The sequence below is a fragment of the Polynucleobacter sp. AP-Latsch-80-C2 genome (assembly GCF_018882185.1).
Classification (GTDB): domain Bacteria; phylum Pseudomonadota; class Gammaproteobacteria; order Burkholderiales; family Burkholderiaceae; genus Polynucleobacter.
On the sequence record NZ_JACVOY010000001.1, the window covers coordinates 345,382 to 457,563 of the forward strand.

At 44.3% G+C, this 112,182-nt stretch carries 103 protein-coding genes, 3 tRNA genes and 2 pseudogenes (1 of these 108 only partly in view); 80 read left to right on the forward strand and 28 right to left on the reverse strand.

The genetic code is table 11. The features are described from left to right. The 16 genes from ICN47_RS01745 to ICN47_RS01820 form a co-directional block, all read left to right on the forward strand. A protein-coding gene (locus ICN47_RS01745; protein ID WP_216218183.1) for a CoA transferase subunit A crosses the window boundary here: on the forward strand, positions 1–23 show its 3' portion. 679 nt of this gene lie to the left of the window's left edge; the window shows 23 of its 702 coding nt (coding positions 680–702); its start codon lies beyond the left edge, outside the window; the stop codon is at positions 21–23. 32 nt (positions 24–55) lie between these two features. After that, entirely contained in the window at positions 56–706 is a 651-nt protein-coding gene (locus tag ICN47_RS01750; protein WP_216218184.1) for a CoA transferase subunit B, read from the forward strand. A 36-nt stretch (positions 707–742) separates the two neighbouring features. After that, positions 743–2,602: an alpha/beta fold hydrolase gene (locus tag ICN47_RS13075; RefSeq protein ID WP_370626235.1), complete on the forward strand. Its 1,860-nt coding sequence runs from the start codon at positions 743–745 to the stop codon at positions 2,600–2,602. 16 nt (positions 2,603–2,618) lie between these two features. Beyond that, positions 2,619–4,637 carry a bifunctional (p)ppGpp synthetase/guanosine-3',5'-bis(diphosphate) 3'-pyrophosphohydrolase gene (locus ICN47_RS01760; RefSeq protein ID WP_216218185.1) on the forward strand — a complete coding sequence of 673 codons (2,019 nt, stop codon included), beginning with the start codon at positions 2,619–2,621 and terminating at the stop codon, positions 4,635–4,637. Between the two features lie 18 nt (positions 4,638–4,655). Then, a tRNA-Val gene (locus ICN47_RS01765) sits at positions 4,656–4,732 on the forward strand. A 125-nt stretch (positions 4,733–4,857) separates the two neighbouring features. After that, positions 4,858–6,780, forward strand: coding sequence for a threonine--tRNA ligase (gene thrS / locus ICN47_RS01770; protein ID WP_216218186.1), 1,923 nt, complete (start codon positions 4,858–4,860; stop codon positions 6,778–6,780). A gap of 42 nt (positions 6,781–6,822) precedes the next feature. Continuing rightward, positions 6,823–7,347 carry a translation initiation factor IF-3 gene (gene infC, locus ICN47_RS01775; protein WP_216218296.1) on the forward strand — a complete coding sequence of 175 codons (525 nt, stop codon included), beginning with the start codon at positions 6,823–6,825 and terminating at the stop codon, positions 7,345–7,347. A gap of 139 nt (positions 7,348–7,486) precedes the next feature. Continuing rightward, the gene (gene rpmI, locus ICN47_RS01780; protein WP_046330084.1) at positions 7,487–7,684 is read left to right on the forward strand and encodes a 50S ribosomal protein L35; all 198 of its coding nucleotides are present in this window, start codon (positions 7,487–7,489) and stop codon (positions 7,682–7,684) included. Positions 7,685–7,709: 25 nt separating this feature from the next. Next, the gene (rplT, locus tag ICN47_RS01785; protein WP_011902675.1) at positions 7,710–8,075 is read left to right on the forward strand and encodes a 50S ribosomal protein L20; all 366 of its coding nucleotides are present in this window, start codon (positions 7,710–7,712) and stop codon (positions 8,073–8,075) included. Between the two features lie 26 nt (positions 8,076–8,101). Beyond that, a complete protein-coding gene (gene pheS / locus ICN47_RS01790) occupies positions 8,102–9,148 on the forward strand; it encodes a phenylalanine--tRNA ligase subunit alpha (RefSeq protein WP_216218187.1) in 1,047 nt (348 codons plus the stop codon). A 20-nt stretch (positions 9,149–9,168) separates the two neighbouring features. Further along, positions 9,169–11,625, forward strand: coding sequence for a phenylalanine--tRNA ligase subunit beta (pheT, locus tag ICN47_RS01795; RefSeq protein WP_216218188.1), 2,457 nt, complete (start codon positions 9,169–9,171; stop codon positions 11,623–11,625). A gap of 47 nt (positions 11,626–11,672) precedes the next feature. Continuing rightward, positions 11,673–11,996 carry an integration host factor subunit alpha gene (locus ICN47_RS01800; RefSeq protein WP_216218189.1) on the forward strand — a complete coding sequence of 108 codons (324 nt, stop codon included), beginning with the start codon at positions 11,673–11,675 and terminating at the stop codon, positions 11,994–11,996. Continuing rightward, the gene (locus tag ICN47_RS01805) at positions 11,974–12,324 is read left to right on the forward strand and encodes a MerR family transcriptional regulator (RefSeq protein ID WP_216218190.1); all 351 of its coding nucleotides are present in this window, start codon (positions 11,974–11,976) and stop codon (positions 12,322–12,324) included. Before ICN47_RS01800 ends, ICN47_RS01805 begins: the two co-directional genes overlap by 23 nt. 25 nt (positions 12,325–12,349) lie before the next feature. Next, positions 12,350–12,426 (forward strand) — tRNA-Pro (locus ICN47_RS01810). 36 nt (positions 12,427–12,462) lie between these two features. After that, complete coding sequence (locus tag ICN47_RS01815; protein WP_216218191.1) at positions 12,463–12,873, forward strand: PaaI family thioesterase; 411 nt, start codon at positions 12,463–12,465, stop codon at positions 12,871–12,873. A gap of 172 nt (positions 12,874–13,045) precedes the next feature. Next, positions 13,046–13,330, forward strand: a complete 285-nt coding sequence (locus ICN47_RS01820; protein WP_216218192.1) for an H-NS family nucleoid-associated regulatory protein — start codon at positions 13,046–13,048, stop codon at positions 13,328–13,330. Between the two features lie 54 nt (positions 13,331–13,384). Here ICN47_RS01820 and ICN47_RS01825 read toward each other — a convergent pair whose 3' ends face one another. Further along, positions 13,385–14,080, reverse strand: a complete 696-nt coding sequence (locus tag ICN47_RS01825; protein ID WP_216218193.1) for an excisionase family DNA-binding protein — start codon at positions 14,078–14,080, stop codon at positions 13,385–13,387. A gap of 300 nt (positions 14,081–14,380) precedes the next feature. Between ICN47_RS01825 and ICN47_RS01830 the strand changes: the two genes are divergently transcribed. The 9 genes from ICN47_RS01830 (at position 14,381) to bamC (ending at position 25,792) form a co-directional block, all read left to right on the forward strand. After that, the gene (locus ICN47_RS01830) at positions 14,381–17,236 is read left to right on the forward strand and encodes a 2-oxoglutarate dehydrogenase E1 component (protein WP_216218194.1); all 2,856 of its coding nucleotides are present in this window, start codon (positions 14,381–14,383) and stop codon (positions 17,234–17,236) included. Between the two features lie 40 nt (positions 17,237–17,276). Continuing rightward, positions 17,277–18,488, forward strand: a complete 1,212-nt coding sequence (gene odhB, locus ICN47_RS01835) for a 2-oxoglutarate dehydrogenase complex dihydrolipoyllysine-residue succinyltransferase (protein WP_216218195.1) — start codon at positions 17,277–17,279, stop codon at positions 18,486–18,488. Positions 18,489–18,500: 12 nt separating this feature from the next. Continuing rightward, positions 18,501–19,937 carry a dihydrolipoyl dehydrogenase gene (gene lpdA / locus ICN47_RS01840; protein ID WP_216218196.1) on the forward strand — a complete coding sequence of 479 codons (1,437 nt, stop codon included), beginning with the start codon at positions 18,501–18,503 and terminating at the stop codon, positions 19,935–19,937. Further along, the gene (gene zapE, locus ICN47_RS01845; RefSeq protein WP_216218197.1) at positions 19,938–21,041 is read left to right on the forward strand and encodes a cell division protein ZapE; all 1,104 of its coding nucleotides are present in this window, start codon (positions 19,938–19,940) and stop codon (positions 21,039–21,041) included. 9 nt (positions 21,042–21,050) lie between these two features. Beyond that, a complete protein-coding gene (locus ICN47_RS01850; protein ID WP_216218198.1) occupies positions 21,051–21,899 on the forward strand; it encodes a 3',5'-nucleoside bisphosphate phosphatase in 849 nt (282 codons plus the stop codon). A 22-nt stretch (positions 21,900–21,921) separates the two neighbouring features. Further along, positions 21,922–23,124, forward strand: coding sequence for a tryptophan--tRNA ligase (locus ICN47_RS01855; RefSeq protein WP_216218199.1), 1,203 nt, complete (start codon positions 21,922–21,924; stop codon positions 23,122–23,124). A gap of 9 nt (positions 23,125–23,133) precedes the next feature. Beyond that, positions 23,134–23,697, forward strand: coding sequence for a bifunctional 2-polyprenyl-6-hydroxyphenol methylase/3-demethylubiquinol 3-O-methyltransferase UbiG (locus ICN47_RS01860; RefSeq protein ID WP_216218200.1), 564 nt, complete (start codon positions 23,134–23,136; stop codon positions 23,695–23,697). Between the two features lie 77 nt (positions 23,698–23,774). Then, positions 23,775–24,647, forward strand: a complete 873-nt coding sequence (gene dapA / locus ICN47_RS01865) for a 4-hydroxy-tetrahydrodipicolinate synthase (RefSeq protein WP_216218297.1) — start codon at positions 23,775–23,777, stop codon at positions 24,645–24,647. Then, positions 24,644–25,792, forward strand: coding sequence for an outer membrane protein assembly factor BamC (bamC, locus tag ICN47_RS01870; protein WP_216218201.1), 1,149 nt, complete (start codon positions 24,644–24,646; stop codon positions 25,790–25,792). The genes dapA and bamC overlap by 4 nt, the downstream gene beginning before the upstream one ends. Positions 25,793–25,857: 65 nt before the next feature. On the opposite strand, the gene ICN47_RS01875 is transcribed toward bamC, so the two are convergent. Further along, positions 25,858–26,025: a hypothetical protein gene (locus tag ICN47_RS01875; protein ID WP_216218202.1), complete on the reverse strand. Its 168-nt coding sequence runs from the start codon at positions 26,023–26,025 to the stop codon at positions 25,858–25,860. A gap of 108 nt (positions 26,026–26,133) precedes the next feature. Further along, a complete protein-coding gene (locus ICN47_RS01880; RefSeq protein WP_255538879.1) occupies positions 26,134–27,258 on the reverse strand; it encodes a cupin domain-containing protein in 1,125 nt (374 codons plus the stop codon). 161 nt (positions 27,259–27,419) lie between these two features. Between ICN47_RS01880 and ICN47_RS01885 the strand changes: the two genes are divergently transcribed. After that, the gene (locus ICN47_RS01885) at positions 27,420–28,022 is read left to right on the forward strand and encodes a peptidylprolyl isomerase (protein ID WP_216218204.1); all 603 of its coding nucleotides are present in this window, start codon (positions 27,420–27,422) and stop codon (positions 28,020–28,022) included. An 18-nt stretch (positions 28,023–28,040) separates the two neighbouring features. Here ICN47_RS01885 and cysE read toward each other — a convergent pair whose 3' ends face one another. After that, on the reverse strand, positions 28,041–28,799 hold the full coding sequence (cysE, locus tag ICN47_RS01890) for a serine O-acetyltransferase (protein WP_216218205.1): 759 nt from the start codon (positions 28,797–28,799) through the stop codon (positions 28,041–28,043). Between the two features lie 23 nt (positions 28,800–28,822). Beyond that, positions 28,823–29,563, reverse strand: a complete 741-nt coding sequence (locus tag ICN47_RS01895) for an RNA methyltransferase (RefSeq protein WP_216218206.1) — start codon at positions 29,561–29,563, stop codon at positions 28,823–28,825. 123 nt (positions 29,564–29,686) lie between these two features. Between ICN47_RS01895 and ICN47_RS01900 the strand changes: the two genes are divergently transcribed. After that, entirely contained in the window at positions 29,687–30,475 is a 789-nt protein-coding gene (locus tag ICN47_RS01900; protein WP_216218207.1) for an inositol monophosphatase family protein, read from the forward strand. Here the strand turns inward: ICN47_RS01900 and ICN47_RS01905 are convergent. From ICN47_RS01905 to ICN47_RS01915, 3 genes are read right to left on the reverse strand one after another with little or no spacing between them, the layout of a single operon-like run. Then, positions 30,472–31,290 carry a UDP-2,3-diacylglucosamine diphosphatase gene (locus ICN47_RS01905; RefSeq protein WP_216218208.1) on the reverse strand — a complete coding sequence of 273 codons (819 nt, stop codon included), beginning with the start codon at positions 31,288–31,290 and terminating at the stop codon, positions 30,472–30,474. The genes ICN47_RS01900 and ICN47_RS01905 overlap by 4 nt on opposite strands. Continuing rightward, the gene (locus tag ICN47_RS01910; RefSeq protein WP_216218209.1) at positions 31,287–31,790 is read right to left on the reverse strand and encodes a peptidylprolyl isomerase; all 504 of its coding nucleotides are present in this window, start codon (positions 31,788–31,790) and stop codon (positions 31,287–31,289) included. Before ICN47_RS01910 ends, ICN47_RS01905 begins: the two co-directional genes overlap by 4 nt. 14 nt (positions 31,791–31,804) lie before the next feature. After that, positions 31,805–32,686 carry a M48 family metallopeptidase gene (locus tag ICN47_RS01915; RefSeq protein ID WP_255538880.1) on the reverse strand — a complete coding sequence of 294 codons (882 nt, stop codon included), beginning with the start codon at positions 32,684–32,686 and terminating at the stop codon, positions 31,805–31,807. An 87-nt stretch (positions 32,687–32,773) separates the two neighbouring features. Here ICN47_RS01915 and cysS point away from each other — a divergent pair, with 87 nt between their 5' ends. From cysS to ICN47_RS01945, 6 genes are all read left to right on the forward strand, one after another. Beyond that, positions 32,774–34,195: a cysteine--tRNA ligase gene (gene cysS, locus ICN47_RS01920; RefSeq protein ID WP_216218211.1), complete on the forward strand. Its 1,422-nt coding sequence runs from the start codon at positions 32,774–32,776 to the stop codon at positions 34,193–34,195. Continuing rightward, positions 34,195–34,851 (forward strand): DNA-3-methyladenine glycosylase, encoded by a 657-nt coding sequence (locus ICN47_RS01925; RefSeq protein ID WP_370626236.1) that lies wholly within the window; start codon positions 34,195–34,197, stop codon positions 34,849–34,851. The genes cysS and ICN47_RS01925 overlap by 1 nt, the downstream gene beginning before the upstream one ends. A gap of 9 nt (positions 34,852–34,860) precedes the next feature. Beyond that, positions 34,861–35,832, forward strand: coding sequence for an acetyl-CoA carboxylase carboxyltransferase subunit alpha (locus ICN47_RS01930; RefSeq protein ID WP_216218213.1), 972 nt, complete (start codon positions 34,861–34,863; stop codon positions 35,830–35,832). Further along, positions 35,798–37,090 carry a tRNA lysidine(34) synthetase TilS gene (gene tilS, locus ICN47_RS01935; protein ID WP_216218214.1) on the forward strand — a complete coding sequence of 431 codons (1,293 nt, stop codon included), beginning with the start codon at positions 35,798–35,800 and terminating at the stop codon, positions 37,088–37,090. Before ICN47_RS01930 ends, tilS begins: the two co-directional genes overlap by 35 nt. A gap of 85 nt (positions 37,091–37,175) precedes the next feature. Further along, positions 37,176–38,426 (forward strand): aspartate kinase, encoded by a 1,251-nt coding sequence (locus tag ICN47_RS01940; protein WP_216218215.1) that lies wholly within the window; start codon positions 37,176–37,178, stop codon positions 38,424–38,426. 79 nt (positions 38,427–38,505) lie between these two features. Next, positions 38,506–38,600: transfer RNA gene (locus ICN47_RS01945), tRNA-Ser, on the forward strand. A 133-nt stretch (positions 38,601–38,733) separates the two neighbouring features. Here the strand turns inward: ICN47_RS01945 and ICN47_RS01950 are convergent. After that, a complete protein-coding gene (locus tag ICN47_RS01950) occupies positions 38,734–38,931 on the reverse strand; it encodes an AlpA family transcriptional regulator (protein ID WP_216218216.1) in 198 nt (65 codons plus the stop codon). 208 nt (positions 38,932–39,139) lie between these two features. On the opposite strand from ICN47_RS01950, the gene ICN47_RS01955 reads away from it, so the two are divergent. Further along, positions 39,140–40,450, forward strand: coding sequence for a terminase family protein (locus ICN47_RS01955; protein ID WP_216218217.1), 1,311 nt, complete (start codon positions 39,140–39,142; stop codon positions 40,448–40,450). Between the two features lie 429 nt (positions 40,451–40,879). Here ICN47_RS01955 and ICN47_RS01960 read toward each other — a convergent pair whose 3' ends face one another. Together ICN47_RS01960 and ICN47_RS01965 are read right to left on the reverse strand one after the other, a co-directional pair. Next, positions 40,880–41,326 carry a phosphate-starvation-inducible protein PsiE gene (locus ICN47_RS01960; RefSeq protein WP_216218218.1) on the reverse strand — a complete coding sequence of 149 codons (447 nt, stop codon included), beginning with the start codon at positions 41,324–41,326 and terminating at the stop codon, positions 40,880–40,882. A gap of 161 nt (positions 41,327–41,487) precedes the next feature. After that, positions 41,488–41,841 carry a hypothetical protein gene (locus ICN47_RS01965; protein ID WP_216218219.1) on the reverse strand — a complete coding sequence of 118 codons (354 nt, stop codon included), beginning with the start codon at positions 41,839–41,841 and terminating at the stop codon, positions 41,488–41,490. Between the two features lie 173 nt (positions 41,842–42,014). Between ICN47_RS01965 and ICN47_RS01970 the strand changes: the two genes are divergently transcribed. Then, positions 42,015–42,320: a high-potential iron-sulfur protein gene (locus ICN47_RS01970; protein WP_216218220.1), complete on the forward strand. Its 306-nt coding sequence runs from the start codon at positions 42,015–42,017 to the stop codon at positions 42,318–42,320. Between the two features lie 145 nt (positions 42,321–42,465). Here the strand turns inward: ICN47_RS01970 and hemF are convergent, their stop codons facing one another. Next, on the reverse strand, positions 42,466–43,407 hold the full coding sequence (hemF, locus tag ICN47_RS01975) for an oxygen-dependent coproporphyrinogen oxidase (RefSeq protein ID WP_216862585.1): 942 nt from the start codon (positions 43,405–43,407) through the stop codon (positions 42,466–42,468). Next, on the reverse strand, positions 43,400–45,169 hold the full coding sequence (locus tag ICN47_RS01980) for an ABC transporter transmembrane domain-containing protein (RefSeq protein WP_216218221.1): 1,770 nt from the start codon (positions 45,167–45,169) through the stop codon (positions 43,400–43,402). The genes hemF and ICN47_RS01980 overlap by 8 nt, the downstream gene beginning before the upstream one ends. Positions 45,170–45,311: 142 nt before the next feature. Here ICN47_RS01980 and ICN47_RS01985 point away from each other — a divergent pair, with 142 nt between their 5' ends. Continuing rightward, on the forward strand, positions 45,312–45,548 hold the full coding sequence (locus tag ICN47_RS01985; protein ID WP_068949077.1) for a CDGSH iron-sulfur domain-containing protein: 237 nt from the start codon (positions 45,312–45,314) through the stop codon (positions 45,546–45,548). A gap of 13 nt (positions 45,549–45,561) precedes the next feature. Here ICN47_RS01985 and hemC read toward each other — a convergent pair whose 3' ends face one another. Next, on the reverse strand, positions 45,562–46,539 hold the full coding sequence (gene hemC, locus ICN47_RS01990) for a hydroxymethylbilane synthase (protein WP_255538881.1): 978 nt from the start codon (positions 46,537–46,539) through the stop codon (positions 45,562–45,564). A gap of 89 nt (positions 46,540–46,628) precedes the next feature. On the opposite strand from hemC, the gene bchI reads away from it, so the two are divergent. After that, positions 46,629–47,663, forward strand: coding sequence for a magnesium chelatase ATPase subunit I (gene bchI, locus ICN47_RS01995; protein ID WP_216218222.1), 1,035 nt, complete (start codon positions 46,629–46,631; stop codon positions 47,661–47,663). Next, positions 47,660–49,477 (forward strand): VWA domain-containing protein, encoded by a 1,818-nt coding sequence (locus ICN47_RS02000; protein ID WP_216218223.1) that lies wholly within the window; start codon positions 47,660–47,662, stop codon positions 49,475–49,477. The genes bchI and ICN47_RS02000 overlap by 4 nt, the downstream gene beginning before the upstream one ends. Before the next feature lie 104 nt (positions 49,478–49,581). On the opposite strand, the gene ICN47_RS02005 is transcribed toward ICN47_RS02000, so the two are convergent. Continuing rightward, entirely contained in the window at positions 49,582–50,460 is an 879-nt protein-coding gene (locus ICN47_RS02005; protein WP_216218224.1) for an alpha/beta fold hydrolase, read from the reverse strand. Between the two features lie 139 nt (positions 50,461–50,599). On the opposite strand from ICN47_RS02005, the gene ICN47_RS02010 reads away from it, so the two are divergent. The 14 genes from ICN47_RS02010 (at position 50,600) to ICN47_RS02075 (ending at position 64,101) form a co-directional block, all read left to right on the forward strand. After that, entirely contained in the window at positions 50,600–51,505 is a 906-nt protein-coding gene (locus ICN47_RS02010) for a polyprenyl synthetase family protein (RefSeq protein ID WP_216218225.1), read from the forward strand. Positions 51,506–51,519: 14 nt separating this feature from the next. After that, complete coding sequence (locus tag ICN47_RS02015; protein ID WP_216218226.1) at positions 51,520–52,683, forward strand: methyltransferase; 1,164 nt, start codon at positions 51,520–51,522, stop codon at positions 52,681–52,683. Positions 52,684–52,763: 80 nt separating this feature from the next. Next, positions 52,764–53,714: a chlorophyll synthesis pathway protein BchC gene (gene bchC, locus ICN47_RS02020; protein WP_216218227.1), complete on the forward strand. Its 951-nt coding sequence runs from the start codon at positions 52,764–52,766 to the stop codon at positions 53,712–53,714. Beyond that, on the forward strand, positions 53,711–54,718 hold the full coding sequence (locus ICN47_RS02025; RefSeq protein ID WP_068949084.1) for a chlorophyllide a reductase iron protein subunit X: 1,008 nt from the start codon (positions 53,711–53,713) through the stop codon (positions 54,716–54,718). Before bchC ends, ICN47_RS02025 begins: the two co-directional genes overlap by 4 nt. 14 nt (positions 54,719–54,732) lie before the next feature. After that, positions 54,733–56,256, forward strand: coding sequence for a chlorophyllide a reductase subunit Y (gene bchY / locus ICN47_RS02030; RefSeq protein WP_370626237.1), 1,524 nt, complete (start codon positions 54,733–54,735; stop codon positions 56,254–56,256). Continuing rightward, positions 56,256–57,713: a chlorophyllide a reductase subunit Z gene (gene bchZ, locus ICN47_RS02035; protein WP_216218228.1), complete on the forward strand. Its 1,458-nt coding sequence runs from the start codon at positions 56,256–56,258 to the stop codon at positions 57,711–57,713. Before bchY ends, bchZ begins: the two co-directional genes overlap by 1 nt. Positions 57,714–57,836: 123 nt before the next feature. Further along, positions 57,837–57,983, forward strand: coding sequence for a light-harvesting antenna LH1, beta subunit (gene pufB / locus ICN47_RS02040; protein ID WP_068949087.1), 147 nt, complete (start codon positions 57,837–57,839; stop codon positions 57,981–57,983). Positions 57,984–58,032: 49 nt separating this feature from the next. After that, positions 58,033–58,254, forward strand: a complete 222-nt coding sequence (locus ICN47_RS02045; RefSeq protein WP_072583908.1) for a hypothetical protein — start codon at positions 58,033–58,035, stop codon at positions 58,252–58,254. 10 nt (positions 58,255–58,264) lie between these two features. Next, a complete protein-coding gene (pufA, locus tag ICN47_RS02050) occupies positions 58,265–58,441 on the forward strand; it encodes a light-harvesting antenna LH1, alpha subunit (protein WP_071608677.1) in 177 nt (58 codons plus the stop codon). Positions 58,442–58,540: 99 nt separating this feature from the next. Continuing rightward, a complete protein-coding gene (gene pufL / locus ICN47_RS02055) occupies positions 58,541–59,365 on the forward strand; it encodes a photosynthetic reaction center subunit L (RefSeq protein WP_068949089.1) in 825 nt (274 codons plus the stop codon). A 32-nt stretch (positions 59,366–59,397) separates the two neighbouring features. After that, positions 59,398–60,396 carry a photosynthetic reaction center subunit M gene (gene pufM / locus ICN47_RS02060; RefSeq protein WP_216862041.1) on the forward strand — a complete coding sequence of 333 codons (999 nt, stop codon included), beginning with the start codon at positions 59,398–59,400 and terminating at the stop codon, positions 60,394–60,396. After that, entirely contained in the window at positions 60,393–61,436 is a 1,044-nt protein-coding gene (gene pufC, locus ICN47_RS02065) for a photosynthetic reaction center cytochrome PufC (RefSeq protein ID WP_216218229.1), read from the forward strand. Before pufM ends, pufC begins: the two co-directional genes overlap by 4 nt. A 57-nt stretch (positions 61,437–61,493) precedes the next feature. Next, positions 61,494–63,053, forward strand: coding sequence for a phytoene desaturase family protein (gene crtI / locus ICN47_RS02070; protein WP_216218230.1), 1,560 nt, complete (start codon positions 61,494–61,496; stop codon positions 63,051–63,053). Further along, entirely contained in the window at positions 63,043–64,101 is a 1,059-nt protein-coding gene (locus tag ICN47_RS02075) for a phytoene/squalene synthase family protein (RefSeq protein WP_216218231.1), read from the forward strand. Before crtI ends, ICN47_RS02075 begins: the two co-directional genes overlap by 11 nt. Positions 64,102–64,134: 33 nt before the next feature. Here ICN47_RS02075 and ICN47_RS02080 read toward each other — a convergent pair whose 3' ends face one another. Genes ICN47_RS02080 through ICN47_RS02100 form a run of 5 tightly spaced genes read right to left on the reverse strand, consistent with a single transcriptional unit; the run spans position 64,135 to position 69,505 of the window. After that, a complete protein-coding gene (locus ICN47_RS02080; protein ID WP_370626244.1) occupies positions 64,135–65,100 on the reverse strand; it encodes a carotenoid 1,2-hydratase in 966 nt (321 codons plus the stop codon). Next, positions 65,052–66,545, reverse strand: a complete 1,494-nt coding sequence (gene crtD, locus ICN47_RS02085) for a 1-hydroxycarotenoid 3,4-desaturase CrtD (RefSeq protein WP_216218232.1) — start codon at positions 66,543–66,545, stop codon at positions 65,052–65,054. Before crtD ends, ICN47_RS02080 begins: the two co-directional genes overlap by 49 nt. After that, complete coding sequence (locus tag ICN47_RS02090; protein WP_216218233.1) at positions 66,529–67,221, reverse strand: spheroidene monooxygenase; 693 nt, start codon at positions 67,219–67,221, stop codon at positions 66,529–66,531. The genes crtD and ICN47_RS02090 overlap by 17 nt, the downstream gene beginning before the upstream one ends. Before the next feature lie 6 nt (positions 67,222–67,227). Then, positions 67,228–68,652: a transcriptional regulator PpsR gene (gene ppsR / locus ICN47_RS02095; RefSeq protein ID WP_216218234.1), complete on the reverse strand. Its 1,425-nt coding sequence runs from the start codon at positions 68,650–68,652 to the stop codon at positions 67,228–67,230. A gap of 22 nt (positions 68,653–68,674) precedes the next feature. Continuing rightward, on the reverse strand, positions 68,675–69,505 hold the full coding sequence (locus ICN47_RS02100) for a B12-binding domain-containing protein (protein ID WP_216218235.1): 831 nt from the start codon (positions 69,503–69,505) through the stop codon (positions 68,675–68,677). A 198-nt stretch (positions 69,506–69,703) separates the two neighbouring features. Here ICN47_RS02100 and bchF point away from each other — a divergent pair, with 198 nt between their 5' ends. The 27 genes from bchF (at position 69,704) to ICN47_RS02235 (ending at position 99,639) form a co-directional block, all read left to right on the forward strand. Then, positions 69,704–70,177: a 2-vinyl bacteriochlorophyllide hydratase gene (bchF, locus tag ICN47_RS02105; protein ID WP_216218236.1), complete on the forward strand. Its 474-nt coding sequence runs from the start codon at positions 69,704–69,706 to the stop codon at positions 70,175–70,177. After that, a complete protein-coding gene (locus ICN47_RS02110; protein ID WP_216218237.1) occupies positions 70,174–71,466 on the forward strand; it encodes a ferredoxin:protochlorophyllide reductase (ATP-dependent) subunit N in 1,293 nt (430 codons plus the stop codon). Before bchF ends, ICN47_RS02110 begins: the two co-directional genes overlap by 4 nt. An 11-nt stretch (positions 71,467–71,477) precedes the next feature. Further along, the gene (bchB, locus tag ICN47_RS02115; RefSeq protein WP_216218238.1) at positions 71,478–73,100 is read left to right on the forward strand and encodes a ferredoxin:protochlorophyllide reductase (ATP-dependent) subunit B; all 1,623 of its coding nucleotides are present in this window, start codon (positions 71,478–71,480) and stop codon (positions 73,098–73,100) included. A 10-nt stretch (positions 73,101–73,110) separates the two neighbouring features. Then, positions 73,111–76,872 (forward strand): magnesium chelatase subunit H, encoded by a 3,762-nt coding sequence (locus ICN47_RS02120; protein WP_255538883.1) that lies wholly within the window; start codon positions 73,111–73,113, stop codon positions 76,870–76,872. Continuing rightward, a complete protein-coding gene (bchL, locus tag ICN47_RS02125; protein ID WP_216218239.1) occupies positions 76,872–77,783 on the forward strand; it encodes a ferredoxin:protochlorophyllide reductase (ATP-dependent) iron-sulfur ATP-binding protein in 912 nt (303 codons plus the stop codon). Before ICN47_RS02120 ends, bchL begins: the two co-directional genes overlap by 1 nt. A 2-nt stretch (positions 77,784–77,785) precedes the next feature. Beyond that, on the forward strand, positions 77,786–78,490 hold the full coding sequence (gene bchM / locus ICN47_RS02130; RefSeq protein WP_216218240.1) for a magnesium protoporphyrin IX methyltransferase: 705 nt from the start codon (positions 77,786–77,788) through the stop codon (positions 78,488–78,490). Then, complete coding sequence (locus ICN47_RS02135) at positions 78,483–79,913, forward strand: BCD family MFS transporter (protein WP_216218241.1); 1,431 nt, start codon at positions 78,483–78,485, stop codon at positions 79,911–79,913. Before bchM ends, ICN47_RS02135 begins: the two co-directional genes overlap by 8 nt. A 22-nt stretch (positions 79,914–79,935) precedes the next feature. Further along, entirely contained in the window at positions 79,936–80,700 is a 765-nt protein-coding gene (gene puhA / locus ICN47_RS02140; RefSeq protein WP_216218242.1) for a photosynthetic reaction center subunit H, read from the forward strand. Then, positions 80,697–81,377 carry a photosynthetic complex putative assembly protein PuhB gene (gene puhB, locus ICN47_RS02145; RefSeq protein WP_068949105.1) on the forward strand — a complete coding sequence of 227 codons (681 nt, stop codon included), beginning with the start codon at positions 80,697–80,699 and terminating at the stop codon, positions 81,375–81,377. The genes puhA and puhB overlap by 4 nt, the downstream gene beginning before the upstream one ends. After that, complete coding sequence (gene puhC, locus ICN47_RS02150) at positions 81,374–81,817, forward strand: photosynthetic complex assembly protein PuhC (RefSeq protein ID WP_068949106.1); 444 nt, start codon at positions 81,374–81,376, stop codon at positions 81,815–81,817. Before puhB ends, puhC begins: the two co-directional genes overlap by 4 nt. 2 nt (positions 81,818–81,819) lie before the next feature. Further along, on the forward strand, positions 81,820–82,173 hold the full coding sequence (locus tag ICN47_RS02155) for a hypothetical protein (protein ID WP_216218243.1): 354 nt from the start codon (positions 81,820–81,822) through the stop codon (positions 82,171–82,173). Then, a complete protein-coding gene (acsF, locus tag ICN47_RS02160; protein ID WP_255538884.1) occupies positions 82,170–83,246 on the forward strand; it encodes a magnesium-protoporphyrin IX monomethyl ester (oxidative) cyclase in 1,077 nt (358 codons plus the stop codon). Before ICN47_RS02155 ends, acsF begins: the two co-directional genes overlap by 4 nt. Positions 83,247–83,252: 6 nt before the next feature. Continuing rightward, complete coding sequence (gene puhE, locus ICN47_RS02165) at positions 83,253–84,011, forward strand: putative photosynthetic complex assembly protein PuhE (RefSeq protein ID WP_216218244.1); 759 nt, start codon at positions 83,253–83,255, stop codon at positions 84,009–84,011. An 11-nt stretch (positions 84,012–84,022) separates the two neighbouring features. Continuing rightward, complete coding sequence (gene ispH, locus ICN47_RS02170) at positions 84,023–84,964, forward strand: 4-hydroxy-3-methylbut-2-enyl diphosphate reductase (protein WP_216218245.1); 942 nt, start codon at positions 84,023–84,025, stop codon at positions 84,962–84,964. Between the two features lie 114 nt (positions 84,965–85,078). Next, entirely contained in the window at positions 85,079–85,963 is an 885-nt protein-coding gene (gene chlG / locus ICN47_RS02175; protein WP_216218246.1) for a chlorophyll synthase ChlG, read from the forward strand. Further along, the gene (locus ICN47_RS02180; RefSeq protein ID WP_216218247.1) at positions 85,960–87,288 is read left to right on the forward strand and encodes a BCD family MFS transporter; all 1,329 of its coding nucleotides are present in this window, start codon (positions 85,960–85,962) and stop codon (positions 87,286–87,288) included. Before chlG ends, ICN47_RS02180 begins: the two co-directional genes overlap by 4 nt. Positions 87,289–87,291: 3 nt before the next feature. After that, positions 87,292–88,497, forward strand: a complete 1,206-nt coding sequence (locus ICN47_RS02185; RefSeq protein ID WP_216218248.1) for a geranylgeranyl diphosphate reductase — start codon at positions 87,292–87,294, stop codon at positions 88,495–88,497. After that, positions 88,494–88,979, forward strand: coding sequence for a TspO/MBR family protein (locus tag ICN47_RS02190; protein ID WP_216218249.1), 486 nt, complete (start codon positions 88,494–88,496; stop codon positions 88,977–88,979). Before ICN47_RS02185 ends, ICN47_RS02190 begins: the two co-directional genes overlap by 4 nt. Positions 88,980–88,992: 13 nt before the next feature. Next, the gene (gene hemA, locus ICN47_RS02195; RefSeq protein ID WP_216218250.1) at positions 88,993–90,294 is read left to right on the forward strand and encodes a glutamyl-tRNA reductase; all 1,302 of its coding nucleotides are present in this window, start codon (positions 88,993–88,995) and stop codon (positions 90,292–90,294) included. A 16-nt stretch (positions 90,295–90,310) separates the two neighbouring features. Next, positions 90,311–92,188, forward strand: a complete 1,878-nt coding sequence (dxs, locus tag ICN47_RS02200) for a 1-deoxy-D-xylulose-5-phosphate synthase (RefSeq protein ID WP_216218251.1) — start codon at positions 90,311–90,313, stop codon at positions 92,186–92,188. A 13-nt stretch (positions 92,189–92,201) separates the two neighbouring features. Then, positions 92,202–93,419 (forward strand): Coenzyme F420 hydrogenase/dehydrogenase, beta subunit C-terminal domain, encoded by a 1,218-nt coding sequence (locus ICN47_RS02205; RefSeq protein WP_216218252.1) that lies wholly within the window; start codon positions 92,202–92,204, stop codon positions 93,417–93,419. 121 nt (positions 93,420–93,540) lie between these two features. Beyond that, on the forward strand, positions 93,541–94,503 hold the full coding sequence (locus ICN47_RS02210; RefSeq protein WP_216218253.1) for a B12-binding domain-containing protein: 963 nt from the start codon (positions 93,541–93,543) through the stop codon (positions 94,501–94,503). A 17-nt stretch (positions 94,504–94,520) separates the two neighbouring features. Further along, complete coding sequence (gene hemE / locus ICN47_RS02215) at positions 94,521–95,642, forward strand: uroporphyrinogen decarboxylase (protein ID WP_216218254.1); 1,122 nt, start codon at positions 94,521–94,523, stop codon at positions 95,640–95,642. An 8-nt stretch (positions 95,643–95,650) separates the two neighbouring features. Further along, positions 95,651–96,973, forward strand: a complete 1,323-nt coding sequence (locus ICN47_RS02220; RefSeq protein ID WP_216218255.1) for an NAD(P)/FAD-dependent oxidoreductase — start codon at positions 95,651–95,653, stop codon at positions 96,971–96,973. A 12-nt stretch (positions 96,974–96,985) separates the two neighbouring features. Beyond that, a complete protein-coding gene (locus ICN47_RS02225) occupies positions 96,986–97,294 on the forward strand; it encodes a winged helix-turn-helix domain-containing protein (RefSeq protein ID WP_216218256.1) in 309 nt (102 codons plus the stop codon). Between the two features lie 90 nt (positions 97,295–97,384). After that, positions 97,385–97,987: an FMN-dependent NADH-azoreductase gene (locus tag ICN47_RS02230; RefSeq protein WP_216218257.1), complete on the forward strand. Its 603-nt coding sequence runs from the start codon at positions 97,385–97,387 to the stop codon at positions 97,985–97,987. Between the two features lie 155 nt (positions 97,988–98,142). Beyond that, complete coding sequence (locus tag ICN47_RS02235) at positions 98,143–99,639, forward strand: hypothetical protein (protein WP_216218258.1); 1,497 nt, start codon at positions 98,143–98,145, stop codon at positions 99,637–99,639. Between the two features lies 1 nt (position 99,640). Here ICN47_RS02235 and ICN47_RS02240 read toward each other — a convergent pair whose 3' ends face one another. The 7 genes and pseudogenes from ICN47_RS02240 to ICN47_RS02270 all read right to left on the reverse strand — a co-directional run bounded on the left by ICN47_RS02240 (position 99,641) and on the right by ICN47_RS02270 (position 111,087). After that, complete coding sequence (locus tag ICN47_RS02240; RefSeq protein ID WP_216218259.1) at positions 99,641–100,231, reverse strand: mobile mystery protein B; 591 nt, start codon at positions 100,229–100,231, stop codon at positions 99,641–99,643. Beyond that, positions 100,225–100,683: a mobile mystery protein A gene (locus ICN47_RS02245; RefSeq protein WP_216218260.1), complete on the reverse strand. Its 459-nt coding sequence runs from the start codon at positions 100,681–100,683 to the stop codon at positions 100,225–100,227. The genes ICN47_RS02240 and ICN47_RS02245 overlap by 7 nt, the downstream gene beginning before the upstream one ends. Before the next feature lie 259 nt (positions 100,684–100,942). Next, positions 100,943–101,188 (reverse strand): annotated as a pseudogene (locus ICN47_RS02250) (4-oxalocrotonate tautomerase family protein); the annotation flags it as partial. 532 nt (positions 101,189–101,720) lie between these two features. Continuing rightward, positions 101,721–103,232, reverse strand: a complete 1,512-nt coding sequence (locus tag ICN47_RS02255; RefSeq protein ID WP_216218261.1) for an efflux transporter outer membrane subunit — start codon at positions 103,230–103,232, stop codon at positions 101,721–101,723. Then, entirely contained in the window at positions 103,229–106,387 is a 3,159-nt protein-coding gene (locus tag ICN47_RS02260) for an efflux RND transporter permease subunit (protein ID WP_216218262.1), read from the reverse strand. The genes ICN47_RS02255 and ICN47_RS02260 overlap by 4 nt, the downstream gene beginning before the upstream one ends. Before the next feature lie 23 nt (positions 106,388–106,410). Then, positions 106,411–109,497: an MdtB/MuxB family multidrug efflux RND transporter permease subunit gene (locus ICN47_RS02265; RefSeq protein ID WP_216218263.1), complete on the reverse strand. Its 3,087-nt coding sequence runs from the start codon at positions 109,495–109,497 to the stop codon at positions 106,411–106,413. A 21-nt stretch (positions 109,498–109,518) separates the two neighbouring features. Beyond that, complete coding sequence (locus ICN47_RS02270) at positions 109,519–111,087, reverse strand: efflux RND transporter periplasmic adaptor subunit (protein WP_255538885.1); 1,569 nt, start codon at positions 111,085–111,087, stop codon at positions 109,519–109,521. 214 nt (positions 111,088–111,301) lie between these two features. Here ICN47_RS02270 and ribA point away from each other — a divergent pair. After that, a pseudogene (ribA, locus tag ICN47_RS02280) lies at positions 111,302–111,720 on the forward strand (GTP cyclohydrolase II RibA). A 225-nt stretch (positions 111,721–111,945) separates the two neighbouring features. Here the strand turns inward: ribA and ICN47_RS02285 are convergent. Then, positions 111,946–112,182, reverse strand: a 237-nt coding sequence (locus ICN47_RS02285) for a hypothetical protein (protein WP_216218265.1), incomplete at its 5' end; no start/stop codon positions are given.

Consider the following 112,182-nt stretch of genomic DNA (forward strand, 5'->3'; position numbering starts at 1 on the left):
GCACTTTGACTGCAAGCGCTTAATTACCCAGAACAGAATATTTAGGAAGATTGATATGCCTTGGACTAGAGATGAAATGGCAGCGCGTGCTGCTAAAGAACTAAAAGATGGTTACTACGTTAACTTGGGTATTGGTATGCCAACCCTAGTGGCCAATCATGTGCCAAAAGATATGGAAGTATGGCTGCAGTCAGAAAATGGTTTATTAGGTATTGGCCCATTTCCAACCGAAGATACGATTGATGCAGACTTGATTAATGCTGGCAAGCAAACAATCACTACTTTGCCGGGCTCATCCATCTTTTCTTCTGCGGATTCCTTTGGGATGATTCGTGGCGGGAAAATCAATATTGCGATTTTGGGTGCAATGCAAGTCAGCGAGCATGGTGACTTGGCCAACTGGATGATTCCAGGAAAAATGGTGAAGGGTATGGGTGGCGCAATGGATCTCGTTGCAGGCGTGAAGCATGTGGTTGTATTAATGGAACACGTTGCCAAGAAAAAAGATGGCACTGAAGAGCTCAAGATTCTGCCTAAATGCACACTGCCATTAACTGGTGTTGGCGTGATTAGCCAAATCATTACGGATCTTTGTGTTTTAGATATCACCCACGCTGGTTTGAACTTAGTTGAATTGGCTCCTGGCGTAACTAAAGAGGAGGTCATCGCCAAAACTGGTGCCCCTGTTGATACCTCGGGTTTTTGAGCAATTTTTCAGGATGAATGAAATAATGGGGTCACTATGTCGGGATCCCATCATTCGCATTCGGCAAAACCTAGGGCTCAGATGAGCTCTGAGCTTGATCCATCGCTACATGCCCATAAGAAGGGTGATGCCAAGCATACTCATAGCAAGCAAGTCTCCAATCAAAATTTATTATTAATCGCCTTAGTTTTAACTCTTGGCTTCTCAGGAGTTGAAGGCGCAGCCGCTTACTTTGCCAATTCTTTGGCTTTGATCTCGGATGCTGGTCATATGGTGACCGATGCCGCTGCTTTAGGGCTAGCGCTTTTAGCGCAAATCATTTCTCGTCGTCCACCTTCCCCAAAGCATTCTTTTGGTTTTGGTAGAGCAGAAGCTTTGGCCGCATTTGTAAATAGTATTGTGATGTTGGTATTAGTTGTATGGATTGTGGTTGAGGCCGTTAGTCGTTTCTATGACCCACATAAAGTAGACGGCCTAACAGTGACTGTAGTCGCAGCCATCGGCTTACTAATGAATGTTGTGGTGGCCTGGGTACTTTCACGAGACAAGAAGAGCGTGAATACGCGTGCTGCCTTAGTGCACGTCATGGGGGATTTGCTGGGTTCTGTGGCGGCCCTCATTGCAGGTGTGGTGATTCAACTTACCGGTTGGATGCCCATTGATGCAATTCTTTCCATCCTGGTTTCTCTTTTGATTCTGAAATCTACGATTTCTATTCTCCATGAGTCTTATCACTTCCTCATGGAAGGGGTGCCACTTCATATCGACTACCTGAAAGTTGGAACTGATCTTAAGAATGTTCCCGGAGTCTTAGCGGTGCATGATCTACACGTTTGGGAAATGACCCCAAGCTTTCCAGCACTGATAGGTCATATTGAAATTGCTGAGATGCAAGAGTGGCCAGCGATTATGGCGCGCATCAATACGATGTTGCTAGATAAACATGGGATTGACCACGTTACCTTGCAGCCAGAAGAAGTAGGCGCTGACGAAGAGAATGATCATTTGGATAGTCCCTCAGTTGGGAGTAGTCAATTCCACTCGGGAAATACTTTTTTCGTAGAGTGTTCCAGTGGTGATGCAAAACATCGCATGGCATACCATGCCTGGGGTGACCCGAGTAATCCTAAGGTGTTAATGTGCGTGCATGGCCTTACTAGACGCGGTAGTGATTTCAAAACTTTAGCTGAAGCAATGTGCCATGACTATTACGTTGTCTGCCCAGATGTAGTGGGAAGAGGTGATAGCGATCGTTTGGCCAACCCAATGCTTTACGCAGTACCGCAATACGTGGCTGATATGACGCAGCTTGTAAAAAAACTCGGTGTTTCACAAATTGATTGGTTTGGCACCTCAATGGGTGGCTTGATTGGCATAGTGTATGCAGCAATGCCGAATTCTCCTATTCGCAGAATGCTCATCAATGATGTGGGCCCACGGATTGAGCCGCAAGCAATTGCGCGTCTTGGCTCTTATGTGGGACAACCTTTTGCATATACAAATCGCACTGATGCCTTAGAAAAGTTAAATCAGATTTGCGCCACCTTTGGGGATCATTTGCCGCACGAATGGGAAACCTATAACGGACCTATGCTGATTGAGCGTGAGGGCCGATGGATCATGCATTACGACCCTGATATCTCGGTGCCATTTGCTTCGGTAAATCCGATTATGGCAAAAGCGGGGGAGATGGCGATGTGGCATGCCTTTAAACAAATTCATATACCGATGTTGATTGTGCGCGGCGGACAGTCGGATTTACTTTCAGCAGCTACCGTTGCCGAAATGTGCAAAGTTAATCCTTACGCCAGGAGTATTGAGATACCGAACGTAGGTCATGCACCAGCATTTGTGAAGAGCGAGCAGATTGCTCTAGCAAAAGAATTCTTTAGTTAATTAACTCTAATTGCCAATGGCAAATGATTCTGGTAAGCCCATATTTCTAGATGCTTGGTATGGTGAGCCAGCTGAGCAACATGCGGCTGGTTCCATGCAAATTCTGCAATCTTTAAATTTGGATGAAGCGACCATTAGCGCTGCTTCTAATATTGCACGTACCCACGGTAAAGAAGCCCTAATCAAGTTAATTGGTGAAGAGCCAGCAAAACTATTAATTGGTTATCGAGGATTACGTCAGGCGCAAGCAAAGTTAGTGCGAGACGACGGCGGTATTAGTGTTGCTGGTCAAGAAGAGATGCTCCGTAAGATGCTCTTGGCATTTGGGGATGATTTACGGGTTGTACTGATTTATCTCGCATCCCGTTTACAAACACTCCGCTGGATTACTCAAGAGAAGATGGTGATGCCATCTGCTTGGGCTCAGGAAATTTTGAGCATTGATGCCTCTTTAGCTAATCGGCTGGGAATATGGCAAATGAAGTGGGAAATGGAGGATCTTGCTTTTAGGGTTCTATCACCAGACACCTATCGCGACATTGCCAAGATGCTAGATGCTAAGCGCATTGAGCGACAAGTCTTTATTGATCGCATAGTCGCGCAACTCCAATCAGAACTAAAGGCGGCACATATTGATGGTGAGGTATTGGGGCGTCCAAAGCATATCTATAGCATATGGAAAAAGATGCAAGGTAAAGCTTTAGATTTTGCTGATCTCTATGATGTAAGAGCATTTCGAGTATTGGTGACGGATGTCAAATCTTGTTATGCCGTTCTCGGTATTGTCCATAACGTATGGCAACCGGTGCCTCGTGAGTTCGATGATTACATTGCAAGACCAAAACCGAACGGCTACCAATCTCTCCATACCGTTGTGATGAATGAAGATGGCACTGCATTTGAAATTCAGGTACGCACTCATGAAATGCATCAGCAAGCAGAATATGGTTTAGCAGCCCACTGGCGCTATAAAGAGGGTGCCTATATTGGAATGGCTACACCTCCAAATCCCACTAAGACAAATAAGCCTGATATTACTCATCAAGCGGGTACACACAGTGCAGAGGTTGCCTATGAAAGGCAAATTGCCTGGGCTCGGCAGCTGATCTCTTGGAAAGAGGATGCATGGGATCAACTCAAGCACCATGAGATTGATGATCACATTTATGTATTGACTCCCCTAGGCAAGGTTATTTCCTTAGAGAAGGGTTCAACGCCTATCGACTTTGCCTATGCTGTCCATACCAACTTAGGCCATCGCTGCAGGGGTGCGCGTGTTGATGGTGCCATGGTTCCGCTGGAGACTTCATTGCAGAATGGACAAACAGTAGAAATCATCGCAGTGAAGCATGGTGGCCCATCACGGGATTGGATTAGTCCCGATAAGCACTATCTTCGCTCCCAAAGAGCGCGTCAGCGAGTGCGCGCTTGGTTTAATGCGCTTGATGATGAAGAGGGTGGGCTAGCATCAAAACCATCCGAAGCAAAGTCTGAAGCTGTGGCAGAACCAAAAATCGCTGCCACTCCAGAGATCATTTTGCGTAATAGCAGTCGTAAAAATTCCCAAAGCGGGGATGTCTTGGTTGTGGGAGTTGATTCTTTACTGACGCAATTAGCGCGTTGCTGCCGACCCGTGCCGCCAGATGCCATCGCTGGCTTTGTTACCCAAGGTCGAGGTGTCTCCATTCATCGACGTTCCTGCAAAACCTTTAGAGGTCTTTTAGAAAGAGCGCCTGAGCGCGTCATTCAGACTGCCTGGACTTCAGTTGGCGAGAAGGCGGTAGCGCATGAGGAGCAAAAGCGGGTATTTCCGGCGGATTTAGTTGTTGCTGGCTTAGACCGTCCTGAATTGATGAGAGAGCTCTTTGAGATACTCACAAGACAAGGCGTTCATGTGATTGATTTGCGTAAATCCGCTAAAAAAGGCCTCGCTCAGATCCTGTTAACGGTGGAGGTTAAGGATTCTGAGGTGCTTCGCGTTGTTCAAAATAGCCTAGAAGAGGTCAAAGGGGTCACCCAAGTGCGTCGCCGGTGATAAACTCTATGGCTGTATAGGCTCGTAGCTCAGCTGGTTAGAGCACCACCTTGACATGGTGGGGGTCGTTGGTTCGAGTCCAATCGAGCCTACCAACGAATAAGACCCAAAAGGATCTTCAATAGGAGAACCAAAGAGGCGCGGATGCCCAAAAGCTACCGCGCTTTCTTTTTATGTCAATGTAGTAAGAATGAAGTTCAGCGAATAAAACGGAGTCATCATGCTTGTAGTTACTCTACCCGATGGATCAAAACGTGAGTTTGAGGCGCCCGTTCGCGTCGCGGATGTTGCTCAAAGTATTGGGAGTGGTCTAGTAAAAGCTGCCTTAGGCGGAATTGTTGACGGCAAAATGGTTGATACCAGTTTTGTGATTGATAAAGATAGTCAGTTAGCCATCATCACAGATAAGAGCCCTGAAGCACTAGAAATTGTTCGCCACTCGACAGCGCACTTGTTGGCATACGCCGTCAAAGAATTATTTCCCGAAGCTCAAGTCACTATCGGCCCAGTAATCGAGAATGGTTTTTACTATGACTTCTCTTATCACCGCCCATTTACACCAGATGACTTAGTTGCTTTAGAAAAGAAAATGACTGAGCTCGCTAAAAAAGATGAGCCAGTGACTCGTACCGTAATGCCGCGCGATGAAGCTGTTGAGTTCTTTAAGAAGCAGGGCGAAAACTATAAAGCTGAACTGATAGCTAGCATTCCGCAAGGAGAAGATGTCTCCTTGTATGCAGAGGGTAAATTCACCGATTTATGCCGCGGCCCACACGTCCCATCCACCGGCAAGTTAAAGGTGTTTAAGCTGATGAAGCTTGCTGGTGCTTATTGGCGTGGCGATAGCAAGAATGAGATGTTGCAGCGTATCTACGGTACCGCATGGCTTCGTAAAGAAGATCAAGATGCTTACTTGCATATGCTTGAAGAATCTGAAAAGCGTGATCATCGTCGCTTAGGTAAGCAACTCGATTTATTCCATTTCCAAGAGGAAGCGCCAGGACTTATTTTCTGGCATCCAAAGGGTTGGTCGATTTGGCAAGAGGTTGAGCAATACATGCGCCGCGTGTATCAGCAAGAAGGTTATCAAGAAGTCAAAGCTCCACAGATTTTGGATCGTGGACTTTGGGAAAAATCTGGTCACTGGGAAAATTACAAAGAAAATATGTTCACGACAGAGTCGGAGAATCGCGCCTACGCATTAAAGCCGATGAACTGTCCAGGTCACGTACAAATTTATAACTCTGGTTTGCATAGCTATCGTGAATTGCCATTGCGTTTTGGTGAGTTTGGTCAGTGCCATCGCAATGAACCCTCAGGTGCTTTGCATGGTTTGATGCGCGTCCGTGGTTTTACCCAAGATGATGGTCATATTTTTTGTACCGAAGATCAAATTCAGTCCGAGGTAGCTGCGTTTGATAAAGCGGTGCGTGCTGTTTATCAAGATTTTGGATTTACTGAGGTTGCCGTGAAGCTTGCATTACGTCCGGCTAAGCGTGTGGGTGATGATGCTATCTGGGATAAAGCAGAAGAGGCCCTTAGGGGTGCTTTGAAAGCTTCTGGCCAAGAATGGGAAGAATTACCGGGCGAGGGCGCCTTTTATGGTCCTAAGATTGAATATCACCTCAAAGACTCCATTGGGCGGACTTGGCAGTGCGGCACGATCCAGGTCGATTTCTCGATGCCAGCCCGTCTTGGTGCTGAATATGTGGCCGAAGACAATACCCGCAAGACCCCGGTCATGCTCCATAGGGCAATTGTGGGCTCTTTAGAGCGTTTTATTGGCATTTTGATCGAAAATCACGCTGGAAACATGCCGGTATGGCTTGCTCCTACACAGGCGGTTGTCCTCAATATCTCCGGAAATTCTGCTGCATATGCACAACAAGTGCAGCAATTGCTGAAAAAACAAGGGTTTAGAGTCGAGGCGGATTTGCGGAATGAGAAAATTACGTATAAAATACGCGAGCACGCATTACAGAAGACTCCATTTTTGCTAGTTGTAGGAGATAAGGAAGCTGAAAGTAATACGGTGGCCGTTCGTGCCCGTGGCGGAGTGGATTTAGGTGTAATGCCTCTTGATGCCTTCGTTGCCCGACTCCAGCAGGATATATCCCAGAAAGTCGGACCCGAGCCTAGCTAGGGGTGGATCGGTTTTTATTGTTTTTTTAGAGGAATTAAGAAGATCGCTACTGAAAAATTGCAGCGCATTAACCGGGAAATTACTGCTCCTGAAGTGCGTTTGATTGGAATTGATGGAGAGCCCATCGGTGTAGTTAAGTTGAGTGAAGCCTTGGCTGCAGCAGAAGAGAAAGAGACCGATCTGGTTGAAATTGCTCCTACCGCTGTGCCACCTGTAGTCCGGATCATGGACTTCGGCAAATTCAAATACCAAGAAGCCAAGCGGATGCATGAAGCTAAGCTGAAGCAAAAGGTAATTCAGGTGAAGGAAGTGAAATTCCGCCCTGGTACTGATGATGGTGACTACGGTGTGAAGCTACGCAATCTAATCCGCTTTTTAGAAGATGGCGATAAGACAAAGATTACGCTGCGGTTTCGGGGTCGTGAAATGGCCCACCAAGAAATCGGAGTCAGAATGTTGGAGCGTTTGAAGTTGGACCTTGTAGAGCATGGACAAGTCGAACAGTTTCCAAAAATGGAAGGCCGCCAGATGGTGATGGTATTGGCCCCCATTCGTAAGGCTAAGTAACAAACTGATTCGTAAGACTGGGTTTGTTGTTTAAGTAGGGAGGCATTGAAAGATGCTGGTTGTTTGAAGTGCTTCTGGGTACAGGAAGAGTAACCGTCGGTTACCACCTATGTTGCACAAGTAATTGAAGGGGTGCTTTATGCCCAAGATGAAGAGTAAGAGTAGCGCGAAGAAGCGCTTCACGGTCCGCGCAGGCGGAACGATCAAACGAGGTCAGGCTTTCAAACGCCACATCCTCACCAAGAAGACCACAAAGAATAAGCGTCACTTACGTGGTACCACCGAAGTTGCGAAAGCTGACGTTAAGTCAATTCGCTCCATGCTTCCATACGCTTAACCTCAGACTAGATTAGGAGAAATAAATGCCAAGAGTCAAACGTGGGGTTACAGCAAGAGCCCGTCATAAGAAAATTACTGATGCCGCAACAGGTTACCGCGGTCGTCGTAAAAACGTATTCCGTATTGCTAAGCAAGCAGTTATGCGTGCTGGTCAATATGCCTATCGTGACCGTCGCAACAAGAAACGTGTATTCCGCGCTTTGTGGATTGCTCGTATCAACGCGGCAGTTCGTCAGCATGACATGACCTATAGCGTATTCATGAATGGTATGAAGAAAGCTGCGATCGAACTCGACCGCAAAGTACTTTCTGATATGGCCATTGCTGACAAAGCGGCTTTTGCTGCTTTGGTTACTCGGATCAAATCCGTAGTAAACGCTGCAGCTTAATTCTTAGTTTTTAAAACTAAGCTGCAATGGTTTCTCTCGACCAAATTGTCGAGGATGCTAAACGTGATTTCCTCGGAGCTGCCGATGCGGCAGCTCTAGAGGACGCGAAAGCCAAGTATCTCGGTAAATCAGGTGTTCTCACTGAGCGTTTAAAAGCGCTTGGTGGAATGTCGCCTGAGGAGCGCAAGAGTGCTGGCGCCCAAATCAATCAAATCAAAACCCAAGTAGAGGCTGCCTTACAAGAGCGTCGCCAAGCATTGGCTGATGCTGTGTTGATGCAACGGCTTGCTGCGGAGTCAATTGATGTTTCCTTGCCAGGCCGTGGCCAAGCGGTAGGTAGTTTGCATCCTGTGATGCGCACCTGGGAACGCGTTGAAGAAATCTTTCGCTCCATTGGTTTTGATGTAGCAGACGGCCCTGAGATTGAAACTGATTGGTTTAATTTCACCGCCTTAAACAGTCCTGAAAATCATCCTGCACGATCAATGCAAGATACTTTTTATGTGGATGGCAAAGACTCTTTAGAGAAGCCTTTGTTATTGCGCACGCATACCAGCCCCATTCAAGTTCGCTATGCCAGTGAACATGTTAAAAAATATGCCAATGCAGATGTGATGCCGCCAATTAAGGTTATTGCACCCGGCAGAACCTATCGCGTTGATAGTGATGCTACCCATTCACCGATGTTCCACCAAGTTGAAGGCTTGTGGATTGCTGAGAGTGTTTCTTTTGCTGACCTAAAGGGTGTGTATACCGATTTCTTAAGAACCTTCTTTGAAACCAATGCATTGCAAGTGCGCTTCCGCCCTTCCTACTTTCCATTCACAGAGCCATCAGCTGAGATTGATATGGCCTTTGGTGGCGGTAAATTGGCTGGCCGTTGGTTAGAGATTTCTGGTGCAGGACAAGTTCATCCAAATGTTTTGCGCAATATGGGAATTGATCCCGAGCGCTACACCGGCTTTGCATTTGGATCGGGTTTAGAGCGTTTAACGATGTTGCGCTATGGGGTAGATGATTTACGCCTCTTCTTTGAAAATGATTTACGTTTCTTAGCGCAGTTCCCCGCTTAAGAAAGTACCTATAAAAAGCTATGCAATTTTCTGAATCTTGGCTTCGTCAGTATGTAAACCCATCGCTCGATAGCGATGCGTTAGGTCACGCTATGACAATGGCTGGATTAGAGGTTGAAGAGCAACATTCAGTAGCGCCGGCTTTTACTAAGATTGTGGTTGCCCAGATTCTATCTGCTGAGCAACACCCCGACGCAGATCGTTTGCGTGTTTGTAAAGTCGATGCGGGTACCGGTCAAGAATTGCAAATTGTATGCGGCGCGCCAAATGCGCGTGCTGGGATCAAAATTCCATGCGCCATGGTTGGTGCAGAGCTACCTCCTGCAGAGGCGGGTGGTAAGCCATTCATGATTAAGGTTGGAAAACTCCGCGGCGTAGAAAGCCAGGGGATGTTGTGCTCGGGTCGTGAGTTGGGCTTAGGTGATGATCACGAAGGCATCCTAGAGTTGCCTGCAGACGCTCCTATCGGTGAGGATATTCGCAAGTATCTTGATCTCGATGATCAAATATTTGTAATTAAGTTAACGCCCAATAAAGCAGACTGTCTTTCCTTAATGGGAATGGCACGAGAAGTCTCTGCAATTACCGGTGCAACGCTTTGCGCTCCACAATGGACGGTACTTGCAGTATCTATTGATGACAAACGCAAAGTTACCGTTGAGGATAAAGATCTTTGCGGTCGTTTTGCTGGACGCGTCATTCGGGATGTTCATCCTCAGGCTAAAACGCCGGATTGGATTGTCAAACGTTTATCCCGTGCAGGACAAAGAAGTATTTCTGCATTAGTAGATCTATCCAACTATGTCATGTTGGAGATGGGGCAACCCACTCATGTATTTGATATTGATAAATTGAACGGTGATATCACGGTACGTTGGGCGAAAGCAGGGGAAACGCTTGAACTTCTCAACGGCCAGACAGTGACATTGCAGGGCCCTGATTCTGCTGGTAAGGTGCAGGATGCTGGTGTAGTGTCAGATCAAACAGGTCCAGTAGCGCTTGCCGGAATCATGGGTGGTAATCACTGCGCCGTAAGCGATGACACTAAAAACATCTATGTTGAGGCTGCTTACTGGCTTCCTTCAGCAATTCAAGGACGGGCGCGCCGTTTTAATTTCAGTACTGATGCAGCCCATCGTTTTGAGCGCGGAGTAGATCCGCAAGCTACGGTTACTTGCTTAGATTATTTATCCGCATTAATTCTAGAAGTCTGCGGTGGTCAAGCAGGCCCAATTGATGATCAAGTATTGAATATTCCAGAGCGTAAACCCGTTCGACTTCGTTTAGCTCGTGCCATGAAGGTTATTGGTATTCCGCTGACCAATGAGATTGTGGCTGACATATTCAAACGTCTTGATTTTGATTTCAAGCAAGAGGCCGATACCTTTATTGTGACTCCTCCGAGCTATCGTTTTGATATTGAGATCGAAGAAGATTTAATTGAAGAAGTCGCGCGTATGTACGGCTTTGAAAATATTCCAGATACTCCGCCTGTAGCAACACTCAAAATGAGTGCTAAAGCTGAAGCAAAACGTGGCGTTCATTTGTTGCGTCAGCGTCTGGCATTACAGGGTTATCAAGAAGCAGTGAACTTTGGCTTTACTGACTTAGACAGCGAAAAGCGTATAGCAGGTGCCACTGAAAAAGATGTCATTGCTGTTCTCAACCCTATTGCTAGCCAATACGGTGTGATGCGCAGCAATTTATGGGGCGGCTTGCTGAATAACTTAAAGTCCAACCTTAATCGTGGTGCGAGCAGAGTTCGCTTATTTGAAACGGGTCGCGTATTTAAGCGTGATACCGCCGTACAAGAAGCCGATGGCAAAGTAGCTGGTTTTCATCAGCCTCAAAAAATTGGTGGCTTGGCTTATGGTGCTTTTGTTCCTGAGCAGTGGGCTAGCGCAACGAGAGTGGTAGACTTTTTTGATGTGAAGGGCGATCTAGGGCGTGTTTTAGATCCTTTGCACTTTGTAACTGAATCTGCAAGTCATCCAGCCTTACACCCAGGACGTAGCGCGAAGGTATTCTTGATTGCCAATAAAAATCGTATTGAAGTGGGTTGGATTGGTGAATTACATCCTGGCTTGCAACAAGCCTATGAATTGCCCCAAGCTCCGGTTTTGTTTGAATTAGATTTGGAGCCTATTCGTGAACTGGGATTGCCAGTACCTGAAGAGTTAAGTAAATTTCCTGCAGTGCATCGTGATTTAGCGCTTGTAGTGAAGCAAGACATTTCTGCGCAGGCACTGCTTGATGCAATGAATGCTAGCAAGCAAAATTTTGTACGCAATATCGAGTTATTTGATGAATTTAGGCCTAAGGCTGGTTCAAGCAGTATGGCCGACGATGAAAAGAGCCTGGCATTTAGGGTGACTTTATTGAACCCACAAGAAACATTACAAGATACCCAAATTGATGCAGTAATGGCATCTTTATTGGGCGCAGTAGAAAAAAAATGCGCAGCCCGCCTGCGCTAGGTTTAGTATTAGTCAAATATTAGAAAAACAGCCATAAGAGAATCAGCATGAGCGACTTAAACATCAGCGATACCGTTACGAAGAATGAGCTATCAGAGGCGCTCTTTGACCAGGTCGGTTTGAATAAGCGTGAAGCGAAGGATATGATCGATGCATTCTTTGATCGCATCGGCCATTCTTTAGAGGCTGGCGTTGAAGTTAAGATATCGGGCTTCGGAAATTTCCAGTTGCGCAATAAATCGGCCCGTCCTGGTCGAAACCCAAAAACAGGTCAAATGATTCCGATTGCAGCCAGACGGGTAGTTACATTTCATGCCAGTCAAAAGCTAAAAGATGTAGTGGAGTCGCATGCTCGAGAAAACCGAGTTTGAGGCTAGCTCAGCGTTGCTGAGCTCTCAACTTCCTCCTATACCTGCTAAGCGTTACTTCACTATCGGTGAGGTAGCCGATCTTTGCGGTGTCCGCTCTCATGTCTTACGTTACTGGGAGCAAGAGTTTTCACAGCTCAATCCGCAAAAACGTCGTGGCAACCGCCGCTACTATCAGCACCATGAAGTGGTATTAATTCGCAAGATTAGAGCGCTTCTTTATGAAGAAGGCTTTACGATCAGCGGCGCTAGAAATCGTCTTGAAGAGGCTCGTGGTGAGCTGAAGTTACGTGACGAGTTGCAGGCCGTGCTGAACATTCTCTCCAAATAGTTACTGATACAATTTTGTCTTTCGTCGGGGCGTAGCGCAGCCTGGTAGCGTACATGCATGGGGTGCATGTGGTCGGAGGTTCAAATCCTCTCGCCCCGACCATACATTTCTTTCTACCTCCATTTATTTCGAGTTTTTATGACAGCTAAACAAAAACCCACTGAGTATTTTGGTTTGACGATCCCATTCTTGGATCACCTAAAGGTTATTCCAGAGTTCGCTGAAAATGGAAAATCACGCATTAGTCTTGAGATGATGCCTGAGCATGAGAATAGCTTTGGCGTTGCGCATGGCGGTGTCATCATGACCTTATTAGACTTTGCGATGGCCGCTGCTGCCCGCAGTTGCGTGAATCACCCATTGGGGGCCATCACAATTGATATGACGGTGAGTTTTCTGCGCCCGAGTATCGGAAAAATTGCTGTAGAAGGTCTCGTATTGAAGTCCGGTAAGACGATTAATTATTGTGAAGCCGTGGTTTTGAATGAAGCCGGCGAGATAACCGCGAAATCTAGCGGTACTTTTGTACTGGGAAAGCAGGGTGCGTAATAATTTAATATAGTATTTATAACGAATATATTATTAATACTAAATTATTATCATATTAAATAATGGTATATAGCAATATATTGCTTGGTTAATAAATTTATATATAATTAACCTTAGAAATAGCGAAATAAAACCTATTTCTAATAACCTGTTATTTGGAGAATATGAGTATATGGCTTCTTATAAAGAGCTTTTAGCCCAGCGCGAGCAGTTAGATAGACAAATTAAAGAAGCAATTGCGCTCGAAAAAGCGGATGGCATTGCAAAGGCCAAGCTGATTATTGAGCAGTATCACTTAACGGCATCAGACCTGTTTAGTCGTAAAGTAGGGGCGCGCGCTAGCGGTGGTAAGGTTGCGCCAAAATACCGCAATCCAGCTACCGGTGAAACTTGGACTGGTCGTGGTAAGGCGCCAAAGTGGATAGAAGGTAGAGATCGTAATAGCTATTTTATCTAAGTAATTGATTTAATGAGATAAATTAAAAAGGCCGCTATCTTAGCGGCCTTTTTGCTATAAACACTTCCTGGCTAAGGCCTCGACAAAAATGGGTTCTAACAGCTCATGACGACTCCGATAGCTCCAAGATGGATCTTGCTCTGGATTCGTTGCTGGATAGCCAACAATATGCGGATTAAGCTCAATAAGTCCATTTTCAAGCTCTTTTTTGATGCTTTCGGATAGTGTGGCTCTGCTGCTATTTTCATCTACCAGGCTAACTACTCCAGGATGGAGTTTGATAAAACCTTCATCTACTAAGATAGGAATGCGTTGCGTGTCCTTGTTTTTGCTCAAATAATGGATTAGGTGGACTTGCTCTACAGGGGGTATGAGGGCATCTAGGAAGATTAAGTCAGGCGCAATGGCAACTGCCTTCATCAAGCCTTCCAAGCTATCCATGGCCACCTCCATTTCAACCTTGAGTTGCCAATCTTGAGTTGATTCCAGTAATTCTTGACTATTTTCAGCCCTTCTGAATATCCCGAGGGCAATGCAGTTCTGGGTCGTTTTTTGACGCATTGCACGTTTTCTTCTTTGGAGCTGCTGATCTAGTGAGCTTGCCAGTATTCGCCTATGGCCCCCGCGGGTTTTCCAGGCGATTAATTCACCTAGCTCTACCATTTTCTGTACTGTCCCTAGCGATACTTGCAAAACCTTTGCGCTTTGCCTTGTGCTGAGATATTCCATATCTGGGGTAATCGTTTTCATATTTCCCTTATTTTCATTAATCCAATTGAAGATTTAGAGAATAAGAATCAAATTTGTTTGAATCTGTCGGTCAATATTGAAAGCTCGGTAGGAAAATTCTTATTAATCTCCTATTTCTAAGGAATTACCCCCAAATCAAGAGAAATCAGGGAAAGCCCTTTATAAATCAATGGTTAATCGTGTTAAATTACTAGACTAGTAACAGTATTTGCACAGAGCAATTCGTGAAGCGGTACAGCCGTATAGCGGATGGTTATAACCACAGTTTTTATTCGGGAAACCCGATGAAAGGTGAGCATCATGATGCAGGACCAAAGAGATAACTCGTATCTCTTCGGCGGAAACGCCCCTTACGTAGAAGAACTCTACGAATCCTACTTGCACGATCCGACTTCAGTTGAAGCGCATTGGCGAGATTATTTTGATAACGTTAAACAAGTCCCTGCGGTCGACGGTTCCTCTCGAACTGATATTGCCCACGGACCGATTGTTGCGTCATTTGCTGAGCGCGCAAAGCAAGGCCCTATCAGAACTATTTCTGATTCGGCTGACTCAGAAATGGGGCGCAAGCGCGTTGCAGTCCAGCAATTAATTGCCGCGTACCGAAACGTTGGTAATCGCTGGGCAGATATAGATCCTTTAAAGCGTACGGAACGCCAGGATATTCCTGAGCTCGATCCCGCTTTCTACGGATTTAGTGATGCCGATATGGATATCGTCTTCAACACCAGCAATACATTCTTTGGCAAGTCAGAGATGACTTTGCGTGATTTGCTCCAAGCATTGCGTGAAACCTATTGCGGCACGATTGGTGCCGAGTTCATGTTTATCGCGGACCAAAAGATTAAGAAGTGGTGGCAAGAAAAATTAGAGTCCATTCGCTCAACCCCAAGCTTTAATGTGGATGAGAAGCGTCAGATTCTGGACCGCGTTACTGCGGCAGAGGGTTTAGAGCGCTATCTCCAAGCTAAATATGTTGGGCAGAAGCGTTTCTCCCTCGAGGGTGGTGAAAGCTTTATTGCCTGTATGGATGAACTTATTCGTGAGGCTGGCTCAAAAGGCGTCCAAGAGATTGTGATTGGTATGGCCCATCGTGGTCGTCTTAACGTTTTGGTGAATACTTTGGGCAAAATGCCTAAAGATCTGTTTGCTGAGTTTGAGCATAAGGGTCCTGAGACATTGCCTGCAGGCGATGTTAAATATCACCAAGGTTTCTCTAGCGATATTTCTACGCCAGCTGGTCCAGTACATCTGTCCCTGGCATTTAACCCTTCCCATTTAGAAATCGTGAACCCGGTAGTTGAAGGTTCTGCACGTGCACGTATGGAACGTCGCGGCGATTTATTGGGTGAGCAGGTATTGCCAGTTCTAGTACACGGTGACGCGGCGATCGCTGGTCAAGGTGTGATGCAAGAAACTTTGGCGATGTCAGAGGTGCGCGGCTACTCCACTGGCGGCACCTTCCACATTGTGATTAACAACCAGATTGGTTTTACGACCTCTGATCCACGTGACTTGCGTTCAAGCTTGTATTGCACCGACATCATGAAGATTGTTGATGCGCCTGTCTTGCATGTGAATGGTGATGATCCCGAAGCGGTTGTCTTGGCAACCAAATTGGCCATTGAGTTCCGTACCAAGTTTCATAAAGATGTGGCAGTGGATATTGTCTGTTTCCGCAAGCTCGGTCATAACGAGCAAGATTCACCAGCGATGACTCAGCCTTTAATGTACAAAATCATTGCAGAGCATCCTGGAACTCGAAAGGTGTATGCCGATAAGTTAGAAACGCAAGGCGTTCTTCCAGCAGGCACTGGCGATTTGATGGTGAAGGAATACCGCGCCGCTATGGATGAAGGTAAGCAAACTTCTGATCCAGTGCTTAGCAACTTCAAAGGAAAGTTTGCAGTAGATTGGTCTCCATTCTTAAATAAGAAGTGGACTGATGAAGCAGATACGGCTATTCCGCTGACTGAGTGGAAGCGCTTGGCAGAAAAGATTTCTACGATTCCAGACAATTTCAAAGCTCACCAATTGGTGGAGAAGGTCTATAAAGACCGTGCAGCTATGGGCCGTGGTGAAGTCAATATTGACTGGGGCATGGGTGAACATATGGCTTTCGCATCCTTAGTTGCTAGCGGCTACCCAGTTCGCTTATCTGGTGAGGATAGTGGTCGCGGCACCTTTACACATCGTCACTCAGTGTTGCACGATCAAAATCGTGAGAAGTGGGATACCGGTACTTACACTCCGCTCCAGCATGTCACCAAAGATCAAGCACCATTTGTGGTGATTGACTCCATTCTTTCTGAAGAAGCAGTCCTTGGATTCGAGTATGGTTATGCCGCAGCTGAGCCAAACACGCTGACTATTTGGGAAGCGCAGTTTGGTGACTTTGCCAACGGCGCACAGGTTGTCATCGACCAATTTATCGCTTCAGGCGAAGTAAAGTGGGGTCGTGCAAATGGCTTAGTGATGATGTTGCCACACGGATATGAGGGTCAAGGCCCAGAGCATTCATCAGCGCGTCTTGAGCGTTTTATGCAGTTATGCGCTGACACCAACATGCAGGTGATTCAGCCAACTAGTGCGTCGCAGATCTTCCACGTTCTCCGTCGTCAGATGATTCGCCAATTCCGCAAGCCATTGATTTTGTTTACGCCGAAATCACTGCTGCGTAACAAAGAGGCTGCATCACCATTGTCTGAATTTACTAAGGGTGGATTCCTGACTGTAATTGGTGAGCGCGATGAGTCTCTCGATGCGAAGAAGGTTACTCGCTTAGTTATCTGTTCGGGTAAGGTTTATTACGATTTGGTAAAAGCCCGTACCGAGAAGAAGATTGAAGATGCTGCGATTATTCGTTTGGAGCAGCTCTATCCATTCCCACACAAGGCGCTTGCGACTGAATTAAAGAAATATCCAAAGTTGGAAGAAATTGTTTGGTGTCAAGATGAGCCACAAAACCAAGGTGCTTGGTTCTTCGTTCAGCACAATATTTTGGAAGGCATGTCTGATGGCATGAAGTTGGGTTATGCAGGTCGCCCAGCATCAGCGTCTCCGGCTTGTGGTTACGCTCATTTGCACCAAGAGCAGCAGAAGTCTTTGCTTACTGCCGCGTTTGCCAAACTTAAAGGTTACGTGATTACGAAATAATCGTTCTCATTACTCTACATACATATCACTAGGATTAATCATGGCTATTTTTGAAGTTAAAGTTCCACAACTCTCCGAATCAGTTGCTGAAGCAACTTTATTGCAGTGGAAAAAGAAAGTCGGCGACGCTGTTGGTCAAGACGAGATTTTGATTGAAATTGAAACCGACAAAGTGGTTCTGGAAGTTCCAGCACCATCTGCTGGTGTTCTAACAGAAATCGTCGTTGCAGACGGCGGTACTGTTGTTGCTGAGCAGTTAATTGCAAAGATTGATAGCACGGCTGTTGCTACCGCGGCTCCTGCTGCTGCAGCGCCGGCACCTGCCGCTGCTCCTGTAGCGGCAGCTCCAGCAAAAGCAGCTCCTGCAGCGAAGTCTGCTGGTGCAGCCGCAGCACCATCTGCTACCAAAATCCTCGCTGAGAAAAGCATCAGTGCAGATCAAGTGGCTGGTTCAGGGCGCGATGGCCGTATCACCAAGGGTGATGCATTGAATGCGTCCGCTGGTGGTTCTAAGTCAGCAGCTTTGCCAAGTGCACCAATTCCGATGGGCGATCGTCCAGAAGAGCGCGTACCGATGAGTCGTTTACGTGCCCGTATTGCTGAGCGTTTATTAGAGTCTCAAGCAAACAATGCAATCTTGACTACATTTAATGAAGTTAACATGGGCCCTGTGATTGCTTTGCGTAACAAATATAAAGACCAGTTTGAGAATGTCCATGGCGTTAAATTAGGCTTCATGTCTTTCTTCGTTAAGGCTGCAACACATGCCCTGAAGAAATTCCCATTGCTAAATGCTTCTGTTGATGGCAACGACATCGTTTACCACGGCTACTTTGACATTGGTATTGCTGTAAGTTCGCCACGTGGCCTGGTAGTGCCTATTTTGCGCGACGTTGATCAAATGAACTTTGCTGATATCGAGAAGAAAATTGCTGAGTTTGGCGTTAAAGCTCGCGAAGGTAAATTGTCGATTGAAGAGTTGACTGGCGGAACATTCTCCATCTCTAACGGTGGAGTTTTCGGTTCAATGCTTTCTACTCCGATCATCAATCCACCACAGTCAGCAATCTTAGGTATTCATGCAACTAAAGACCGTGCAGTTGTTGAGAATGGTCAAGTCGTTGTTCGTCCAATTAACTACCTTGCTTTGTCCTATGATCACCGCATCATTGACGGTCGTGAGGCTGTGCTTGGCTTAGTTGCGATGAAGGATGCTTTAGAAGATCCTTCACGTCTTCTCCTTGATTTGTAAGAAGGAAAGATCATGAGCCAAGCTTTTGATGTACTCGTAATTGGTGGTGGCCCTGGTGGTTACATCGCCGCAATTCGTGCAGCGCAACTCGGTTTCAAAGTTGCCTGCGCTGAATCCAATTCCTTTGATGATCCTAAGGGTGAGGTACGTTTGGGCGGTACTTGCTTAAACGTGGGCTGTATTCCTTCTAAGGCCTTGTTGGCCTCCTCTGAGGAATTCGAAAAGATCAGCCATCATGCTGCAGATCATGGTATCAAGGTTAGTGCTGTCAGCATTGATTCTAAAAAGATGATTGCCCGCAAAGATGACATCGTCACCAAAATGACGGGTGGTATTCAGTTCTTATTCCGTAAAAATAAAATTACCTTATTAAAAGGTCATGCCTCATTTGAAGGTAAGGGTGCCGACGGTTACCAGGTGAAGATTGACGGCAAGGACAAAGAAACTGTTACTGCTAAGAATGTCATTATTGCTACTGGTTCTAAGGCACGTCATTTGCCGGGTCTCACTGTAGACAATGTCTTGATTTGCGATAACGAAGGGGCTCTCAAGTTTGATTCCGTTCCGAAGAAATTGGGTGTAATTGGTGCAGGTGTGATTGGTTTGGAATTAGGCTCCGTGTGGCGTCGCCTTGGTTCAGAAGTCACTGTGCTTGAAGCCTTGCCTACATTTTTAGCTGCTTGCGATCAGGGCATTGCTAAAGAAGCGCTGAAGCTTTTTACTAAGCAAGGTTTGAACATCAATATGGGTGTGAAAATTGGTGATGTGAAGGCGGATAAGAAAGGTGTAGTGGTTAATTACACTGATAGCGCTGGTAAGGCCGCTAAATTAGAGTGTGATCGTTTAATTGTTTCTGTTGGTCGCGTACCTAATACCGATAAATTAGGGCTGGATAAGATTGGCCTTAAGGTCGATGAGAGTGGATTTATTCCGATTGATGACCATACTTGCGCCACTTCTGCGCCTGGTGTTTATGCTGTAGGCGACGTAGTACGCGGTCCAATGTTGGCCCATAAAGCGGAAGATGAGGGTGTTTTGGTTGCAGAGGTGATTGCAGGCCAGAAGCCGCATATCGATTATAACTGCATTCCTTGGGTTATCTACACTGATCCTGAAATTGCTTGGGTTGGTAAAACTGAGCAAGCACTGAAAGAGGCTGGTATTGCTTACAAAGCAGGTCAGTTCCCATTTGCAGCGAACGGTCGAGCATTAGGTATGGGTCGTGCTGATGGATTCGTCAAAATATTGGCAGATGCCAAGACTGATGAAATCTTAGGTGTTCATATCATTGGTGCAAATGCCTCTGATTTAATTGCAGAAGCGGCTGTTGCAATGGAATTCAAGGCAGCAGCAGAAGATATTGCTCGTATCTGTCATGCACATCCAAGTTTGTCTGAGGTGATGCGCGAAGCAGCATTAGCGACAGATCAACGTGCATTAAATATGTAATTGAAAACCATTGAGTATTACCAACAAGAGTTAAAGACGCGCGGGTATCAAAGTGATCCCGCGCAGCTTCGTGCTGTAGAGCGTTTGCAGCAGTGCGAAGATAAGTGGATTGCTTACAAAGATATTCGTAGCAACGGACTCAAGAAAAAACTATTTAAACCAGCGCTACCCCGCGGCTTGTATTTATGGGGCGGGGTGGGTCGCGGCAAATCTTTTTTGATGGACTGCTTTTATGCAGCTTCACCATTGGAAAAAAAAGTACGTATTCATTTTCATGAGTTCATGCGAGAAGTCCACCGCGAACTTCATGAGCTTTCTGGCTTATCAGATCCATTAGATGAATTATCAAAACGGATCGCCAAGCGTTATCGCTTAATCTGTTTTGATGAATTTCACATCAATGACATCGCTGATGCCATGATTTTGTATCGCTTACTCAGCGCACTCTTCGCTGACCGCGTGCAGTTTGTCATGACATCCAATTACCGCCCTGATCAGCTTTATCCAAACGGCCTACATCGTGATCGTTTACTGCCTGCGATTAAGCTGTTGGAGGAAAAATTAGACGTATTGAATGTGGACGCTGGCAATGACTATCGTCGCGTGCAAATGGCACAGGTAGAGGCTTATTTAACTCCGGTGAATGAGCAAACGGATCAGCGTTTATTGGAGATGTTTAATGAGTTGATTGGTCATCAGCAGGAAGAGCTCCACCCAGTCCTGCATATTGAATCCCGAGAATTGCGCCCTTTGCATATGGGTGATGGTGTGGTGTGGTTTGATTTCAAAACCCTATGTTGTGGCCCCCGATCGCAAAATGACTATTTAGAAATTTCCAATCAGTTTCATACTGTCATTCTGTCTGGGGTGCCTTATATGCCACCCAGAATGACCAATGAAGCCCGTCGTTTTATTTGGTTAATTGATGTCTTATACGACCATAAGATCAAATTAATCATCTCAGCCGAGGTACCAGCCCCAGATTTGTACACCGAGGGACAGATTACCAGTGAGTTTTCCCGGACGGTGTCGCGCTTAATTGAGATGCAGTCCCGTGACTACCTAGATGCGCCTCGCCGGGTAATTGATACCAGCTTGACCTAAAATAGGGTCATGAGCACTTTTTCCACCATAAATGCCGATTTGCATTGCCACTCAGTGGTATCAGATGGCACTTTGACGCCAGAAGAATTGGCGGAACGCGCACACGCAAACGGCGTTCGTCTTTGGGCGCTCACAGATCACGATGAATTAGGTGGACAGCAGCGCGCTAGAGCTGCAGCAGCAGATTTGAAAATGGAATACTTAGCTGGTGTAGAAATTTCAGTAACGTGGATGGGGCAAACCATTCATATTGTTGGTTTGGGAATTAACGAACAACATGCAGGAATTTTAGAAGGCCTAAAGCAGACCCGAGAAGGTCGTGGCGATCGCGCCAAACTCATGGCAGAGCAATTACTCAAGGCTGGGATTCCTGGGGCCTATGAAGGTGCATTGCACTATGCAGGTAATCATGACTTAATTTCTAGAACACACTTTGCTCGTTTCTTAGTTGAGCAAGGGGTCTGTCGTGATACTGAGCAAGTGTTTAAGAATTACTTAGTTGAAAACAAGCCTGGCTATGTGCCGCACCGTTGGGCAAGCTTGGCAGATGCGATTGCTTGGATTAAAGCTGCAGGAGGCGTCGCTGTCATTGCCCATCCTGGACGTTATAAGCTCAATGCCATGCAGAGGGACGAACTCTTCAAATTTTTTAAAGAGCATGGCGGTCTTGGTATTGAAGTCATTACTGGGAGCCATACTCCAGATCAGTATCAGGAGTATGGAAAAATTGCGCAGCAGTATGGTTTCTTAGCATCGCGAGGTTCGGATTTTCATGATCCTTCCGAAAGTCATACTGATTTGGGTGCTCTACCACTTTTACCCCATCACCTCACGCCTGTTTGGTCGGTGTTTCATTAATTCCTATAGATAAAGAAAAAAGATGTTTGCTGAACGTGTTCTCTCCGGTATGCGCCCCACAGGTAATTTGCACTTGGGCCACTATCATGGCGTTTTAAAAAATTGGGTTCGCCTCCAATCAGAATATCCATGCTTCTTTTTTGTGGCAGATTGGCATGCCTTAACTACTCACTATGAAACACCGGATGTCATTGAGCAGTCAGTGTGGGATATGGTGATTGATTGGTTGGCAACAGGCGTTGATCCAAACCAGGCAACCCTTTTTATTCAAAGTAAAGTACCAGAGCATGCAGAGCTGTTCTTGCTGCTCTCCATGGGAACCCCATTGGGCTGGCTTGAGCGAGTACCTACCTATAAAGATCAGATTGAAAAATTAAAAGAAAAAGATTTGCAAACTTATGGATTTTTAGGTTATCCATTGCTTCAAGCGGCTGACATTTTGATTTATCGGGCGCAGTTCGTTCCTGTAGGTGAGGATCAAGTTCCTCATGTGGAAATGACGCGCGAAGTAGCTCGTCGTTTTAATTATTTATACGGACGTGAGCCAGGTTTTGAAGAAAAAGCTTTAGAAGCAGTGAAGAAGTTGGGTAGTAAGCGCGCCAAAATGTATGCTGAATTGCGAGTCGCTTTTCAGGAGCGCGGTGATGACGAGGCCTTAGAGCAGGCTAAAGCACTGCTGCAAGAAGCACAAAGTCTTTCTATGGCGGATCGTGAAAGACTATTCGGATTCTTGGAGGGTGCACGAAAGATCATTCTTCCTGAACCACAAGCTTTACTAACGTCAGCCTCACGTATGCCCGGAATTGACGGCCAGAAAATGTCTAAGTCCTATGGCAATACGATTGGCATTCGCGAGCAACCTGAAGATGTCATCAAAAAGATCAGAACGATGCCAACGGATCCTGCGCGCGTTCGTAGAACCGATGCTGGAGATCCGGCACGCTGTCCTGTCTGGCAGCTCCATACGGTTTACTCCAATGAAGAAACAAAGCAATGGGTGGATAAAGGCTGTAAGTCTGCTGGGATTGGTTGTTTGGAATGTAAGCAACCAGTTATAGATGCCATTTTGGCTGAGCAGCAACCCATGTTTGAGCGTGCCCAGAAGTATTTAGATGATCCGAGTTTGTTACGTTCCATCATTGCCGATGGTTGCGATAAGGCGCGTAAGGTTGCCCAAGAAACCATGCGTGAGGTCCGTGAAGCTATGGGCCTTGCTTACGATTAAGGCCGTGATTTGTCAGTAAGTCATGATGCAATAGTAGAGTGTTCGCCGTGGGTGCGGCGCTTTGCCCGTTTTATCCCAAAGCCGGGGGTAGTCTTAGATCTAGCTTGTGGGTCGGGCCGTCATTCCCGCTATTTAGCGAGCTTGGATTATTCAATCTTAGCGGTAGATCAGGACCTTAGCCTCCTTGGCGCCTGCACAGATGGGCAAATAACACCTCAACAGTTTGATCTTGAGTTGGATAGTTGGCCCTTGGCTGGAGGCCTTTTTGATGGGATTGTGGTGACCAACTACCTATACCGCCCCCATTTAGACCAATTACCCATGATGCTTAATGAGGGTGGGGTGCTGATTTATGAAACTTTTGCCCAAGGAAATGAAAAGTTCGGCAAACCCTCCAACCCCAATTTCCTCTTAAAAACAGGGGAATTGCTCGCTTTAGCCTCTAGGCATGAGCTTAAAGTGCTGGCTTATGAGGATATTTATCTTGATCACCCCAAGCCAGCCATGATGCAGCGGATCTGTGCCGTAAAAGGTAATCTAAAAGGGCGCATTCCGTTACAATTTCAGGGTTAAGACAGTTAAAAATCGGTATACATTCGGTGACAAATACAGCCCATTCCACAGGTAGCAAAAAGCCCATTTCTGGCAGCATGCCAGCTATTGTTACGCCGATGCTTGAGGATGGCACCCTAGATTACCCTGGTTTACGTGCATTACTCGATTGGCATGTTGCTGAGGGTAGTGATGGCATTGTGATTGTTGGCACGAGCGGTGAGTCACCAACAGTTTCTGTAGAAGAGCATTGCGAGTTAATTCGCGCCACTGTTGAGCATATTGCCGGCAGAATTCCAGTGATTGCTGGGACTGGCGGAAATTCCACTTTAGAGGCGATTGAATTAACGCAGTTTGCTAAAAAAGTAGGAGCAGATGCGAGTTTGCAAGTTGTTCCTTATTACAACAAGCCGACTCAAGAGGGTATGTATGCCCATTTTAAAAAGATCGCTGAGTCAGTGGATCTCCCGTCGATTTTGTATAACGTACCAGGTCGCACTGTAGCTGATTTAGCTGGCGATACTGCGGTACGTCTTGCAGGTGTTCCAGGCATTATTGGAATTAAAGATGCTACTGGCAGTCTGGAGCGCGGCACGATCCTGATGGCAGACCTCAAGCGTGCAGGCCACCATGACTTTGCCGTTTTCTCCGGTGATGATTTAACAGCTGCCATGTTGATGTTGATGGGTGGCAAAGGGAATATTTCAGTCACTGCCAATGTGGCGCCACGTCTCATGCATGAGTTGTGTGTAGCCGCTATGTCAGATGATGTGCAAAAGACCCGCGAAATTCAGTACAAATTAATTGCAGTACACAAAGCAATGTTCATTGAAGCAAATCCGATCCCGGTGAAATGGGCATTGCATCAGATGGGCAAAATTACAGCTGGCATTCGCCTGCCATTAACTCCTCTAAGTGAGTCTTTGCGCGAACCCTTAAAGACAGCACTAAAACAGGCGGGTTTACTATGATTCACTTCATGCAATTTATGCGTCGATATTTATCGATCTTGGTGGTTTTTTTTATAGCCCTTGGATCATTAACTGCATGCAAGTCTATTTCTAGTAATGATACTGTTGACTACAAAGGCAGTGGCGCGATTCGTGGCCCCAACCTGGCTTATCCCCCAGATTTAATTACCTCGCAAGCAGATCGTCGCTATATCGTGCAAGATGGAACTGCAACGATGTCGGACTATAACTCTGCGATGAAAAAGTCTTCACAGCTCCGTACTAATGTGATGACCGGTATTCCGGGTATGCGAATTGCCCGTGACGGAGATCGCCGTTGGTTGGTTGTTGAAAAGCCAGCTGTAGAGCTTTATCCGCAAGTCAAAGATTTTTGGCAAGAGAATGGTTTCTTATTGACTATTGATTCGCCATCCACAGGAATTATGGAGACGGATTGGGCGGAGAATCGTGCCAAGATTGCTCAAGACTTTATTCGCTCTGCAGTGGGTGGAATGTTAGACAGTATTTATGATACTGGCGAGCGAGATAAATATAAAACTCGTCTCGAAGTCAGCAAGCCTGGCGAAACAGAGATTTACATTACCCAACGAGGCGCTGTTGAGCAGTGTGTTCGTGACGTAACTCAAGCTTGTATTAGCACTATCTGGACACCACGCCCTAGCGACCCTGAACTAGAGGCTGCATTTTTAGCGCGTCTAATGGAGCGCTTAGGAATGTCACAAGAGCAGGCTAAAGCGCTTGTGGCAGCACCATTGGGTCCCAAAACCCCTAAGGCGAAGTTTGTGCAAGATGGCGTAAATCAAGCGCACATTGATTTAACCTCTGGCTTTGATCGTTCATGGCGTGATGTCGGCTTGGCGCTGGATCGTTCAAACTTCTCAGTAGAGGATCGCAATCGTTCAAGTGGCGTTTACTATGTTCGTTATGTAAATCCTAAGGACCTGGGAGATACCAAAGGTTTCTTCTCAAATCTATTTAGCAGCAAGGATGATTCAAGTCTAAAAGCGAAAAAATATCAGGTGGTCATTAAGAGCACTGGTGAGAACTCTGCAAGTGTTTATGTGCAGGATGCTGATGGCAAGCCAGAAAATACGCCGGCTGGATTCCAATTGCTAACCTTGCTTGCCGAACAATTAGTGAGATAGTTAGCAGTAAGTCTAAGCAAATAAAAAAGCCGCTTTTCAGCGGCTTTTTTTCTTCATAAAGAAGATTACTTCTTAGCGTCAGCAGCAGGAGCGGCTGGTGCAGCAGCAGGAGCTTCAGCAGCAGGTGCAGCTGGAGCAGCAGCAGGAGCTTCAGCAGGTTTTGCTTCTTCTTTTTTACCGCAAGCGGCCAAAGCGATTGCTAACATTGCAACGAGTACGAGTGACTTCTTCATTTGTAGTTTCCTCTAAAAAAAATTACAGCAATTACCGGTAATTGTTGTTGGATCAATCAAGGGATTATCCCTAGGTATATTCCAGCATTTATTATATCCATCTCTGGGTTAGTTGTTAAAAACTAGCCATCCGGATAAGTAGGCCTCATACAGGCTTGAGTTACTAGCCCCTTTGAGACCCCTGCAAATCAAAGTCTTTTGGGAAGCCAGCAAATACCAAGCCTTTTGGATTTCCCTAGACTGCCCCTTAGTTACCATCTCTCCATTACAGAAAACCACTTGATTTTGGGCAAGAATACGGGTTTGGGGGTGGGGAAGTAAGGCCTGAATACTCAATTTTTGAGTAAATTGCTTGGGTGAGAGTGGCTTATCTGGCCCATTGAAAAAGGCCTGCTGTTTAGGTTCACTTAAATAAGCGGTAATGCCAGGTAAAAATTGGCTTAATTTATCCAGTTTTAAACCCTTTAACCTCTGCTCAAGTTGCTTGATCAATTCATGGGGGAGTTGTTCTGGCTGGTTGCTGGCTCTTTGCCCTGGGTCCGAAAATTTCTCATCAAGGCCGGGAATATCTTCTAAGGATTCGGCAAGTCTCCACAATCCTTCTTGTAGTAACTCTTTAAAACTGGGGGAGCGAAAACCTACTGACCAAGTTTGACATCCTGGATCCAATGCAATTCCGTGATGGGCAATGTGTGGGGGCAAGTACAGCATATCGCCTGGCTCTAATATCCACTCGTGCTCTACGGAAAAATTTTGCAAAATCTTCAGGGGAAGTTCGGGGTTAAGGCTTAAATCTTTTTGCCCTGAGATACGCCACTGTCTTCTGCCGGACATCTGGATTAAGAACACATCATAGGAATCAAAATGTGGGCCAACTCCACCGCCGATGCCAGCAATACTAATCATTAAATCATCGAGGCGTGCATCAGGAATAAAGCGAAACCAAGATAAGACGGTTGCTGCTGCAGGAAGATGCGCTTCCATGCCTTGAAGCAGTAAAGTCCAGTCACGCTGTTCTAACTTTGGAATGGATTTTTGCTTAAAGGGGCCCGTCTCAAAACGCCATGGATTTGCCTGAATTAAACGTGACTCCACTAACTCATCACTGGCAAGATTAAATAGTGCTTGCGCTGCAATCGGACTGCTTAATTCATCATGGTAACTTTTAGCCAAGGCAAACGCAGGAATAGCGCCCCTTACCAGCAGTGGCTTTTTATGCCAATGCTGTTTCATAAACTGATCGGGGCTTATTCCCCCAAATAAGGCCCATGGCTGGTTCAAAGGCAGGTTTTTGGGGGCTTGGGGTGGTTGATACGGATTGCTCAAGTAAAATGAGGTCATAAAGTAAAAGCTTGATAGAAATTGATTAAAAACGAATGTTTGACAGATTCCGCATGAAGATTGAAAAAAATACCGTCGTATCCCTTCGTTATAAGTTAACCGATGCCCAAAACAATACCATCGAGGAACCAGATTCTCCGATGGTATACCTGCACGGTGGCTATGAGGGCACTTTTCCGAAAATTGAGACTCTCCTGGATGGCCAAGATATTGGTTACGAGGCAAGCGTGCAATTGGAGCCCAGTGAAGCGTTTGGTGAGTATGACCCAGAGTTACTCAAGATAGAGCCTCGTACTCGTTTTCCGGAGCCGCTAGAGGTTGGCATGCAGTTTGAAGGTGTGCCTGATGCCGATGAAGAAGCTGCTGAAGCTGATGATCTGGATGAAGAGCCCTTGATCTACACCGTCACTGATGTTGCTGATAATCAAGTGGTATTAGATGGTAATCATCCATTGGCAGGCATGGCCTTGCGCTTTTGGGTTCAGGTTGAAGATGTTCGCGCTGCAACAGATGAAGAAATTGAAAATCGCCACCCAGAGGGCGGCGAAAGCTTTACCTTTGGCATGCCTAATGATGATGGTAATGCAGAGGACGATGATGAATATCCTGGTAACGCATTAGATTCTGGAAATACTAACCCGCGTACTTTGCATTAAAAAAGTATTCTAAACAGACTACTCTTTAAGCCATTCTTTAATGGCGTCTAGGCCACGCTTCGTATCGCTTGATCCGGCATTATCGGTCGGCGTATTGTTCAGCTTCGAAATGATTTTCTCGAGAGCGGCAATTTTCGCTTCTTGCACGATCGTGGCATCGATCAATCCTTTTAAAGCCATGGATACTGGGTCATCGACGTTCGGGGTGACACCATAAGCAGAAAAATATTCTTTAGTTTTGCTGTCTGGGCCCTGCGGAAGATCTGGGTGCAAGATGCGCGCTGGAATACCTACAGCAGTAGCGCCCGGAGGAATTTCTTTGAGCGCAACCGCATTGGAGCCGACGCGTGCACCATCCCCAACGGTAAAGCCACCCAGTACTTTTGCGCCCGCGCTAACAACCACGCCCTTACCAAGAGTGGGGTGACGCTTAACGCCTTTGTAAAGGGATGTTCCGCCTAAGGTAACGCCTTGATAAATAGTGCAGTCATCACCAATTTCAGTAGTTTCGCCAATCACAATCCCAAGGCCGTGATCTAAAAAAACTCTACGACCAATTTTTGCGCCTGGATGGATTTCAATGCCAGTTAGAAAACGTGCAAACATCGACATCAATCGTGCGATCCACTTTAATCCAATACCCCAAAAAAAATGGGAGACACGATGCAGCCAAACAGCGTGCAAGCCTGGGTAGCAGGTGATGACCTCCAGGCGATTTCTGGCGGCAGGATCCCGAACAATAATCGAGTCGACGTGGTCAAAAAGGGAATTAAACATAGTTTGATTTTAACGGGATGCGCTTATTTTCTCAGGAGCATCTGTTTAGCGATGCCGCGTAATAGATCAATCTCTTCTTTTTGGAGGCGACTACGAGCAAATAAGGCTTGTAAACGGGGCATGAGTTTCTTAGGGTTGGCGGGATCTAGATAGCCAATGGCTTCTAAGCCACTACGCCAATGCTCCAGCATAGCTGCAATGGCTGCGGGATCAGCATAGTCAATCCCACTCTGAGAATCTAATGGATCAACGCCATTGTTTAAGGCTTCTCTCAGAGTAAAGGCGCACACCATAATGGCCTGAGCAAGATTGAGTGAGGGGTAGTCCGGGTTGGCATCCAGCCAGACTCGATGGGTGCAAAGCGCAAGATGGTGATTGTCTAAGCCCGTACGTTCGGGCCCAAACACCATTGCTACCTGTTGACCAACTCCAAGCGTTTGTTTAATCAGACCTCGTGCTTGTTCCCAGTTCAGTGCGGGAGGGCCAAATTCTCGGTCTCGGCTAGTAAGGCCTAATACTAATGAGCAGCCCTCAACAGCAGATTCTAAAGAGGGGCTTTCTTGAGATCTATCGAGCACATCGCTCGCGCCGCTTGCTAAAGCAATTGCCTCTGGCAATTGCGCTATGCCTCTGGTTTTGGGATTGATGAGATGAAGCGCATCAAACCCCATGGTTTTGAGGGCGCGAGCTGCTGATCCCACATTACCGGGGTGGCTGGTTTCAACCAGAATCCAGCGCAGCAGATGGGCGTTTTGAGCGTTCATAAGCTTCTGATTAAGGAATGGGAAGGTAGTTCAATGGGCAAATCGTTTAGAATCAGTCTGTTAGCTTCGTATTGTCATGCAATATTACAGGCTTGTTCTTATTTAATTTGTCCATCCAAAACTATGCATCCCATGTTAAATGTGGCCGTTAAGGCCGCCCGTCGTGCAGGAACCGTTATCAACCGTGCCTCTCTTAATTTAGAGCGTTTGCAGGTGGATCGTAAACAGCATAATGATTTTGTTACCGAGGTGGACAAAGCTGCAGAGGCAGCCATTATTGAAACCCTGAGTGAGGCCTATCCAACCCATGGATTTTTGGCTGAAGAAACCGGTGAGCACAATGCTGATGCAGAAAATGTGTGGATCATTGATCCCTTAGATGGTACAACCAACTTCATTCATGGCTTTCCGCAATATGCCGTTTCTATTGCATTGTCGGTAAACGGCGTTATTCAACAAGCGGTAGTGTATGACCCAACTCGTGATGAACTTTTTACAGCCACTCGCGGCGCTGGTGCTTATTTAGATCGCCGTCGCTTACGCGTTGGTACTCAAGATCGATTGGCAAGCTCGCTCATCGGCACAGGTTTTCCATATCGTGAAGATCAAGACCTAGAGAAATATTTAAAAATCTTTGCTGAGATGTCACGTCAATGTGCTGGCTTGCGCCGTCCAGGCGCAGCATCACTCGACTTGGCATACGTTGCTGCCGGTCGTTACGATGGATTTTTTGAAAGCGATCTCAAACCTTGGGATATGGCTGCTGGTGCTTTATTAATTACCGAAGCGGGTGGGTTGATCGGCAACTACAAGGGTGAAGAGGGCTTCTTGAAAAGCGGTGAAGTGATGGCTGCTAATCCCCGCGTTTATGCCCAGATGGTGCAACTGCTCTCTAAATACTCGAAATCTTAATTTAAAACGGAAATAGAACTGACTTGATTGGGTTTAGTCAGGTCAGTAAAGCGAGCCCCTAGGCCGTTAATCAGCAAGGCATTCGCTTTTGGTAGAACGCTCTCTGGGTGATCTAAATCCCAATCTGAAAGCACCCAACGCTGCCACACTTGATCACCAAGTTGCTCATGATGATGGGCTGGTAGATGAGTATGTCCATGAATCAAGCGTATTCCATCTTGTTCTCGAAGCATTGCTGCGCATGCCTTCAGGGTGACATTCATTCGAATACTATTCTGACTTGCGGAAGTTCTTGCAGCATTTTGGTATTGCATGTGACTATTGCTGCGAAGATGGTTGGCAATGGATTTGCGCCATACGAGAGGGAGGCGCAAGAATAAGTTTTGCACCCATTTTTTTCTCGTCCATTTTCTAAAGATTTGATAACCATCATCGGCAGTGCAGAGGACATCACCATGACTGAGGATGTATTTGCTGCCAGAAATTTCAACGCAGCTAGGGTCTGACAATAAGGTCATGCCCGTTTTTTTTAAATAGCTACTACCTACTAAAAAATCACGGTTGCCGTGGATGTAATAGGTTTTGACCTTAGTCGAAAGATTAGCGAGCGCTCGTCGTACTTCCTGCTGAAATGGAGAGGTGCTTGCTGCATCATCACCAACCCAATATTCAAATAAATCCCCCAAAATAAATACAGCCTCTACTTTGGGCGCCTCTTTTTCACAGAAGTCAAAGAAACGTTGTGCCGTCAAAGGCATTGACGGCGTGAGATGCAGGTCTGAAATGAGCAGCGCGCTCGTGTATTGCGGGATCATTCCTCTAAAACTGTGGCCTTCTCTATCACAACATCTTCAGATGGAACGTCTTGATGAAAGCCCGTAGTACCCGTTTTAACTTTACGGATCTTGTCGACAACATCTAGGCCATCAGTGACTTTTCCAAAAACAGCATAACCCCAGCCTTGTGCATTGGGTGCTGTGTGATTTAGAAAGTCATTGTCATTGACGTTAATAAAAAACTGAGCAGTCGCAGAATGGGGATCACTAGTGCGAGCCATAGCTACAGTGCCGCGGTCATTTTTGAGGCCATTATTAGCTTCATTTTCAATTTCTGCGCCAGTAGGTTTTTGTTTCATACCGGCAGTCATGCCGCCACCCTGAATCATAAAGTTATCAATGACACGATGAAAGATCGTGCCATCGTAATGACCGCTCTTAACGTATTGTAAGAAGTTGGCAACGCTTTTTGGTGCCTTAACAGAATCTAATGTGAGGGTCATATCGCCCTGGTTTGTTTTTAAGAGTACTTTCGCCATGATTTAATTCACTTTCAGTATGGATAGTTGGATGGAAGAGAGGGTTGTGCTGGCTGCATTGACTGGGCTGCTGGGATAACTACAGGATTAGCCGGTGGCTGGGCTGCGGAAGATGCTGCAGGGCTGGCAACAGGACGCTTGGGGGGCTTGAGCACATCGAGCAAAGCCTTGGCGCGATTTGTATATTGGCGCTGGTTGGTTTGTGCACCTTTAGCGGCATCTTCGTAAGCTTGTGCACCAAGGCGAATATAAATCTCACCTAAATTAGCAGCAGCAACTGCATAGGTGGGACGAAGTTTTAAGGCGAGCTCTAAATAATCCCTTGCTTCAATCCACTGGCCTTGATTGGCCGCAATCGCCGCTAAGTTGTTATAGGGCTCAGGTAACTCTGGAAATTGTTGGGTAATCTCAATTAAGGTTTTTTTGGCATCGTCAAACTTACGCATTTCAATTTGCAAGCGTGCTTTTACGAATCGAATTTGTACATTACGCGGATTCGTTTTAAGTTGTGTATTGATGAGGTTAATGGCATCTTGATATTGACGCGCTTTGACTAGTTTTTCTACATCCGGCGGAACTGCATTTTTTGGAATAGGGTCTGGTTCAATAATCAAAAACGAGAAAAAAGGAACTGCAACGGTATCGGAAAGCTCTGGATTTAAGGGGTCATACCCAGTATCCGCGGAGAGCCTTGGCGGGTCTATCGGACTATATCCCCCTAAATAAGGTTGGGACATCGCTTGGGGAGACTTCATTTGCTGAGCATTTAAGGCATACATTTCAGCCTGTGTCCGCTCTTGGGCGGGGGTGGTGCAGCCTGCTAAAAAAAGAAGGAAGCAGGCCCCTAATACGGGCATAAGTAGGCTTTGGCGTGTTGCTGAGAAGGTTACGGGCATAGGGGAAGGGGTGTAAAACGGGCTCATTCGATATACTCAGCGCTCAGTCTAACAAATTGGCGCTACTTGCCCAACCTTTATAGCCCTATGCTGCAAATCTATAACACCCTTAGCCGTTCAAAACAGGTATTTAAACCCATCGTACCGGGCAAGGTGAAGATGTACGTCTGCGGCATGACGGTGTATGACTTTTGCCATATTGGCCACGCCAGAGTCATGATTGTGTTTGATATGGTCGTCCGGTGGTTGCGGGCCAGCGGATATGAGGTTTTATATGTGCGCAATATTACGGATATTGACGACAAAATTATTAACCGGGCCATCGAAAATGGTGAACCTATTGCTGCTTTAACCCAGCGCTTTATAGATGCTATGCATGCCGACTCAGATCACTTGGGCTTAATGCACCCTGACCAAGAGCCGCGTGCTACAGATTTCATTGCGCAAATGCAGGGCATGATTGGTAAGTTGATTGAAAATGAATTGGCATATCAAGCGGACGACGGTGATGTTAATTTTGCAGTGCGCTTACTCCCTGGTTATGGAAGTCTTTCTGGTAAATCCTTGGATGAACTCAATGCGGGTGAGCGCGTAGCAGTTACCGGTGGTAAACGTGATCCTCTGGATTTTGTTTTATGGAAAAGCGCCAAGGCTGAAGAGCCGGTAGATACCCGCTGGAAATCCCCTTGGGGAGAAGGTCGCCCAGGCTGGCATATTGAGTGCTCTGCAATGTCTTGTGATTTATTGGGCGAGCATTTTGATATTCATGGTGGAGGTGCAGACTTACAGTTCCCGCATCATGAAAATGAGATCGCTCAAAGCGAAGGTGCCTTGTATGGCAAAGACCGAACCCCTGACGATGCCCCATTTGTAAATTACTGGATGCATAACGGCCACATTCGTGTGAATGAAGAAAAGATGTCCAAGTCTCTTGGTAACTTCTTCCTCATTCGGGATGTCTTGAAAAGTTTTGATCAGGAAGTGCTGCGCTTCTTTATGTTGAAGGCGCATTATCGAAGCCCAATTAACTATAGCGATGCTCAACTAGAGGAGGCCCGTTCTGGCCTGGTGCGCCTCTATACGGCGCTGGCTCAGACACCACAAGCCAAAACGGAAATCACGGACCCTCAAAGTTCTTGGGTGCTTCGTTTTACCCAGGCAATGAACGACGACTTCAATACACCCGAAGCGATTGCCGTTTTGTTTGATTTGGCCAGTGAAATGAATCGCGCACAAGGCGACGAAAAGTTAATGCTCGCTAATACTCTGCGATCACTAGGCGGGGCATTAAATTTCTTGCAACGCAACCCCACAGAGTTTCTGCAATCTGGCACTAAGCAAGATGATGGCTTGAGTGCCGCAATGATTGAAGCGCAAATAGCAGCGCGTGTAGCTGCTAAGTTAGCAAAAGACTTTGCACAGGCTGATGCTATTCGAAAAGATCTTCTAGCGCAGGGAATTGTTTTAGAAGATAAACCTGGTGGCATCACTGAATGGCGAAGGGCTTAGTGAGTCCAGTTAAAGATCAAGTTATTTATAAAGAAGCAGCACCAGAGTATTGGGAGCAGGCTTGCCGTGAATTGATGAAGCAAGATCGCATTCTCAAAAAATTGATTCCGAAATATGGGTCTAGATTTTTAGTAACACGTGGCGATGCATTTAATACTTTAGCTAGAGCGATTGTTGGGCAACAGATTTCAGTTGCTGCTGCACAATCGGTTTGGAATAGAGTGCTGGCAGTCAGCAAGAAAAAAGTAAACCCCAAAAATATCTTAGCGCTCACCGTAGAAGAATTGCGTGCTGCTGGATTATCGGGGCGCAAGGTTGAATACATCCGAGATTTAGCGGATCATTTTGATTCTGGGCGCCTGCATGCTTCCCAGTGGAAAGATATGGATGATGAGAGTGTTATCAAGGAATTAAGCGATATTCGAGGAATTGGACGCTGGACAGCAGAAATGTTCCTTATTTTTAACTTGGTACGCCCTAATATTCTCCCCTTAGACGATGTAGGCTTGATTAAGGCCATTTCCCTCAATTACTTCAGTGGAGAGCCTGTCAGCCGCCATGAAGCCCGTGAGGTGGCTGCAAATTGGGCCCCTTGGCGTACCGTTGCAACCTGGTATATGTGGAGAAGTATCGACCCCATCCCAGTTGAATATTAAAATCAGACCATGAAAACGACTTTCTTAGATTTTGAGCAATCAATCGCCGAATTAGAATCAAAGATTGAAGAGCTGCGTTTTGTGCAGGATGAATCATCAGTAGATATTTCTGATGAGATTAAAACACTTGCGGAAAAGAGCCTTCAGCTGACTAAAGATGTCTATGCAAATTTGACCCCTTGGCAGGTGTCTCAAGTTGCTCGTCATCCACAGCGTCCGTATACCTTAGATTATGTGACCGCCTTATTCACAGACTTTCATGAGTTACACGGCGATCGCACTTTTGCTGATGATCAATCCATTATTGGTGGCTTAGCGCGTTTTGAGAATCAGCCTTGTATGGTGATCGGCCATCAAAAGGGTCGCGATACCAAAGAACGCGCTCTCAGAAACTTTGGGATGAGTCGTCCTGAAGGTTATCGCAAGGCGATGCGTTTAATGCGCCTCGCTGAAAAATTTGGATTGCCAGTATTTACTTTTGTGGATACGCCAGGCGCCTTTCCAGGTATTGATGCGGAAGAACGTAATCAATCAGAGGCTATTGGCCGCAATTTATATGTGCAGGCTGAGCTCAAAGTGCCTATCATTGCCACCATCATTGGTGAGGGTGGTTCTGGCGGTGCACTAGCAATTGCGATGGGTGATGCGGTATTGATGCTGCAAAACTCGACATACTCCGTCATTTCCCCTGAAGGCTGTGCTTCCATTTTGTGGAAGACAGCTGATAAAGCCTCTGAAGCTGCTGAGCAGTTAGGCTTAACAGCCCAGCGTATTAAAGCTTTGGGTCTGATTGATAAGATTGTTGCTGAGCCCATTGGTGGAGCTCATCGCGATTACGACACCATGATGGTGAACATGCGTAAAGCACTTGCCGAGTCTCTCAAGACTTTTGATGGCATGAAAGAGGATGCGCTTCTTGAGCGCCGTCATGAACGTCTGATGAGTTATGGCAAGTTCAAGGAAATCACAGCAAAGTCCTAAATTTGGAAAACGGATTGCGGTCGCCTTAAGTGGTGGCCTCGATTCCGTAGTGCTGCTCGATACGGTTTGCAAAACGCAAGCAGCCGATAAAAATCCTGCAGAAATTTGGGCATTTCATATTCATCATGGTTTACAAAAGCCGGCAGATGATTGGTTTATCTTTTGTGAAAAGCTCGCCAAAAAATACAAAATCCATTTTGACTTTCGGCTCTTACACTTAGGAACGGACGCAGCTCAAGGTAACGTGGAGGCGAGAGCCAGAGCAGGGCGCTATGAGGCCTTAGCAGAACTATGCGCTGATCACAATATTGAAGATCTACTCTTGGCGCATCATCAAAATGATCAAGCTGAAACAGTCCTGTTGCAATTATTGCGTGGTGCTGGCGTAGCGGGGCTTGCGGCTATGTCCGATATGCGTGAGCTAAACAGCGGCAATGGTGTTATTCAGTTATGGCGTCCGCTATTGAGCCAAAGCAAGGCAGAGCTAGAAGCCTACGCAAAAGCCAATAAGCTTAAATGGATTGAGGATCCTAGCAATCATGATACTCAATATCGACGTAATGCCATTCGTAAAAAAATTATTCCGCAATTGGAAAAAATTCAACCTGATGCAGTGGCCAGTCTGGCCCGCAGTGCAAAGGTATTGGCGGAGGCGCAATCCTTACTTGATCGTCTAGCAAAACAAGATGGCAGCACAGTGATAGAGCAGAGCCACTTAAGAATCAAACCATTATTGATTCTGGCCAATCAAGATTTGCCTGCAGCGAATAACTTAGTAAGGTTCTGGCTTAAATCCCATGGTTTGGCAATGCCTTCACAAGGGCGCTTAGCATCGTGGTGGAAAGATCTAGCTGCCGTGAAAGCCGATGCGCAATTAGAGTGGTTGCATGATCAGCATCCGATTCGGCTTTGGCGTGGTTTACTCCAAGTAAGCAAAGCGCGCTCTGGTGAGTGGACGTTTCAGAAAGTTTCTACCAATAGCAAGACTCCGGGATTGCCGGCCAAATGGGTAAAAGATGCCCAAAAAAATGGGCTGATTACTCTTATATCTAGGGCGGGTTCGGAGAAGATTCAAATCAAGCCCAATAGCCCCAGAAGGTCTCTCAAAAATCTCTTTCAAGAGGCTGATATCCCGCCCTGGCAGCGACAGGCCCCATTGCTCTTCATTAATGGAGAGCTCATTGCGGTCGCTGGAATCGGCATTAGTTACCCGCATCTAGTGGATGTTGGCCCCCGAGTTCTGCCGGAGTGGGCATAAGCAGGCCTTTTAGGTTCAAAACCCTGTAAAATAAGCCCTTTTTAGATCCTCGGGGAACACGGTTCCCCTTTAAAAGACGGTTTTTATGGCTCTTATCGTTCATAAATATGGTGGCACCTCTATGGGCTCGGTTGAGCGCATTGGGAATGTTGCTAAACGCGTTGCCAAATGGATGCGTGCTGGTCACCAGGTTGTGGTGGTGCCTTCGGCCATGTCTGGCGAAACTAATCGCTTGCTTGGTTTAGCAAAAGAAATCAATCCCGATGCACATCCACGTGAGTTAGATCAAATTGCTTCGACTGGTGAGCAGGTTAGCTCTGGTTTGCTGGCATTGGCATTAATGCGCGAAGGTATCGATGCAGTGAGTTACGCCGGATGGCAAGTTACCGTGCACACAGACTCCTCATTTACTAAGGCACGCATTAAAAGCATTGATAGCCAAAAAATCTTAGGTGATTTAAATGCCGGTCGTGCAGTAGTAGTGACTGGTTTTCAAGGCGTGGATCCTGAGGGCAACATTACTACCTTAGGCCGTGGCGGCTCTGATACTTCAGCAGTCGCTATGGCAGCAGCATTAAAAGCAGATGAGTGTTTGATCTATACCGACGTCGATGGCGTGTATACAACGGACCCGCGCGTCTGCGAAGATGCTCGTCGCTTAGATAAGATTACTTTCGAAGAGATGCTGGAGATGGCCAGCTTAGGTTCTAAGGTATTGCAGATTCGCTCAGTCGAATTTGCTGGTAAGTACAAAGTTAAAACCCGGGTCCTGTCTTCTTTGACAGATCCTTTGATGCCCTTAGACGCAGAGATGAAGTCGGGTACCTTGATAACATTTGAAGAGGACAGCACTATGGAAGCCGCAGTTATTTCCGGCATCGCCTTTGCGCGTGATGAAGCGAAGATTACCGTTTTAGGAGTTCCTGATCGCCCAGGTATTGCGTACCAAATTTTGGGACCGATTGCGGATGCCAATATTGATGTGGACATCATTATTCAGAATCAATCAGTAGAAGGTAAGACTGACTTTACCTTTACAGTGCCACGCTCTGATTATCAAAAAGCACTCGATCTACTTAAGAACACAGTTCAATCCCAGATCGAGGCAAAAGAAATCTCAGGTGATCCAAAGGTTTCTAAAGTGTCAGTAGTGGGCGTTGGCATGCGCTCCCACGTTGGCATCGCAAGCAAGATGTTCCGCACCTTGTCGGAAGAGGGTATCAATATCCTCATGATCTCCACTAGTGAAATCAAGATCTCTGTTGTGATCGATGAGAAATACATGGAATTAGCAGTACGTGCCTTGCATAAGGCATTTGAGCTAGACCAGAAGTAAAAGGGTAGCAAAAACGCAGTAAAACCCCCATTAGACGGTAATCCGTTAAACTGTGGGTCGTTGTAACAGTATCAAGTACGGAGACGTGGCCGAGCTGGTCGAAGGCACTCCCCTGCTAAGGGAGCATCGGGGCTAAAACTCTGATCGGAGGTTCGAATCCTCTCGTCTCCGCCAATAACTTTGGCAAACTTTCTGCTTTTTGCTTTATACAACAAAGACATAGCCCCTTAACCGGGGCTTTTTCTTTTCTTAAAAATACATCTGCTTACCAGTACGCTTACCAACAAAACATTGCTTGGTTATGGGTCTAGTTAGATTGCCTTGCTCGTTCCTGGATAAATCCCTGAACCTGATCAATGGTCCAAAAGGAAGATCTCCCAATTTTGATCGGCTTTGGGAATTCGCCTTTTTGAACCATGAGCCAAAACTTAGATTTTGAAACTGGCATGACTTCCAAAATCTGTGGAATTCTCATTAAGGTTACTTCTGAATTTGAATTACTCATGACGGCCCCCTTGACGGGCGCGCTTCATATTTTTTCGATAAACCTGCAAAGCCATTTTTGCTGAACTCATCTTCGTGTATCTGCAATTGAGCATACGGGCAAAGATGGTACCCCGCTGCAAAGCGGCGTGCTTGTTGTACCAAGTGCCATGACTGTTGAGGATTGGGAGCGAGCAGCTCAGCCAAAACACTAAGGCTTTAAAAACCCAATGAAAACCATCTGGGCACCATTGCCCGGCAGTCAGACTTTATTTCTGACATGTCCCGTGTATGAGGTATTGCTCGAAGGCACCAGAGGAGGAGGTAAGACCGATACCTTACTCATGAGCTATGCCCAGCATGTGGGCAGAGGCTTTGGGGATCAATGGCGAGGCACACTCTTTCGCCTAACTTATCCGCAGTTGGCTGACGTAGTAGCCAAGAGTAAGCGTTGGTTCTATCAAATCTTTCCAGGTGCAAAGTTCAACGAATCAGACTACGTATGGAAATGGCCCACAGGAGAGATGTTGTACTTTCGGTATGGCGCCAATGAAGACGACTACTGGAACTATCACGGCCATGAATACCCCTGGCTAGGATTTGAAGAGCTTACCAACTGGCGCAATCTATCTTTCTACGAAGCGATGCATTCCACCTGCAGGTCATCTCATCCTGGAATGCCAAGAATGGTGAGGGCAACATGCAATCCATTTGGAGTGGGGCATGCATCGGTTAAGGAAAGATTTCAGATTGGGACAATACCGGCTGGGCAAATCATCAGGCAAGAGGGCGCATTACCCAGGGTTCGAATACATTCCACCATCTATGAGAACACTCACCTTCTTAAAAACGATCCAAACTACCTACTGAGCTTGGAGTCATTAAGCGACCCAAACAGACGTAGAGCATGGCTAGAGGGAGATTGGGATATCCACGTGGGAAGTTTCCTGGAAGGCGTATGGCAGCCTTCTAAACACGTTGTAGAGCCATTTGCCATTCCACCAACATGGAGGGTATGGCGTTCCATGGATTGGGGATACGCCAGGCCATATGCCGTCTACTGGTTTGCTTTATCCAATGACGGAATCTACTACTTATGGAGAGAGCTCTATGGATGCGGCGACAAAGAAAACACCGGTACTAGAGAAGATGCAACGGTAGTTGCAGAGAAGATCAAGAAGATCGAGATCCACGACCAACGCCTTGGATACGAATACCGAATGAACCTAGCTGACCCATCGATCTTATCGAAGATTGGGGCAGAGCGATCAATAGGTCAAATATTCAGAGATAAGGGTGTGAAATGGACCGAGGCCTATTACGCTACTAGAAGCAGGGTAAACGGTGCTCAGGAAATCATACGACTGCTAGCTGAAGACAGACTCAAGATCTTCTCGACCTGTAAGCATTGGCTTCGAACTATTCCGCAACTACCACCAGATTCACTTAATCCGGAAGACGTAGATACTGATGCTGAGGATCATGCCTGGGATGCTACTAGGTATGGTCTGATGAAGATGCGGAGGATGCCGGACAAATAAAGCGGAGCTTATGTAGTATGGACATACATTGTTTTCTTAAAAATCTGGTGCACTTTGGTAGACATCGGATCCGAGGCCTCTGTTGCTTCCGCTAGAAGACTTTAATTGACCTAACCATCATTAAGCACTAGCTAAAGCATTCAAATACTTAAAAGATATGCTTAAATACAACCATCAAGGACAGATTTTTACTAAATCAAGGGTAACCAGTGAACAACAGGGCAATTGAAACCAGAGACAAATTAGCAAAAATATATTTTATATTTGATGCTATTTTTATTGCTATTTTTTCGACAATATCACTTTTGGCGTTATTTTTTTCAGCTCTAAATTTTTAGAAATAGACTGAAAATAAAGTCCCTTAGTAGCTGAGGTTTGTGACAGTAAATAATTACTGAGCACGATCGCCCCCTGGGCTAGAGATTAATATTAATCGCTGGAATTAGCTGGAAATCTGCTAGAGGCATAGCGAACTAGGGCATTTGCAAGGGCCAAAATTAGGATTGTGGCTCCCAGAATTAAGATTTGCACATCAGCCTCATGCTTTGTATTTGCTAAATCAATAATCAGCCTTGTCACTGCAGTTATAGCAACGTAAATTAAGAATCTTACTGGCATGTGATTGGTTTTAAAGTAAATTCCGACCATCGCACCAATTTCTAAAAAAATAAATAGCAATAAAAGATCTTCAATAGAAGCAGCACCCTTGTTGATCATCCCTAAAAAAGTATGAACCCCTGACCATACTGTTGCAGCTCCAATTCCAAACAATGCAATACGATGAAACAAAGAGACAAATAAATTCCCAATAGGGTCAGAGATTTTCTCCAAGGAGATTTCAAGCTTAGAACTTTTATTTGTTGGCTTGGGTGACATATTTATTTTGGTAATTTTCTATGCTATTTGATTAATTCTATTCTGAGAATTTAAAAAATAAAAGAGCATTAGATCCTCTAGATTCGGCGACTTCTATCAAACTTCTGATTTCGTACAGAAACCACTTGAGGCTAACAACGAAGAAATGATTATTTTTTTATCTAGGATATCTTAGAAAGCCCCTCGTCAGCAATATTTAGAACATCCTCGGCCGTATTCGCTAATTTACCTATACCATTTACTTCAATAAGAAAATATTTCAGTTGATGAATATAAATTCGCGCACTAAAACTGTCCCTCTCATTGGAAAGAATTAAATCCAGATAAGCCTCATTCGAATTTGTGTCATATTTTTCTGTCAAACCGGAGAATGTAGCAATGGAGCTATTTTGCTTACTCAATTCTCTAAGCTTATCTATTAACTTCGTTACTAAAATGACGTACTCAGCATGTAGCGCAGGATTAGTAAACGCCAAATCATCAACTGTGATTGTATGTAGTGTTTGTAGTGCCATTTTGAGCCTTACTAGATGCTGATTAATTTAATGCCATCTATTCTTTTTATTACCGTGGTTTAAATTTCTAATTGAGCCTAAATTGCTAAGCTGGCGATATTGGCATTAATATTTACTTAATATATGATTAAATGCGTAGTGATATGTTCATGTTAAATGCGATAGGAGTCAAGATGAAAACTACCAGGCGTACTTTTATGACAATGTCCATTGCTGGAGTGGCGGTATTGGCTTTAAATAAACATGCCCAAGCCCAGGCAATGCTTTCTCCTGCCGATCCTCAGGCGGCTGCACTTGGCTACAATCCAGACGCATCTAAGGTGGATAAGACTAAGTTTCCAAAGTATGCCGCTCCACAGGCTTGTGGAAACTGCGCTCTTTATCAAGGTGGCGCTGCAGCAACTGGCGGTTGCCCTTTGTATCCTGGAAAGCAAGTGTCTATTAAGGGCTGGTGCTCTGCATACAATAAAAAAGCCTAGGTCAAGCCTTTGATGGCCTCATTTAAGGGGTGCACATACCTCTGAATGCAGGGTTATTGACTTTATGCCAATAAATCTTAGAATAAACTTTGAAGTCCCTATTTTTCCAACTTTTCGCCCCATGTGGGCGATTTTTTTATAGGGCTCACGCTAGCCAATCGCATGGCTTAAGGTAGTAGTCATAAAGCTTGGCCTCGGGTGTACCAGGTTTTGGTTGCCAGTTGTACCACCATTGCACTACTGGTGGCATCGACATCAATATAGATTCAGTACGCCCACCGGAGTGCAAACCAAATATAGTGCCTCGATCAAAAATGAGGTTGTACTCCACGTAGCGACCGCGCCGATATTCCTGGAAAGATTTTTCTTCCGGTGTGAAGCTATCTTGATAACGTCGTTGTACGATCGGCAGATAAGCATTGATAAATGCATCACCTACTGCGCGTGTCATGGCAAAGCTCTGCTCAAAACCGAGTTCATTAAAGTCATCAAAAAATACACCGCCGATACCGCGTGGCTCTTCGCGATGTTTTAAGTAGAAGTATTCATCGCACCATTTTTTAAAGCGAGGATAGAGCTCTTCACCGAAAGGGTCTAGCGCATCTTTAGCTCTTTGATGAAAGTGTTTGTAGTCTTCATCTACGCCGTAATAGGGGGTAAGGTCAAAACCACCACCAAACCACCATAACGGCTCTTTACCGGGTGCTTGCGCAATGAAGCAACGCACATTCATATGGGTAGTCGGTACTTTGGGGTTATTAGGATGAAAGACCAGGGAAACGCCCATGGCTTCAAAGCTGCGCCCCGCTACTTCTGGACGATGATGCGATGCAGAGGGTGGCATTTGATCGCCGCGTACATGTGAGAAGCCTACACCACCTTTTTCAAGAATATTGCCGCCATTCAAAATGCAGGTACGGCCATATCCTTTAAGTTTGCTGTCTTCAGGTTTATGCCATTCGTCAGCAACAAAGGCCATACCATCCAAAGCGCTCATGGCAGTGGTGATGCGATCCTGCAAGCCTAAAAAATATTCTTTTAGGGCGTTAACATCAATTTGGGTATGTTGATCTTTATTGTCAGGCATCAGTAAATTGCAGCTTAGCTAGATGTGAGTAAAGACCTTCATTATTCACAAGCGAAGAGTGGTTGCCAATTTCAACAATTCGACCATTCTCCATGACAACAATTCTGTCAGCTTTTTTGACAGTCGCCAGTCTATGTGCAATGACTATGGTTGTTCTACCTTTCATTGCCTCTTCGAGTGCTTGTTGTACCAGTCTTTCCGACTCTGCATCTAGGGAGCTAGTAGCCTCATCTAATAAAAGTAATGGTGGATTTTTTAGCAAGGCTCTTGCTATGGCAATTCGTTGTTTTTGACCGCCAGATAGCCTGACACCTCGGTCACCTAAGAATGTGCTGTATCCATCGGGTAACTTGGATATGAATTCATCCACAAAGGCAATCTTAGACGCCTTAATTACATCCTCATCGCTTGCATTTTCATCACCATAGCGAATATTTTCTAATGCATTTTCAGAAAAGATGCTGATATCTTGAGGTACCACTCCAATGAGTTTGCGTAAATCATCTAATTTATAGTTTTTTATATCAACACCATCAAAAGAAATGCTACCTGACTGAGGATCATAAAATCTCTGTATTAATTTAAATAAGGTTGTTTTACCTGAACCCGATGGACCTACAATCGCAATTTTTTCTCCAGCCTGAATATTTAGAGAAATGTCTGTAAGTACATTTGTTGGAATGGATTGGTAGTGAAAGCTTAACCCTTGGATGTTAATACTGATAGCTTTATTGGCTGATGATGGAGGGATAAAGGGTTCTTTAGGATTTTGTACATGTGACTCGATGCTCAATAGCTCTAAAAGTCTATCGCCAGCACCGATCGCTCTTTGTGAGTCACCAAGAACCTCTGAAAGAGCTGCTATAGAGCCTGCAACAATTACGGCATACAAGAAAAACTGGGTTAGTTCTCCACCAGACATCTCCTGGTTGCTGACTGCATAGGCACCAAGCCACAACACGGTGATGATGCTGGTAAAGCCCAAGAGTATGGCAACAAAAGTAAGCTTGCCACGAGCTGCACTCCTAATTTTTGAGGCCAAAAATGAAGCTTCAACAGATATGTTAAATGCTCGGATTTCTTTTTGTTCATTTGCAAACGACTGAACAGTAAGAATGGCATTTATTTTTTCACCTGCTATTGCAGAGGCCAGCGCAATTTTATCCTGTGAATTTCTGGATAGCTTCCGAACTTTTTTACCCATCACCATGATGGGTACTACGGTTAATAATAGGGTAGCAAGAATGAGTAAGGACAATTTAATGCTGGTAATAAACATCATTGTCATCCCGCCAAGCAGTAGAAATAAATTTCTCACCGCCATGGAAATGCTTGTACCTATTAGGATTTGAACTATTGAAGTGTCGTTATTAATCCGAGAGAGAAGTTCGCCACTTTGTTGGGTTTCGAAGAACTCTGGACTTTGTACGATGATATGTGAGTAGACTGCTTTCCGAATATCACAAGTAACTCTTTCCCCTAGCCAGGAGACGATGTAGTAACGCAGTGCACTGGCAAATGCAAGTACAAACGCAGCTGCGAAAAGATTGATGAAGGTAAGGTTAATTTGTTCGTGGCTTATATCACTAAACCCTAGATCAATGATCTTCCGAAAACAAAGTGGTACTACTAAAGTTGCTGAAGCAGCAAGAATAAGGCTTACTGCAGCAATTATTAGCTGTTTTTTATAAGGCCTTAAAAAAGGTAAAAATGACTTTATTGATTTAAGTTTTTTTGAGTTTTGAATTTCTTTATCAGTCATAAGCCATTTTTTATTGCTTTATTGCATTGTTATTGAGGATCTATCTTATTTTAAAGGGGGTGCTTGACTATTAAATATAGCTGTTATGTAATGGCCTTGCAGAAGTTATCTTACATAGATTCAGTAATTCAGAGGCATTTTTATGAGAAAAAAGAAGTCTGATAATTTGCCTTATCCGCTATTGGTAGATGCAGAAAAAAAATATTACTGGTGCGCCTGCGGTTTGAGCGATGCACAACCTCTGTGCAATGGCTCTCATGCGAGTGATACAGCTCAGCCTATTGAGTTTTCAGAGATGCAAAGCAAAACCGTCTACTTGTGTGGATGTAAGCACACCAAAACACCGCCTTATTGCGATGGTAGCCATGCTGATCTCTAATTAGACAAGCGCTTTACTTGCTCACATTAGGAATTAAATCTGCTGCACCCTGCGCTAACAAATTCTTTGCTACTGCAAGCCCCAAGGCTTCTGCATCCTCAACCGACCTTACTTGTGCAGTGCCATTAGCTAAGCAAATTGCTTTTCCATCAACACTCGCTACAAAGGAGCGAATGTTCATTTGATTCTGATCCCATACAGCATGAGCTGCTAACGGCACTTCGCATGAGCCGCCCAACTGACGTGACACCATGCGCTCAGCAGAAACAGCGAACAGAGTTGGTAAATCATTTAATGGAGCAAGCCATTGCTTGATGTTGGGATGCTTACTTAAAGTTTCGATACCCAAAGCACCCTGACCTGCAGCAGGCGTATAAGGATCATATGGCAAAAATGCACGGATGCGTGACTCCAAACCTAAACGTTTTAAGCCAGCAGCCGCCAAAATGATTGCTTGGTACTCACCGCGATCCAACTTACCCATGCGGGTATCTAAATTACCGCGCAATGGCTGAATTACTAAATGGGGAAATTTTGCACGCAGAACTGACTCACGTCGCAAGCTCGATGTACCTACAATCGCGCCCTCAGGAAGATCTTCAAGAGTGGCGTAATCGTTAGCAACAAAGGCATCGCGTGCATCCTCTCTCGCCATGACACAGGCCAGGTCAAAACCCTCAGGCATGACCATCGGAACATCTTTCAGGGAATGCACCGCTAAATCGGCTCGTCCATCCTCAAGCGCTGTTTCTAGCTCTTTTACAAAAAGACCCTTACCACCCACTTTAGAGAGGGCTTTATCCAAAATCTGGTCACCGCGGGTAGTCATCCCCAAAATCTGGACATCACAGTCCGGATAGAGCTTTTTAAGGCAATCTCGGACGTGCTCAGCCTGCCACATGGCTAGGCGACTTTCACGGGAGGCGATTACGAGGCGCTTTGGGGCTGCCAAAGATGAAGAGATAGGGTTAAAACTCAGGGTTTGCGACATGGCAATCTGCTCAAAGCGTTATTAACATCTGGTTAAACTGAGCTAAATTTAACCTATATTTTAATTTGAATGATTTATGTAGGACGTCAATGACTATCACCTTCCCCTTTACCGCCATTGTTGCGCAATCAGAAATGAAGCTGGCAATCGCCCTTTGCACGATTGACCCTTCGTTAGGCGGTGTTCTTATTTTTGGAGATCGTGGAACAGGTAAGTCCACCACCATTAGATCCTTAGCCTCCTTGCTTCCTACGATGAAATCAGTGGTTGGCTGTAACTATCATTGCGATCCAGATGCTAAAAGCCTTTGCCCTGAATGTGAGCTCAAAAAGAGTGCGGGACATAAGCTAAGGTCCGAAAATATTTCTGTTCCAGTAGTAGATTTGCCGCTTGGGGCTACAGAAGATAGAGTTGTAGGCGCTTTGGATATTGAGAAAGCCTTGACCCAAGGCATCAAATCCTTCGAGCCTGGCCTGCTTGCAAAGGCTAATCGAGGATATCTTTATATCGATGAGGTCAATTTACTTGAAGATCACTTAGTTGATTTGCTAATTGATGTAGCTGCTTCTGGTGAAAATATTATTGAACGTGAGGGATTGAGTATTCGACATCCGGCTAGGTTCGTTCTTATTGGAAGCGGTAATCCGGAGGAGGGGGAGTTGCGACCGCAAATGCTTGACCGTTTTGGACTATCTATAGAGGTAAAAACACCCACTGATTTTAAAGAACGGATTGAGATTATAAAAAGACGAGATGAGTTCGAGCGGAATCCAGAAAAATTTATTGCCAAGTGGGAAGGGTCAGAAGAAGACTTTAAGAAGCAGATCATTAAGTCGAAGAAGCTTCTGGATAAAGTGGAGGTAGATGATCAATTGCTTGAGTCTGCCACTAAGCTTTGCGCTCATCTTGGCACTGACGGCCTAAGAGGCGAGCTTACCTTGCTTAGAGGTGTCAGAGCATTAGCTGCTTTTGAGGGTAAGAAAAAAGCGAATCTGAATCATTTAAAGAAAATTGCGCCAATAGCGCTTGGGCATAGATTGCGTCGTAATCCACTTGACGATAGCAATTCAAAAATTCGTATTGAGCGTGCCATGCAGGAATTCTTTGCTAGTACTGAAAAGTGAATCCAGTACAACAAGCTTGGTTTGATGCAAACTTAATCGCTATTCTTTTGGCTATTAACCCGCGTGGCTTAAAAGGAGTATCGATAAAGAGCCAGTTTGGGCCCATTAGAGATTCCTGGCTTAATTATTTTATAAATCTATTGCCCGCAGACAGTAAAGTTATTAAAGCTCCGGCAAATTTATCCTCTGAGCAATTATTTGGATCATTAGATATTGAAAGCGCTCTTTTGTCTGGAGAATTTAAGGTTAGCCAGGGCCTTCTAGAAAGACTGGGCGGACAATATCTTCTTTTGCCCATGGCTGAGAGAATGAATTTACAAACGATAACTCATATATCTCAGGCTTTGGATGAAAAAAATCTTTTCAATCATCCTCATGCGGCCAACAATGATCACTTTGGAGTAATTGTCTTTGATGAGTCTGAATTCCAAGAGGAGGGTGCTAACCTACGATTATTAGATAGGCTTGCGTTTGGGATTTATCTCGATCGTTTTTCAATTAACGATACTAAGAAATATCTAGAAGTTACTCCGTCCGATATTAAGGACGCTATAGCATTGCTACCATCTGTAACTTGCCCCCAAGATTTGATGGAGGTACTCATAAAAGCTGGTCTGAGCCTTGGAATTTCCTCATTAAGAGCCAATCAATTTGCATTAGATGTTGCCAAGTCGCTAGCTGCGCTGAGGGGATTAATTACGGTGGGCCAAGAAGAGGTAATTGATGCTGCACGACTTGTCTACACCCATCTTAAAAGTATGCAATCGCCGCTCGAAGAGGGAGCAGACAATAAAACAGATGACGGCGAAGATGTTGAGGGTAATCAGGAAAGTCAACATAACTCAGACAATGAACTTTCAAAAGATGAAGAAACCTCAGATTTAGAAAATACAGATCCTCCATCTTCTGCTGATGAATTAGAGGAGTTAGTGGTTGAAGCTGTACAGGCTTCTTTACCCCCAAAATTTATGATGCGGATGAATCAGACCCTAAGATCCACCAAGACTAAAGCGAGTATTGCTGGTAAATCGGGATCAACTGAGAAAAGCTTCACCAGTGGGAGACCTCATGGTGCAAGAAAAGGGCTTCCTGGTAATGGCAGGCGCCTTGATATCTTAAAAAGTATTCGATCTGCTATCCCATGGCAAAGAATACGCGCTCAACAGAACAACGCTTTCTTAAAAGCAGATAATAGAAGCAAAATTCACTTTAGAGCAGAGGATTTACATACCAAACAATATTTGAAACGCCGAGGCACGATAACTATATTTTTGGTGGACGCCTCTGGCTCATCAGCAACTCAACGATTATCGGAGGCTAAAGGCGCTTTAGAAGAATTATTGAGTCAATGCTACATTCGACGCGATGAAGTAGCAATGCTGTCTATGAGAGGCTCTAAGGTAGATATTGTTTTGCCGCCAACTAGGTCGCTAGTTAGAGCAAAAAGAAATTTAGCTACCTTACCCGGCGGTGGCGGCACCCCCCTTGCATTAGGACTTCGTTCCGCTAATGAAATGGCAAGTTCATCAGAGCGAAAAGGCTTAACGCCAATCATCGTAATCATGACTGATGGTAAGGCAAATGTTAATTTGAATGGCGTAGGCGGAAGAGCGGGGGCTCACAATGATGCAATTACCGCCGCAAAAGAGTTAAGCATGCAGAGTCATCGAATTTTATTTGTAGACACTTCACCTCAACCAGAAAAATTAGCCCAAGAGCTTGCTGGGATCATGGCTGCACAATATTTCCCCCTTCCGTATACCGGGTCCAGAAAAAAAATTACATCTGCAGCTATTCAATTGGCAAATTTCTAATATAGGCTTGCTCTCGAATTTTTCGGAGAACCTTTTTGCCTTTGATGTAAGCATTTAAAAACATCCCAAGACCAAGGGCAATGCAGATAATTATTAATACATTGTTAAGAGTTGACATTCTCCTCTTCCTCCTTATTTAAGGCATTCTGAATTAAGTTAAGAGCCATTTCTTCATCGCCTTCGTGAAATAAGTGGCCACCTTTTAGCTCAATCACTTTTGCTTTATCAAAATATTCCCTAATTACGTCACGTAAATTTTTAATTGGTATCCAACCATCATCTTCTGAGAGGATGAAGGTCAATTTTGATTTTATTAATTTGCATTTCTTTAGCAAAATCGCTATGTCTGTTCCTGCCATGAAGCTCATAGAGCCATTAAGATGATTTGCGCTATTAAATAAAGTCTTATATTTCTCTCTTTTATCAGGGCTTAACTTTGTTTTCGTTGAGTCTAAAAGTCCATCAATAATCTTGGTGTGAGGTAATAGGTCACTTAATATGGAAGTGAAGAAAGACGAAGTAACAATTGGATTTAATAGTGGGGCTATAAAGTTTTGATAAAAGCTAGGTAAGGTAATTAGGGATGGGTTTAGCCCAATGATTTCTTTGGGTTGCTCATTAATGAGTGCGTAACTTAATCCAAGTGTTGCGCCAGCAGAATGACCAATAATGTAATCAAAATATTGAATACCTAAACCTTCCCTTAGCCTTGTGAGTTGGGTTGCAAGCTCATCTAAGCTGAAGGACTTTTTTGTAACACTCGTTGTAAAACCATGACCCGGCAAGTCAGGAGCAACCACGGTGTAATTCTTTGCTAGCTCTGTAAAGATTGTTCCCCAGGTGTGTGCTGAAGAACCAGTTCCATGAAGCATGAGAATGTGTTTTGGCGAATTACCCCCAACTTGTACATGCCAAGATAGGTCCTCAGTCTTTATCTCTCTACTGAAGGATTGGTTAGGCCAATCCTTTGGAATGTTTTTCATTTGTATTAAAACTTCACTCTAATTAAGGGTAAACCCGAATAAATAAGTTTGACAGCTCGATTAATTGTGTCTATATTTTTTTACATATTAAATTGTATTTTAATTTAGACAAAGCTATTTCCTTCAAAGGGGCAAGATCATGTCACCAATTAAGCATTTGGATCGGGCAATAGAGCAGGCGTTGAAATCGCACGAGTCTATGAAGGGGCCTCCTTCGCTAAGCAAGGCTATTAGACATGCTGTTTTTCCTGGTGGTGCACGGATTAGGCCTCAGTTGACTTTGGCAGTGGCTCAAGCCTGCGGAAATGATGATCCCCAATTATCGATGGCCAGTGCAATTTCTATTGAAATGATTCACTGCGCCTCTTTGGTTCATGATGATTTGCCTTGTTTTGATAATGCAGATATGCGGCGCGGTCAGACATCAGTTCATAAAGAATATGGCGAAAGGTTGGCCGTCTTAACTGGTGATGCGCTGATTGTTATGGCTTATGAAACAGTTGCAGCTGCTTCAAGAAGATCCTCTCATCGCTTAGCACCAATTATCAAAACGATTTCACAGGGCGTTGGAGCGCCATTTGGAATTATTGCCGGACAGTCTTGGGAGTGTGAGACACAAGCCAACCTTAGTGACTATCAGAGAGCTAAAACTGGAGCGTTGTTTGCTGCGGCAACCTCAAGCGGTGCACAGGCTGCTGGAGCTGATGCCGAGACATGGAGGGGTTTGGGTGAATGGCTTGGCGAAGCGTATCAAATTGCAGATGATATTCGAGATGTATTAGGTGATGCGCAATTTTTGGGGAAGCCTGCAGGGCAAGACCAGGAACATCATCGCCCTAGCTCTGCAAAAGAATTGGGATTAAATGGAGCTGTTGAGCATTTTGATTTGTTGGTCGGTAAGGCAGTGGCATCCATTCCAAGCTGCATAGGTGATAAGGCGCTAAAAAAATTAGTCGCATTTGAGGCCGAGAGATTACTGCCTTCATCATGGTTTGAGCGTGGTGAAAGACACATTGCTATTGAAACCCTTCGTCAGGCTGCATAGCGCGCCTAATTAGAGTGCCTCAAGCCCGAACAATTCTAATTGAACAAGACCAAAGTGAGTATGGTCTGTGGGATAGGTTATTTATCTACAAAGATAAGCTAATAGCAAATTCTCGATTCCAAAATACAGTCGCAAAAATTCCATTTCTAAGACGTATCGCAAAAAAAAGAGCTAATCAATTATTTGATGTAATGGCGGGTTTTGTATATTCCCAAATCCTTCTAGCTTGTATACGCCTAAATCTTTTTAATCATTTAAAAAACGGTCCATTAACTTTAGAGGCCATAAAAAATAAATGTGGTTTAGAGCAAGCACCTCTAAAACAATTACTAGACGCCGCCGTATCAATTGATTTATTAGAAATTCGCAGCAATCAAAAATTTGGTTTGGGAAAGTTAGGTGCACCGCTAGTTGAGAATTCTGCTTTAGCGGCAATGATTGAGCACCATACCGTTTTGTATGAAGATTTGAGAGATCCTCTTCTTTTGCTATCTGGCAAATTAAAGAATAAGAAATTAGAGAAATTTTGGCCTTACGTTTCGAATGATCTTGAGGATCAAGAGTCTCTTAAAGATCAAGATCTAGTTAAGGGTTACTCAGATTTAATGTCTACATCGCTACCATTGGTGGCAGATCAAGTCGTGAGTGCATATGATTTTTCTAAGCACCGCTGCTTGTTGGATGTTGGAGGAGGGCAGGGTACTTTTTTAAAAAGAGTGCACCTTCAATCCCCTCGGTTAGAGAGAATGCTTTTCGACTTGCCGGGTGTTGTGAATCTTGCCGCAGAAAATTTCTTGGCCAATTCAGAAGATCAATCCATCAAAGTTTTTGGTGGAGATTTCTTTAAAGATGACCTCCCTAGTGGAGCAGATTTAATCACTCTTATCCGTGTCATTTTTGATCACGATGATGAGCGAGTAAAAATTTTACTGAAATCAATTTTTAAGGCTCTTCCTACAGGTGGCAAGTTATTGATTGCTGAGCCTATGGCAGAGACGCCTGAACATCCCCCAATGGGGCATGCCTATTTTGGTTTTTATTTAATGGCGATGGGTAGGGGTCGACCCAGAACAGTTGAAGAGATAAGTCATTTAGCTCTTCATGTTGGCTTTAAAAATATCGACATATTGCACTCGGATATGCCTATAAATGCCCAAGTTTTGCTACTGAGCACCTAATTAAGGGTAAGTACTAATAGAAAGTATTTGAATAGTGTATAAATTACTTTACATATAAGAAAGTAAATTAAAATAGACACATGCAAAGTCAATTTCATTCCACAGCAGTACTGCTGGAGTCTCCAAGAGAGCTCAGGTTGAAGCGACTTTTGCTTGATGAGCCCAATGAATCGGATGTTGTAGTGCAAATTGAGTGGAGCGGCATCAGCACTGGAACTGAAAAGCTACTTTGGAATGGAACTATGCCAGATTTTCCTGGAATGGGATATCCGCTAGTGCCTGGATACGAATCTGTTGGCAGAGTTACTCGGGTAGGAAAGTCATCTCACCTAAGTCTTAACCAAAGAGTATTTGTACCCGGCGCAAAGTGTTTTGGTGATGTGAAGGGTTTGTTTGGAGGGGCTGCCTCGCATGTTGTGGTTTCTTCCGATAGGGTTATCGAACTCAATGAAGAAATTGGCGAAGAGGGCGTTTTGCTTGCCTTAGCAGCCACCGCCTATCACGTTACTCAAGGAAAAAAATCATTACAACCCGATTTGATTGTGGGCCATGGCGTATTAGGAAGACTGATTGCTCGAATTGCAGTCATGTTTGGTCACCAGCCAGTTGTCTGGGAGATTGATTCAGACCGTATGAGTGGAGCTGAGGGCTATACGGTTCTTCATCCTTGTGATGACCAAGATAACAAATATAAAAATATCTGCGATGCAAGTGGGCAGGTGAGTGTATTAAATAAATTAATTAGTCAACTCCAGTTTGGCGGAGAAATTACCCTTGCTGGTTTTTATGACAAAGACATTCAGTTTAATTTCCCCAGTGCATTTATGAAGGAAGCTAAATTGCGGATTGCTGCACAGTGGGCGCCTCAGGATTTGAAGGATGTGAAGCAGCTCTTATCGAATGGCAGATTAAATCTTAATGGATTAATAACGCATCATCGTAAGCCCTCTTCAATTGGTGATGTATATCGCACCGCATTTGAAGATCCTAACTGTCTCAAAATGGTAGTTGATTGGAGAGAAGCACTATGAATGCCCCAAGCGTCCCAAAAGAAATAACAATTCAATTTACGCAATTGAAAAAAGAGGCCGCTATTGAGCCTGATCAGGTCCATACAGGTGAGATTAAAAAAGAAACTCAGATCATTGCAATTTATGGCAAAGGCGGAATTGGGAAAAGCTTCACATTAGCCAACCTGTCCTACATGATGGCGCAGCAGGGCAAAAAGGTATTGCTGATTGGCTGCGACCCAAAAAGCGACACCACTTCATTGCTATTTGGAGGTAAAGCTTGTCCTACCATTATTGAAACTTCTTCCAAAAAGAAGTTAGCCGGTGAAGAAGTCAAGATTGGCGATGTTTGTTTTAAGCGTGATGGCGTATATGCCATGGAATTGGGTGGCCCTGAGGTCGGTAGAGGGTGCGGTGGCAGGGGAATCATTCATGGCTTTGAAACACTGGAGAAGCTTGGTTTTCATGACTGGGGGTTTGATTACGTATTGCTAGACTTTTTAGGCGACGTAGTCTGCGGAGGCTTTGGATTACCAATCGCTAGAGATATGTGTCAGAAGGTTATTGTTGTGGCAAGCAATGATCTCCAGTCGCTCTATGTTGCCAATAATGTGTGCTCTGCAGTTGAATACTTCCGTAAATTAGGTGGCAATGTTGGTGTAGCTGGCATGGTTATCAATAGGGATGATGGCACTGGCGAAGCAACAGCTTTTGCTGAGCATGTGGGTATCCCTGTACTTTCGGTTATTCCTGCGAATGACGATATCAGAAGGAAAAGTGCTAGCTACGAAATCATTGGCAAGCCAGATTCACAATGGGGTCCGCTCTTTGAGGGTTTGGCAAGCAATGTTGCTGAGGCGCCTCCAGTCCGACCAAAGCCAATGGCACCAGATGATTTACTGGGCTTATTTTCTGCAAGTCAAGTTGGTAGAGATATCGTTCTTGAGCCTGCAACAATTTTCGATATGGTTGGTAAGAATGAAGTGATTAAGCCAACGCTTGAAGTGATTTACGACAAAGCCTAGAAACCGGAGCCATCGTGAAATCATCTAAAGTTATTCCGATACAAGCTCAGAACACTTCTGAGACTGGAATAACCTGTCATTCAGGCGCAGAAGAATTATTAGCAGCTGCTAAGTCTGCCAATAAAAGTGAGATCTTGGGTCAGTACGCAAAAGATTACCCTAAGGGCCCTCATGATCAACCACAAAGTATGTGCCCTGCATTTGGTTCTTTGCGAGTAGGCTTGAGAATGCGTAGGACAGCGACGATTCTGTCAGGTTCGGCCTGTTGTGTATACGGCCTTACTTTTACCTCCCACTTTTATGGTGCGCGACGTAGCGTCGGATATGTACCATTTAACTCTGAGTCCTTGGTTACTGGGAAGTTATTCGAAGATATACGGGATGCGGTTTATAAAGAAACTAATCCCGACCTCTATGACGCCATAGTCATTATCAATTTATGTGTTCCAACTGCTAGTGGCGTGCCGTTGCAATTATTGCCAAAAGAAATCAATGGTGTTCGTATTATTGGCATTGATGTTCCGGGATTTGGGGTGCCTACCCATGCAGAGGCCAAAGATGTTCTAGCAAGCGCAATGTTGCGTTATGCACGTACTGAAATCGAAAATGGCCCAGTGTCTGCACCACGGAATGGCCTTTCTGATAAGCCTACAGTTACCTTGTTAGGTGAAATGTTCCCGGTAGATCCAATCAGCATTGGAATGATGTTAGAGCCAATGGGTATGGGTGTTGGACCGGTTGTGCCAACTAGAGAATGGCGCGAGCTATATCAGGCGTTCGACTCTAAGGTAGTCGCAGCAATTCACCCGTTTTATACCGCAAGTATTCGTGAATTTGAAAGTGCTGGAAGAACCATTGTGGGCTCTGCTCCGATTGGTTACGATGGCACAGCTCAATGGCTAGAAAACATTGGAGTAGCCTCTGGTGTCAGCGCAGAAAAAATTGGTAATGCTAAAGCCAAGTTTTTGCCAATGATTCAAGCTGCACTCAAAGCAAAACCAATCAAAGGAAGAATCACTCTTAGTGGGTATGAGGGTTCGGAATTACTAGTGGCACGTTTATTGGTAGAGAGTGGGGCGGATGTACGTTATGTTGGCACTGCTTGTCCAAAGACAATTTGGAGCAGCGGCGACTTAGATTGGCTTGAGCAACACGGCGTTCATGTTGAGTATCGCGCTTCTTTGGAGCAAGATCTCGCCGCAATGAAAGAGTTCGAGCCAGATTTAGTGATTGGCACAACGCCAGTAGTTCAAAAGGCCAAAGAATTGTCTATCCCATCCTTGTATTTCACGAATTTAATTTCAGCACGACCACTAATGGGGGCTGCTGGTGCAGGTTCTTTGGCTCAAGTCATCAATGCAGCATTAGCAAACCAAGATCGTTTTGATGCTATGAACTCATTCTTTGAGGGTGTGGGTAAAGATCATGCAGCTGGTGTTTGGGAATCAGTGCCTGTTGATCGTCCTGAATTTAAAGCTGATGTAAGGCGTCGCATGGAAAAAGCGCGAGCCAAGCAAAAAGCTGAGGAGATGGGCTAATGCTAGTCCTAGATCACGATCGCGCTGGAGGATATTGGGGGGCTGTATATGTATTTACAGCTGTAAAGGGTCTTCAAGTTGTTATTGACGGTCCAGTTGGCTGTGAAAACTTGCCGGTGACATCAGTGCTCCATTACACCGATGCCTTGCCCCCTCATGAATTGCCAATAGTAGTGACTGGTTTAGCTGAAGAGCAGTTAGGCAGAGAAGGTACAGAAGAGTCAATGAAGCGCGCTCATAAAGTGCTTGATCCTGATTTACCTGCAGTAGTAGTAACGGGTTCTATTGCGGAGATGATTGGTGGTGGTGTAACACCTGAGGGAACTGGTATTAAGCGCTTCTTGCCAAGAACAATTGACGAAGATCAATGGCAATGCGCAAATAGGGCAATGAATTGGCTTTGGACCGAATATGGACTTAAAAAGATTCCTCCACGCAAAAGAGATGCAGATACAAAACCTAGGGTCAATATTATTGGACCTTCTTATGGCAGCTTCAATTTATATAGTGACTTAGCTGAAATTAGGCGTTTAGTCGAAGGTATTGGTGCGGAAGTAAATTTAGTATTCCCCTTGGGAACTCACCTTGCAGATATTCCAAAATTAATTGATGCGGATGTCAATATCTGCATGTATCGAGAGTATGGACGACTCCTATGTGAGACGCTTGAGAGACCTTACTTGCAAGCCCCCATTGGAATGCAATCTACCACTGCTTTTTTACGAAAGCTGGGCGAGTTGTGTGGTCTTGACGTGGAACCTTTCGTTGAAAAAGAGAAGCACACAACATTAAAGCCAATCTGGGATTTATGGCGTTCTGTCACGCAAGATTTTTTTGGCACAGCTAGCTTTGCCATCGTAGCAAGTGAAACCTATACACGAGGCGTTAGAAATTTCCTCGAAGAAGAAATGGGTCTTCCGTGTAATTTTGCAGTCTCTAGATTGCCTGGAAACAAGACAAATAACGTTGAAATCAGAGAGTTAGTTCAAAAGAAAACTCCTCTAGTGATGTTTGGAAGTTATAACGAGCGGATGTACGGTAGTGAAATCAGCGCACGGTTTTCTTTCATAACCGCTTCATTTCCTGGGGCAATTATCCGTAGGCATACCGGCACTCCTTATATGGGATATTCCGGATCAGTCTATTTAATTCAGGAAGTTTGCAATTCACTGTTTGATGCTTTATTCAATATTTTGCCACTAGGCACTGAAATGGATAAGGTTGATCCAACCCCTGCGAAATTACAAAGCTCCATTCAGGCAATGCCATGGGAGCAGGGGGCCCAGGAGTTATTAAACAAGTTAATTAGTAAACAACCAGTGCTCACTCAAATATCGGCAGCGAAAAAAATCCGTGATGAGGCTGAGTTAGAGGCACGTAAACAAAAAATTGAAAAAGTAACTGTAGCTTGTTTACAGAAGTCATCCTTCTCCTTGGTTGAAGGGGAGGCTGTATGACAGGCATTCAAAGATATTGCTCTAGTAAAGAGCTAAACCAATATGGTGTTGTTAAGCCATATCCTCAAATCTACAGGGGTGATGTAGAAAAGACCGCAAGGTCAGTTTCAAGGAGTAGTCATCATGAGTGAAAACAGATCTATATCTGGGCTTACCGATGCAGAAGCTAAAGAATTCCATACATTTTATATGCAAGGTCTTCTTGGATTTACTGCAATCGCTGTCGTCGCGCACATACTTGTATGGGCATGGCGTCCATGGTTCTTTTGATGCAGTAGTAAGTACATAGTAAACGTAGTCAATTAGAGGGAGTGTTTTTATGAAGATCAATACGGATTTAATGCATAAACATGTTTTGCATGACACCTGGTCATTCAAAATTATTTTTTTGATTAGTTACGTGGTGCTCTTTGTTGTAGCACTTTTTTTAATTGTCTTACCTGCATCACAGAAAAGTTGGTTATTTTCTGGTGCTGACGGAGGTTCATTCTTCAAGTCAGTTGAAACAGGTGTTTACGGCTTTATGTCTTACTTAAATTAGGAGAAATATTATGTGGAGAATTTGGAAACTATACGACCCACTACGTGCGATGGTTGCACAGGGCGTTTTTCTCTTTGCTTTGGCAGCAATGATTCATCTCATTTTATTGAGCACAGTTCAATACAAATGGCTGGATGGTATGAGTCAAGAGCAGTACAAAGCAGCTATATCAGCAGCGAAGAAGTAATTAGATGTGCAAACCGTAGGCGAATTTCTAGAAATAGTGATTCGTCTACGCAAGATTAATTTAATGTGAGAAAAATTCTCACTGTGTAAGGAGCGCTAAATGGCCATGCTCAACTTTGAAAAAAAATACCGCGTGCGCGGTGGGACTCTAATAGGAGGAGATCTTTTTGATTTCTGGGTAGGCCCTTTCTACGTCGGATTTTTTGGGGTAACCACTATATTCTTTGCATTCCTTGGGACTGCAATGATTCTTTGGGGGACATCCCAAGCGGGCGTCTTTAATCCTTGGCAAATAAATATTGCCCCTCCGGATTTGAAATATGGGTTAGGCGTAGCTCCTTTGATGGAGGGTGGATTATGGCAAATCATTACTATCTGCGCCTTAGGAGCATTTGGTTCTTGGGCAATGCGTGAGGTGGAAATTTCTCGAAAATTGGGAATGGGCCTTCATGTACCAGTTGCTTTTAGTATGGCCATCTTTGCGTATTTCACTTTGGTTGTAATTCGCCCAGTGTTAATGGGTGCATGGGGCTACGGTTTTCCCTATGGAATATTGAGCCATTTAGATTGGGTATCGAATACTGGGTATCAGTATCTTCACTTTCATTACAACCCAGCCCACATGATTGCGGTAACACTATTTTTTACAACAACATTAGCGCTTGCGCTGCATGGAGCTTTGATCTTATCTTCTACGAATCCACAACCTGGGCAGCCGGTCAAAACTCCTGAGCACGAGGATACTTTCTTTAGAGACATTATTGGATATTCCGTTGGAACATTGGGCATTCATCGTCTTGGATTATTCCTAGCCTTAGCGGCTGTATTTTGGAGTGCTGTTTGTATTGTTATTAGTGGCCCCTTCTGGACAAAGGGTTGGCCTGAATGGTGGACATGGTGGTTGAATTTGCCAATCTGGGGTTAGTTTTCAGCTAAATTGAAAATGCGGAGAGCATTATGGAATATCAAAATCTATTTACACAAACACAAGTAACTGGTCCTGCGAGTCATGGCGTTCCGATCAACGCCTACGATATGCGTGAGCGAACTCGCTCTATTGGATTTAGTCATTTGATGGGGCGCATTGGTAATGCGCAGCTCGGACCTATATACCTTGGGAGATTAGGGGTCGCATCACTAATATTTGGGATGACAGCATTTTTCATTATTGGTATGAATATGCTGGCCCAGGTTGGCTGGAATCCTTTGCAATTTGTGAGGAAATTATTTTGGCTCTCTCTAGATCCTCCAGCACCAAAGTATGGTTTAACCCTTGCGCCATTAAATGAAGGGGGCTGGTGGTCAATTGTTGGATTATTTTTAACGATCTCAATTATGCTTTGGTGGCTTAGAACCTTCCGTAGGGCTCAGGCTCTTGGAATGGGTACCCATGTACCTTGGGCATTCGCATCAGCAATTTGGTTGTTCTTGGTATTAGGTCTGATTCGTCCCGTGCTGATGGGTAGCTGGAGCGAAGCGGTACCATTTGGTATCTTTTCTCACCTAGATTGGGTATCCGCCTTTTCAATTCGCTACGGCAACTTGTTTTATAACCCATTCCATATGCTGTCCATTGTGTTTCTTTATGGGTCAGTTCTTTTGTTTGCCATGCACGGCGCAACTATTCTGGCAGTGAGTCGATTTGGTGGTGAAAGAGAAATTGAACAAATTGTCGATCGCGGAACCGCATCTGAAAGGGCTGCTTTATTCTGGAGATGGACTATGGGCTTTAACGCTACCATGGAATCCATTCACCGTTGGGCCTGGTGGTTTGCTGTACTCACTCCATTAACAGGTGGCATTGGAATTTTACTAACCGGCACCGTTGTGGATAACTGGTATCTATGGGCTGTTAAGCATAATATGGCGCCAACTTATCCTGCAATATATGGGACCGTTTCTGATCCTGCTTTAAAAGCACCTTCAGCTCCAGTAGCAATAGGGGAGAAAAAATGAAAAACGTTCGCCAAAAAATTGCCATTGCATTTAGTGTTTTGGCAATCCTTACGCTTACGGCGTGTGAGCGACCACCAGTTGAGTCAAAGCAAACTGGATACCGCGGCACTGGTATGGATCAGATTAATAATCCTAGAACACAAGAGCAGCTAGCTAAGATTAATGAAATGCCAGCTGGCATACCCGCTTCCCCTGATGGACCGAAGGCTGGGGCAACGTACAAAAATGTTAAGGTGTTAAATAACCTCAGCACTGCTCAATTCGGTGCTTTTATGGTCTCAATGACTGCATGGGTCGCCCCTAAAGAGGGTTGCTCTTATTGCCATAATGTTCAGAATTTTGCTGACGATTCTCTCTACACCAAAACTGTAGCTAGAAGAATGATTCAGATGAATCAGCAAATTAATAGCAATTGGACTGATCACGTAAAACAAACGGGCGTAACCTGTTACACCTGCCATAGAGGTAATAACATCCCTCAAAATGTTTGGTTTAACCCAGAAGAAAAGCGTGGCGGTAACATGCTAGGCAATGCAAACGGACAAAATGATCCTGCTCCAGCAGTTGCTTACACTTCTTTGCCTAATAAACCATTTGCAGCCTATTTGGTTGAAAAAGGTGATCCAGCAAGGATAGTTGGCAAAACAGCTCTTCCTACGGGGAACAAAGCAACCCTTCAAAGCACGGAAAATGTATATGGAATGATGACTCACATGTCTCATTCTCTGGGGGTTAACTGTACTTACTGCCATAACTCTCAGAACTTCTCTAGCTGGGAGCAAAGTACACCACAGCGAGTGCAGGCTTGGCATGGAATCCAGATGCTCAAAGACGTCAATACAAACTTTTTGACATCCTTAGAAAGTGTATTCCCACCAAATCGACTCGGGCCCACTGGTGACGTTGCTAAAGCAAACTGCGCCACCTGTCATCAAGGTGTAAATAAACCACTCTTAGGTCAAAGTATGTTGAAGGATTATCCGTATCTTGCTCCAAATAGAGATATGCCAAAAGATAGCACCCATAGCGCAGCAAAATAGCCTTGCCAACCCCTTTGATATTAAATATCAAAGGGGTTTTTAAATAAAGGAAGTCTGATGGACCAACAGGTCGATCAATTTAAGATCCCCGAAAACATTGCCACAGCTGGAGATGTTAATGCCTCAGAACGCGCTCTTGTAATCGGTGCGGGGTTTGGTGGTCTTGCCGCAGCAATTCGTTTAGCCATAAAAGGATATGACGTTCAGGTATTGGAAAGATTGGGAGACGCTGGAGGTAGGGCTTATGTACATAGAAGAAATGGCTTTACGTTTGATGCCGGCCCTACTATTATCACTGCACCTTTTTTACTAGAAGAGTTATGGAGCTTGTGCGGCAAAAAAATGTCTAACGATGTTGATTTGCGTGCAATGGATCCGTTTTATCAAATCCGATTTGCAGATGGCCGCATATTTAATTACACCGGTGATCTGGAGCGAATGAAGCAAGAAGTTGCTAAATTTAGTCCTAGTGATTTACCAGGTTATCTACGTTTTTTAGAAGAGGCAGAGTATTGCTACAAACTAGGGTTTGAAGAGCTGGGAGATGTTGCATTTGATAGCTTAAAAGATTTAGTAAAAGCATTTCCAAGCCTCGTGAAGATGAGGGCTTGGAATAATCTCTATAGCTTAGTTGCGAAACATATCAAAGACCCACAGCTTAGAGAAGTGATGAGCTTTCATCCATTGCTCATTGGCGGTAATCCTTTTTCGGTTACCTCTGTTTATGCATTAATTAATTCCTTAGAGCGCAAATGGGGCGTTCATTCCGCAATGGGTGGAACGGGATCAATTATCAAAGGACTTGTTGGTTTGCTAAATGGCCTTGGCGTAAGAATCCGTTATGCAAGTACCGTTAAGAAAATCAATATCGTTGAAAATAAAGTAACGGGCGTCACATTGGAAAATGGTGAGGTTTTATTTGCCAATAAGGTAGTCTGTAATGCTGATACAGCATGGACTTACAAAAATTTGATTGACCCAGAACATCGAAAAATATGGACTGATAAAAAAATTGAGAATGGTAAGTACTCAATGAGTCTATTTGTCTGGTACTTTGGCACTAAAAAACAATACCCAAAAATACCGCACCACATGATGCTGTTAGGTAAACGTTATAAAACTCTTTTAGAGGATATTTTTAAACGCCATCATCTTGCTAAAGACTTTAGCCTTTATTTGCATCGTCCCACAGCAACTGATCCTAACTTAGCTCCTCCAGAATGTGATACCTTTTATGTACTTTCCCCCGTTCCTCATCTGGACAGTGGAACCGATTGGAAGCAGGAGGCTGAGCCCTATAGAAAAGCCATTGCAAAGATGCTTGAAGAAACTGTTTTACCGGGCTTGCAAGAGAATTTAGTGGAATCGTTTGTAATGACTCCAGAAGATTTTAAAGACAGGCTGCTTTCCTATAAGGGAGCTGCTTTTGGTTTGGAACCTTTGCTTACCCAAAGTGCTTGGTTCAGACCACATAATCGTAGCGAAGATATTGAAGGTCTTTATATGGTTGGGGCGAGCACTCATCCGGGTGCGGGGATTCCTGGGGTTTTGTCATCAGCCAAAGCTTTAGATTCGTTGATTGCGCCCGCTAAAATACTCTCTCAAAATGCACGATAGAGCTATTACATCCGAATACGGATTTCAGCTTGATCTACTCTCTTGCGAGACCTTGATGAGAGATGGCTCCAAATCCTTTTTTTCTGCATCCAGGATCCTGCCTTCTAATATTCGTGATTCTGCTATAGCTTTATATGCTTTTTGTCGTTTACTGGATGATATGGTGGACGATCAAAATGCGTCTGATAATGTTATAGAGCAGATTGAATATCGATTAGATCGTATCTATTCAAAAAATCCACTAGATATACCCGCGGATAGAGCTTTAGCTCTTGTAGTTGAGCGATTTTTAATTCCTCGAAGCCTCCTGGAGGCACTGGTAGAAGGATTTAAGTGGGATCGTACTGGTCGCCAATATCAAACCATAGAAGAGTTATGTGACTATGCTGCTAGAGTTGCTTCAACAGTAGGGGTCATGATGACTCTGATTATGGGTATACGGGATCGAGCTGTATTAGAACGCGCATGCGAGCTTGGCCTTGCAATGCAGTTGACTAATATTGCGCGGGATATTGGGGAGGACGCTAGAAACGAGCGTCTCTATCTTCCTAGAGATTGGCTTCAAGAAGAAAATATAGACCCTGATCAGTGGCTTAAAAATCCTATTTTTAATGATGGTATCTTGCGAGTGAATCAAAAGCTCATTCAGTACGCCGATGATTTATATGCTCGTTCGGCATTTGGATTCTCTGGTTTACCAAGAAATTGTCGATCAGCCATAGCTGCTGCTAGTTTGATTTATTCAGAAATCAGCAGACAAATTGAGCGACAGGGGATGGATTCGGTTACAAAAAGAGCTGTCGTATCAAAGAAAAGAAAAGTTTTATTGCTATTCAAATCTCTTGGGGCGGCTATCTATAGTGCAAAACCAACGCAGAGTTTAGATTCCATTCCTGCAATACAATTTTTGGTTGATGCGGTAGAGCCAGAAGGACGATACGCGCATTACAGCGGATCTGTTGAGGATAGGCTCATTTGGGTTGTTAGTCTTCTGGAAAAAGTAGAGCATAGAAAAATAGACTCATACCATTCTTTTGCTCAGCATTAGGATTGCTTGGCTGTCTTCTATATTGCTAGTTTATTAATATATACGCGTTGGATTTCTAGGCATTCTCCATGGCAGCATAAATTGGACAATGTTGGATTCCAGGCGTTTTATATTTAATGTTTCATGCATCGAAATAACATCCTCTCCAAGTAGTTTTGATGCAATCATCGAGCGAGCATAAAAAGGCGTATCTTCTAAGGTATTCATTACCGTTACCTTGTGATCTGACTCAGAACGCATATTTCGCTGAATTCTCCATCCTGTTTTGCGAAGTTCAACTCTATTTGGCGCCAAAAAATCCTCAGTGCTACCATCCAATTTAAAGATGGTTGCCAAAACCTTTTCAACTCCGTTCTTTTGTCGCACATCATAAATTACAGCAGTGCTTCCATCTTTTAAGTGAGCTCGTGACCAATCCCACTCACTAAAGGGCTTGTTGATTGCCTCATCTCCCTCATTAGAGTCAAAGTAAGCATTACCAATCCAGTTTAGATTAGGTTTATTGAAAGAGACTTCGACTCTGGAGGAGGGCGCTATTGGTCCCCAGCGATGCTTCTGTTGATCATCTAGGGCTACTACATGATTAAAAAGTTGCTCTGTAAATACTTTGATGGTTCCCTGAACTCTTTGACCAAGCAAGGGAACTCGCTCATTAATGGTGATAGTAAGAGTGTTATCTTTCCAGCTTAGCTGGCTGGGGCCGATAGTGAACTGATTGGCCGTGCGATGGATTGCATTTTTGCCCCTTTCAGTCATCGTCCAATATTTTTTAGTTGGCGTATAAAGCGCGACATTAATGGAGCAAAAGTCTTCAGCTTGTGCAGGCTTGCTTTTATTTGCCCAAGCGTAATAGGGAGAAAAGACGCTGCCAACAAAGGCAATAATGCTAAACCCATTTAAGCCATCATCGCTAAGGCCGTCAATGTACCACCAAAGATAGTTGCCCGGATTTACCGCTTGGTCAAACCTAGGCGATCCATCAGGGTTGCGGCCGCCAATCGTCCTGACATTGCCGCCATTGGAACTCCCGGACCTGGGTGGGTGCTGCCTCCCGCTAGGAGCAGATTGTTGATTTGCGATTGAGAACCTAGTCTGTGAAATGAGCTCATCCATCCATGAGTTGCTTGGCCATATAGCGCTCCGCCTCGACCCGGAAATAGCATTGAGAAATCCTGAGGGGTCGTTCGCGTAATTTGAGCATCCTTCAGCTGGAGTCCATATTTGTTCATCATTGAAAATGCTTTTTGTTCGCATTGATCGATTTCCTCATTGTTATAAGGTTTTTTTGAGCCATTCGCAGGTGCATTTACTAAACAAAACAATCTTTCAGGCTGATTATTCTCAAGTGCTAAATCATTTCTATCTTGGGCGCAGATATAGACTGTTGGGTTGAGTGGAAGGCGCTGATTTTCAAAAATATCAGAAAATTCGCTCTGATAGGGCTGATTAAAAAACACGTTATGACGCACCAGAGGGAATCCAGAGGATTTCACCTTCATTGACCAAGTCACCGCTGATAGGGAGTCTGTTTGTTTGAGCTTGGAAGGTATCGCAGTACTTACTCTCTCGCCTAATAAGTGATTTTTTAAAGCGTTTACATCACCATTAAAAATGAGGTAATCACATTCTAGAAATTCACCACTTTTGAGATGTACACCGCTAATTTGCGAACCAGCCAGCTCAAGATAATCAACCTCTGAGTCATAGCGGAATTTACAACCTTTTTTTTGCGCTAACCTGGCTATCACCTCAGGTATTTTTGCCATACCACCTTTGATTGACCAAACTCCATCCATTTCTACCTGGGCGATCAACATCAGAGTTGCTGGAGCTAAATAGGGAGACGAGCCACAATAAGTTGCATAACGTCCAAAGAGTTGATGTAAGCGTGGGTCTGGAAAGTATTTTTCTAGAGCGGACCATAGACTACTAAAGGGTCCGATATCCCATAATATTTTACTTTTCTCAATCCCTAGTGCACCCATCATTCCCAGCATGCTGGGGCGTGTAGATTCTATAAAGGGCTGTTTTAAGGATTCGTAAACCTTTTTAGCTGTACTACAGAACTCTAAAAATAATTGTGCTTGTTTAGGATTACAAAACTGAGCGATAGCATCTACGCTTTTTTTGTTGTCAGCATATAAGTCTAGATAGTCGTCGCCCCAACTATGTCTAGCGAGGATATCTAAAGCCTCTAACTCAAATTCAGAAGAAAAATTTTCATCACAATCATCAAATAATTTTTCAAAAACCCAGCGCATTGTAAAGACCGTAGGCCCTGAATCTATCAATGCACCATCAATATCGATTTGACGAATTTTCCCGCCTGGGTAGCTATTCTTTTCAAGAACGGTAACGTTGAGACCATGGTGAGCTAGCTCTAGAGCGGCTGTAAGACCGGCAATACCTGCACCAACTATGATGACCTTAGGGGATTTGGACATATTTTCCTTGCCAAACACCGCTTGCTGAGCCGACCTTAAAGCGAGTGAACATAGACTCTGAAAAGTAATTCTCTCCGTACGCTGCCTTTATGGCCGAGAGATGTGCGCCTGATTGTGCATACGCATCAATGGATTTGAGATTTTCCCATATAGTAAATGTAGCTTGACGAAAGTAGGGTGCTTCTCCTAGCCCAGCTGTCAGAATCGATCCTGAGGCTTCTTTAATTGATTGTTCTGCTGGTTTTGCTTTGGCCCAAAATTGCACTGCTTTGAAAGGTCTGATTGATGCCCTGGTAAGAGATGCTATTGGCCCACTTTCAGGGGGAGAGCTTAAATTATTTATTGAGAAGCCTGACCATGATCCTCGGCTTGAATAAGCATAGAGTGTAGCTATAAAGAACTCATTAGCATGGGATCTGTAAGCATTCACAGTGGGAGATGTTTGCTGAAAAATTTCTGCATTTTGTTTTGTATCAAAAACACAAAAGAATCCCTGTTTAGTAAGGCTTGGCTTGGTACTGAAGCCGCCATTAAAACCAGATCCCAAGATCTTACAAAAGACGAGGCCAGGAACACCCCTAAAGGCAAATTTACCAAAAATATAGCGACTAAACCCCCACAACCTAGATCCAGAAGCAATATCTATTAAAACCAATACTGCCGTCTGTTCGCTCATGAGGCCTTATGAATCTAAATCATCGCTAGCATTGTTATCGACAATACCAAAACGTCTCATTTTGATATAGAGACCTTGGCGTGATAATCCCAGTAGCTCGGCAGCTGAGGCCCTATTAGACATGGTGAGATCGAGGGCTGCTAGGATACAGAGTTTTTCAATAATGTCTGTTGTTTCAGTGACAATTTGCTTAAGCGGAACTTTGCCAACTAATTGGGTAAGCTCTTTTGCATTCTTGCCCAAGTTATCTGATTTGCTTGCTGGCTCGCGAGAAGTTTTTGATATTTGATGAATGCCAATAGCTACAGCTGATAATTTTCCAGCATTGAAATTTGTTGCCGATATGACAACATTTATCGGTGAGCTGCCATCATCAGTAGTGATGGTGCTTGCATAGTCTTTAATTACCCCGTACTCACGTACAGTCCCGAGAATAATTTTTAAATCAATACTTGCTCTACCAAGCCATAGCTCAAAAGACTTGCCAAGAATATTATCTTTCTGAGTAGTTTGTGACATCGAAAGAAAAGCGTTATTCGCGGTCAAAATAACGCCATTTGTACTGCAAATGATGAAGCCATCTTGGAAATCTTCGATTGCTTGTGATACCAAGATGCTTTGATCGCTTACATTACCAACTTGAATGCCGCTAGCTTTAGGCTTTACCGTAACTAGGCAGATATTGTGATTACCTTCGCGTAAAAGTACGCTGGAAATTTCTACATCTTCCTGAAGGTTCTCTAGGGTCGAATGAATAGAGGATTGCATGATCCCCGACTTAGATCCAGTAAGGTATTCTTGTATAGCGACATGATCCTTAGTCGGAAAAAGATTGGTAAATAGCTTGCCCTGAATCTTTTTAAGATCACCTACTAAAAACCCGGCGGATTTATTTACTTCTAAAATTTTCAGCGTCAAGCTATCAATTATTAAATAGGCCTGATCAATGCTATTAAATAATTGTAAGTATCGATTTTCTATTGCATGAAGACTCGCATAGTCCCGCTCAATTTCTTGTTGAGATTGAACTAATTTTTGCTGAAGGGCAGATAGACCGCTAAGATCTTTTCCGATTGCAATCAGCTTATTTTGTTGCTGAAAAAAGAGCGTACTAAATTGAATGGGGATAGAAGAAGAGTCACCCATCTCTTGATTTACTTGACGCCAATTCTGCTCTTCACTATTGCTGATTGTTTTAAGTAGTGCGTTTACCTTCGGCTGGCTATCAATCGCAACAGTATCTATCCATTTTTTCCCAAGCAATGACTGTGTTTTGGTGTGAACTGGTTTTGAGCCGTCGATGACTTTCTCAATCATTCCAGACTGATCGATGACTAAAACGAGATCTACAGAATGCGCAAGCAGAGAAGCTGCTTGATTTACATTTAATGTATTTAGTTCGGGTGTGGCTAAATTCACAATTTTGGTCACAATATTTTTTCTACTTATGCATCTAAGTGTTATTTTCTATTAGGCTGAGATGCTGATCTAACTTTTGCACAGATTCTTCAGGAGTAAAAGCTTTGACATCTGCCTGAATATGATTAAACTTTTCAGGCGATTTATTATAGAGCGGACCTCCAATTAGAACAAGGATTTGAGGGTTATTAGATTTCCCCTTGAGCAACTTAATTAAGCTTGGAAGCTCCTGAAGTTGCTCATAGGTAGAAATAGATATTCCTAATACATGGTGATGTTTTGATTCAATTTCATGAATTATTGCATTCAGTCCATTATTAGCTGGCCGATAAACCTGCCAGCCAGAATAGGTAAAGAAGTTGGATAAGATTAATGTTCCAAGAGAGTGCTGCGAGTCCGGAAAGAGAGAGATCAGAATTGATTTGTCCTGTCGCTTTTCTAATTGAGTAGCTTGGAATAAGTAATCAAGCTTATGTATTGCGCGCTCTAGCTTTCCAACCCCAATGGATACCTCGGCAAAACTTAATGTATCTTCTTCCCATTGCTTCCCCAGCTTCTTGGCGATTTCAGGAATAAGCTCTAAAACAATATAGTTAATTGATGCTCCATGAGTTTTTAATACGGTGATTGCAAGCTCGAATGCGCCTTCTTCTGTATCAAGTAATAGCTCAGTAATTTTGCATACCTGCTCTTCATTTAACGCTTTTTGGTTTTTATGTTTAGCTGCTGGAGTTTGATTCCAGCTTTCATTGGATGGTGGGTTAAGGGTTGACTTATCAACCTTGCGTTCAATCTCTTCAATTAGCCTGGGTAATTGAGTGCTGAAAACTTCCCTGATGAGTTCTTTTTTTACTAAGGTGTCCATCAATGCCCCCGAGGATAAAAGTTGCTTATCAACGTTACTTATATGTAAAATAAATATTACATTTATGTCCTCAATAATGCAATTATTTTCAATAATTAAGGGTAATTACCTATCATTATAGGGGTAAATACTAGTTCTAGTAAGACATATTTGGCGTAAAGTTTTGTTTACACAAAGCCAATAAGGCAACGCCAAAAAATGAAGATTAGTAAGCCACTTTACAGCCAAGAGCAGCGTGCAAAACGCGATGCAACTGTGTGGACCTTGGTTCAGGGAATCTTGGCGCCAATTCAATTTTTAGTTTGTTTAATTAGTCTCACTTTAGTCTTGCGATACCTCATTAGTGGTGAGGGGTATGAAATAGCAACTATCTCTGTGATAGTCAAAACGATCTTCCTCTATCTAATCATGTTGACTGGAAGTATTTGGGAGAAGGTTGTATTTGGTAAATATCTCTTTGCCGAAAGCTTCTTTTGGGAAGATGTATTTAGTATGCTCGTGATCTCTTTGCATACTTTGTACCTTTATTTCCTCATCGTTGGGGGAATGGGTAAAGAGGGCTTAATGCATCTCGCATTAGCTGCATATGGCTCCTACTTTATTAACGCTGGGCAATTTATTTATAAGCTTAGGATGGCCCGCCTGCAAGTGAGTAATGGGGTAGTTGTATGAATGCCATTGTTGATTTACCCCAAGACCATTTAAATAAATTAGGGAAAAGTATTCCTATTTATAAAGAGCGCGGCCAAAGAGAGGTATTTTGTGGTCTGACAGGAATTATTTGGTTGCATCGGAAGATTCAAGATGCTTTCTTCTTAGTTGTCGGTTCTCGTACTTGCGCGCACTTAGTGCAGTCTGCGGCTGGCGTAATGATTTTTGCCGAGCCTCGTTTTGCTACGGCCATTATTGACGATCGTGATCTAGCGGGTTTGGCAGATGCGCACGAGGAGTTAGATCGCGTTGTGAAAGCACTGCTAGCTAGGCGTCCAGATATTAAGATGCTTTTTTTAGTTGGCTCTTGTCCATCAGAAGTAATTAAATTAGATCTATCTCGCGCTGCTCAGCGATTGAGTAAAGAATTTGTCAGCAAATGCCGCATATTAAGTTATTCCGGCAGTGGGATTGAGACAACTTTTACACAGGGTGAGGATGCTTGCTTGGCTTCACTCATTAACGATACCCCTAAACAGGTAGCGGTAAAAGACAAAAATCTATTAATCGTAGGTTGCTTGCCAGACGTAGTTGAAGATCAATTTAAACGACTTTTTACTGAGCTTGGCATTGAAAATATTTCCTTTTTCCCGCCAAAAAACTCTCAACAGTCAATTGAAATACACGGTGATACACAATACTTATTGGCTCAGCCATTCTTAGCTGAGACAGCTAGATTGATTGAGGAACGTGGTGCAAAAAGAATCGCAGCACCTTTTCCTTTCGGAATTGAAGGAACTACCGCCTGGCTAAAAGCAGCCGCTCATTTGTGGGGAATTACATCAGAACATTTTGAAGGTGTAACTCAGGGAAAAATTGAGCGGGCAAAAAAAAGTTTGGCACGCTATCTTCCGGTACTGGAAAACAAGACCATTTCTTTTTTCCCCGACTCGCAATTAGAAATTCCTTTGGCACGATTTTTATCTCGTGAGTGCGGTATGAGGGTGCTCGAAATTGGTACGCCTTACCTTCACAAGCAGCATTTAGAGTGCGAGCTAGATTTATTGCCAGAGGGCTCAAAAATTGTAGAGGGGCAGGATCTTGAGCGCCAATTAGATCGTTGTCGCGCCGATCAACCCGATATTGTGGTTTGCGGCCTTGGGCTGGCAAATCCCCTAGAAGCAGAGGGAATCACTACAAAGTGGTCTATTGAGCTGGTATTTAGTCCCGTGCATGGCTATGAGCAAGCTGCTGATTTGGCAGAGCTTTTCGCACGTCCTTTAAATCGCAGTATGAAGTTAGCGGCATAAGGAATAGGGCCATGCAACTAACACTCTGGACTTATGAAGGCCCTCCACATATTGGTGCAATGCGAATTGCTGCATCAATGACTGACTTACATTATGTTTTGCATTCTCCCCAGGGAGATACTTACGCAGATTTACTGTTTACGATGATTGGCAGGTCTTGTAAGCGTCCTCCAGTCACCTATACGACCTTTCAGGCAAGGGATCTAGGGGGGGATACTGCCCAGCTATTTCAGGATTCTGTGAATAACGCATATCAGCGTTTTCAACCTAAGGCGATGATTGTCGGAGCATCTTGTACTGCAGAGTTAATTCAGGATGACCCAGGTGGTCTAGCTAGAGCACTTACTCTGCCAATCCCGGTGATTCCTCTAGAGCTACCTTCGTATCAGAAAAAGGAAAACTGGGGCGCCTCAGAAACTTTCTATCACATTGTTCGTGGTTTGGTAGCTGTAGATAAATCCATTTCAGCGCAACAGTATCAAGAGAATCGCACTGCTAGTAAGCAAGAAGGTCAGAAACCTACTTGCAATATTTTGGGACCAACAGCCTTAGGGTTCAGAAATCGTGATGATGTACAGGAGATTCAGGGCTTATTGGAATCTATGGGCATTGAAGTGAGGGTAGTAGCCCCTTTAAATGCATCTGTATCTGATCTGTCCAAGATCACGAAGGCTGATTTCAATGTGTCACTCTATCCTGAGATTAGTCAGCTGACTTGTACTTGGTTGAATAAAACCTTCGGACAGCCATTTACAAAGATCATTCCAATTGGTACAAAAGCGACTAGGGCATTTATTGAGGAGGTAGCACAGCTCGCCAATCTTAATCCTGAGTCCACCTTAGCAAATCAAGAGGAGCGGGCACACTGGTATGCAAAATCAGTTGACTCTACCTATTTAACTGATAAAAGGGTCTTTATCTTCGGTGATGCAAGTCACGTTATCGCTGCAGCCAAGGTGGCCGCAGAAGAAATTGGTTTCAAGGTGGTTGGTCTTGGAACCTATAGCCGTGAATTTGCTCGTGAAGTACGCGAAGCAGCAAAACTGTACGATGTTGAAGCGCTAATTACTGATGATTATTTAGAGGTCGAGCAAAAAGTATCTGAATTAGCTCCAGATCTAGTTTTAGGTACTCAGATGGAGCGCCATATCGCTAAGAGATTAGGCATTCCTTGCGCAGTAATTTCTGCGCCAGTGCATGTACAAGACTTCCCTGCGCGCTATTCTCCTCAGATGGGCTTTGAGGGTGCCAATGTCTTATTTGATACCTGGATTCATCCTCTGATGATGGGGCTTGAAGAGCATCTAATCATGATGTTCCGGGATGATTTTGAATTTAGTGCAAAAGCTGCGCCTTCTCATTTAGGGCATGCAGCCCCACCCGAATCTAGCCAGCCAAAGACCTCACAGATTTCTGTAGCAAGTCCATCTTCCGTCAAGATCAATGCAGGAGAGGCAATATCTAGCTCTGTTGATAGTTTGTGGGCTGCCGATGCTGAAAAAGAGTTAGGCAAGATTCCATTTTTTGTCAGAGGGAAGGCGCGTCGTAATACTGAAAAATTTGCAGTTGAGCATGGTATTAGTCACATCACCATTGAAACCCTCTACGATGCAAAGGCTCACTATGGTAGATAAGCATATTCCGATGAGAGTTGCAATTATCACCATGGATACGCACCTATCGAGCGCGACAGAGAGGGCTCGTTATGCACTTAAAAAGAAAATTCCAGGACTGGAATTATCTATTCATGCTGCTTCAGCTTGGACGGTCGATAGCAAAGCGCTTGATAGCTGCATTCATGATATCGAGGCAGCTGACATTCTGATTGTGACGATGCTGTTCATGGAAGATCACTACAAGCCTGTAATTGAGGCCTTAAAAGCTCGCCGTGATCATTGTGATGCCATGATTTGTGCAATGTCAGCAGGTGAAGTGGTTTCCCTCACTCGTATGGGCGGGTTCGATATGGGTAAGCCGGCGACTGGATTGATGGCTTTATTAAAGCGTTTGCGCGGAAATAAAGAGAAGGCTCAAACTGGTGGTGCAGCACAAATGCGAATGCTGCGTCGTTTGCCAAAAATTCTTCGATTTATTCCAGGTAACGCACAAGACGTCAGAGCCTATTTCTTGACATTGCAATATTGGTTGGGTGGCTCCGAGGAAAACCTCTTCCATATGGTGACCAATTTAGTTAATCGTTATGCCGCCGGTGAGAGACAAGTTTTAAGGACTAAAGAGAAGCTTATTGAGCCAGTCATATATCCTGATAACGGCATTTATCATCCACGGCTCAAAGGCCGTATGAGTGAGTCTATTGATGATTTACCTAAATTGGTTTCTGATAAGAAATCCAAAGGTCGGGTTGGACTGCTTTTGCTGAGATCTTATATCTTGGCTGGCAATACTTTGCATTATGACTCAGTGATTGCTTCGCTAGAAGCTCAGGGTTTACAGGTTCTGCCAATCTTTGCTGTTGGTCTTGATGCAAGACCTGCGATAGATCAATTTTTCTACCAAAATGGAAAAAATATAGTTGATGCAGTAGTTTCTTTAACTGGATTTTCATTGGTTGGCGGTCCAGCATATAACGATGCAAAAGCAGCTGAAGAAGTATTGGCATCTCTTGATGTGCCTTACCTTGCAGCACAGCCACTGGAGTTCCAGACATTAAATGAATGGGGTAGCTCTGATCGCGGATTACTCCCAGTTGAAAATACCCTGATGATTGCCATACCAGAATTAGATGGTGCGATTGTGCCTATGGTATTTGGTGGTCGCGCAGGTGATGCTGATGTGCAATGCAAGGGCTGTCATAAAGGCTGTGTATTTGAGGCCAGCATCAATCGGCATGACATGCACACTTGTGTAGAACGAACTGCAATGTTGGCTGCAAGAGTAAGTAAGTTGGTCGCTTTGCGTAAATCAGAGATGGCCAATAGAAAAGTTGCGCTAGTCATGTTTAACTTTCCTCCAAATGCTGGCAGGGTAGGAACGGCGGCACACCTAAGTGTATTTGAGTCAGTCTTCAATACATTAAATAGCCTTAAGGCAGAGGGATACACAGTTGATGTACCGAACTCAGTAGATGAGTTTAGGAATCAAATACTGGCGGGGAATTCTAAAGAATTTGGTACCGATGCAAATGTACATACGCAAGTTGACGCAAACGACTACATCAAACGTGAGCCTTGGCTAAAAGAGATTGAATCCCAATGGGGTCCTGCACCAGGTACTTTTCTAACGAACGGAGCCTCAATTTTTATTCTTGGAAAACAGTTTGGAAATGTTTTTGTAGCACTACAGCCTGGATTTGGTTATGAAGGCGATCCTATGCGCTTGTTGCATGAAAAAGGATTTGCTCCTACCCATGCTTTTTCAGCGTTCTATCGCTATATTCGAGAAGACTTTGCAGCATCCGCTGTGCTTCATTTTGGCACGCATGGTGCACTTGAATTTATGCCTGGTAAGCAATCGGGTATGTCCGGCGCTTGCTGGCCAGACCGTCTAATTCATGATTTACCAAATCTTTACATTTATGCATCAAACAATCCTTCCGAGGGTGCGATTGCTAAAAGACGTGCTGGAGCAACGTTAATTAGCTATTTGACTCCACCTGTGTCTCAGGCTGGCTTGTATCAAGGCCTGCTTGAGTTTAAGGAAGCGGTTGAACATTGGCGCAAATTAGCTCCAATGGCTAAAGATACCTCATGGGATGCCAATCAAATCGAGCTATTGGATTCATTGCAAGCGCAAGCAGTGAGTTTAGAGTTTGAAGTAGCTGAGCCCTTATGGAAAAATTTAGATGCAAATAAAGTCAACGCAATTGTTTTACGTCTTAGTGAAAAGATTCTCGAATTAGAGTACGCCCTAATTCCTTATGGATTACATATTTTAGGAGCGCCTGTAAATTTTGAGCAAAGTATTGAGATGCTACTCAGTTACTTATCAGTTCAAGATGGTGAGCTACAGAATATTAATAAAGAAGCTTTAGCTGAGTTGATTCAAGGTGGTGGGATTGAGCTATTCGCAAAAAACCAAAATTTAACACTTAGTGAGAGCCTAAGGACCGAAATAAACCAAGTATTAACAATGTATCGTGAGCTTCAATCTGATAGTGAAATGCAGGGTATTTTAAAAGCCTTGGATGGTCGTTACATCAGGCCAGCGCCTGGCGGAGATGTTCTGCGAAACCCACAAGTCTTACCTACTGGTCGTAATGTTCACGGCTTTGATCCATTTCGTATTCCTAGTAAGTTCGCTATGAAAGATGGTCAATATCAGGCAAGCAAGCTTCTGGAGCGTTATCAGGCTGATGGAAATCCTTTGCCAGAGTCGATTGCTATGGTTTTATGGGGTACTGATAATTTAAAAACTGAGGGCGGTCCCATCGCACAAATATTTGCGTTGATGGGCGCATTACCCCGTTTTGATAGTTTTGGTCGGTTAGCAGGAGCCCAATTAATTTCCTTGGAAGAGTTGGGGCGTCCAAGAATAGACGTCATGGTATCGATTTCTGGAATTTTTAGAGACTTGATGCCATTACAGATTCGGATTCTTGCAGAAGCTGCCTATTTAGCTGCATCAGCTGACGAACCATTAGAGCAAAATTTTATTCGTAAACATGCACTTTCATATCAAGCATTGCATCAATGCGATCTCGAAACTGCATCATTGCGTGTTTTCGGTAATGCTGAAAGTGCTTATGGCGCTAATGTCAACATGATGATTGACAATGGATTATGGCAGGATGAAAACGAATTAGCAGAGACATATACGCGTCGTAAAAGCTTTGCATACGGAAGAGCCGGTACCCCTGTATTGCAGTCAGAGTTACTCAATAATATTCTTGCAGATGTTGAACTAGCTTATCAAAATCTCGATTCAATCGAGTTGGGTGTTACTACTATTGATACTTATTTTGATACCTTAGGTGGTGTTAGTAGGGCTGTTCGCAGAGCCAAGGGCGGAAAAGCTGCACCAGTATATATAGGCGACCAAACTAAGGGTGACGCTGTAGTGAGAACCCTAAATGAGCAAGTTTCTCTTGAAACCCGCTCACGCATGCTAAATCCAAAGTGGTACGAAGGAATGTTAAAGCACGGCTATGAAGGCGTTCGTCAACTAGAGAGTCACTTAACCAATACTGTTGGTTGGTCAGCTACTACTGGCCAAGTCGAGCCCTGGGTGTACCAGCATTTAACCCAAACATTCATCCTAGATCCTGAGATGCGCGAGCGTTTAATGAGTTTAAACCCAGCTTCATCTGCAAAGGTTGCAAGTCGTTTATTAGAGGCTTCCGAAAGAAACTATTGGAAGCCTGAACCATCCGTATTGGAAACATTACGTCGTGTAGCCAATGATTTTGAAGATCGACTTGAAGGTGTCTATGAAGGAGTACCTATTTAATGAACACAGTTAGTGTCCCAGTTTCATCCATCGGTACTAAAACTAAGCCATTAGATGGTGAGGGTAGCTTGCAGGTGCACCTTGACCCTAATGAAAAGATCGGCAATGCAAAGGTATTTGCTATTTATGGCAAAGGGGGAATAGGTAAAAGTACAACATCCTCAAACTTATCTGCAGCTTTCTCTTTGTTAGGCAAGCGAGTAATACAGATTGGTTGTGATCCTAAGCATGACTCTACTTTTACTTTGACTAAAAAACTCGTTCCGACAGTGATTGATATTTTAGAGTCGGTTGATTTTCACTCTGAAGAATTAAGGGTCGAAGATTTTGTTTACGAGGGATTTAATGGGGTTATGTGCGTGGAGGCGGGTGGACCCCCTGCAGGAACAGGATGCGGTGGATACGTCGTTGGTCAAACCGTAAAATTACTAAAAGAGCACCATTTACTAGAAGATACAGACATTGTGATCTTTGACGTCTTAGGGGATGTAGTTTGTGGTGGCTTTGCTGCTCCTTTGCAACATGCTGATCGCGCCTTAATTGTCGCCGCAAATGATTTTGATTCTATTTTTGCAATGAATCGAATTGTTCAGGCAATTAGTGCAAAGGCTAAAAATTACAACGTAAGGCTAGGTGGCGTAATTGCAAACCGCAGTCAAGACACAGATCAAATAGATAAATTTAATGATCGTGTTGGCTTGAAGAAGATGGCCCACTTTCCCGACTTAGATGCTATTCGTAAAAGTCGCTTGAAGAAGTGCACCATTTTTGAGATGGAGTCTACGCCAGAAATCGAGCAGGTTAAAGAGGAGTATCTTCGCTTAGCGGCTAGCTTACTGTTAGATGATGATCCCTTAATCATGGAATCACTCAAAGATCGTGAAATTTTTGACCTACTAGGATTCGATTAATCATGGATGCTATTTCATATTTAAGTAGACGCGGTAAGTTGCAAGATTATTTTGATCGAACAGCTCTCGACGCCTGGGCAAAACTGACATCGGATGCACCAGTAAGCGGAATTCGGGCTACCGTGAGAGCGGGTCGAGATCAAATGCGCAATAGCATCATTGGTCGATTGCCAGAAAATCTTCATGGGAAAAGAGTGCTTGATGCGGGATGTGGCACCGGAGCTTTAGCACTTGAATTGGCAAAAAAAGGGGCAAAAGTAACAGCCGTTGATTTATCTCCTAAGCTCATCAAATTAGCTAAAGATAGAATTCCTGAGTTCGATCGCCGAAATATTGAGTTTCATGCTGGCGATATGTTGGATGAGGCTTTAGGAGAATTTGATTATGTCGTAGGGATGGATTCAATGATTCACTATTGTGCTGCCGACATGTTGGTAGTCCTGGAGAAGCTATCACCTCGCGTCAAAGACAAGATCTTATTTACATTTGCGCCGAGCACCTTACCGCTAGAGGTCATGATTCGAGTTGGCCGCCTGTTTCCAAGAAAGAACAGAGCTCCTTTTATTGAGCCTATAAGTCACATCAAGCTTCAAAAGCTCATCTCCCAATCTCCATGGTTCGTTGAATGGGGAGCCCCCTTTACTAATTTGGTATCAAGTGGATTTTATAAGTCGCAGTTGATGGAGCTGCAAAAAAATCATGATTAAGTTATCTAGGATGGCTAAGACATGGATGAGGATAGACCCTCGGTTTTTGCCTTTTGCTGATGTAGCCACTCCTAATTTACCGTTGAGCCGACTCTTACGACTTTCATTGTTCCAAGTTTCAGTTGGCATGGCTACCTCATTATTAGTTGGAACCTTGAATCGTGTCATGATTGTTGAGTTGGGAATGGAGGCATGGTTGGTTGCGTTGATGGTAGCGCTACCGCTGATTTTTGCCCCATTTAGAGCTCTTATTGGGCATAAGTCTGATGTTCATCGGTCAATTTTGGGCTGGAGAAGAGTTCCCTACATTTGGATTGGTACTTGGCTGCAATTTGGCGGTCTTGCCATCATGCCTTTTGCCTTAATCATTCTCTCTGGGGATACCCATTGGCCGATTTGGTTTAGTTATTTAGGAGCCGGATTTGCCTTTCTGTTAGTTGGTGCTGGGATGCAGACAACTCAAACAGCTGGTTTGGCTCTTGCAACGGATTTAGCCGATGAAAAAAATAGACCCCGAGTAGTAGCAATGATGTATGTGATGTTGCTAGTGGGTATGGTAGTAAGCGGAATTTTATTTAGTGTATTTCTGAAGCCGTTTAGCCCATTACAACTTGTTAAAGTAATTCAGGGTGTAGCTTTAGTTACCTTGTTGCTAAACATATCCGCGCTTTGGAAGCAGGAGGCAAGGCAACCAAAAAATACATCCCCTTCGATTCCGCAGCCTAAATTTAGCCAAAGTTGGCAAGACTTTATTAAAGCACCCAATGTACGCCGTTTTTTAATTATGTTGGGGCTTGGTACCACTGCTTTTAGTATGCAAGACATCATTTTGGAGCCTTATGGCGGTGAAATCTTAAAGCTCGATGTATCTGCAACTAGTTTTCTAACTGCTTTAATTGCCTGTGGATCATTAACAGCATTTTCTCTCTCTGCGCGTTGGTTAAGTCGAGGATATAACGCATACAGAATAGCTTCTGTTGGTCTATTGCTAGGTTTGATTGCATTCACATTAGTCATTTTTTCTGAACCTATGGATTCGCCAAATTTATTCAGGGTAGGGGCTTTGTTGATCGGCTTTAGTGGCGGCTTATTTGCGGTCAGTACGCTTACCATTGCAATGAGCATGGATAAAGAAAATATGAGTGGAATGGTAATAGGCGCTTGGGGCGCTGTTACAGCAACATGTTCCGGTATTGGCATGTCATTGGGTGGTGTGGTGCGCGATGTAGTAGCCGATCTGGCAATGAATGGAGTGATTGGTTCTGCGCTAATAAGCCCTGCAACTGGCTATAGCTTCGTCTATCACATTGAAATTTATTTGTTATTTATTACTTTGGTTGCTTTAGGTCCATTGGTCAACAAAGGATCTAATAAGGTTGGTTCAAAAATGAGTAAGTTTGGTCTAGCTGATTTTCCAGGCTAGTTTTTTAAAGAAGGAGAGAAAAATGGGTACAGGTGCAATTACACAATATGTTGATGTAGCTCAAGTTGTGGTTTACCTTTTTTTATTTTTCTTTGTTGGATTGGTTATCTATCTAACATTGGAAAGTAAAAGAGAAGGTTTTCCATTGGAGACCGAGCGTTTTGGAAAGATTCGTCGCGAGTATGGAATTCTTGGTATGCCGCGTATTAAAAAGTTTGTTACAGAATTTGGCGAGACTTATTTTGCCCCAATGGCAAACCCACCTAACACTGAAAAAGTTTCAGCAGTGCCTATTCATCCATGGAATGGTGCACCCTTAGCGCCAGTTGGAAACCCTCTCCTAGCCGGTGTTGGCCCTGGTTCATATGCAAATAGAGCTGATCATGTTGATTATGATTTAGATGGTCATGCACGTATCCGTCCATTGCGAAAATTACACGAAATTTCAATATCTAAGATTGATACCAACCCAATTGGCTTAAGTGTTATTGGAGCGGATGGCCAAAAAGCCGGTACTGTAACGGATGTCTGGGTAGATCATATGGAAATGTTGATTCGCTATCTAGAGGTAGATGTTGCTGGCAATAGGACGCTGCTACCAATCAATTTTTCACGGATAGGCAAGAGGGACATCAAAGTTCAGTCAATTCTTGCCAGTCAATTTAATCAGGTCCCTAAGACTAAGCATCCTGAAGAAGTTACTCTGCTAGAGGAAGAAAAAATCATGGCCTACTTTGGTGCGGGCACTTTATATGCCACTCCAGGTCGTCAGGAACCGCTGATATGAGTTTGAATATCCACAGCAGTCCGGAGCATGAATTTGAGCCTGAACTAGGGCTTCCTGAAAAGCTGCCGGAAGGGGAGAAAGTATTATGGCAAGGCTCTCCAGATCTGAAAACTTTATTGCTTAAAGTTTTTCATATGAAGGGTCTTGTCCTATATTTTGGATTATTGCTAGCCTATCGAGTTATTAGTGGCGTGCTAGATAGTGATCCCCTATACCCCATGCTTCTCTCAATATTGCAAATAATTATTTTTTCAAGTTTGGGACTTGGCTTAATTGGCTTATTAGGCTATCTCATGGCATCTACAGCTGTGTATACGATCACTAATAAAAGGGTGGTGATGCGGATTGGGATTGTGCTCAATATGACTTTTAACTTTCCACTTAAACAGATCGAGTCAGCCGATTGCGGGCTTACTAAAGATGGTTGTGGCGATATCTACATGAAGTTAATTAAGGGAACTAAGATCGCTATTTTTCATCTTTGGCCCCATTCAAGACCGACTAAATGGGCTGTTCCGCAACCTAGCTTAAGGTGTATCAAGAATTGTGCTGAAGTTGCGCAAATTTTGGTTGATGCCTGGTCTGTGCAAAATAATGTGATTTCGCGTTCTGTTCAGATCAGCAATAACATATCAGATGAGTCAAAGCGTCATTTCACAGGGGTTGAAACAGCATGATTCTTCAGATGACTACTGCACGCATACAAAATTACATTGGATTGGTAATTTTTGCTGCTTTGGTGATGGTAGTTATCGGTGTGGGAAGTTTCATGAAGGCTGGAGCATTAGAGCGCCAGGCAGATGCTAGTGTATTGGTTCAAAAAGATCTCTATTTTAGGGATCTACCGGATGGATCGGTTGGGGTTATTTCAGCTAATAATGGAGAAGTAATTGCGCAAGTAACAGGGCAAGCTGGATTTGTGAGGGGGATTCTCAGGGCAATGGCGCGTGAACGTCGTATTCGTCAAATTACAAGTGATGAAGCTTTTTTATTGATTAGTCACTCTGACGGTAGGCTAACTTTAGTAGATCCGGCTACTCAGAATCGAATTGATTTAGAGTCATTTGGAAAAGATAACGCGGCTGAGTTTGCTGCATTTTTAAATAGTCCGAGGTAGAGATGTCAAAACAGCTAGTGAATTGTCATATTGATATGTCCAATACATCTGAATTTTTGTATGCACACGTTGATCTTAATGGTGTCAAGGTGGGGCCAGGCGATGCAGTTTTAGTACATAACCCAATTGTAGATATTGAATATGGAGAAATTCTCAGTTACAGCAGAACGGCGACGGTTTCAAAGGCTGGGATTTTTTCGCGCCTGTGGGTCTACCTTACTGCAAGACTAGAAATTACTATGTTGTACGAGGTCAGTTTTTCTACAACTCGATTCAGTAAAGCCAAAAGATACCCAAGGCCAAGCGCGAAGCAAGAAATTAGCCCATTAATTTTGCAAGAAGGAGTAAAGGCATGAGCGCATCCACTACCAGCATGGATTCTGTTCGTCCAATTAATGAATCAACTGATAGGGCCTTAGAAAATACCATTCTTAGCCCACGCTTTTATACAACTGATTTTGATGAAATGGATCGATTTGACATTTCTTCTGTAAAGCCTGAGTGGGATAAATTAATGCAAGAATTTGATCAGGATATTAATCAGGCGCATTTTCAACGTCCTGAAGATATGTCCAAGGATTATTCGCATTTGCCAGATGGCCTATATCAGGAATTTTTAGATTTCTTAATTAGCTCGATTACATCCGAATTTTCAGGTTGTGTTCTTTATTCTGAGATTAAAAAATCGATTAACAATCCAGATCTTAAAAGCCTTTTTTCTTATATGGCTCGAGATGAAAGTAGGCATGCTGGATTTATTAACCAATGGCTGAAGGATTTTGGTATTGGCGTAGATTTGGGTTTCTTGGCAAGAACTAAAAAATACACCTTCTTTAAGCCGAAATTTATTTTCTATGCAACCTACCTATCGGAAAAGATCGGATATGCAAGATATATTACGATTTACCGAATAATTCAAAACAAGCCTGAATTACGTTTTCATCCAATATTTCTCTGGTTTGAAAAGTGGTGTAACGACGAGTTTCGCCATGGCGAAGCATTTGCCTTATTGATGCGCTCAAACCTAAATCTGCTAAGTGGTGTTAATAAGCTCTGGATTCGCTTCTTCTTATTGGCGGTATATGCCACGATGTATGTTAGAGATCATTCCCGTCCAGAGTTTCATAAGGCGCTCGGTGTTTCCCCATCAGACTATGACCGTAAAGTATTGCAAATTACTTCAGATATTACTAAGCAAGTATTTCCTTTCACTATTGATTTAGACAATCCACGACTCTGGGAAGGATTCGACAAATTAAGAAGGATTTCCGATGAGGTTGAGGAGTTAAAGCTGATGGGAGGGCCTTTGTCCTTAATCAAGCGTGGATACCTAGCAGCCTGCGCAATGGTTACATTTGTGAAAATTTATACCATGCCCGTTGTTCCAAATGAGCTTCCTCAAGACATTCGTCTTGCTCCTGTTTGGTAACTACTCATGTATTTTTGGATAAGTCCTTTAATTTTTACCATTTTTATATGGTGGTTTAGTACAGGACTTATTTTAAAAATTAATAGCCTTCCAAGACACTTTTACAAAGCAATATTTGTTATTTCGATTGTGACCCTTATGTTTGCATTTTGGGGTCTGCAAATATCTAGTCGGGAGGCAACTATTGCCGGCGCTTATTGTTCATTTACATGTGCCATTATTATTTGGGGGTGGCAAGAGCTTGCATTTTTACTCGGCTACATCACAGGATCACGGCGATCAGATTGCCCAAAGGATTCAGGTGGCTTACGACGTGCCTGGTATGCATTTCAAACGATCAATTATCACGAATTAACTTTATTGGGTTTGGGTCTCGTCCTATTTTTGATTAATCTTGACTCCGCCAATCAAACTGGCTTTTGGACCTACGTTATTTTGTGGGGGATGAGGCAAAGCACCAAGGTAAATATCTTTTTGGGAGTCTTGAATTTCAATGAAGCATTTTTGCCTCAGCATTTGAAATATCTAATTACATACTTTAGACGTAGGGCTATGAATTTATTGATGCCTTTCTCTATTCTCGTGTCTTTGCTTATTCTTATTCCAATCTGGTCTCATGCAGCCTCTGAATCCTCTCTATTTGAAACAACATCTTCTGCACTTTTGGGTACCTTATTAGGGCTTGGTCTGTTGGAGCATTTATTTCTCATACTTCCATTTCCAAATGAGTGGTTATGGAAGTGGGGTTATAAGAACAATCGCTAGAGAGAATTTATATGATCTCATCTAAAACCATTTATCTTGCTCAACCGCGAGGATTTTGTGCGGGCGTCGAAAGGGCAATCCTTATTGTTGAGGAAGCTCTTAAGCGATTCGGAGCCCCAATCTATGTAAGGCATGAAATTATTCATAATGCTTATGTAGTAAAAGATTTTGAAAGTAGGGGAGTTATTTTTGTAAACGACTTATCTCTCGTCCCTAAGGGGGCTATCCTTATATTTAGTGCACACGGTGTATCCAAGGCAGTGAGGTTTGAGGCTGATGAGCATGAACTTACAGTTTTTGACGCTACTTGCCCATTGGTAGCCAAGGTTCACGCTGAAGTAGTGCAATTAAAAGAGCGTGGTTATCAAATTATTATGATTGGTCACCATGGCCATCCTGAGGTAGAGGGGACTATGGGGCAAGTTGATGCATCCATTCATCTTATTGAGTGCGTATCGGACGTAGCCAATTTAAACTTTAGTGAGAGTGATTTATTGGCATACGTAACGCAAACTACTTTATCCATAGATGAGACTCATGAGATTACTGCTGCATTAGTTCGAAGATATCCGCAGATACACGCGCCTAAGCGACAAGACATTTGTTATGCAACACAAAATCGCCAGGATGCCGTTAAGGCGATGGCACCTCAAGTCGACTTAGTTATTGTTGTCGGAAGTCAAAATAGTTCAAATTCCAAGCGACTTCAAGAATTAGCTAGCAGTTTGCATATCCCGGCTTATTTGGTTGATGAACCAAGCCAAATCCAAAATAAATGGTTTAGAGGGGTAGCGAATATTGGAATTACCGCTGGCGCATCCGCTCCCGAGGCATTAACCGCCAAAATTATTGAGGCGGTTGGCGTTATCTGTCAGGCCAAAATACTGGCTCTAGATGGCATTGAAGAGAACGTCAATTTCTCTTTACCAAAAGCCTTATTGCAGGCTGCATAAATCCCTAAAATTGCCCTTTCTTATTGATATATAAGGGTTTTCACTGGTAAAAACAGTCTATAAAAGTGTCAAATTTAATTGACACTTTAAAATGTCAATGACAAAATCATTTACATGAATATGCCAGAACCTAGAGCAATTTTGACGCTTTTGAAGCCGATCACATGGTTTCCTCCAATGTGGGCGTTTGCTTGTGGCTCCATCACTGGCAGTGAAACAATCAATCAACATCTCCCAATATTTTTCTTGGGTTTACTTTTAACTGGCCCCCTTGTTTGCGCTTCAAGTCAGGCTGTAAATGACTGGTACGACCGTCATGTTGATGCAATCAATGAGCCTGATAGACCAATACCTTCAGGCAGAATTCCTGGAAGTTGGGGATTATATATAGCCATTATTTGGTCTCTGATTTCACTTTATGCTGCCAGCTACTTAGGTGCGATTGGTTTTTTAGCGACTGTTTTAGCTTTAGTCTTGGCTTGGCTATACAGCATGCCACCGATACGATTTAAAAATAATGGTTGGATTGGAAACCTTGCTTGTGGAGTGAGCTATGAAGGTTTGGCTTGGATAACAGGCGCAACATTGTTATCAGGTGGATCTATTCCAAATAAGCCATCGCTATTGCTCGCAGGTTTATATAGCGCAAGTGCCCACGGCATTATGACCTTGAATGATTTCAAGGCGATTGAGGGCGATAGACAAATGGGCGTGCGCTCATTACCTGTTCAGCTGGGAGCAAAAAGAGCGGCTCAATTTTCTGCGGCATTTATGTTAATCCCGCAGATCTTGGTAATGATCTTATTGTTTTATTGGGATAAGCAGGGTTATGCCATCGTTATTGGGGTATTAATGATGGGGCAGGTTTTCCTGTTAGTTGATTTCCTCAAAAAACCTATACAAAAAGCACTTTTTTATAGTGGCTTTGGCGTTCCATTGTTAGTGTCGGGGATGATGGTCGCAGCATTTGCAGTCAACAGCATGGAGTTGGGATCATGAGTATCGCAATTGCTCAAGCTGTAACTCGTCACTCTACATTTGGATGGCTCAGTATTGTGCGATTGGGTCTTGTCCAAGCTTCAATTGGTGCCATTGTCGTCATGACAACCTCAACACTAAACCGCATTATGGTGGTTGAATTGGCTTTACCTGCTAGCCTTCCTGGGCTTTTGGTTGCTATTCATTATTTCGTGCAGGTTATTAGGCCGCGGATGGGTTTTGAATCCGATAGTGGCTCGAAGAAAACGCCTTGGATTATCGGCGGTGTTGCATTGCTAGCATTAGGTGGATTTGGCGCGGCTATTGCTACGACATTGATGGGCGTTAATTTAATTATCGGAATTTTGGCTGCAATACTAGCCTTCTTCTTAATTGGCATTGGTGTCAGTATGAGCGGCACATCATTGCTTGCCTTGTTGGCAAAAGGTGTGAGTGACGACCGTAGGGCGGCTGCAGCAACAACCGTTTGGCTGATGATGATTTTTGGGTTTGCATTGACTAGTGGATTAGCGGGGAAATTTTTAGATCCTTATGCCCCTGAAAAGGTAATTCTGATTTCAGGGATCATCTCGCTAGTTGCTATTGCACTTACATCATTAGCCCTATACAGGCTAGAAGGCTCTGACCTTGAAAATAAGATATCCAAGACCAAAGAAAAAATCCCTTTCAAGATCGCTCTTAGGGAGATCCTATCCGATCCTGATACTAAAAGATTCACCATTTTTATCTTTTTATCGATGCTTGCTTTTAGTGCCCAAGACTTAATTTTGGAGCCTTTTGCGGGAATCATTTTCAAGTACACACTTGGAGAAACGACTAGTCTTTCAGGAATTCAACATTCTGGCGTTTTAACTGGAATGCTGTTAGTTGCCGTTTGTGGCTCAAGTAGATTGAGGCGCTACTTTGGGTCTTTAAGGTCATGGATGATTTATGGTTGCCTCGCATCAGCATTGGCAATGTTTGGATTGGTAATGGCCGGAATATTAGAAGGCGAATGGCCTCTAAAGCTCAATGTATATGTTTTGGGTCTGGCTAATGGAGCGTTTTCAATTGCGGCAATCGCATCAATGATGCGATTGGCAGTAGTTGGGGGTGGCGGGAAAGAGGGGGTCAGAATTGGCCTTTGGGGTGGCGCTCAAGCAATAGCGTTTGGTCTTGGAGGCCTATTGGGGGCAGGCGCAAGTGATCTAGCCCGTTCAATATTCACGAATCCTGCCTGGGCCTATGCAAGTGTATTTTTTATAGAGGCAATTTTATTTGTTGCTTCTGCCTACATGGCATCTTTGGTTGAACGCAAATCCACTAATGAATTCAAGGCGGGGTGAACAATGTCATCAGAATTGATTTATGACGCAGTAGTTATTGGTGGTGGACCAGCCGGCGCTACCGCTGCACATACTCTAGCGCTAAAAGGGATGAAAATTCTCTTGCTGGACAAACGGGGAAGAATTAAGCCATGTGGAGGCGCTATTCCCCCCAGATTAATTAAAGATTTTCAGATTCCTGATGAATTACTGGTTGCTCGAGCAAAATCAGCACGCATGGTTTCGCCTAGCGGGAAAGCAGTAGATATTCCGATTGAAAATGGTTTTGTAGGAATGGTGGATCGAGCACAATTTGATGAATGGTTAAGAAAGCGTGCCGTAAATGCGGGCGCCGAAAGAGAAGATGGTTTATTTGAAACCCTGACAAGGGAGAATGCTCATGTCCGAATTCATTATCGATCTAGGGGCGCCCGTGATGGCGATCATGGTTCTATAAAGAGCGTTTTAGCCAAATCAGTTATTGGCGCCGATGGTGCTAAATCCCAAGTGGGTAGAAGTGCCGGGGTTAAGGGGTGCGCAGAGGCAAATTATGTATTTGCTTATCACGAGATTATTAAAACCCCTAAGGACAGCCCAAGCTCATTTGACGCAAGTCGATGCGATGTTCTCTATCAACAACCGGTATCTCCTGACTTTTATGGTTGGGTGTTCCCCCATGGCGATACGATCAGTATTGGAACTGGCAGTGCTGATAAGGGTTTCTCTCTCCGCAATGCAGTAGGGAAATTGAGGAAGGATATTGGATTAGAGCATGCTGAGCTAGTTCGACATGAGGGCGCGCCGCTACCTATGAAGCCTTTAAAAAAGTGGGATGACGGAAAGCAGGTTGTACTGGCTGGTGATGCTGCAGGAGTTGTAGCGCCAGCATCTGGTGAGGGGATTTATTACGCCATGCTTGGTGGTCAATTAGCGGGTGAGGCTATTGCTGAATTTGTAGAGACGCAAAACCCGGCAAAACTACAACTCGCGAGAAAAAGATTTATGAAAGAGCATCGTATGACGTTTCTGGTGCTTGGAATCATGCAATATTTTTGGTATTCAACTGATAAACGTCGCGAGAGTTTTGTAAAAATGTGTGAGGACAAAGATGTGCAAAGACTCACCTTTGAGTCTTATATGAACAAAAAGTTGGTTCGCAAAAAACCTCTTGCACATTTCAAAATCTTTATTAAGGATATGGGACATCTGCTAGGGCTAGCAAAGGTATGAAAATTTTCTTTCAACATAAGTACCTTTTGCTGATTGCCATTTGGATGGTTGGCACATCATTAATGGGGGGTCTTGCAACAGAAATAGGCCCTTGGTACTTTTCATTAAAGCAGCCGGACTGGAAACCCCCAGATTGGGCTTTTGGTGTCATCTGGACCATTATTTTTGTTTTATCAGCAATCGCCTGGATGATTGCATTCAATAGCAATCCATCTTCATCTCAGAAAAATAAAATTATTACTTTATTTTTCTTGAATGGATTTTTAAATGTGCTTTGGAGTGTTTTCTATTTCAGGATGCACCATCCAGACTGGTCCTTAATAGAAGCATGCTTCCTGTGGGGCTCAGTGTTGGAGATTATTTTAGTGATGTGGCCGATTAGAAAGTTAGCCGCATTGCTAATGGTTCCATACTTACTATGGGTAACGATCGCCATGCGTTTGAATTGGGAAACGATGGTCTTAAATCCAGGGGCCTACTAAAAATATGTCAGGTATGAAGCTCCTAAACCTCGGTGTTAATCACCATACAGCGCCAGTCGACATTCGAGAAAGTGTTGCTGTCTCACCTGAGGTTTTGCAGGACTCACTTATCGATTTACGTAAATATCTACAGGGAAATGGCTCAGGGCACAAACCAGAGGTAGCTATATTGTCCACATGCAATCGCATGGAAATTTATTGCGCAGCAAATGATGTTGAATATACCGAGAACCATTTGGAAGATCGGGCTTTTGAATGGTTGGCAGCTCAAAATAATGTCCAAAAAGATGAGTTACGTCCTTACATCTATTCAGCAAAAGAAAGCGATGCTGTAAAACACGCCTTCAGAGTCGGAAGTGGATTGGATTCAATGGTTCTGGGAGAAACACAAATCCTAGGGCAAATGAAAAAAGCTATAGAAAATGCTAATCAGGTTGGGACGTTGGGGGCTTATTTAAAGCCCTTGTTTAATAAAACTTTTTCAGTGGCAAAAGTTGTTCGAGGTAATACCCAAATTGGAGCGCACTCTATATCAATTGCGGGCGCCTCCATTAAGTTGGTTGAGCGTATTTTTGGACAAGTCAGTGATTGCAATATTTTATTTATTGGAGCTGGGGAGATGATCGGGCTTTGCGCTAATCACTTTGCTGGTAAAGCCCCAAAAAAGATTGCAATTTCAAATAGAACCGTTGATCGGGGTAGTGAGTTAATTAAAGCTTTTGCTGATAAGAATTTAAGAACGGATGTATTCCCTTTAGTTGACTTACCAAAGCAGTTACATGAATACGATGTTGTTGTTTCTTGTACTGCTAGTTCGCTCCCAATCATTGGCATGGGAATGGTTAAAACAGCTCTCAAAGCTAGGCAATCACGCCCCATTGTTCTGATAGATTTAGCGGTACCAAGAGATTTTGAGCCCGAAATTAAGACTCTTAAAAATGCCTATCTTTACTCTATTGATGATCTTGGTGAAATAGTAAGCGCCGGGAAAGCAAATCGTGTGGATTCTATTGGTGATGCTGAAAAGATTATCGAAAGAGGTGTCGTGGAGTTTTACGAAACCTTAGAAAAAAGAGCCGTTGTACCAATTATTAAGTCAATTCAAAACGTTGGCGAGCAATATCAAAAGATCGAGTTGGAAAAGGCAAGTAGAAGGATTGCTAACGGTGACGACCCTATGGTTGTCCTTTCACATATGGCAATAGCGCTTGCTAATAAATTTATGCACGCACCAATTCATGCCTTAAAGCAATCTTCCGATGCGAATCTGGAAGAATATAAACAAATTATTTCTAAAATATATTCTTCCAAGTGAGTTGGCTATGCTAAAAATGACTAACCTACTCGAAACCATATCAAACCCAGAAGAATTACGGGCCTATGAAATTTCTAAGCTCCCTCAAATAGCGAGAGAACTTAGAAATTTCATATTGAGCTCTGTTTCAAGTACGGGCGGTCATCTTTCTTCAAACCTAGGGACAGTGGAGCTTGCAATAGCACTTCATTATGTATTTGATACCCCTTATGATCGTCTGATCTGGGATGTGGGTCATCAAAGCTATGCTCATAAAGTACTCACTGGCCGCAGGGAGGCGATGTCTGGGCTAAGGCAGTTTGGCGGTATTTCAGGGTTTCCTAAACGCAGTGAGAGTGAATATGATGCGTTTGGAACTGCCCATTCATCTACAAGTATCTCAGCGGCCTTAGGAATGGCAGTGGCTGCCAAAACAAAAAATGAGAAACGTAATGTAGTAGCAATTATTGGCGATGGTGCAATGAGTGCTGGTATGGCTTTTGAGGCGATGAATAACGCTGGCGTGAATAAAAAAGTACCGCTAATTGTGATTCTGAACGATAACGAGATGTCAATTTCACCGGCGGTAGGAGCGCTAAACCGCTACTTAGTGAAATTGATCTCTGGTTCTATGTATGCGGCTACTAAAAGAGGTATCGATAAAGTACTCTCTGTAGCGCCACCCATCCGTGAATTTGCAAAAAGATTAGAAGGTCATGCAAAGGGAATGGTCGGCCCTGCAACGATTTTTGAGGAGTTTGGGTTTGACTATTACGGCCCAATAGATGGCCATAATTTAGAGGTATTAATTTCAACTCTAGAAAACGTTAAAACGCTTTCTCAAACTGAGGGCCCTCAGTTTCTTCATATTATTACAAAAAAGGGCAAGGGATATTCATTAGCAGAGCTTGATCCTATTGCCTATCATGGCCCTAGCGCATTCGATCCGATAGTGGGCATTGAGGCAAAGCCCGTGTCTAAGAAGGCCTATACCCAGGTATTCGGAGAGTGGTTATGCGATATGGCTCAGGCAGATGAACGCTTGATTGCCATTACTCCTGCTATGCGTGAGGGCTCGGGCCTGGTAGATTTTGAAAGACGCTTTCCTGATCGATATTACGATGTAGGAATAGCGGAGCAACATGCGGTTACCTTTGCGGCTGGAATTGCTTGTGAGGGACTAAAACCAGTAGTTGCGATTTATTCAACTTTCTTGCAGCGTGGTTACGATCAGTTGATACATGATGTGACCTTGCAGAACTTACCTATCGTATTTGCTATTGATCGAGCTGGTATGGTGGGTGCTGATGGGGCAACACATGCCGGAGTATTTGACATTGCTTTTTTACGCTGCTTACCAAATTTAGTATTGATGACGCCATCAAATGAGCAGGAATGCCGTGCAATGCTAACAACTGCTTTTAAGCATGATGGTCCTGCGGCTGTACGCTATCCTCGCGGTTCTGGAATCGGTCTGGAAACATCGGGATCGTCATTAGAGTCATTACCAATAGGCAAGGGGCTCATAGTACGTCCAATAGATAGGACTTCACCGCCAAAGAAAAAAATTGCCTTTATTTGTTTTGGGCCATTGCTTTACAGCGCACTATCAGTAGCCCAAGAAATCAATGCTACCGTTGTAGATATGAGGTTTGTGAAGCCTTTGGATGAAAAATTATTATTAGAAATCTCTGATAGTCACGATGGGTTAGTTTTTGTTGAAGATAGCGCTTCTAAGGGTGGCGCTGGAAGTGCTTGCTTAGAAGTGCTGTCAGATAACAATATCCATATTCAAACTTTATTGCTAGGCCTGCCTGATGAGTATGTAGAGCATGGTGAGCTTAATATGCTTTTAGATAGCTATGGACTGTCTAAAGAAAAGATTAAGCAAAGAGTTTTGGCGCGTTTTTTATAAGGTCCGATAAAGAGTGGAGTCAATTGAGATTGCCCCATTTCGTGATTTATGCACCGATTGCGGGGTATCTCGAACTAAGCAGCCCAAACGTTGCGCAACTGCCTGTCAGTTTATTCAGCCCAATTACCCTAAATTTGAGACCTTAGTTCACGGCAGAGAACGCGTTACAGATCAATCTGATGAGGTCTTTTTTGGACCGTATTTAGAAATGTTTAGGGCTAGATTAAAGACCACGCTACAAGGTGCTCAGTGGACCGGAATCATCACGAGACTTTGTGAGGTGTTACTAGAGCAGGGTGTTGTTGATGCCGTCATTACAATGTGCTCTGACGCTGAAGACCGTTGGAAGCCTGTCCCAGTCATCGTGACAAGATCCCAGGATATGGCGCAATGCAGGGGTATGAAGATGGGCTATGCCCCAATCATTCAATATCTTGAGCAGGCAAAAGATCTGGGATATAGAAAAGTAGCTATGGTGGGTATTCCATGCCAGGTCTATGCCGCCAGAGCACTCGAACAAGAGTTTGACTTTGAGAAATTATTTATTATTGGCTCTCCCTGTTCTGATAACACTACTACCGAGCATTTTCATCAGTTTTTAGGCCTGCTTTCTGAAAAGCCGGAAACAATTTCTTATCTAGAATTTAGGGCTGACTATCACGTTGAGATTCGCTTTGAAAATGGTCAAAAGCAAGAAATACCTTTCTTAAAGCTGCCCCTATCTAATTTGCCAGCAGATTTTTTCCCTACAACCTGTAAGACCTGTGTTGACTATGTCAATTCACTTTCTGATATTACAGTTGGGTACATGGCAGGCACAGGTGAGCAGTGGGTGATTATTCGCAATGAAAAAGGAAAAGGTTTAGCAAGCTTACTTGCGGCGGAGCTAATTTTGGAGCCTTTATCTTCATCTGGCAATCGCTTAAGTCCTGTTAAGGGTTTTATGAAGAATGTGGAATTAGCTGCGGGTGGGCTGCCGCTTCAAAGAATGCCGAATTTTTTAAGAGGAATATTTGCTTGGGTAATGCCTAGGTTTGGACCTCGAGGCCTGGAGTTTGCAAAAGCAAGAATTGAGATGAAGGCAATTGAATCTGTTATTCATTTACGGAATACTGCACCGCACAAAATTAAAAATATGGTCCCTGACTACATATGGAAGCTAACGAAGAGCTACGGTTTAGAGCCTCAATATGATGAAACAAAAGGCTCTAGGGAAAGCACCTACAAATAAGTCTTTGTGATTTGATCTAAATCAATTTATAAAGTAATTATTCCAATAAAGAGGCTCTTAGGCAGCCACGGTATTTTTCAAAAAAACTCTTTTGAGACCGTGTCTTGATCAAGTGATGTTCATGAATTTATCCAAACTGGTGAGCATTGCGGGGTTTAAAAAGAAATCTACTCGTGACGATTTCAAGTTAGATCAACAACAAGCGACTAAGGCCTCTAATGATATGTGGGAGGATTGCTTAGTATCTAATGCGCCTACAAAATCATCTCTCCAGCAAAATAAAAATACTCATCCAATAGAAAAAGCTTGTACAGAAGGTGAGTACCTGGAATCACTGGTTAAAACTATTGAAGGGAACATTCTTCCCCATATTATTGAGCAGCACCTAGATTCATCTATTCCTGCGCAATTGCCGGCTAAGCAAATCATCGATCAAAAAGCTGTTGAGGATTTAACTAAATTGGTATTGCAAGAAGATGCGCGTATTTCTGTTGACTACGTAAAAGAAATGCATGCTTCTGGAACTGCGTTAGAAGATATTTACTTGCTCCTACTAACTCCTGTTGCTAGAAAATTAGGGGAGATGTGGGAAGAGGATGAATCTAGCTTTACAGAGGTCACAATAGCGCTTTGGCGAATTAAGCAACTAATGTATGACTTAAGTCCTGTTTTCCAGCAATATGCTGAGCAGGGTAAAACTGGCTCTAGCATTATGTTGGTTCCATTGCCTGGTTCACAACATAATTTAGGTCTCTTTATGGTCTCCGAGTTTTTTGCAAAGGCTGGATGGCGTATATGGGGTGAGTTGGCTGCTACTGAAGAAGATATTGTTTCTATGGCTGCAAACGAATGGTTTGATATTGTCGGTTTATCAGCTAGCGTTCGAGAGCAATTTCCGCAGTTGAAAGAATTAATTAAGAGCATTAAAGCTAAGTCTAAAAATCCCAATGTAGGTGTCATCATCGGTAGCCCTGTTTTTAATCAGTTCCCCGAGCTAATAGGGGATCTTGGGGCAGATATGGTTGGTATGGATGCTGAGGATGCGCTTGAAAAAGCCACTTTTTATGTTGAGCGATTACGCTAAATTATTAATGAACATTTATGGCAGTTCAGTTAGAAAACGATTTATTCATCAGAGCCTGTTTTTGTCGCGAAACTGATAGAACGCCTGTTTGGCTGATGCGTCAGGCTGGTAGATATTTGCCTGAATATCGAAAGACTAGATCTAAGGCGGGAAGTTTCTTGGATCTGGCTAAAAATCCGGATTTTGCTACCGAAGTAACGCTGCAACCAATCGATCGTTTTGACTTGGACGCTGCAATTTTATTTTCAGATATCTTAACAATTCCCGATGCCATGGGATTGGAGTTATCGTTTGAAAATGGCGATGGGCCTCGGTTTGCTAAGCCCTTAACCTCTGAACGTGAGGTAAATCAATTACGTGTGGCTAACATGGAAGAGTTACGTTATGTATTTGATGCGGTTAGCTCAATAGCAAAGGCACTAACTTCAAATGGTAAGCAGCAAGTACCTTTGATTGGGTTTTCTGGAAGTCCTTGGACATTAGCTAGCTACATGATTGAAGGTTCAGGCTCTCGCGACTTTTCCTTGGCCAAGAAAATGCTGTATGAGCGGCCTGATCTTTTGAAGAAAATTCTAGATATCAATATTCAATCGGTTAGTGAATATTTGTGCTTACAAATAGATGCAGGTGCACAGGCTGTAATGATCTTTGATACCTGGGGTGGTTTATTAACTTCAGAGGATTATTTGCAATATTCTCTTGGGCCGATGTCAAAGATTATTAAAGACATCCGCAGCAATCCAAAATACGATGCAGTACCTATCATCTTATTTACCAAAGGAGGGGGTATTTGGTTAAGCGATATTGCTAAATCAGGAGCAGATGTATTAGGCATAGACTGGACTATCAATTTGGCAAGGGCACGTGGGTTGATTAATCAAGTAAGTAGCCGGCATATAGCTATACAAGGGAATCTTGATCCATCCGTTCTTCTATCCAATCCAGAAGAGATTGAAAAAAGAGTTCAGAAATGCTTTGAAGATTTATCTACCGTCATTACGGTGGAGGGAAGTCCATTAGACGGGCATATATTTAATCTGGGCCATGGTATTAGCCAATTTACGCCGCCAGAAAACGTAGCAGCCCTAGTCTCCAAGGTCCGTCAATGTTCGGCCGATCTTAGGCTGGTCAAAGTTTAAGGGTATACATGTCAAGCCCGCATCGAATCGTCATAGTGGGTGGAGGCGCAGGCGGGCTTGAGTTAGCAACCAAGTTAGGCGATGACTCTGGATCTAATAAAACAAGTATTACTCTTGTTGATAAGAATAGAACGCATATTTGGAAACCAAAACTCCATGAGGTAGCTGCAGGCTCTATGGACCTTGCAGATCAAGAGTTAGACTATATTGCTCAAGCGCATTGGCACCATTTTAAATTTCGATTGGGCGAGCTAATCAGTATTGATCGAGAGCGAAAGCAAATCCAAATTGCTCCTGTTGTTGATGAAGCGGGTGAATTGGTAACTCCAATACAAACGATTCCATATGACACGCTGATTATTTCCATAGGAAGCTTGACAAACGATTTTGGAACGGAAGGCGTTGCACAATATGCACAAAGACTAGAATCACTAGCCGATGCTAAGCGCTTTCATTTGCGTTTAGTTAATGCCTGTTTGAGAGCACAAGCACAGTCCGAACCTTTGGCTCCTCATCAGCTCAAAGTTGCAATTATTGGTGCAGGAGCAACTGGAGTCGAGCTTGCTGCAGAGTTACATAGAACTACTAGGGCAATCATTTCTTTTGGAATGGATAGAGTGGATCCGGAAAAGGATCTAAAAGTGATATTGATCGAAGCAGCCCCTAAAATATTGCCAGCACTATCTGATCGGATCTCCACCGCTGCTCAAAAACTATTACTAGATCTTGGTGTTGAAGTCATAACCAACGCAAAGGTGCAAACAGTACTACCGGATAAGGTATTGCTTTCAGATGGCGTTGAAATACCTGCTGAATTAATTGTCTGGGCAGCCGGAGTGAAGGCACCTGATTTTCTTAAGGGTATTGGCGGTCTAGAAACTAATCACGTCAATCAATTGTTAGTCTTGTCGTCATTGCAAACTACTCTGGACCAAAATATCTTTGCGATTGGAGATTGTGCGGCCTGCCCATGGCCCGAAGCAAATAATGGCAAGGGGGGTATTGTGCCACCACGCGCTCAAGCGGCGCACCAACAGGCAACGCATATTTACAAACAAGTTAATCGGATCATGAGGCAGGAGCCCCTGAAACCTTATGCGTATCGAGATTTTGGATCTCTGGTTTCTCTTGGTGAGTACAGCAGTGTCGGCAGCATGATGGGCGGTCTCATTGGTGGCAGCCTTATGGTGGAGGGGCTATTCGCTAAATGTATGTACATTAGCCTCTATAAGATGCACCAATTAGCACTTCATGGTTGGGTAAAAGTGGCTTTAGACACTCTGAGTCGATTAATTCATCGTAGGACCCACTCGATTGTTAAGTTGCATTAGCTTGGAGGATTTATGAATATCAATAATTATTGCGCTATTTTTGAAGCACTAGGTTTTGAGATTAGATTAAAAATATTTAAATTCATTATTCAATCCGGAAATGAGGGTGTTGCACCCAAACATATCATTAAGGAATTTGATGTTGACTCGGGTACTTTATGCTTTCATCTTAAAAAGCTAGAAAAGGTAAAGTTGATTGCAAAAAAAGCAACTGGAAAAAGAGCAAGTTATTGCGTCTCTCCTGCTATGCCAAAAGCAATTATGCAGATATTTCTAGCAGAGCTTGTGAATGAGAGTGTCGGGCTCATGCCGCTAGTCTAATTAGCTCTTGATCTTCAGCCGGAGTGCCAATGAGTCCGTTAAAGTCCACTAGTGTTATTGCATAATGGGGCTATATAAATAGGCTTAAATATGAATAACGTACTGTGTCTTAACTGCAGCATACAAGGTGATAGCAGCCAATCACGACAGTTGTCTAATAAACTGCTTGAGCGTATTAAAAAAACGTATTCCAGCGTCAAAATTGTGAGTCGCGATTTAGTAAAGGATCCACTACCCCATTTAAATGGCGCGCAATTTAATGCGTTCATTACGCCCCCTGAGCAGCGTACTAGTGCGCAAAAAGTACTTGCTAGGCAATCCGATGATCTAATCAAAGAAATTGGCGATGCAGATACGGTAGTACTGGCTTTGCCTATGTATAACTTTGGAATTCCATCTCAGCTTAAATCTTACTTTGATAATTTAGCTAGAGCAGGTATGACCTTTAAATACACAGCTACTGGTCCTGTAGGTTTGCTAACCGGTAAAAAGGCGGTTGTTCTAGCTACTCGGGGTGGCCTCTATTTTGGAACTGATAAAGATACCCAAACAAAATACGTCAGAGATTTCCTTAGTTTTATCGGCATTACCGATGTGGAGTTCATTTACGCAGAAGGCTTGGCTATTTCATCAGAGCAAAAGGCCATGAGCTTAGAGCTCGCTAATGACATTATTGAGGCGATGAGTCTATAAAGCGCTATTTGCTCAACGTTAATAAACGCTTATTGCGGTAAAAATTTTGGTTAGACCCAGTCGTAATAATTTCTACCCCTGATGGTGCTAGATAACGCTCGAAATTAATTCAAAATATATCCCGCACATACCGATCCTGACTTTATAAATAAGATGTGCACCAAGACTCCAAATCTCTTCAACAAAAATGGAGTGCCCGCATTAAACATGCGCGCACTCATTGGGCGACTTTTCATAAGCGGGTAAAACATAACCGAAATACCGTCTCTGGATTCAACTGGAATGCAGATCCTGCTGGCAAGGACTTCTATAGCCTTAGAGCAAATCTCATCCATGGAACTATCTCTGCTGTACTACCTAACGTCTATGCTCGTAACCCAGAGATCTCAATAGCCCCAGCCCATTCGGGCGCGGACATCAAACTCTTTTGCAATACCCTAGAGAAGGTTACCAATAGGGCCTTAGAGCAAGCCCAACTAAAGAATCGAGCCAAGTCCACTGTTAGAGCGGCGCTTACTTGCAGTTTCGGAATCTTAAAGGTGATGTATCAAAGAGACATACATGAAGATGCCTATATTCAGGGACGTATTAATGACCAACAAGAAAATAGATTAGCGGTCAGAGATCTACAACAAGACTTAGAAGATGGCAGTCAGAAAAAACACCATGAAGAAAAAGAGATTGAATTAGAAGAGCAATTGCTAGGCATACATGAGCAATCAGAGGTTTGGTCTGCTGAGGGTCTAGTTATCGATAGAGTCCTTACAGAAAACCTTCTGATTGATCCATCCGTCTGCGAGTTTTGGGATTACACCGACGCTGATTGGATGTGCCAGGTTATCCCTATGAAGCGAGCGCAGGCTGAGGCTTTATATAAAAAGAATCTCGCTAACGCTAAGATCTACCAAGCAGGCCAAAGCGAACCCTCGCACAAGAAGACCAAGCGCTTAGCCTCAATGCAACTGGAGGCTGGACCAGTTACAGACGATCAGCAAATAGCCGTCCTGGAGATCTGGGATAGAACTACTCAGCGCGTATACACAATGGTGGAGGGCGCGACCGAGTGGCTACGTGAAACAGCACAACCCAATCGTAGCGAAAACCGATTTCAAAAGATGGCTAATACCAACCGGGATCTTGTCAAAGAGAACGATGTGCTCAAGTCAAAGGTGGAAGACCTTTTGGATAAGTTGCATAGCTATAAAATTGAAGGTGAGCTGGTAGGTAGCATGATGGATTCAGTAGATCGCAATAAGAAAGAGAAGTGGCACGAAAAGCCGGGACAGCCCTACCTAAACAAGGATCACTTCAGCGTTGTTAAAGAGGCTAAGCAGGAAATGCTCAAGTACCTTTCTACAAGACAGGGCGAGATTGATCATTGCTATAAGTCTGAGCTCTTCGCTAAATATATGGATGACCCGTTTTACATGAATGTATTCGTGCAAAACCATGGCGTATTTGAATGGTGGCCAGTGATTGATTCGATTTACAACTCCATAGGCTTACCAAAACCAGACTGGTCTAAGGTAAAGGTTACGAGCCATGCGCCACAACCGATTAGAGCTAGAACAGCTACCTTGGGATCACCTGTTGCAAGCTCTGAACAACCCATGGATCGTATAGCTCAACACCTAGGCAATATGGGTATCTAGGCTATTGCCTAGCAAATAGCATTAAGGGCGCGATATCGCCTTTATCTGCGGCGCGCAGGGCTAGCAGGTAGTTTTGACGAGTAGTACCTGGGGTGGCGATTGAAGTATTGCCGCCCCAAGAAAATCTTTTACCACCAAGGCTGACAATCAGAGCATCAGCTATCAAGCGCGCATGACGACCATTGCCGTTTGGAAATGCATGAATCAACACCAGCTGATGATGAAAGCGCACAACAATCTCATCAATGGACATTGTTTTATTTTCAATTTGATAGGCAGTGTTATCTAAAAGATTCTTGATGGCAACAGCAATCTGAGTCCAATCAATGCCGATGCTCTTAGCACTCTTTCTGAATGTGCCTGCCCACTGCCATGTTTGATTAAACATACGGCTATGCAATTCACGTACCAATCCCTCATTCAAGCCTTGAATGATCTTTTGACGAGCAATCCAATCTGCCCCTTCGACAATATTCATTTCCTCCCAGGCATTTAAATCGGCTTGAGTGCTAATGTGCTTGGGGATGAGGCCAAGAGCTTCATCCGGATCAATCGGAGTGGCTCCTGGCGCGTATTCAAAATGCATCACCATAGATTCCTTCTAGGACCATCCAAAATCTCTTTTGCTAGTAGTTGCAGTTGCTTTTCACTGGCAGACTTGTCTACAGACTGATCCTCAAGACTCATCGAATGAGAAATAGGGCGCAGTCTTTCAAGCGCGACAAAAGTAGCGCGATCTTCCAAGATTTCCTCTAAAGATTTGCGTGGCACGAGGGCGTATTGCAACTCGCAATCTAAGGCACTAGCCAATTTACGTAGGCTAGCTAAAGTGATCTTTTCATCGGCTTCAGCCTTTTCAAGCTTGGTAATACTCGCGGGTGTAACGCCTAGCTTGCGAGCCAATGCAGAGGCTGACATGCCCAAAGATTCGCGAATAGCCTTAATCCAGCCACTACCTGGACGGGTTGGAGGACGAACTTCCCTAAGCTTGGTAAGGGCCAAGTCCATTTGATGGAGTTGTAAGTTGGCAAATTTCTTGTTCATATTGATACCTATAGGTATTAATTAATATGTCTAATTGTAACCTATGGGTATCAATTAATACACTTAATTGATACCCATAAGTATCAAATAGCTATAAAAAGGAGGGTTTTTCGCTTAAATAACAACGTCATTCCGTCAAGGGCACCCCAACGGGGTGGCTTGCGAACCCTTGATGGCCACTACCAAAGAAACGCTCTTTTATGCCCAAGGTGGCGCAATGACACATTGGGCATAAAGACTAGTGCGAAGGGGTGATTGCTTACTGGTGGTATCTGTATTCCTGGGTCTTCCAGCCATAGCCGTAACTTGTAGCTCTAACATCTTGCACATAGATGTAACTCTCCTCATGCAAATTACCTAAGATACGGGCCAACCCCTCAAAAGCCTCTTTGATATATCTAGCCTTCTCATCCTTGGTATTGGTTTCATCAGTAATCTTGATATCAAAGTAAAAGCTATTCATTTTTTGATCGCTCAATATCTTCCCGCCAACTATCCAGCATTCAGTGAATTGACCTGATTTTTAGTACCACTCCATCAGAGAGGATTTTTGATAATTTTCATCCTAAAGGGGTATTAAATATGGCTAAAAGTTAACCTTTCAAACCTGAGCAAATCGGCATTTCTTTAAGGATGAATAAAAATAGCCTAGGCCAACTATTGTATCGGGCAAAGCTAAAACGGAAGTCAGAACTGGGGGGTATAAGGTAAAAAATGTAAAGACCAAAGCAAATCTCAGGCGTAAGCTTGATCAAATTCAAGCCCCGACCCCATTGGCAAATTTTGAAGACAGGTTGACACAAGACTGGCAGCCCTTCACCGCAGAAGGCGAGTAGCCATCCCATGCTCGGACTGATGTCTTAGTGATGGTTAGAGCCCATCGCAAATTAAATCTATTGCTTATGTCTATTGCGCTGTTAGCCTCTGTACTGCTTGCATAAAAGCTATTTCTGCATCAAGAAGAAGATCTCAATCGCGTCGATTTCATGTCCGAATTAAGTCTATCAACCCTCTAAATGCAATTGATCTGCACAGATTTATTTATCTGCAATTTGATTGACGTCCCAGCCGCCGCCAAGCGCGGTAATTAGACCAACATGGGCTGCAATTTGACGATTAAGTAGAGACATCAGGATTCGTTCATTGGATAATTCCGCCGCCTGCGAAGTGGCTACATCCAAGTAAGTAATAATTCCTGATTTGTATTGATTTTCACTGATGCGCACTGCATCTTGGGCGTGCTTGACAGCGCTTGCTTGTGACTTACTCTCACTTTGCAGTAATCTGAGGGCAACCAAGTTGTCTTCAACATTCTGAAATGCTGCCAAAATAGTTTGACGATAGAGCGCGACGTTTTGATCATAGACTGCGCCAGCTTGTTGGTATGCGCCGATTCTGAGGCCACCATCAAATAAAGGCTGTGCGATCGCGGGTCCAATTGCCCAATAGCGCAAAGGCATACTGATCAGGCCCGGCAAATCTGCACCCTGATACCCACCTGCGGCAGAGATGGTCAGCGTAGGGAAGAAGGCGGCTGTCGCCACACCAATTTTGGCGTTGGCTGCAGCCATTTGGCGTTCAGCCGCTGCAATATCTGGACGACGCTCTAAGAGCGTTGATGGCACCCCCACTGGAACATCGGGTAAATCAGCCACCAATTTGGATACTGGGCTGACTACTAAATGTGTTACCGGATCAATCGAAAGCATTTGTGGCGTGAGTGAGAAAGTGGATGGTGTCTGCCCAATCAATACGGCAATCGCATGCTCAAGTTGGGCTCTTGATAGGCTGACATCAATTGCCAGCGCGACAGTCGACTCTAGGAGGGTGCTCGCCTGAGCAACGTCCAGCTGAGTAACGATGCCAGCGTTGTATTGATTCTGGGTAATCTGGAGTGATTTTTCATAAGTTTTGATGGTGCTGTCATACATCTTGATTTGCATGTCAGCAATGCGCAGTTGGAAATACGTTTGGGCAAGGGTAGCCTGGGTTGATAGTCTAAGTGCATCGACCTGCGCAGCCGAAGCCTGCGCAGTATCTTTGCTGGCTTCAACATTGCGCCTGACTTGGCCCCAGATATCCGGTACCCAGCTTGCTCCAACATTGGCGTTGAACGTTTGGTTAACGCTAGATAGATTACCATTGCTTCCGCCGTTCACGGTTCCACGATTACCGCTGCCGTTCATCGTCAAAGTTGGGAATAGGGCGGCACGGGCTTGGGTTAATAAGGCGGTGGCTTGGCGATACTGGGCTTCGGAGGCAATGATGTTTTGATTATCAATATTGACCTTATCTATTAGCTGATTGAGGTCTGGGTCATGGTAAATCTCCCACCATTTTTCTTGCATACCCGCTTCATTTGGCTGTGCAATTTTCCAGCCATTACCACTCTTGCTATCGTCGGTTTCTTTGTAGCTGGGTGCTGTTGCGCTGTCAGGTTTGCTGTAGTCGGGGCCCATCATGCAGCTTGTCATGATCGCCAAAAGACCTATTGCACTCAGAATTTTTTTTGCAGTCTTGAGGTGAAGATTGTTTTGTATTGAATTCATTTCTTATTCCATTTCCAGGTGCGCAAACGCTCCATGTAAAGATAGACCACTGGTGTTGTGTATAGCGTGAGCAATTGACTCATGATGAGGCCGCCCACAATGGAAATACCAAGCGGCCGATGAAATTCTGCGCCATCCCCGGATCCAATGGCCAAAGGAACAGCTCCGAGAATGGCTGCCATAGTGGTCATTAGAATGGGGCGGAAGCGCAGCAAGCAGGCTTTATAGATTGCATCGTGCGGCGAGAGTCCGTCAGTTCTTTGGGCGTGAATCGCAAAGTCAATCATCATGATGGCATTCTTTTTGACAATGCCAATCAAGAGAATGACCCCAATTAGCGCAATGATGCTGAACTCAGTATTAAAGATCATCAGCGCCAGTAGTGCGCCAACACCTGCTGAAGGTAGGGTCGAGAGGATGGTGATGGGATGAATCAGGCTCTCATACAAAATGCCTAAAACTATGTAGACGGTGATGAAGGCGGCCAGTATTAACCAGGGTTGACTCGATAGGGAATCTTGAAAAGCCTTCGCTGCTCCCTGGAAGCTGGCTCTTATAGAATTCGGAACATTTAGCCGATCCATCATGGCATAAATGGCTTCTGAGGCTTGGCCAAGCGATACGCCTTCAGGCAGATTAAATGAGATGGTGGTCGCAGTAAATTGACCTTGGTGATTCACTACCAAAGGCGTATTGGTAGGACCATAACTAGAAAAAGCGGCTAGAGGCACTTGGCCACCAGTCGTTTTAGATCCGGGGCTGTGGATGGCGCTGATCGGAATCGTTGCTGCCGTAATAGATTGCGCTGCACCTACAGCAAACGAGTTAGGGGCGGGGGCAGCAGTACTGACATAAATTTGTTTGAGCATATCAGGGTTTTGCCAGTATTGCGGAGCAACCTCCATGACAACGTGATATTGATTTAAGGGGTTAAAGATAGTGGATACCTGGCGTTGCCCAAAAGCATCGTTCAGTGTTGTATCAATGAGATTAGTGGTGAGCCCTAATTTGGCTGCAGTGTCATGATTGATATTGAGAGTGGTCTGCATGCCCTTATCTTGCGCATCGGTATTGACATCCACTAGCTCTGGCAAATCTGTCATGGCAAAGCGAATCTTAGGCCCCCACGCTCTTAAATCTTCTAGGCTGTCACCAAGGAGGGTGAATTGATACAGTGCATTACTAGGTCTTCCACCAATGCGGATATCTTGTACGGGCTGTAGGTAGAGGGTAGCCCCTGCAACTGCATTGAGCTTGCGCCTCAATCTAGCGAGCACTTCGTCCATGCTGCCTTGTCGGTCACTGAGGGCTTTGAGCGCCACAAACAGGCTACCCGTATTGGTTTGACCGCCACCATTAAAGCTCACAACTTTATCAACATCAGGATCTTGCATCACGATGCTCATGAACTGACTCATCTTTAACTGCATTGCCTGGAAGGAGATGTCTTGGTCCGCCTGAATACTGCCAACAATTCTGCCGGTATCTTGCTGCGGAAAGAATCCCTTGGGGATGCTGATATAGAGATATACATTTAAGGCGATAACTGAAAATAAAACCATCATCGTCATGCGTTTATGCCTTAACGCGTATTCGAGTGAACTGGCGTAGCGCTGATTCACGTTGCTAAAAAATCGTTCGACGGCTTGCATGAAGCGGCCGCTTGTCTTTGTGCCATGAGGCTTGAGTAGCCTGGCGCAAAGCATCGGTGTCGCAGTGAGGGAAATTACTAAAGAGACGCCAATGGCGACCGAAAGGGTGATAGCAAATTCCCGAAAGAGCCGCCCAACAATGCCACCCATTAATAAGATAGGGATGAATACCGCTACTAGAGATACGCTGATGGAGATTACCGTAAACCCAACCTCTCGGGCCCCCGAGATCGCAGCCAGAAAGGGCGTCTCTCCATCTTCTATTTTTCGTGAAATGACTTCCAGCACCACGATTGCGTCATCCACCACAAAACCTGTAGCAATTGTGAGAGCCATGAGTGAGAGGTTATTAAGAGAAAAGCCGCATAAATACATTGCAGCAAATGTGCCAATCAGTGAAACGGGCACCGCAATACTAGGAATAATGGTGGCCCTGACATTACCGAGAAACAGAAATACCACCATGACTACCAAAATGACCGACAAAATCAGTGTACGCTCGACTTCCCTGAGTGAGGCGCGGATGGTAGGTGTTCTATCAAGCGCAATCTCCATATTGATTGCCGCCGGAATAGATGCCTTGAGCTGGGGGAGAAGTGCTTTTACACCTTCAACTGTATCAATGATATTGGCGCCCGGTTGTCGCCAAAGCACCAGTAGTACGGCGGGCTTGCCGTTGGCCAGGCCGCCATTACGCAGATCTTCAACAGAGTCGACAACTTGCGCAATGTCTTGAATGCGAATGGGCGCGTTATTGTGATAACCCACAATGACTGGCATGTAGTCTTGAGCAGTCTTTGAAGTATCGTTGGCAACGACTTGCCAAGCGCGATCGCCACTTTCAATTACACCTTTAGGTCGTACGGTATTTGAAGCGGCAATGGCAGTGCGCACATCTTCAAAGCCAATGCCTAATGCAGACATGAGAGTGGGGTTAATTTCTACCCGAACGGCTGGTAGGGAACTACCACCCACTGTCACCTGGCCAATGCCCTTAGACTGCGCTAGTTTTTGTGCCAGGATGGTGGAGGCGGCATCATACAGCTGTGCGCGCGGCATCGTTTCTGAGGTCAAACTCAGAATCATGATGGGGGCATCCGCTGGGTTTACCTTGCGGTAGGTGGGGTTGCTTGGTAAGCCGGTGGGCAAGAGGCTATGCGCAGCATTGATGGCAGCTTGGACATCGTTTGCTGCACCGTCGATGTTTCGGTTCAGATCAAATTGCAGGGTAATGCGTGTGGACCCCAAAGAGCTGGTAGAGGTCATTTCAGTAACGCCAGCAATTCTGCCTAAAGAGCGCTCAAGCGGAGTGGCAACGGTCGCCGCCATAGTCTCAGGGCTAGCGCCAGGGAGGCTGGCTGATACTGAGATCGTTGGAAAGTCAACTTGCGGTAAGGGCGAAACCGGTAGCAGTGTAAATGCCGTAATGCCTGCCAACACTGTGGCAATCATCAATAGGGTTGTGGCAATAGGCCGATGAATAAATGGAGCGGAGATATTCATCTGCAAATTCGTGTATTCATGGATTAAGCGCGACGACTGGCTCGATACGACTTAAGGCGACCCGAGAGTTGATTAAACGCTAAGTAAATGACGGGCGTAGTGAAGAGGGTGAGCACTTGACTTACCAGTAAGCCTCCGACCATAGTAATCCCGAGGGGATGTCGTAATTCTGAGCCGGTCCCAGTGCCCAGCATGAGGGGCAAAGCACCAAGTAGGGCTGCCATCGTGGTCATCAGAATCGGGCGCAAACGGAGTAGGCAGGCCTCATAAATGGCGTCACGTGGCGATTTGCCCTCGTTACGCTCGGCTTCAAGCGCAAAGTCGATCATCATGATGGCGTTCTTTTTGACAATACCAATCAGCAAGATGATGCCAATGACGCCAATAATCCCTAGGTCATTACCGGAGACGATGAGAGCCAGCAGGGCACCAACGCCTGCCGATGGCAAGGTAGACAAGATCGTAATGGGGTGGATATAGCTTTCGTACAGGATGCCCAAAACGATGTACATACAAATAATGGCGGCAAAGATTAGGGTGACGGTATTGCTCAGTGATGCGTTGAATGCCTTAGATGCACCTTGGAAGCGCGTGACTAAGCTGGCAGGGACTTGTAGCTCATTTTCGGCGTCGTTAATTGCCTGAACGGCATCCCCCAGAGAGGCTGTGCGACTGAGATTAAATGACACTGTTGCTGACGGAAACTGTCCCTGGTGATTGATATTAAGCGGGCCATTTCGCTCTTCAATGGTGGCAATAACGCTTAATGGAATTTGCTTGCCACCGGCACCAGGAACATAGATGTCTTCTAAGGCATTTAGGCCGACCTCAACGCTGGGGCTGGCTTGCAAGACCACGCGGTATTGATTGGTTTGGGTAAAGATGGTGGATATGAGGCGTTGACCATAAGCGTTATACAGAGCGTTATCAATGGAGGCAATCGTTACCCCTAGGCGGGCAGCGATATCGCGGTCAATATCAATATAAGACTGCAAACCCTTATTCTGTAGATCACTCGCTACCTCACTAAGTTCGGGTAGGGAATTGAGCTTTTGAATAATCTTCGGTGTCCATTCGCTTAACTCATCTGCATTTGCATCCTCGAGTGTGAATTGATACTGTGTTCTGCTGACACGATCCTCAATAGTGAGATCTTGGACGGGCTGAAGATAGAGTTTGATATCAGAGAGTTGATCCACTTTTTCTTGTAAGCGACTAAGCACTGTTTTGATGTCATCCCGCTGATCGTGGGCTTTGAGATTAATCAGCATCCGCCCATTGTTCAGGGTTGCATTCGTGCCATCCACACCAATAAAAGAGGACAGACTTTCAACATCCGGATCTTTCAGGACAATGTCGGTTAATGCTTGTTGGCGACTGGCCATTGCTTGATAAGAGATCGATTGAGGCGCCTCAGAAATCCCCTGAATCATTCCGGTATCTTGGCTTGGAAAGAATCCTTTTGGGATGAAGATATACAAGACAATTGTTAAGCCCAGAGTCAATCCTGCAACACCAAGCGTGGTTTTTTGGCGATCTAATACCCAATTCAGTGCAATGCTGTATTTGTGAATCAACTTGTCAAAAAGGGCGCCACTCCAATGGTAGAACCTAGATTGCTGATCCTCGGGAATGTGATGGAGTAGCAGCGCACACATCATGGGCGTCAATGTGAGAGAGACTATCGCTGAAATGATGATGGCTACAGCCAAGGTCACTGCAAATTCTCTAAAGAGTCTACCAACGACATCACCCATAAATAGCAATGGAATCAATACCGCAATCAAGGAGATGGTCAGCGAGATAATGGTGAAGCCAATTTGCTTGGAGCCCTTAAGCGCTGCATCCAGCGGCCTGTCACCTTCTTCGATATAGCGTGAAATATTCTCAATCATCACAATGGCGTCATCCACCACGAAGCCGGTGGCAATCGTTAAAGCCATGAGAGATAGATTATTAAGTGAGAAGCCTGCCAAGCTCATAATGCCAAAGGTCCCCATTAGAGACAGAGGTACGGCAACGCTTGGGATTACGGTGGCGGGTACGCTTCTTAAGAAGACGTAAATTACTAAGACTACCAGCAATATAGAAAAGAGTAACTCTATCTGGACATCATTCACTGAAGCGCGAATAGTGCTTGTGCGGTCTGTGAGAATTTTGACCTCCAGAGCTTGCGGCAAGCTCGCAGATAGTTGTGGCAATAGTTTTTTAATTTGATCCACAACTTGGATGACGTTGGCTCCAGGTTGACGTTGAATATTTAGGATAACGGCGGGTTGTTTATTGGCCCAAGCGCCTAAGCGAACATTCTCGGGTGCGCTGATGACTTTTGCCACATCCGAGACTCTTACGGGGGCACCATTGTTATAGGTGATGATAAGATCCTGATAACCCTCGGCAGATTTAATCTGATCGTTAGCGTCAATTGTTGAGGATTGATAAGGGCCATCAAAGCTCCCTTTGGCCGAGTTAATGTTGGCATTGCCAATGGCAACGCGGACATCATCCAGGCTTAAGCTTTTGGCAGCAAGTGCGCGAGGGTTGGCGATGATGCGAACCGCTGGCCTTTGGCCGCCAGAAATACTTACCAGACCTACGCCTGGAATCTGGGAAATCTTTTGTGCCAAGCGGGTGTCTACCAAATCCTCAACCCTGGTCAGTTGCAAAGTGGGGGATGTAATGGCTAGCGTCAGAATCGGGGTATCAGCAGGATTTACCTTGTTGTAAATCGGCGGAGCAGGTAAATCTCCTGGTAGCAAAGAATTCGCAGCATTGATGGCTGCCTGCACTTCTTGCTCAGCAACATCCATATTCAGATCAAGCGTAAATTGCAAGACGATGACCGATGCACCACCTGAACTAACGGAGGACATCTGATTGAGTCCTGGCATTTGACCAAATTGACGCTCGAGTGGAGCAGTTACCAAAGAAGCCATCACATCAGGGCTGCCGCCTGGATAAAGAGTGACTACCTGGATGGTAGGGTAGTCCACTTGTGGCAACGAGGAAATCGGCAGGTTACGATAGGCAAGAATTCCCGCTAATAAAATTGCCACCATGAGTAATGAGGTGGCAATCGGGCGAAGAATGAATATCCGCGAAGGATTCATATGAGTCTGATCATCAGTCCGTTATGGCGCAGCATTTTTCTGTTTCTGCCCTTCACGCCAGCGCGATTTGCCGGTTGTTGGGGTTGAAGCTTCACCAGTCATCACTTTGGCGCCATTACGCAATTTGTCGGTGCCATCCACCACGACAATATTGCCGGCCGCAAGACCATCCACCACCTGAACGCTGTCTCCATCAACTGGACCCAGCTTAACGGGAACAACGGAGACGGAATGATTGACATTCAGTCGATAGACAAAGGTGCCAGGCGTACCACGCTGAACGGCGGGAACGGGGATGACTACGACATCAGACAACACATCCAAGACCACTCGCACATTCACAAACTGATTTGGAAAGAGGGTCATCTCCTCGTTGGGGAAGATAGCGCGTAATTTAACAGTTCCGGTTGTGATATCAATTTGGTTGTCGATACTTTCTAAATAACCCGTCGCCAATTTTTTCTTATTGTCTGCATTCCAGGCTTCCACGGGAATAATCACTCTTTCAGGTATTGCGCTGGCATCAGAGGTTGCTGCAGGTTCGACACTAGCATCTTGGCTAATCTTGCGATGGCGCCCCTTGTGATCTTGAGATGGTTCAGTCTTGGCGCTAGCAGTCTCTACTTTCTGGGCATCTCCATTGGGCGTAATTTCAGGAGGAGGTGGCTCTTGCAGGAATTTTTTGAACGAAGGGATGACATCCTGAGGAACTGAGAATAGGACTGTCGTAGGCTGGAGCTGTGTGATAACGAAGAGACCGCTTGCATCGCTTGGTTGCACCAAGTTGCCTGGATCTACCAATCGCAAACCAATGCGACCATTAATCGGTGAGGTGATGTGGGCGAATTCCAATTGCAATTTAGCACTACTGACCAAGCCTTCGTCAGTCAGAACATTGCCCTTGTATTGTTGAACTAAGGCTTTTTGGGTCGAATAGACTTGATGGGAAATCGAATCTTGTTTTAAAAGAGTGTCATAGCGTTTCAAGTCTAATTCGGCATTATTCAATAGTGCTTTGTCCTTATTCAAAGTTCCCTCAGCTTGCTTGAGGCTAGCCTCGAAAGCGCGTGGATCAATCAGAGCTAACAATTGACCGGCCTTTACTAGATCTCCCTCTTTGAAGAAAACCTTACTTAGAGCGCCGCTGACTTGTGAATGGACGGTAACGGTGTTGCGGGGGGTAACTGTACCCAATGCGGTTTGAATGACGGTAATCTGTCCTAGTTTCACAGGAGAAGTGACCACCGAGACGGGGCGCATCCGAGCGGCACGGCTTTTGGAGTCCTCAAAGAATCCTCCAATAAAATGCCATAGGACGCTTAATAGGATATAAAGAGTTACATATACAAATATTTGAGTAGCTCTTGCACCCAATGAAAAATCAGGGTTCTTGCTGATCTTGCGGATGAGTTTTTCAAATTGGGGCTGAACATAAGCGGTGAGTTTGAGGTTCCAAGAGCAAAGCTTTTGATACGCCCAGCACAGCTTTTCTTTAGAAAAGCGGTAGATCTTGGGCCACAAAGGGAGTTGCCCAACGCGTTTTCCTAGATTCCTAATTGCTAAGTAAATTTTTTTGAGTAATTTTTTCATGGAGCCTACATTTTGACCTACCTAGTGTGCTGTAGCCATATTCAGCTGGCTCCATCAAAATCAGGCCGAAGAAGCCTAATTTGATTGCATTTAACCTTTATTAGACTGCCGAATTGGCAAATACTTACGCAGTTGGCGAAATAAGCACTATATAGCTTGAGTTGTAGCAGGTTTGCGCTGAATTTGACAGCATTCTGAATGTTTGACGGGGGATGTGTTTCATAGTTTGCGCTGCGATTGTGGTGCTCAACTAAAGACTGCTATGTATGAAATCGCTAAAGTCGGTCAAGGCGCCATCGTTTATCTTCGTCAAGAAGAGCGGGTATTGGTCTCATTAACAAAATCAAAGCTTATGAGCTGCAAGAATATGGGGCTGATTCGGTAGAGGTCAACCATCTTTTTGGATTTGATGCTGATCTGCGAAGTTATGAAGGCGCTAAAACGATATTGAGTGCGCTAAATATTTCCTCTGTGCAGCTCATGACTAATAATCCTGCCAAAATATTGGCCTTAGTAGATTTAGGTATAAACGTGGTCAATCGTATTCCATTGCATATTGACCCTTCCAATGAGAATAAGGCTTACATTGCTACCAAAGAGAAAAAGATGGGGCATTGGCCATCTAGCCCATAATTAGAGTTACCCTAACAATGCCTCTACTGCTAAGACTCGTTTGGGCGGTTTAGCCTTGTCCGTAAAGGTCTACTTCGGGTCGTTAACTGCCTGCCAGTTGTCCAAGTATTAAATGTCGGTTTACCCGACAATGCCGATGAGATGCTCACGGTCACCCAGCGTCTTACATCCCCACTCGAAACGTCCACAAAATTCCGCATTGCTCTAAACAGTCACCACATTTGCTCAGCCTACAAAGACAAAACCCCCACTATTGATAGTGAGGGTTTCTTGATACTGGTGGGTCTCGTCTCCGCCAGTACTTGATTGAGAAGCCCCTCTAGAGGGGCTTTTTCTTTTCCCTCTCAGAATTAATCCATCTATCCCATCTCTCCTTGTTGTTTTTACACGATCCCCCACTTTATTTTTACTATAGTAGTGAAGTTCAGTACTTCTGTAGTATAGTAGAGGGAATGAAGCGAC

Coding starts and splice junctions, on each gene's coding strand:
- ICN47_RS13075 (WP_370626235.1), top strand. CDS start 743: ATGTCGGGATCCCATCATTCGCATTCGGCAAAACCTAGGGCTCAGATG.
- ICN47_RS01960 (WP_216218218.1), bottom strand. CDS start 41,326: ATGTCACCCAAGCCAACAAATAAAAGTTCTAAGCTTGAAATCTCCTTG.
- ICN47_RS01760 (WP_216218185.1), top strand. CDS start 2,619: ATGGCAAATGATTCTGGTAAGCCCATATTTCTAGATGCTTGGTATGGT.
- ICN47_RS01800 (WP_216218189.1), top strand. CDS start 11,673: ATGAGCGACTTAAACATCAGCGATACCGTTACGAAGAATGAGCTATCA.
- cysE (WP_216218205.1), bottom strand. CDS start 28,799: ATGTTTAATTCCCTTTTTGACCACGTCGACTCGATTATTGTTCGGGAT.
- bchC (WP_216218227.1), top strand. CDS start 52,764: ATGCAAAGTCAATTTCATTCCACAGCAGTACTGCTGGAGTCTCCAAGA.
- bchZ (WP_216218228.1), top strand. CDS start 56,256: ATGCTAGTCCTAGATCACGATCGCGCTGGAGGATATTGGGGGGCTGTA.
- acsF (WP_255538884.1), top strand. CDS start 82,170: ATGAGCGCATCCACTACCAGCATGGATTCTGTTCGTCCAATTAATGAA.
- puhE (WP_216218244.1), top strand. CDS start 83,253: ATGTATTTTTGGATAAGTCCTTTAATTTTTACCATTTTTATATGGTGG.
- hemA (WP_216218250.1), top strand. CDS start 88,993: ATGAAGCTCCTAAACCTCGGTGTTAATCACCATACAGCGCCAGTCGAC.
- dxs (WP_216218251.1), top strand. CDS start 90,311: ATGACTAACCTACTCGAAACCATATCAAACCCAGAAGAATTACGGGCC.
- hemC (WP_255538881.1), bottom strand. CDS start 46,539: ATGTCGCAAACCCTGAGTTTTAACCCTATCTCTTCATCTTTGGCAGCC.
- ICN47_RS01915 (WP_255538880.1), bottom strand. CDS start 32,686: ATGCCCGTAACCTTCTCAGCAACACGCCAAAGCCTACTTATGCCCGTA.
- pheT (WP_216218188.1), top strand. CDS start 9,169: ATGCAATTTTCTGAATCTTGGCTTCGTCAGTATGTAAACCCATCGCTC.
- ICN47_RS01825 (WP_216218193.1), bottom strand. CDS start 14,080: ATGAAAACGATTACCCCAGATATGGAATATCTCAGCACAAGGCAAAGC.
- ispH (WP_216218245.1), top strand. CDS start 84,023: ATGATCTCATCTAAAACCATTTATCTTGCTCAACCGCGAGGATTTTGT.
- ICN47_RS02090 (WP_216218233.1), bottom strand. CDS start 67,221: ATGAGCGAACAGACGGCAGTATTGGTTTTAATAGATATTGCTTCTGGA.
- bchB (WP_216218238.1), top strand. CDS start 71,478: ATGCAACTAACACTCTGGACTTATGAAGGCCCTCCACATATTGGTGCA.
- ICN47_RS01850 (WP_216218198.1), top strand. CDS start 21,051: ATGAGCACTTTTTCCACCATAAATGCCGATTTGCATTGCCACTCAGTG.
- ICN47_RS01750 (WP_216218184.1), top strand. CDS start 56: ATGCCTTGGACTAGAGATGAAATGGCAGCGCGTGCTGCTAAAGAACTA.
- crtI (WP_216218230.1), top strand. CDS start 61,494: ATGGACCAACAGGTCGATCAATTTAAGATCCCCGAAAACATTGCCACA.
- puhC (WP_068949106.1), top strand. CDS start 81,374: ATGATTCTTCAGATGACTACTGCACGCATACAAAATTACATTGGATTG.
- ICN47_RS01885 (WP_216218204.1), top strand. CDS start 27,420: ATGAAGATTGAAAAAAATACCGTCGTATCCCTTCGTTATAAGTTAACC.
- ICN47_RS01965 (WP_216218219.1), bottom strand. CDS start 41,841: ATGGCACTACAAACACTACATACAATCACAGTTGATGATTTGGCGTTT.
- ICN47_RS02265 (WP_216218263.1), bottom strand. CDS start 109,497: ATGAATCCTTCGCGGATATTCATTCTTCGCCCGATTGCCACCTCATTA.
- ICN47_RS02155 (WP_216218243.1), top strand. CDS start 81,820: ATGTCAAAACAGCTAGTGAATTGTCATATTGATATGTCCAATACATCT.
- ICN47_RS01900 (WP_216218207.1), top strand. CDS start 29,687: ATGCATCCCATGTTAAATGTGGCCGTTAAGGCCGCCCGTCGTGCAGGA.
- bchI (WP_216218222.1), top strand. CDS start 46,629: ATGACTATCACCTTCCCCTTTACCGCCATTGTTGCGCAATCAGAAATG.
- pufB (WP_068949087.1), top strand. CDS start 57,837: ATGAGTGAAAACAGATCTATATCTGGGCTTACCGATGCAGAAGCTAAA.
- ICN47_RS02185 (WP_216218248.1), top strand. CDS start 87,292: ATGTCATCAGAATTGATTTATGACGCAGTAGTTATTGGTGGTGGACCA.
- ICN47_RS01875 (WP_216218202.1), bottom strand. CDS start 26,025: ATGAAGAAGTCACTCGTACTCGTTGCAATGTTAGCAATCGCTTTGGCC.
- odhB (WP_216218195.1), top strand. CDS start 17,277: ATGGCTATTTTTGAAGTTAAAGTTCCACAACTCTCCGAATCAGTTGCT.
- rplT (WP_011902675.1), top strand. CDS start 7,710: ATGCCAAGAGTCAAACGTGGGGTTACAGCAAGAGCCCGTCATAAGAAA.
- ICN47_RS02230 (WP_216218257.1), top strand. CDS start 97,385: ATGAATAACGTACTGTGTCTTAACTGCAGCATACAAGGTGATAGCAGC.
- puhA (WP_216218242.1), top strand. CDS start 79,936: ATGGGTACAGGTGCAATTACACAATATGTTGATGTAGCTCAAGTTGTG.
- ICN47_RS01950 (WP_216218216.1), bottom strand. CDS start 38,931: ATGAGTAATTCAAATTCAGAAGTAACCTTAATGAGAATTCCACAGATT.
- ICN47_RS01895 (WP_216218206.1), bottom strand. CDS start 29,563: ATGAACGCTCAAAACGCCCATCTGCTGCGCTGGATTCTGGTTGAAACC.
- bchF (WP_216218236.1), top strand. CDS start 69,704: ATGAAGATTAGTAAGCCACTTTACAGCCAAGAGCAGCGTGCAAAACGC.
- ICN47_RS01910 (WP_216218209.1), bottom strand. CDS start 31,790: ATGGCGAAAGTACTCTTAAAAACAAACCAGGGCGATATGACCCTCACA.
- dapA (WP_216218297.1), top strand. CDS start 23,775: ATGCCAGCTATTGTTACGCCGATGCTTGAGGATGGCACCCTAGATTAC.
- pufC (WP_216218229.1), top strand. CDS start 60,393: ATGAAAAACGTTCGCCAAAAAATTGCCATTGCATTTAGTGTTTTGGCA.
- pheS (WP_216218187.1), top strand. CDS start 8,102: ATGGTTTCTCTCGACCAAATTGTCGAGGATGCTAAACGTGATTTCCTC.
- ICN47_RS01940 (WP_216218215.1), top strand. CDS start 37,176: ATGGCTCTTATCGTTCATAAATATGGTGGCACCTCTATGGGCTCGGTT.
- ICN47_RS02190 (WP_216218249.1), top strand. CDS start 88,494: ATGAAAATTTTCTTTCAACATAAGTACCTTTTGCTGATTGCCATTTGG.
- thrS (WP_216218186.1), top strand. CDS start 4,858: ATGCTTGTAGTTACTCTACCCGATGGATCAAAACGTGAGTTTGAGGCG.
- ICN47_RS02210 (WP_216218253.1), top strand. CDS start 93,541: ATGAATTTATCCAAACTGGTGAGCATTGCGGGGTTTAAAAAGAAATCT.
- ICN47_RS02100 (WP_216218235.1), bottom strand. CDS start 69,505: ATGGACACCTTAGTAAAAAAAGAACTCATCAGGGAAGTTTTCAGCACT.
- bamC (WP_216218201.1), top strand. CDS start 24,644: ATGATTCACTTCATGCAATTTATGCGTCGATATTTATCGATCTTGGTG.
- tilS (WP_216218214.1), top strand. CDS start 35,798: ATGGCAAGTTCAAGGAAATCACAGCAAAGTCCTAAATTTGGAAAACGG.
- ICN47_RS02120 (WP_255538883.1), top strand. CDS start 73,111: ATGAGAGTTGCAATTATCACCATGGATACGCACCTATCGAGCGCGACA.
- ICN47_RS01805 (WP_216218190.1), top strand. CDS start 11,974: ATGCTCGAGAAAACCGAGTTTGAGGCTAGCTCAGCGTTGCTGAGCTCT.
- ICN47_RS01880 (WP_255538879.1), bottom strand. CDS start 27,258: ATGAAACAGCATTGGCATAAAAAGCCACTGCTGGTAAGGGGCGCTATT.
- ICN47_RS02135 (WP_216218241.1), top strand. CDS start 78,483: ATGATTAAGTTATCTAGGATGGCTAAGACATGGATGAGGATAGACCCT.
- ICN47_RS02180 (WP_216218247.1), top strand. CDS start 85,960: ATGAGTATCGCAATTGCTCAAGCTGTAACTCGTCACTCTACATTTGGA.
- hemE (WP_216218254.1), top strand. CDS start 94,521: ATGGCAGTTCAGTTAGAAAACGATTTATTCATCAGAGCCTGTTTTTGT.
- ICN47_RS02025 (WP_068949084.1), top strand. CDS start 53,711: ATGAATGCCCCAAGCGTCCCAAAAGAAATAACAATTCAATTTACGCAA.
- ICN47_RS01970 (WP_216218220.1), top strand. CDS start 42,015: ATGAAAACTACCAGGCGTACTTTTATGACAATGTCCATTGCTGGAGTG.
- ICN47_RS02225 (WP_216218256.1), top strand. CDS start 96,986: ATGAATATCAATAATTATTGCGCTATTTTTGAAGCACTAGGTTTTGAG.
- hemF (WP_216862585.1), bottom strand. CDS start 43,407: ATGCCTGACAATAAAGATCAACATACCCAAATTGATGTTAACGCCCTA.
- ICN47_RS01905 (WP_216218208.1), bottom strand. CDS start 31,290: ATGATCCCGCAATACACGAGCGCGCTGCTCATTTCAGACCTGCATCTC.
- pufL (WP_068949089.1), top strand. CDS start 58,541: ATGGCCATGCTCAACTTTGAAAAAAAATACCGCGTGCGCGGTGGGACT.
- ICN47_RS01820 (WP_216218192.1), top strand. CDS start 13,046: ATGGCTTCTTATAAAGAGCTTTTAGCCCAGCGCGAGCAGTTAGATAGA.
- crtD (WP_216218232.1), bottom strand. CDS start 66,545: ATGTCCAAATCCCCTAAGGTCATCATAGTTGGTGCAGGTATTGCCGGT.
- ICN47_RS01830 (WP_216218194.1), top strand. CDS start 14,381: ATGATGCAGGACCAAAGAGATAACTCGTATCTCTTCGGCGGAAACGCC.
- ICN47_RS02260 (WP_216218262.1), bottom strand. CDS start 106,387: ATGAATATCTCCGCTCCATTTATTCATCGGCCTATTGCCACAACCCTA.
- rpmI (WP_046330084.1), top strand. CDS start 7,487: ATGCCCAAGATGAAGAGTAAGAGTAGCGCGAAGAAGCGCTTCACGGTC.
- ICN47_RS02005 (WP_216218224.1), bottom strand. CDS start 50,460: ATGAAAAACATTCCAAAGGATTGGCCTAACCAATCCTTCAGTAGAGAG.
- ICN47_RS01955 (WP_216218217.1), top strand. CDS start 39,140: ATGAAAACCATCTGGGCACCATTGCCCGGCAGTCAGACTTTATTTCTG.
- chlG (WP_216218246.1), top strand. CDS start 85,079: ATGAATATGCCAGAACCTAGAGCAATTTTGACGCTTTTGAAGCCGATC.
- pufA (WP_071608677.1), top strand. CDS start 58,265: ATGTGGAGAATTTGGAAACTATACGACCCACTACGTGCGATGGTTGCA.
- ICN47_RS01985 (WP_068949077.1), top strand. CDS start 45,312: ATGAGAAAAAAGAAGTCTGATAATTTGCCTTATCCGCTATTGGTAGAT.
- ICN47_RS01855 (WP_216218199.1), top strand. CDS start 21,922: ATGTTTGCTGAACGTGTTCTCTCCGGTATGCGCCCCACAGGTAATTTG.
- ICN47_RS02245 (WP_216218260.1), bottom strand. CDS start 100,683: ATGAACAAGAAATTTGCCAACTTACAACTCCATCAAATGGACTTGGCC.
- ICN47_RS02270 (WP_255538885.1), bottom strand. CDS start 111,087: ATGAAAAAATTACTCAAAAAAATTTACTTAGCAATTAGGAATCTAGGA.
- ICN47_RS02240 (WP_216218259.1), bottom strand. CDS start 100,231: ATGGTGATGCATTTTGAATACGCGCCAGGAGCCACTCCGATTGATCCG.
- cysS (WP_216218211.1), top strand. CDS start 32,774: ATGCTGCAAATCTATAACACCCTTAGCCGTTCAAAACAGGTATTTAAA.
- bchM (WP_216218240.1), top strand. CDS start 77,786: ATGGATGCTATTTCATATTTAAGTAGACGCGGTAAGTTGCAAGATTAT.
- ICN47_RS01930 (WP_216218213.1), top strand. CDS start 34,861: ATGAAAACGACTTTCTTAGATTTTGAGCAATCAATCGCCGAATTAGAA.
- bchL (WP_216218239.1), top strand. CDS start 76,872: ATGAACACAGTTAGTGTCCCAGTTTCATCCATCGGTACTAAAACTAAG.
- ICN47_RS02255 (WP_216218261.1), bottom strand. CDS start 103,232: ATGAATTCAATACAAAACAATCTTCACCTCAAGACTGCAAAAAAAATT.
- ICN47_RS01815 (WP_216218191.1), top strand. CDS start 12,463: ATGACAGCTAAACAAAAACCCACTGAGTATTTTGGTTTGACGATCCCA.
- ICN47_RS01980 (WP_216218221.1), bottom strand. CDS start 45,169: ATGACTGATAAAGAAATTCAAAACTCAAAAAAACTTAAATCAATAAAG.
- pufM (WP_216862041.1), top strand. CDS start 59,398: ATGGAATATCAAAATCTATTTACACAAACACAAGTAACTGGTCCTGCG.
- ICN47_RS02110 (WP_216218237.1), top strand. CDS start 70,174: ATGAATGCCATTGTTGATTTACCCCAAGACCATTTAAATAAATTAGGG.
- ICN47_RS02045 (WP_072583908.1), top strand. CDS start 58,033: ATGAAGATCAATACGGATTTAATGCATAAACATGTTTTGCATGACACC.
- lpdA (WP_216218196.1), top strand. CDS start 18,501: ATGAGCCAAGCTTTTGATGTACTCGTAATTGGTGGTGGCCCTGGTGGT.
- ICN47_RS02075 (WP_216218231.1), top strand. CDS start 63,043: ATGCACGATAGAGCTATTACATCCGAATACGGATTTCAGCTTGATCTA.
- ICN47_RS02010 (WP_216218225.1), top strand. CDS start 50,600: ATGTCACCAATTAAGCATTTGGATCGGGCAATAGAGCAGGCGTTGAAA.
- puhB (WP_068949105.1), top strand. CDS start 80,697: ATGAGTTTGAATATCCACAGCAGTCCGGAGCATGAATTTGAGCCTGAA.
- ICN47_RS02220 (WP_216218255.1), top strand. CDS start 95,651: ATGTCAAGCCCGCATCGAATCGTCATAGTGGGTGGAGGCGCAGGCGGG.